Below are 115,343 nucleotides of genomic sequence, written 5' to 3' on the forward strand. Positions count from 1 at the left end.
CATGACCAGTTTCTGCCGGATGGCGACGGCAAAGTCTTCGGGCTGGTGGACCGGCAGAACGAACGAGCCGGGACCGCCGATAACGCAATCGGCATAGTAACGGTCAAGCGAAACAGTGCCGCCCGAGGGGCGGATGAGGATGGCCAGGCCGTTTATGATAATGCCGCTGGCAACGGCTGCGTTGCGCATCGGATCGACCGGAGGGCCGAGATTGTTCGGGCCGTCACCGGAGATATCGACCACCCGGCGCATCGCATCGTAGGGGCTCGCCGCAATCAGTTTCGATGCGAAGGCGATAGCATTGGAAATGGAAGTGCCCCGGCGGGTGAAGACCGGGCGGGCGGCAAGATGTTCGGCCAGAATTGCGGCGTCCTGCGCATCATCGATCAATTGCCAGTTGATGACGGAGGTCTCGTTGACGCTGCCGGCCCATTCGAAATAGCTGATGGCGATGCGGCCGTTGAGGCCGGCCGTGACCGCATTGATGAAGTCTGGATGACGCAGGGCTTCGACATATCCCAAGCGCTGCACCTGTGCCTCTTCAATGTCCATCGATCCCGACATATCGACGGCGAGCACCAGCGCGACATCGACCGGGACTGCATCAGCGACCGGTGTGGCAATCGGCGCGCTCGAAATCGTGAGAAACATCGCAAGTGTTGTGAACATCCAGTCATCCAATCGCTGCTAAGGATCGTATGAAACTAAAATGTAACACAGATCGTAGGTGAGGCGACCGTTCCGGATGCGGGCGTCTTCAACAATCGGTGATTTGTACTGACTGCCATTTTAGTGAATTTCGATCGACTGGAGTAAGCCTGCAATGCTTCTGAAAAACGAAACCGACACGGTCATTCTCGACCGGTTGCAGCAAGCGGCGTTCGGATACTTTCTAGAGTTCGTCAATCCCGAAAACGGCTTGATTGCAGATACCTCGCTGCCCGGCGCTCCGTCGAGCATCGCTGCGACCGGTTTTGGCCTTTCTGCCTATCCTACCGGCGTCGAGAGAGGCTGGATGAGCCGTCAGGACGCTGCGGCAAGAACACTGGTGACATTGAGGTTCTTTGCCGAAAGCCCGCAAAGCCGCAACAAGGACGCCACCGGCTACAAGGGGCTCTACTACCACTTTCTCGATATGAAGACCGGTCTGCGGACATGGCGCAGCGAGCTTTCGCTGATCGACAGCGCGCTTCTGATCGCCGGCATGATCACGGCGGCGGCTTATTTTAATCAGGACAATGAGGTCGAGACAGAGATCCGGTCGCAGGTCGATATGCTCTACGCCCGGGCAAACTGGGCCTGGGCGCTGGACGGAGAGGGGGCTTTGTGGCTCGGATGGAAGCCCCGGACAGGCTTTCTGCCCTATCGCTGGGAATCCTACAGCGAGGCGATCATCCTCTATGCGCTTGCTCTGGCTTCGCCATCCTATCCGATCGGCAAGGAAAGCTATGATGCTTTTGCCAGCAAATTCGATTGGATGACGGTGAAGAACAAGCCGTTCCTCTACGCCGGACCTCTGTTCATCCACCTGTTTTCACATGCATGGATCGATTTCCGTGGCATCCAGGATGAGGCTGTGGCAGCGCACGGCACGGATTATTTTGAAAATACCCGCCGGGCGATCGCCGTCCAGCGGGACTATGCGAGCACCAATCCGGGCGGTTTTACCGGCTACGGTGCCGACGCATGGGGGCTGACATCCTGCGATGGCCCCTTACGCCCCCGCCGGCTGCAGGATGGTCGGCGCCAGCAGTTTGCCGGTTATGCCGCGCGCGGAGCGCCGCTCGGGCCGGACGATGGCACGATCGCGCCCTGGGCGCCGCTCGCATGTCTGCCGTTCGAGCCACAGGCCGCGATGTCGGCGACACGGCATATCCTGTCGAGCTATCCCGACGTTATCGACACAGGGCGTTTTATCGGCAGTTTCAACCCGAGCGTTCCGGGCAAGACGGCGGAAGGTTGGCTCAACGACCGTAGCGTTGGCCTTGATCAGGGGTTGCTGGTGATGATGATCGAGAACCATCGCAGTGGTCTTTACTGGAACATGCTGCGCGAAACGCCGGTTATCCGGCGTGGCCTCCGGCGGGCAGGCTTTTCCGGCGGCTGGCTTTAAGCTAAACCGGCTGCCAGGTGATAACAGGCGGCCCCATTGAGCGAGAACCGGGTTTCAAGCAGCTTTCGACCGGATGATGTGCGGCACGCAAAAGCCGCCATAGCCTGGCAGGCGGAGCATTTTCCGCAGGTAGCTGTGTCCCTGGGGCGGGAGGGCGGCGATTTTCTGCCGGTCAATGAGGCATGGCATCTCGGTGGCGATATGGTCGAGCGCCTGCTGGACTACCAGAATTGTTTTGCTGCCGGCATGGACGACCGCGTCAGAGGCGCCCATCTAATTTCCTTCTACAGCCACCATCTCGGCATCGCGGCAGCAGCTGTCTATTTACAGACGGGGCTGGTGCCCAATCTGCATCCGGATCGCCTTGCGTTCCGGTTCGAACCTGTCGTTCAGCATGGCAGGGGGACGCCTTCGGACACTTATCCCTCCGGTATCAGCCGCCTTCATTTTCGTTTCCGGAGCTTTGCACGCGGGGATGATTGGGTGGCAGCATTTCATGGTGGCTTCGTCGAGAGCTTCAATCCGGTGATCGGCTTGCTGCAAGGCCGCACTGGCCTATCCCCCGTCGCGCAGTGGCGGCTGGTGGGTGACGGCATTGCGGGGGCTTTTCTGGAGATCGGTGCCGCCTTGGGCGAAGCGGATCGCGCAATGGCCGCAGCGCTTGCCATCATCAAGAGGGCCGGTTCACCGGTATTTTCCGAGACGGCGCACTACGCCAAGGTCGGCGCTGTTTGCGATGGCATCCCCGTCGAGCGAATCTTCCGGCTGCGAAGCGGCTGCTGTCTCTACTATCGAACAGAGGGTGGGGATTTTTGCGATGTCTGCGTGCTTCTCGATGACGAGACACAAAAAAGCCGCCTGCAGGCCCTTGTCGAGCGCACAGGCGGCCTTTGATGTACTTGCGGCGCAAGCAATGCTAGCGCCGCAACGATAGGGCTTAAGCCGATTTCAGAAACCGGTCGTTCAGGTATCCCGAAATCACGCCGAGCACGATCCAGAACGCCAGTGTCGTTGCCAAGGCGGCGACCGCGAATTCCGCGCCGAGAACTGCGGGTACCGGGCTCGAGATGTCCGTCGGCTGTGGCGCTCCATAGACGTGCGGAGCGGCGATCAGGACAAGGCCGATGATCTTGGCCAGGATCTCACCGCGCAACACGACAAGATAGAGGCCGGCGACGGAGAGAACGATCGCTGCGATCCACCAGGTCTGCCGGTCGTGGAGATCAGCGGCAGGGAAGCCCGGCAATTCCGGCGGCAGGCCGATGGCGGGCAAGAGATGGATAGCCAGCCAGCCGCAGGCGCCCCAGAGAGCGCCGTTGCGCAGCGTGATGGGGTAATTGAAGGCGAGGCTGGCGCCCGCAAGCAGCAGGCCAAATCCGGCGCCGGCCACCAGATTGGCAAGCAATGTGCCGGAGAACCGGCTCATGCCGAACATGATGCCGCCTTCGTCTTCGTGCTCGCCTTCATGGGCGTAGGCGGGTGTGATGGGTGAGAGTGCCGACAGCATTTCGCCGATCAACGAGGAGCGGTCGAGAGAAGAGTGCTGCTGCTGGCCTTCGGTTGCGGCCGGTGGTTCGGCGGCAGGTTCCTTGACTTCATATTCCTCGGCATGAAGGATGAGCGGGACCACCCGCAACTCCTGCGCCGCCGTCATGAAGACGCCCGCGATCAATCCAGCCACCAATGCGGCCAGAAGCGTTTTGACAATCATTTGATACCCCCAAAATCAAGCGGAGCAGATCGATCTTTAGTGCTCAACGCTTGCTGTGTTTGAATTCCCACGGCAAAGCCCGCCCGATGCCGGAGCATGGGCGCAATCCACGGCCGCGTGATTTCCAAAATGAAACCCGCGATCCCCTATCGATAGAGTGTGGAAAGGCTGAGCTTCCCACTGCCTATATCAATGGCAGGGGAAACCGTAGGAGTGGCGGACGTCATGCGCGGTGTCGTGCAGCACGGCGGAATTGGCAAGGCCGGCACCGAAAACCAGGAAGCCGCCGATCAACAGGGCGAGAATAGCCGTGGTGATACGGTCATTGAGAGAAAGCGGGACGCTTGAAACTGTAGTCGTAGCCATGACAACCTCCGTGATGGCGCGTGGGAAATATCCCACCAATTGGGCACCATGCCCTTCATCAACCGGCAGGTTTCCTGGCTCGCGGCGTCAGGCACTTTCGTGCCAAGGAGCTTGTCTCACCTTCCCGCGGCAGAGGCAAAACGCCCATCGCCGCAGTGGCTTTTACCGGCTGAACGTACCGGAATGACAACCTCTGACCGCTCTACAGTCGCGGGGTCGGCCGTGATAAAGATGCCCAGAATGGGTCCACCCGTCACGTTCCCATTTACTCCCCGAAAGCGCCTCGCTCCCAGGGAACCAATTGATCTGCTGATGATTATGCCGTCACCCCGGTCATGTCAATTCGGCGCTGCGACCAACAATGGCGCATTGCGGCTCTTGATTTTTCCGCGCAGTGTCTAAATTTGATATGTAATACAGTACGAGATGCGCCTAAGTTGCAACTGGGTTTCTTTGAAGAAGCACTTAATGGTTGTTTGTTTAAAAAGTACTCTTTTTGCTCATGGAACAATAGTTCTTTAGGAACCTTGGTGTAGAATGCGGAGGCGCTGATACGCGAAGCATCCTCTGCAGAGAAAACCATGAAGGCGGCGAGGTCCGAACAGGAATTCCAGAATATTCTTCGCCGTTTGGGAATTGCGCTTGACGCTTCTCAGATCGGCGTGTGGGAGCACGACACACAGAAAGACGAAGTCGTCTGGGATTTGCAGATGCACCGGCTCTACGCAACCGGCAAGACGCAAAGGCGCGTCAAGGCGGAGGTCTGGACGAATGCGATCCATCCCGATGATTTTGCCCAGGCCCAGGCCGATTTCGACCGGGCGATTGCAGCCAAGGATGCCTATTCTTCGGAATACCGGATCATTTTGCCGGACGGTGAAACCCGATACTTGCGTTCACGCGCCTATTGCTTCGAGGAAGACGGCCATATCACCCTTATCGGCGCCGAATGGGATGTGACGGCGGATGTGCTGCTCAATCGCGAACTGCGACGGCAAAAGGCGATCGCCGAGGCGCGGGCCGTTGCCCTTGAAGCGAGCCGCGAGCGGATCGCATATGCAGCCGAACATGATTATCTAACAGGACTTCCCAATCGACGCTTCTTTGACAGGCGATTGGCGGAGCTTGCGGGGGAGGCCGGACCGGAAAAGCTGGCGATCCTGCATATCGGTCTAGACCGGTTCAAGCAGATCAACGACACTGCCGGCCATACGACGGGAGACAATGTCCTGATATCCTGTGCCAGGCGGATTGAAGCCAGTGTGCCTGAGAACGCATTCATTGCCCGCGTCAGCGGTGATGAATTTGCGGTTTTGATCGCAAATTTCGTCTCGCTGGATGACCTCAAAATCCGTGCAGAGCGGCTGGCGCAGCAGTTGAAGCAGTCGGTCTGGCATAATGAGGAGGTCTTGCGCACCGGTGGGTCGATCGGTGTCGCGGCTGCCAGTGGCCGCAATATTGGCAGCCTGCTGGCACAGTCGGATATTGCCCTGCATCGTGCCAAGAAGCTCGGTCGGGGACGGGTCGAGGTGTATTCGGCTCAGATGAAGGCACAACTCAATGCCGAGCAGCGCGTTGGCAGGCAGTTCGCTCATGGTTTGGAAAAAGGGGAGTTCATTCCCTATTATCAGGCTCAGGTCGATGCGCGGACCCGGCGCATCGTCGGGATGGAGGTTCTGGCACGCTGGCGCCATCCGAAACGCGGATTGATCCTGCCGGGCGAATTCATCAAGGTTGCTGGCAGTCTCGGCCGGCTGGACGATCTCGATGCTGCGATCTTGAAGGCGGCGTTGAAGGACCGTCAGGCCTGGATGGGGCAGGGAGTGCATGTTCCGCGCATTGCGGTGAATGTCTCGGCTGCCCGCCTGTCGGATCCGCTTTTGATCGACGAATTGAAACGCCTGGATGTCCGACCGGATATGCTGTCATTCGAATTGCTGGAAACCATTTTTCTCGACGACAGCGAAGATGACGTGTTTTCCAACGTCGCAGGCCTGAAGGCCATGGGTATCGACATCGAGATCGATGATTTCGGATCCGGTCATGCGTCGATCATCGGGTTGGTAAAGCTGAAACCGCGGCGGATGAAGATCGATCGTCAACTGGTTTTGCCGACCACCACATCGCGCGAACAGAAGCGCCTGTTGCGCTCGATCATCGACATCGCCAAAGCGCTCAATATCGAGGTCATTGCCGAGGGCGTCGAGACGCTGGAACACGCCAAGTTGTTGACGCGCCTTGGATGCGATGTGCTGCAAGGTTATGCGATCGCCTATCCGCTTCCGGCCGCAGATATGCTGGCCAGGTTGAACGAGGATCAGCAGTTGGTTCTGCTCACTCAGCACTGACCGCATATGCCGCTTGTGGCTGCTATCGTTCCAGAAGATCCTGCATGGCGCTGATGATGCGGCGGTGCTGGTGGGCGTGGCGAGTGCGGATGCTGGTGGCGGCGTAGACAGCTTGCTGTATCGGAGGGGCGTCTGCGATGGGGAAAGCGGCGCCTTCGCCTTCGAGCCTCAGCGCCGTGCTGCTCGTCACATAGGCTGCCCCTCCCAGCGTCTTCAGCAGGCCGGTAATGGCGATATTCTGGCCTGACGCCAGCGGAGCGGATGAAAGCTGCGGCAGGGCCAGCCGATGCGCACGGTCGAACGCCGGAGAGTAGACGGCCTGGATATAGGTTTCCGGTAACAATTCGCCGACCGTTCGCGTCGCGGTGCCGACCAGCATGTAGGTCATTTCGCCGATCCGCTCATAGTGAAGATCGGGCAGGTAATGCGGCGTATAAAGGATGGCGAGATCGAGATCGCCGGCTGCCAGATCGCGGTTCATCTGGTTGGAGTAATCGGCCTCCATATAGATCGAGGTCGTCGGCAGGTCGGCCCGGACGGCTGATAGCCATTTTCCGGCAAAGGCTTCGGCGAGATCATGCTGGATGCCGAGCCGCATCGAGCGCTCGTAGGTACCGGCGTTTTCCACCGCGCGGGTTGCCTCGTGCCATTGATGCTGCAGCGCCTTGGCATGGTCGAGGAAACGCAGGCCGGAGGCAGTCGGCGCAGTTCCTCCTTTGTTGCGCGTGAAAAGCTTGCGGTTGAACTGTGCTTCGAGCGCCTTGACCCGATGGGACACGGTGGATTGCGTGATGTTCAGCCGTTCCGCCGTGCGATTGAAACTGCGGGTTTCCATCAGGTCGAGGAAGGTTTCGATAAGGTCGATCTGCATGGGTGTGTCCGGTGTCTCCCAATTTTGCCCCTCACCCTATCCCTCTCCCCGCAAGCGGGGAGAGGGGACGACGGAGGTGGCCGCCTGTCCCTTCTCCCCGTTTACGGGGAGAAGGTGGCCGATAGGCCGGATGAGGGCTTCTAGTTCAATCTAATCGAATTCTTCGATCAATAAAGCCCGTTCTGACGGCTTGATGCAAATGTTGTTCATGGCCAAAACTTCCCCCAAACAAGGGAACAGCCATGTCGAATTTGCCGTCTTATGCACGCGTCGTGATCATCGGGGGAGGTGCGGTCGGTGCGTCCGCTCTCTATCATCTGGCCAAGGCCGGGTGGACGGACTGCGTGCTTCTGGAAAAGAACGAGCTGACGGCCGGTTCGACATGGCATGCGGCGGGCAACGTGCCGACATTTTCGTCCTCCTGGTCGATCATGAACATGCAGCGCTATTCGGCCTCGCTCTACCGCGAACTGGGCGCGCTGGTCGATTATCCGATGAATTACCATGTCACCGGCTCGATCCGGCTTGGTCATTCCAAGGAGCGGCTGCAGGAGTTCAAGCGCGTCGTCGGCATGGGGCGCTATCAGGGCATGGATCTCGACATCCTCTCGCCGGATCAGATCAGGTCGAAATACCCCTTCGTCGAAACCCATGACCTGACCGGCGCGCTCTACGATCCCTATGACGGCGACATCGACCCGGCGCAGCTGACGCAGGCGGTGGCCAAGGGCGCGCGCGACATGGGCGCGAAAATCTTGCGCTTCTGTCCCGCCACCGGCGCGCGCCGGGAAAATGACGAGTGGATCATTTCCACGCCGCAGGGCGAAATCCGCTGCGAATACGTCGTCAATGCCGCCGGTTACTACGCCCGCGAGGTCGGAAAATGGTTCGGCCGCGACGTGCCGATGATGGTCATGAGCCATCAGTACATGCTGTTCGAGGAAATTCCGGAACTGGCCGCCTGGTCGAAGGAAGCAGGGCACAAGCTGCCGTTGCTGCGCGATGTCGATAGCTCCTATTACCTGCGCCAGGAAAAGACCGGGATGAATCTCGGTCCCTATGAGAAAAACTGCAAGGCGCACTGGATCACGCCGGACGATCCGATGCCGGAGGATTTTTCGTTCCAGCTTTTCCCTGACGATCTGGAACGCTTGGAATGGTATCTGAACGACGCCGTCGAGCGTGTGCCGATCCTCGGCACTGCCGGTCTGTCCCGGATGATCAATGGGCCGATCCCCTACGCGCCGGACGGCAACCCGCTGATTGGCCCGATGCCGGGCGTGCCGAATGCGTTCGAGGCCTGCGTCTTTACCTTCGGCATTTGCCAGGCAGGCGGTGCGGGCAAGGTACTGGCCGAATGGGTAACGGAAGGGCAGACGGAATGGGACATGTGGTCCTGCGACCCGCGCCGGTTCACCAGTTTTACCGATCAGGATTATTGCATCGCCAAGGGCATGGAAATCTATGGCCATGAATATGCCATGCATTTCCCGAAGCACGCCTGGCCGGCGGGCCGCAACAAGAAGCTGTCGCCGATCCACGGCCGGATTGCGGCCCTTGGCGCACAGTTCAAACCCTATAACGGCTGGGAGCGGGCCAACTGGTACGCCAAGCCGGGGGATGACCTCTCGGAAGAAGCCACGCAGACCTGGAACCGGGCGGGGCCTTGGCAGAAACGCATCGAGGAGGAATGCCTCGCCGTCACCAACGCTGCCGGCATTCTCGATCTTCCTGGTTTCTCCCGCTACCGCCTGAAGGGCGAGGGTGCCCGCGACTGGCTGCTTGGCCTGACTACAGGCAAGGTGCCGAAGCCTGGCCGTATTGGTCTCGCCTATTTCTCCGACGACAAGGGCCGGATCGTCACCGAAATGTCAGTCATGGCACTGGAGGAGGATTTCTTCTTCCTGATCACGGCGGCAACGGCGCAGTGGCACGATTTCGAATGGTTGAAAAAACACCTGCCACAGGATGCGGCGTTTACGCTGGACGATGTCACGGAGAGCTTTACCTGCCAGATACTCTCCGGACCGAAGTCGCGGGACATCTTGGCTGAGGTCTGTGATGCGGATCTTGCGAAGGGTTGGTTGACGCATCAGTCGGTACAGATCGCCGGGCGCTGGTGCCAGCTGGTGCGCGTCTCCTTCGCCGGCGAACTCGGCTGGGAAATACACACTAAGATCGATGACACGGCCACCATCTTTGACGCGGTCTGGGCTGCGGGACAAAAGCACGGCCTGAAACCCTTTGGCATGGAAGCGCTGGACTCGCTTCGGATCGAGAAGGGATATCGCGCCTGGAAAGGCGATCTTTCAACCGATTACACCATTCTGCAGGGTGGATTGGAGCGTTTCGTTGATTGGGCCAAGCCCGGATTCAAGGGCAAGGCGGCGCTGGAGCATGAGAAACAGCAGGGTGTGACCAAACGCTTCGTCACGCTGATCGTGGACGCTGGCGATTGCGACGCGCCGTATATGTCGACGCTCTGGCATGGCGGCAAGGTGGTCGGCGAAACCACGTCCGGAAACTGGGGCTACCGGATCGGCAAATCGGTGGCACTTGGCATGCTGCGCGCCGATCTGGCTCAGCCTGGAACCGAGGTCGAGGTCGAAATCTACGGGGACCGCTTCACGGCAATCGTCCAGGCCGATGAGCCGCTGTTTGATCCCAAGAATGAAAGACTGCGCGCATGAGCAAGCCTATCCCCCAAAAGGCCCGCGTGGTCATCATCGGCGGCGGTGTGTCGGGCTGTTCGGTCGCCTATCATCTGGCGAAACTCGGCTGGACTGACGTTGTGCTTCTCGAGCGCAAGCAGCTGACTTCCGGCACGACCTGGCATGCGGCCGGACTGATCGGCCAGCTGCGCGCCAGCCAAAACATGACCCGGCTCGCCAAATATTCGGCCGATCTCTACACCAAGCTGGAGGCCGAAACCGGTATCGGCACCGGCATGCGCCAGTGCGGCTCGATCACGGTTGCGCTGACCGAAGAGCGCAAACAGGAAATCTACCGGCAGGCCTCGCTGGCCCGCGCCTTTGACGTCGATGTGCGGGAAATATCGCCGGACGAAGTCAAGGCGATGTATCCGCATCTGAATGTCTCGGATGTGGTCGGTGCCGTGCATCTGCCGCTGGATGGCCAGTGCGATCCCGCCAATATCGCCATGGCGCTGGCCAAGGGTGCCCGGCAGAACGGCGCGACCATTCTTGAGGGCGTCAAGGTAACGGCGGTCCACAAGAAGGATGGCCGGGTCTCAGGCGTCACCTGCGAGCAGAACGGCGAGACGTTCACGATCGAGACCGAAAATGTCGTCAACGCGGCGGGCATGTGGGGCAGGGAGCTGGGCCTCATGTCCGGCGTGACCGTGCCGCTGCATGCCTGCGAACATTTTTATATCGTCACCGAACCGGTCGCCGGGCTACAGCGCCTGCCGGTTCTGCGAGTGCCGGACGAGTGCACCTATTACAAGGAGGATGCCGGCAAGATGCTGGTCGGCGCCTTCGAGCTCAAGGCCAAGCCCTGGGGCATGAACGGCATCAGCGAGGATTTCTGCTTCGACCAGTTGCCGGAGGATTTCGATCACTTCGCGCCGATCCTGGAAAAGGCGGTTGGACGCATGCCGATGCTGGAAACGGCAGGGATCCATACCTTCTTCAACGGCCCTGAGAGCTTTACGCCGGATGACCGCTACTATCTCGGCGAAGCGCCGGAGCTGAAAGGCTATTGGGTTGCGGCCGGTTACAACTCGATCGGCATCGTGTCGTCCGGCGGTGCCGGCATGGCGCTGGCGCAATGGATGAACGATGGTGAGCCGCCGTTCGATCTCTGGGAGGTCGATATCCGCCGGGCGCAGCCATTCCAGAAAAACCGCACCTATCTCAAGGAGCGGGTCACCGAGACGCTCGGCCTGCTCTATGCCGATCACTTCCCCTACCGCCAGATGGCGACGGCACGCGGCGTTCGCCGCACGCCCTTGCACGAACACCTGAAGGCGCGCGGCGCCGTCTTCGGAGAAGTGGCGGGTTGGGAGCGGGCCAACTGGTTTGCCAAGGAAGGTCAGGAGCGGGAATACAAATATAGCTGGAAGCGGCAGAACTGGTTTGAAAACCAGCGCGACGAGCATCTGGCGATCCGGGGTGGCGTCGGTCTGATCGATATGACGTCGTTCGGCAAGATCCGCGTCGAAGGGCGCGATGCGCTGCCCTTTCTGCAAAAACTCTGCGCTAACCAGCTGGATGTGGCTGCGGGCCGCATCGTCTATACCCAGATGCTCAATGCCCGTGGCGGTATCGAGAGCGATCTGACGGTCACTCGTCTCTCGGATACGGCTTTCCTGCTGGTCGTGCCCGGCGCGACGTTGCAACGCGATCTTGCCTGGCTGCGCAAGCATCTCGCCGATGAATTCGTCGTTATCACCGATGTGACGGCATCGGAATCGGTGCTCTGCGTCATGGGGCCGAAGGCGCGCGAACTGATGCAAAAGGTCAGCCCCAACGACTTCTCTAATGCGGCGCATCCGTTTGGTACGGCGCGGGAAATCGAAGTCGGCATGGGCCTCGCCCGCGCTCACCGGGTCACCTATGTCGGCGAACTCGGCTGGGAACTCTATGTCTCGACCGACCAGACGGCGCATGTGTTCGAGACGCTGGAAGCGGCAGGGGCCGATATCGGCCTGAAACTTTGTGGCATCCATACGCTCGATAGCTGCCGGATCGAAAAGGCCTTCCGCCATTTCGGCCATGACATCACCGATGAGGACCATGTGCTGGAAGCCGGGCTCGGCTTTGCAGTGCGCACGGGCAAGGGCGACTTCATCGGCCGCGAAGCCGTCTTGAGGAAACAGGACAAGGGGCTTTCGCGCCGGCTGGTGCAGTTCCGGCTGACCGATCCGGAGCCGCTTCTGTTCCACAACGAAGCGGTGGTGCGCGACGGCAAGATCGTTGGAACGATCACGTCAGGCAATTACGGCCACCATCTCGGCGGCGCGATCGGGCTCGGCTATGTGCCGTGCCGGGAAGAGAGCGAGGCCGATGTGCTGGGCTCTGTTTACGAGATCGAGATTGCCGGGACACGGGTGAAGGCGGAGGCGTCGCTTGCGCCGATGTATGATCCGAAGTCGGAGCGGGTGAAGGTCTAGGCGAGGTTGTTTCTTCTCCCCATCGGGGAGAAGTGCCGAGCGCATGCGAGGCGATGAGGGGGCGGCGGATGCTGAGTTTGCGGCCCCCCTCATCCGGCCCTTCGGGCCACCTTCTCCCCGATGGGGAGAAGAGGAATTACGCGGCGGCCTCCGTCGTCCCCTCTCCCCGCGAGCGGGGAGAGGGCTAGGGTGAGGGGCTTGTCGGACCCAGCCCACAGCGAAATGCGCGCGCCGGAACGCGATTTTTCCGGTGAGGTCTTTCAGGAGAGAAAACATGCTCGCGCCCGAACTTTCCAACAGCGTTGCCGAGGGCGACCGCATCGACCAGCTCGTCGCCGCCCACAAGCCCGGCCATGGGCTTGCCCGGCCGTTCTACCGGGACGTGGATATCTACGAGCGCGATCTGGAGCGTGTCTTCCGCCGCCATTGGCACTGCGTCGCGCATGAAAGCGTCATCCCGAAGCCGAACGATTTCGAAGTGTTTCGCATGGCCTCTGAGCAGGTGATCCTGACGCGGCATGCGGACGGGACTGTTCATGCCATTCTCAATGTCTGCCGCCATCGCGGGGCGGAAGTCTGCACCAAGGACAAGGGCAATGCGCGTGTGTTCGTCTGTCCCTATCACGCCTGGACCTATGGCAATGATGGCGCGTTGAAGGCCGCACGGCTGATGCCGAAGGATTTCAAGCGGGAAGACCATGGGCTGAAGAAGCTGCATGTCCGCGTCGTCGAAGGCCTCGTCTTCATTTCCTTTGCCGAAAACCCGCTCGATTTCACTGAAGTCGAAAACCTTCTGCATGCCACCTGCGGCCAGTATGGCTGGGGGCAGGCGAAGGTTGCTTACCGGCAGAGTTATCCGGTCGATGCCAACTGGAAGCTGGCGGTGGAAAACTATGTCGAATGCTATCACTGCGGCCCGGCGCATCCGGAGTATTCGCAGACCCACGCACTGGAACAGCCGCTGCACATGATCGAGGCGCTAAATGCCGCAATGGAGGAACGCACTTGCGCGCTCGGTATCCAGGTCGGTTCTGGCGACCATTGGCAGACTTCCGAGAATGGCAAGGAGACGATCCATGCTTTCCGCTATGCACTCTATGATGGCGTCAAGACCGGCAGTCAGGACGGATCGCCATTGGCGCCGCTGATGGGCCGTTTCACCGAGTTCGATGGCGGCGTTACCTCCGTTCATCTCGGCGGCACGTCGTTCCTCGTCTGCTATCCCGACCATGGCATGATCTACCGCTTCATTCCGAAGGGTCCGGAAGCCTGCGAGATGGAACTGATCTGGCTCGTCAACGGCGAGGCGCAAGAGGGTGTCGACTACGACCTCGAGAAGCTGAAATGGCTCTGGACCGTCACCACCGACGAGGACAAGTCGATCATCGAGCACACCTCGCGCGGCGTGCGCTCGCATTACTTCGTGCCCGGCCCGATCGCACCGATGGAGCAGAACGAGTTGCGCTATATCAACTGGTATCTCGACGAGATCAGCCGGGCCTAGCCACCGCGCCTGTCAAAATGCGTACGAAGCGCGACGTGGGTCTGCACGGTCGCTACGCCCGCGATCGTGGCGATTTGTCTTCGGATGGTGTCGAGATCTCCGTTCGATCCGCATTCGATCAATAGCATCAGGTCGGTGGGGCCTGCCAGCGACCAGCAGCTGACAACCTGCGGGATACCGGAAATATGCGGCACGACATGGTCGCAATTCTTGCCCGGCTGAAAGCTGACTGCAACCACGGCCCGCACGCCGGGATCGGCAATTTCGGTCCCAAGGCGTATTGTATAGCCCGCGATCACATTCTTGCTTTCCAGACGCCGCAGCCGCTCATGAACGGCGCTGCGTGAAAGGTCGCTGCGCCTGGCAAGCTCGACCAGGCTCTGGCGAGAATCACTGCGCAAGGCAGCGACAAGGAGGCGGTCTTTTTCGTCCAGTTCGATCACTTTGTCCGGTCTCCCCCTGTCAAACCGGATGGATGACCGGTTGCCCGGCATCTTGCTCAATGAAACCGGACGAAATGGCAAGTAGCTTCTGCGCGTAACAGCCAAAGGAGTGATCGGGCTATGAAATTTTCTGACAGGGCAGCGTTGATACTTGTGGACATGCAACAGGCCTTCGATACCGCGCCATGGCCGAAGCGATGGAACGACAAGGTCGATGCGAACGGGCTGGCAGTTCTGTCGGCGTGGCGTGCGGCCGGGCGTCCGCTCTTCCATGTGCGGCACGACAGTGTCGAAGAGGGATCGTCGCTTCGGCCCGGGAGCCCCGGCAACGCGTTCCGCCGCGGTTTCGAGCCGCAGCCGGGTGAGCCGCTGGTCATCAAGAGTGTCAACGCCGCTTTCATCGGTACGGACCTGGATCTCCGGCTGCGGCGGGCGGATATCGACACGATCGTCGTGTTTGGAATTTCGACGGACATGTGCGTTTCGACGACGGTGCGTGTCGGTGCCAATATGGGCTACAAGGTCACGCTGGTGGAGGATGCCTGCGATTGTTTTGATCTTGCCGATGGTCACGGTGAGAAGATCGCTGCGGTTGATATTCATCGCGCGCATATCGCGACGCTTCGGGCTGATTTCGCAACGGTTGTGACCACAGCGGAAATCCTGCCGAGAGTGTGACGGCAGGCCCCGCAGGCAGCCTTCAGGGTAAACGACCGCGAACCTCTGTAATCTGATGGGACCATTTTGGCGCGGTCGGTTCGACGCCATAGGCGTTTTTCGGGAAAGTGAAGAAGGTCGAGAAGCTCTGGCTCTGGCCGGCGGGGACGCGCGCCAGAATCAGGGCCGTGTCCACGCCGAGCGTCCGGCAATTGTTTTGCGGGCAATCTTCCAGCGTGACCGACAGTTTGAAATAGTCGAGATTGTAGCCGCTGTTGTTTTTTACTGTGCCGGTTGCGCGGTAGCTCATGTCGGGTTGATTTCGCGTGAACTCCAGGTCTCCGACCGATATATCCTGCGGCGCCAGCGCCGGTTGAGCTTGCGCGTCGCCAGGATCTGTTACGGCTTCTGCCGGGGTCCTGCCTTCATTGATCCAGATCAAAAAAGCCGAAACAAGCGCCAATGCGACGAGGATGCTGAGCACCGGTTCTGCAAAGCGCCGGAAGCGCGACGAGCGCATGGCAAAATACACGATCAACAGGCCGGCAACCGCAGGAAATATCCAAATCATCAAAGTCCTCCAGACCTCTATATAGGCGGGGCGGCATCGTGAGGGAAGCGGGGACCGGCAGGATCCTGCGATTGCTGCGGACGGCGGAACAAAGCAAAGGATTAGCCGTTACCTGCTCGAACCCAGACATACTTCAATTGCTGAAAGGAAGAGACCAATGGCTGGTAAAGCCCTGGAAGACCTGTTCTATGACATGCTTAAGGATGTCTATTACGCCGAACGCAAGATTCTGAAAACCCTGCCCAAAATGGCCAAAGGCGCGCAGAGCCCGAAGCTCAAGGCGGCGTTCGAAAAGCACCATGAAGAAACCGAAGGCCAGATCGAGCGCCTGCAGCAGGTGTTTGAAATCTTCGGCAAGCGTGCGGTCGGTAAGACCTGTCCGGCGATTGACGGTATCGTTGAAGAAGGCGAGGAAATCCTCGATGAATTCAAGGGGTCACCGGCGCTTGATGCCGGACTTCTCGCCACGGCGCAGGCTGTCGAACATTATGAGATGGCCCGCTACGGCACGCTGAGGACCTGGGCCGGAATGCTTGGCCTCAAGGATGCGGTCAAGCTGCTTGACGAGACCTTGCAGCAGGAAGGGGCGACCGATCATGCACTGACAGCGCTTGCCGAGGCTTCCGTCAATGCAACGGCGATGAAGAAAGCCGCATAACAGGGCGGGATCCGATTGGCCGGGGTTCATCTCCGGCCAATTTGCTATTTCAGGCTGATCCAGTAGGAGCCGCGGAACGGAACGGCGGCAAAGCGCTCGTTGATTTCCTTCAGGCTCTGATCCGGATCGATATCCGCAAACATCTCCGGCCGCAGCCAATGGGCAAAGGCCTCCGCCGCCAGAATGTTGAGCGGTACGGCGTTGAAGAAATTCCACAATCCGTGCACCCGGCCTTTCTGGACGCCCGACAGGTTGGCAAGAACCGGATTTTTCACCGCTTCGCCCAGTGTCTTGCGCGCCTCCTCGGCGGAAACGCCGGGGCCAATGGAAAAGGCGCTGTAGGTGCCGCCGGGTGAGGCCGTGGCGATGTACACTTCAGGGTCGGCCTCGATCAGATACTCGCTGCTGACGATGCCGCCCTGGCGTGGCAGGTTCTTGGTCGCAATGTTGCGGCTGCCGGTAATGCCGATGAATTCTCCGAGGCCGCCGGTGCCGTAGGCATAGCAGCATCGATCGGGATTGGGGAATGCGTCCATCAGTACGGTCGGGCCTGGCTCGGGATTGGCGGCGACCCGGTCTGTGATGCGCTTCAGGTGTTCCTCGTAGAAATCGGCAAAGGCGTTTGCCTGTTCCTCGCGCTCCAGGACCTTGCCGAGCAACCGCATGTTGTCAGGTGTATTCTTCAAGGGATCGCTGTTGAAATCGACAACGAAGACCGGGACGCCAGTGCTTTCGAGATAGTCGATCGCCCGCTTGCCGAGATCGGTATCGGCCTGCCAGTTGGCCATGATGGCAAGGTCAGCCTTCAAGGACAGGATGGTTTCGAAGGACAGGCCGTCGCCCGTGCCATCGCCGATAATCGGAACGTACGCAAGGGCCGGAAATTTTTCCACGAAGTCCTTGTAGATTTCGGGGTTGTCGCCCTTCAGGTCTCCCGACCAGCCAGCCAGCAGGCTGACGGGATCGGGATGGATCAGCGACAGCGCCACCAGATTGAAGCCGCTGCCGAGCAGGATGGCTTGGGGTGTCTCCTTGATCGTCACCTGCCGGCCAATCCCGTCGGTGAGCGTCAACGGCCAGCGATCCTGCGCGTTCGACATGGCAGCACAGGCCAAAAACAGGCCAAGGGTCAAAAGAAGGAGGCGTTTCACAATCATTGCTTTCTTTGGGCGGGCAGGGCGCAGAGTTCGCCACAGCTGGGTATGCCCGGCAGAAGATAGCGCAGGCAACAGATCTTGCGGCGGCAGACGGTCTCTTCGCCATCAGCTTCATGCCGCAGGCAGCCGAGAAACGGGTTTGGGGTCCCGTCGGGCAGGTGTGTCTGCGAAAACAGCGACCGTGAGGCCCAGGTGTCGCCGTCGGCGGGGCGTTCCCGTTCGGTGGCGTTGAAAGCGTAGTCGATATAGACCGCCGCATTGTTCCACGCGAGCTTTGGTGCAATGCCGCCCACCGCTTTCAACTGCGCGATAATCTCGGCTAGATGCTGGCTGACCAGTGGCATGACGAAGGAGAGAAGGTCGGCGCCCTTGCCCTCGCTCCAATCACCCTCGCGGGCAAGTCCGAGAGCGCGTGGCAAGCCGTCTTCGGCCAGCGCGATCGTCATTTCGCCGGGAACGACCGGCAAAACGTGATCGGCCCGGCGAGCAACGATATAAGGGATGGTCAACATCGAGAAATAATAGAGCGACCACATCGAGGCGACAGCGCGCCTGTCCGTGCCGCCGTGGGCGTTCGCATAGGTATCAAGAGCCTCTGTGAAACCGCCGGAACCGAAGAACTCCGACAGCGGCACGCCGCCTTCCAGCTCCGACGACAGCATCATCTTCTCGCCGCACCAGGCGTGCTCACCGGCAAACACCGCCTTCAGGCTGGAGGCCCCGAAAGCGGTGCTGACGTCGTGGTTGGGGGAAAGGCTCAAACGGTCACCAGCTGTATTTCAACGAACCGATGACGGCACGGCCCTGATCACGGTAGCAGAAGCCTGCCGAGCAAACCGTATCGCGGCGGTCAAAGACGTTGGTTGCATTGACCTGCAGGCGCAGGCCCTCATACTTCTTGTCGATGGCCGCGAAGTCGTAATGGGCGGCGGCATCGAAGAGGACGCGCGCGCCGTTGCGCGTCGTGTTCTGGTCGTTACCGAAGCTCGAGCCTAAGAAGCGGGCACCGGCACCGAAGCCGAGGCCGGCTGCCGGGCCATCTTCCGGCAATGTGTAGTCCGCCCAGAGCGATGCCATGTGGCGCGGCACGGAGGAGACGTAGTTGCCAACCGTATCGGCCGGGCCTTCGGTGATCTTGATGTCGGTATAGGTATAGGACGCGATCAGCGACAGGCCGTTGTCGAGGCTGGTATTGGCTTCCAGTTCGAAGCCGCGCGAGCGCACCTTGCCGCGCTGAACCTGAATGTTTTCCGGGCCTGTCGGCAGGTCCACAACCTCGTAATAAAGGCTGTTCTTCTGGTTGATATTAAAGAGAGCCGCCGTGACCATCGTGTTGCTGTTGGGCAGCAGATACTTGACGCCGATTTCTTCCTGCTGGCTTTCGGTCGGCTTGAACGGCTGTTCCGTTTCCTTGTTCCAGCCGGCATTGGGCGAGAAGGCTGTGGAGTAGCTGATATAGGGCGCAAGGCCGAAATCGGTTTCGTAGGTCAGGCCGATACGGCCGGAAAATGCCTTGTCCTGTTGCGAAACCTGGTTCGTCAGACCAGTGGTCAGATCGGTGTTGTCCGTATCCGTCGAGACCCAGTCATAGCGGGCGCCGGCTGTCAGCGTCCAGGCGTCGTAACGAATCTGGTCCTGAAGGTAGGTGCCAAGCTGCCACTGGTCCTGGACGACGCGTTCGTTGAAGTCGATCGGGTCGGTCGGACGGCCTTTGGTCGGGTTCTTGGTGTCGAGCGGCGGCGTGAAGCCGGTTCCGGCGAGGGACTTGAACCGCAATTTCGTGTAGTCGACACCTGCGAGCAATGTGTGATCGAGTGCGCCGGTATCGAACTTGGCCTCCATCTGATTGTCGATGACCACGGAGCTGAGGCGCTCGTCGAACGTTCCGGCGCTGCTATCCAGCAAGGTCGGATCAATGGCGTTCGGCGCGTAGGCAAAGGCCCAGTCGGCATCGACGTTCAGCGTCGAGACGCGCATGTTCTGGCGGAAGGTAAAGACGTCGTTCAGGCGGTGCTCAAATTCGTAGCCGAGGCGCGCCTGTGTTTGCACCGAATCGTTGAAGTCCGGATTGCCGGCGAAAATGTCGGTTACCTTGCCAGTCGGGTCGTTGTAATAGGCCGCCGAACCGCCGGTCTTGGTGCGGGAATATTCGCCAAGAATGGTCAGCTTGGTGTCTTCGTCCGGCTTCCATGTAAAGGCCGGTGCGATATAGGCGCGGTCATCCGGGACGCTGATCTGCTCTGTGTCGGCGCTGCGCAGCAGGCCAGTCATGCGGTAGTAGAGCGGATCGGTGTCGTTGATCGGGCCGGAGAAATCGAACTGGCCCTGGTAGCGGTTGTCCGTACCGTATTGCAGCTGCAGTTCGCGCAACGGCTCCTCGGTTGGCCGCTTGGTGATCAGGTTGAACAGGCCGCCGGCGCCGGACGCACCATAGAGGGCCGACGACGGGCCGCGCAGGATCGACACGCCTTCCAGGCCATAAGGCTCGTTCTTGAACAGCGAGGAGCTGGCGCCGGGCTGGCGCAGGTTGTCACGGAACATGCCGGTATAGGTAACGTCGAAACCACGCACGGTGAAGGAATCGAAGCGCGGATCGAAACCGTATCCACCGACACGCGAGCCGGGCGTGTAAGCAAACGTTTCGAGAAGCGTCTGCGGGTTGCGATCCTTCAACTGCTGCTCGGTCACGGACGAGATCGATTGCGGTATCTGCAGGAAGGGGGTGTCGACCTTGGCGCCGGTGGCGCTGCTGGTGCCGACATAGCCATCGGCCGTGATGACGCCGCCGCTGCCGCCCGTGACGGTCAGTGTCTCCAGTTCGGTCGCTCCATCAGCACCTGTCGTAGATTGCGCCGCATCCTGTGCGAAAGCTGTCAGCGAAAGGGCGAGCAGCGAGGTGCCGGCAAGAGCGAAACGAACGGTGGACCGGGTGGCACGGCGAAGTTGGGGCATGTCATGCACTTTCTGGACAGGCGGGAGTTATAAGATGACTCGTTCTATCAAGATTACTTTCACAGGAAAGTGAAATGTATGACTTAAACACTCATGTTTTTGAGTGTGTGGGATTCGAGCAACATTTTCGGTTGGAAATTCCAACCGTTTCCGGCAGTTAGGCCAAAAATTGCAAAAGGCCGCACGTGATGGTGCGGCCTTGGTCTTGCGAGCGGGCTGTGCCGGACGCTGAATGGATTATCCGTGATTGATCATCACATGCCGGACGGCCGTATAGTCCTCCAGCGCGTAGATCGACATGTCCTTGCCATAGCCGGATTGCTTGATGCCGCCATGCGGCATTTCGTTGGTCAGCATGAAATGGGTGTTGATCCAGGTGCAGCCATATTGCAGGCGGGAAGCAGCTTTCATGGCCTTGGAGATGTCCTTGGTCCAGACAGAAGAGGCAAGGCCATAATCGCTGTCATTGGCCCAGGTGACGGCCTGATCGTCTTCAGCGAACCGGGTGACCGAGACGACAGGGCCGAACACTTCGCGGCGGACGATTTCGTCTTCCTGGGTGGCGCCGGCAACGACGGTGGGTTGGAAGAAGAAGCCGTCCTTGCTGCCGAGATTGCCGCCGGTGGTGATCTCGATATGCTTCTGCTCGGTGGCGCGCTCGACGAAGCTTGCCACCCGATCGCGCTGGCGCTTGGAGATCAGCGGGCCGATCTCGTTTTCGGCGTCGTCTGCGAGATTGTACTTGATCGTGGAGACGGCGGAGGTGAGGTCGGCGACGAGCTTTTCGTAGATGCCGTCCTGCGCATAGATGCGGCAAGCGGCGGTGCAGTCCTGACCGGCATTGTAGTAGCCGAAGGTGCGGATGCCGTTGACGACGGCTTCGAGGTCGGCATCGTCATAGACGATGACTGGCGCCTTGCCGCCGAGTTCCAGATGAGTGCGCTTGACGGTTTTTGCGGCCGCCTGCAGCACCTTCTTGCCGGTGGCGATATCGCCGGTGATCGAGACCATGCCGATCTTCGGGTGGTTGATCAGCGTGTTGCCGACGGTATCGCCGCGGCCGAGGATGACGTTGACGACGCCTTCCGGCAGGATGTCGGCCAGCAGGCGCGCCATCTTCAGCGCTGTCAGTGGCGTCTGTTCCGATGGCTTGAAGACGACGGTGTTGCCGCCGGCAATCGCGGGCGCCAGCTTCCAGGCCATCATCATCAGCGGATAGTTCCACGGTGCGATCGAGCCGATGATGCCGACGGGATCGCGACGGATCATCGACGTATGGCCAGGCAAGTACTCGCCGGCAACAGTTGCATGCAGGTTGCGGATGGCGCCTGCGAAAAAGCGCCAGCAGTCGACGATGGCGGGCAGTTCATCATTGCGCACGGCATTGATCGGCTTGCCACAGTTCAAGGCTTCCAGTGCCGCAAAGGCATCGGCGTCCTTCTCAATGGCGTCGGCGATCTTCAGGAGGTAGCCGGAGCGCTCGCCGGGCGTGGTCATCGACCAGGTGGAAAAGGCCTTTTCGGCGGCATCGACGGCGCGCTCGATCTGCGACTGCGAGGCCTCGGCGAGATCGATGATCTTTGCGCCGGTACGCGGGTTGAGGATCAATTCCTCGGCTTCGGTGCCTGCCTCGAACTGTGATCCGATCAGCAATTGTGTGTCCATGTCGTTCTCCCTTAATTGCTGGCTTGTTTGTTGGCGTCTGTTTCTGCCGGAAAACCGGTGAGTATTTTCCCGGAACAGGCGCGGGATTATTTGCCTGCACCGGCGATCTGGTCGCCGTCGCGGGTGAGGTAGTAGGCGGCCAGGATCGGCAGGAAGGTGACCAGCATCACCACCATGGCGACGACGTTGGTGACCGGCCGTTGGCGGGGGCGGATGAGTTCTTCCAGCATCCAGATCGGCAATGTCGATTGCTGGCCGCCGGTAAAGGTGGTGACGATGACTTCATCGAAGGACAGGGCGAAGGCGAGCATGCCGCCAGCCAGAAGCGCCGTGCCGATATTCGGCAGAATGATGTGGCGGAAGGTCTGAAAACCATCGGCGCCGAGATCCATGGAGGCCTCGATCAGCGAGCCGGAGACGCGGCGGAAGCGGGCGACTGCGTTGTTGTAGACAACGACGATGCAGAAGGTCGCGTGGCCGAGCACGATGGTCCAGAAGGAGAAGGGGATATCGGCCATCGAGAAGGCAGAGCGCAAGGCGATGCCGGTGATGATGCCGGGAAGGGCTATCGGCAGGATGACCAGAAGCGAGATGGTTTCGCGGCCGAAGAAGCGTGTCTGGCTGACGGCGGCAGCGCAGAGTGTACCCAACACCAAGGCGATGGCCGTGGCGATGGTGGCGACCTTGACGGAGAGCGTGAGCGCCGCCCAGACATCCGGCCGGTTCCAGGTAACGGCAAACCATTGCAGCGTCAGGCCGGGCGGCGGAAATTGGTAGCTCTTTTCCTCGGTGGTGAAGGCATAAAGGAAGATCAGCAGGATCGGGATATGCAGGAAGGCGAGCCCGCCGATGGCGGCGATCTTCAGGCCAAGCGGGGCGGTGGTGGAGCGGTCAGAGCGCATCGAAGGCTCCCATGCGTTTGGCCATCCAGAGATAGAGGCCCATGATGACGATCGGGACGACGGTGAAGGCGGCGGCGAGCGGGATGTTCCCCGCGGTGCCCTGCTGGGCGTAGACGGCCTGACCGATGAACAGCCGGGACGAGCCGACGATCTGCGGGATGATGTAATCGCCGAGTGTCAGCGAAAATGTGAAGATCGAGCCGGCGACGATGCCGGGCAGGGCAAGCGGAAACAGCACATGGCGGAAGGTCTGTTGCGGTGTGCCGCCGAGATCGGACGAGGCCTCGATCAGGTTGCCCGGTACGCGTTCCAGCGCGGCCTGGATCGGCAGAATCATGAAGGGCATCCAGACATAGACGAAGACGAGGAAGGTGCCGGTATAGCTGACCGACAGCGAATTGCCGCCGATGATCGGCAGGGAAAGCCAGCCGTCGAGCAACCAGAGCAGATGGAGCTTGGTGAAGGCCCAGGTGAGAATGCCTTCCTTGGCAAGGATCAGCTTCCAGGCGTAGATCTTGACGAGATAGCTCGACCAGAGTGGCAGCATGATGCCGAGATAGAACACGGCCTTCCATTTTCCCTTGGCATAACGGGCGGCGTAATAGGCAATCGGAAAAGCGATCAGAGCCGAAAAGATCGTGACCACCGCTGCCATGGTGATGGTGCGGACGATGATGTCGAAATTGGCGTCCGAAAGCAGTTGCTTGTAGGTCGAAAGCGTGAACTCGTAACTGATCAGGCCCGAGAAATCATCGATTGAGAAGAAGCTCTGCAGCAGCAGCGCAAACAGCGAACCGAGATAGATGATGCCGAGCCAGAGGACGGGCGGGCCAAGCAGGATCACGAGAAGAACGTGCGGGTGCTTCCACAGGAAGTCCGATATCCGTCCCGTCAGGCCCGGCCGGTTCGGCATGATTGCCGCGGGAGTGGCGAGCGCGCTCATGCTTCCTCCATCAGGTGAAGGTCGTTGCGGGAGAACGCGAGTTGCACGTCCGCGCCGATCTCGGGAACCGGCATGGCGGCGGGGCTGGCGACGATGATCTTCTCGCCATTGCAATCGACGCTGACACGGTTGGTCGCGCCCAGAAAACTGCGGGCGGTGACGGTGCCGGGCAGGCTCAGCTGTTCGGCCCAGGAGGTGCCAATGGCAATGGCTTCCGGGCGCAGGCTGGCGGCTTTTGCCGGAACCCCGAGCCGGGCGCAGATGGCGCTGGAGAGTACATTGGAGGAACCGACGAAATCGGCGACGAAACGGGTCTGCGGCCGCTTGTAGATATCCTCGGGCGTGCCGAGCTGCTGGATCTTGCCGTCGTTGAACACGGCGATCCGGTCGGCCATCGACAGGGCTTCACCCTGATCATGGGTGACGAAGACGAAGGTGATGCCGAGCGATTTCTGCAGGCTCTTCAATTCTTCCTGCATCTGTTCGCGCAGCTTGAGATCAAGCGCACCGAGCGGTTCGTCGAGCAGCAAGACCTTGGGCTTGTTGACCAGGGCACGGGCCAACGCCACGCGCTGGCGCTGGCCGCCGGAAAGCTGGCCGGGGCGGCGCTGGCCGTAGCCGGGCAGTTTGACCATGGCGAGCGCATCTTCGGCGGCCTTCCTGCGTTCGTCCTTGCCGACGCCCTTGACCATCAGGCCATAGGCGACATTGTCGAGGATGGAGAGATGCGGGAAGAGGGCATAGTCCTGAAATACCGTGTTGACGCTACGGCGATAGGGCGGCACGCCTTCTGCGGTTTCGCCAAAAATCTCGATATGGCCGCCGGTCGGCTGCTCGAAGCCGGCCATCAGGCGCAGGCAGGTCGTCTTGCCGGAGCCGGAAGGGCCAAGCATGGCAAAGAACTCGCCGGCTGCGATTTCAAGATCGACCGCATCGACGGCCTTGACGGCACCGAAATGGCGCGAGACGTTTTCGAACAGGACGGCGGCGGTCATGGGGACTCCGTAGATAATGATCTCCATCCTCATCAGCGATGAAGAGTAACAAGTAGTGGCGGCTGGTTCGGACAACTCCCTCCCCCTTGTGGGGAGGGTTGGGGAGGGGACTTTCTTCTCGAACAAGAAAACCCCTCCCGGCCCTTCGGGCCACCCTCCCCACAAGGGGGAGGGAAAGATCAGAAATCAGCGCCCGCCGATGACGCCGATATAGTCGGAGACCCAGCGGTGATAGGGGACGCATTCTGTCTCACTGGCGCATTTCGAAGTCGGCGTCTTCCAGAACTTCACCTTGTCGAAATCATCATAACCATTGGCCTTGCAGCCGCCGTCGGTGAGAAGTTCGTTGCCCTTGCAGGCCGCTCCTACGGACGGGTTGGCGCCGAACCAGGCGGAGACATCGCCCTGAACCTTGGGCGACAGCGAATGTTCCATCCACATATAGGCGCAGTTGGGATGTTCGCTTTCGGCATGCAGCATCGTTGTGTCGGCCCAACCGGTCACGCCTTCTTCTGGAATGGTCGAGGCGATCGGCTGTTTTTCCGCCTGCAGCAGATTGACCTGGAACGGCCAGGAGCCGGAAGCGACGACGCCTTCGTTCTTGAAGTCGTCGATCTGGATCATCGCGTCATGCCAGTAGCGGCTGGCGAGCGTGCGCTGGACGCGCAGCACGTCAAGGGCTGCCTTGTACTGGTCTTCGTTGAGTTCGTAAGGGTCCTTGATGCCAAGTTCCTTGTTGTGGAACATCAAGTAGTTGGCGGCATCGGCCACATGGATCGGGCCATCATAGGCCTGAACGCGGCCCTTGTTCGATTTGCCATCGGGCAGGGTCATTTCCTTGAAGACGACATCCCAACTCTTCGGCGCTTGCCCCTTGAAGGTGTCGGTATTGTACATCAATACGTTCGGACCCCAGACGTAGGGAACACCATAGTGGACACCGTTGACTGTGTACCACGGCGACGACTGCATGCGTTCATCGACAGTCTTGAAGCTCGGGATCAGGTCGGTGTTGATCGGCTGGACACGCTTGCCGGCAACAAGGCGGAGCGATGCGTCACCAGAGGCGGTAACGAGGTCGAAGCCGCCTTCATTCATCAGCGCGACCATTTCGTCGGAGGTCGCAGCCGTCTTGACGCTGACCTTGCAACCCGTCTCTTTTTCGAAGCTGGTGACCCAGTCGTAAGACTTGTCAGTCTCGCCGCGCTCGATATAGCCGGCCCAGGCGACGATCGACAATTCGCCTTCGCCCTTGCCGAGTTCCTTCAAGGGTTCCTGTGCGAAAGCGTGGGTTGCGAAAGCGAGCGAAAGGGTGAGCACGGTGCAGGATTTCAGAATCTGCTTCATCTTCAGTCTCCCGTTTTGGTGTCCGAATTTTTCGGTCTTGTTCCCAAAACGAAAGGTGCCTCGATTTCGCCGCTTTCGCAAATTCATTAATCAGAATGGCGTTATCGGATTTTCCGATATCGTCCCGAGTTATCGCGGCCGGCCGCTGCGTAGGGCCTCGGCCACCCCGATGAAATCCTTGGCCGCTTGCGGAAGGCCCGAGCCCTTGCGCCAGACCATGCCAACCTGAACGACGGGCAGGGCGCCGGAGACATCGCGGCTTTCGATCCGGTCGCCTTCCAGAGACCAAGGGCGGTAAACCAGATCCGGCAAAAGGGCGATGCCGGCGCCGGTCGCCACAAGGCTGCGCACCGCCTCGACGGAGCGGGTGCGGAAGGCCACATGCGGGCGGGCGCCCAGCGCGGTCAGGAGCTTGCCGGTATTTTCCTCGATTTCATCGACCGTCAGCATGATCAACGGTTCCCTAGCGATATCGGCGACCGAAATAATATCGGCGGACACCAGCGGATGGCCGAGCGGCAGCCACAGACGATAGGGCGAGGTCTCGATGATTTCCGCCTGCAGCGCCATGCGATCGCGCAGATTGGAGATGACCATGACGGCAACATCGAGTTCGCCGCCGATCAACAGGTGCTCGAGATAGGAGCCATTGTCCTCGATGGCGCTGACCTCGACACCGGGGCAGGCGCGGCGGTAGCGGGCGAGCAGATCGGACAACACGTAACCGGCAACCAGTGAGGTGACACCGAGATTGAGCTTACCGCCGGTGCGCTCTTCCCGCTCCTGCGAGAACGAGCGGCGTGCATCGGAAACACCGGCGAGAATCTTGGTCGCGTGGCGCAGGAACTGGTGGCCATTATGGGTGATATGTAGCCCGCGCGGATGGCGCTCGAACAGTTCGACGCCAAGATCGGTTTCCAGCTCCTTGACAGCCTCTGTGATCGAGGATTGCGAAATCGACAGGTTCTGTGCCGCACGCGTGACCGAGCCCTGTTCGGCGACGGCGATGAAATACTGAAGCTGACGGAGCGTGAAGGCCATGATCTAGCTAACACGGTTGCGGGGGGAGATGGCAAGGTGCTGAAAGACTTCGCTTCGTCATCGATTGGCGGGTGCAGCCGTCAGAAGCGTTTCGGAATGCCGGTTTCTGAATAGTACATGGAGATGGATTTGATAGGTTCACTGTAATGGATGCAGGAAAAGCTCATGGATTCGATATTTTCAAAACCAATCCCCACCGAACCCGGCATCCTCGCCTTCCACAAGCGCTGCGAAGCGTTCTATCCGGCCGATGCCGTCGATGCGCCGATCGGGCAGCAGCGGGAATGGTATGACGCGCTCTGTGCCGAGTTCGACGCTCCGTCACCGGAAGGGCTGACGCGACAAGACGAGATGGTGGGCGATCGCATTCCGGTTCGCCGCTACCGGCCGGCAGATATCGCGACGCAAACAAGGATTTTCTATATTCACGGCGGCGGTTTTGTCGTCGGTTCGCTGCAAAGTCATGATGCCATCTGCGCCGAGATTGCCCATGCGGCAAAGGCGGAGCTGGTCTCCGTCGATTACCGGCTGGCACCGGAGCATGTCTGGCCTGCAGCGTTTGACGATTGTTTTGATGTTTTGTCGTGGCTGCTCGCTGATAGGCGGCCGCTGGTTGTTGTTGGGGACAGCGCGGGTGGTAATCTGGCAGCGGGAATGACGTTGAAAGCCAAGGCGGCGGCGCTGAGCGGCATCGTAGGCCAAGTTCTGATCTATCCGGGACTGGGCGGCGATCTCGTCTCCGGCTCTTATGTTGAAATGGCGGAGGCCCCGGGCCTGACGACCGCCGATGTTGCCTATTACCGGGATGTCCTGAAGGCTCCGGCGGAAAACGCCTTTGCCCATCCCTTGAAAGTAGCTGATTTTTCCGGCCTTCCGCCAGCCTACATCACATCGGCGCATTTCGATCCGCTGCGCGATGATGCGGCACTTTATGGCCAGAGGTTGATTGCTGCGGGTGTCAACGTCACATACCGCGACGAGCCGCAGATGATCCATGCGTGGCTGCGCGCCCGTCATATGAGCGAGGGCGCGCGGGACGGTTTTGTGCGGCTGTGCCGTGGTGTCAGCGATCTTGTTGGGACGCTGTGATCAGCCTTTGGCCTTCAGCACCAGGACCGGCTTGGCGCTGAATTCGGTCGGAAACAGCGCCTTGAGGTTCTCGATCTTCGGCATGTCGTTGTAGACGATATAGGGGTAGGTCGGGTTGAGCGTTAGGAAATCCTGGTGGTATTCCTCGGCCGGATAGAAGGCGGTCATGTCGGATACCTTGGTGACGACCGGTTCGCCATAGACCTTCGCCTTGTCGAGCTGGGCGATGTAACTCTCAGCGATCTTCTTCTGCTCGCCGCTGGTCGCAAAGATTTCCGAGCGGTATTGGGTCCCGTGGTCCGGTCCCTGATAATTCAGCTGCGTCGGGTTGTGTGCGACCGAGAAATAGATCTGCAGCAACTGGCCATAGGTGACCATCTTCGGATTATAGGTGACTTCGACGGCTTCGGCATGGCCCGTATTGCCGCCGCTGACGGTTTCATAGGCGGCGGTATCCTTGGTGCCGCCGGAATAGCCGGAGACCGCATTCTTGACGCCCTTCACATGCTGGAAGACGCCCTGAACGCCCCAGAAGCAACCGCCGGCAAAGACGGCTTTCTCCGTGGTGGCCGTCGAGGCTTCATCGATGGCGGGCGGGGGGATGACTACGGCTTCCTCTGCGGCGTTGCTGAAGGTCGAGGATATCGAAAACATTGCCGCAGCAATGGCTGTTATGCCGGTAAATCCCAAAATGAACGGGCGTTTGGTTGCATCCGAAATTCTGTCTTTTTCAAGCTGCGGCATGCTAGTCCTCCTTCGATGGCCTTGGACCCCTGGCAGGGCAGTGCGCTACTGATCGCAGCGATATGCGGCCTTGCTTTATGAGCAAACTCTGGCCAACAGAGGCAGGCGGGTCAAATCGCAAATGCGTGCGTAACGCCAAAGTGACAGGCCGGAGATGAGGATACACGTCCGTGTGATCCGGCAGAGATTGAAGAAGGGGTATAGACATGAGTGGCATTACCGATCTCGAAATACTGTTGCGCGAGATGCGGCCGGATTTGCGCCCGGGCGATTATGTCTATTGCAGCGTCCCGGCTGAGGACGCCAGCTGGCTTTCGCTGAAGCCGCTCGGCTTCTTTCGCGAGGATGAGGGGCTGACCCTGATTCTGGACAAGGCCGATGCCGACAAGGCAGGCCTGACTTATGGTTTGGTGATGCGCTGCATCACGCTGACCGTGCATTCTGCCCTGGAGGCGGTTGGTCTGACGGCGGCGGTTGCGGTGGCACTGACGCGGCATGGCATCAGCGCCAATGTGGTCGCGGCCTATCACCACGACCACATTTTCGTGCCTGCTGATGATGCGGAGCGGGCGCTTGCGGCCCTGGCAGAGGCCGCGCCCGTTCTCACATGAAGTCGCGCGGCACGCGCGTTTCGCCGAAGGTCTTTTCGAAGATCTTCGTCTCTCCTTCGAAGGCAACCACGGAAGCCGAGGTCAGCCACTCGGTCGCCGTGCAGGCGATCCGCGAGACCGAAACCGTCTTCACTGACCAGTTTTCGCGTTTGGCAATGCAGGTCCAGGTCGAAGTGCCTGTCATCGACAACGGATCGTCCGCTGCGATTGTCCAGGTTTCGTCGCGGATATCCTGTGTGGCAAGGCCGGTATCGGGATGTTCGGTCAGGCCGCCGTCCTCGTAGATATAGTAGTGCGTCTGGCCGGTGGTCATATCGCGCTCGACCCGGCGGCTGGTGCTGCCGGCCGTGCGCTCGATGTATTTCGGCAGCGGATCGGGATTGGCAGGCTCAGGCATGGTAATCGCCCGATGTTCGCCGAGTTTCGGCAGGGCCAACCCCAGTGAAGCGAGATCGAGCGTCAAGCCGGGATCGGACGGTGCGGGCAGGACCATCGGCCAGTATGCGGTCGAAAGTGACAGCCGGATGCGATGGCCCACGCCGAAGCGATAACCGCAGGCATCGAGTACCAGCTGCACTCTTGTCTTCTTGCCGTGCTCCATCGGTTTTGGCGCGGCATTGCCGTCGCGATGGGCGAGGTTCAACACGCCGAAGGTGACGCGGGTGGCGGTGCCATCCGGATGGACGTCGACGACACGGGCGATGAGATTGGCCCAATCGGCATCGCAGGCGAGCTCGACCGTCAACACCGGCTGGCCGAGATAATCGACGGCCTGCGTCAGTGGCGCCGTTTCGAAGCTCAATGATCCGGCGTCGTCGCTGCGCTGGTCGCCAGCCATCTCGGCATCGGGCTTCAGGGTGAACCATTCACCGGACGCTGTGCCGGTGTCGAGCGGCGATTTCAGATAGGCGTTGTGATCATGGGCGCCCGCAATCGGCATGCCCTCGTTGAGACTGCCGAACTGATCGACATAGAAGGTCTGCATTTCCGGCGGACGCCATTCGTCCTTGGCGATCCAGAAGCCGGGATCGGCGTTGCGGCGAAGCGCCGGTTTCGGACCATCAAGGATGTAGGCGCGCATCTGCGGCAGCGCCTCGACGCCGGTTTCCTCGCCGCGCAGCCAATGGTTCCACCAGGCGATCGCTTCGCCGTGGAAATCGGCACGCGGTTTCGGCCAGGCAAAATGCGGATATTTGTGCACCCAAGGGCCGATCAGGGCCTTTACTTTGCCGCACAACCCCTCGGCGGCCTTCATCGGGGTATTGCGGTAGCCGTCCGCCCAGCCGGCAATGACCATGGCGGGAACCGGAAAACCTTCGAAATCCTCGCAGATCGAGCCATGTTCCCAAAAAGCGTCCCGGCGTTGATGCTGGAGCCATTCTTCCATGAAGTAGGGCTCGTTTTCCAGCCGCTCCAGCCACATCTCTTTCCATGTGTCGCCGACCAGTGCCGGATCGGGCGAACGCGACTGATAGGCCAGCATGGTCGCCGCCCAGGAGAGCTGGGCCGAAAGATGCGTGCCGTTCTTGTAGTGGATGTCGTCATTGTAGCGATCGACCGTGGAGGCGATGGAGATCACCGCCTTCAGTGCCGGGGGCCTCAGGGCGGCCACCTGCAGGCAGTTGAAGCCACCCCAGGAGATGCCCATCATGCCGACATTGCCGTTCGACCAGGGCTGGGCGGCGATCCAGGCAATCAGCTCGCAGCCGTCGCTCAGTTCGCGCGGCGTATATTCGCCGTCGATAACGCCGTCGCTTTCACCGGAGCCGCGGATATCGACGCGTATGCCGGCGATGCCGGCGGCCGCAAACATCGGATAGGTGGACTCGTCGCGGGCATTGGTGCCGCCGCGCTTGCGATAGGGCAGGTATTCGAGAACGGCCGGAACGGGGCTCGTATCGGCACCATCCGGCATCCAGATACGGGCGGAAAGCCGGGTGCCGTCGGCAAGAATGATCCACTCGTTCTCGATCAGGGTGAAACTGCGTTTGGACATGCTATCCATCTCTGTCATTCCGCTCTTAATTCTCGAACCAGACGCGGCTTGCGACATAGCCGTTCGAAAGATCATTGCCGATGTCGTGGACAAAGCCCTTCAGCGAAGCGGAAGCCGCGTTCACATAGTCGTTGAAGACCGGCAGGATGAGGCCGCCTTCGTCTCTGACTGTCAACGCCATGGTGCGGTAAAGCTCCTTGCGCTTGGTTTCATCAAGCTCGGAGCGGGCTTGTAGCAAGATCTTGTCGAAATCCTCGCGCTTGAAGCGGGTGTCGTTCCATTCGGCGGTCGAGAGATAGGATGTCGAATAGCGCGAATCCTGCGTCGGGCGGCCACCCCAATAGGAGGCGCAGAACGGCTGGACATTCCAGACATTGGTCCAATAGCCGTCTTCCGGCTCGCGCTGGACCTCGATCTGAATGCCGGCCTTGGCAGCACTTTCCTGAAACAGCACCGCGGCATCGACAGCGCCGGCAAAGGCGGCGTCCGAGGTGCGCAGCGGGATCGGCCGGTCGTGGCCGGATTTCTTGTAGTGAAAGGCCGCCTTGTCCGGATCATAGGCGCGCTGCTCGATCCCTTCCGGCGCCAGCGCGTAGTTCTCGTTGACCGGATAGTCGTTGCCGATCTTGCCGTAACCGCCGAGGATGCGGTCGAGAATGGCCTGGCGGTCGATCGCGTATTTCAGCGCCAGCCGCAGGTCGTTGTTATCGAACGGAGCTGTGTCGCAGTGCATCAGGAAGCTGTAGAAGCCCTTGCCCGCAGTTTTCAGGATCTCGACCTTCGGCGCCCGCTTCAGCATCGGGACTGTCTTTGGATCGACGTTATTGATGAAATGCACCTGGCCGGATGCAAGCGCTGCGACGCGCGCCGTGTTGTCGTTCATCACGATGATTTCGACGCTATCGACGAAACCGCGATCCGAGCGCCAATCGGTGGTGTTCTTTTCGAAGGTGGAGCGCAGACCGGCTTCATAGCTGGTCAGCTTGTAGGGGCCGGTTCCGACTGTCGAGGTCGGGTTGCTGACGCCGCCACCCGGCTGGATGATCAGGTGATAGTCGGTCAAGATCAGCGGCAGATCGGCATTGCCTTCCGTCAGTGTCAGGACGAGTTCGCCGGCCTTGTCTTCGATCGTCTTGATCGAGCGCATCAGGCCGAGCGCGCCGGACTTTGAACCTTCGTCTGCATGGCGCTTGAGGGTGGCGATCACGTCGGCGAGGGTCAGCGGGCTGCCATCATGGAACGTCACACCGCTGCGCAGCTTGAATGTCCAGACCGACGCATCGGGCGAGGGGCTCCAGGATTCGGCAAGCGAAGGCAGGGCAGCGCCTGTGGTCGGATCGGACTCGACCAGAGTGTCGCCCCACAGATGGCCGATGGTGAAGAGGACGGAGCCGCTATAGGTGGCCGGGTCGAGCGAATCCGTGGTGGCGCCGCCCTTGAGGCCAAGCTTGAGATGGCCGCCGCGCTTGGGTTCTTCGGCGCGGGCCATGCCGGCGATCAACGTGCCGGAGAAGCCGGCCGCAAGACCGAGTGCCGCCGTGCCGCCCAGGAACGTCCGGCGGTTGACGCCGCCGCCCACAATCAGGCTGTCGGGCTTGTTGGTGAAATCACGCATGCGCTGTTCCCTTTATGGCTGGTTTTTCGAAGGGAAACGTAACGGGAAACGTCCCAAGCACAATTTCGCGACTTGACGCTGGTTTAAGCGACTTTACGCTATATGAAAATCGAAAGGGACCGACTCGTGACGGACAGTGACGCTTTTACCGAAAATCTGCGTTTTGCCTGCGCCACGCGGCCATCGATCTCGCAGATTTGCCGGGAAATCGGCATCAACCGCCAGCAATTCAACCGGTATATTTCCGGCGAGGCCAAGCCGTCGGCGCACAACCTTGCCCGTATCGCTGTATTCTTCGGGCTAGGGGCTCAGGACTTTTTGCTCGCCGTGCCCGAATTCCAGACACGCATGACGCGTCCGTTGCAGCGCAAGGCTGATGGTGGCGTTTTGCTGGAAGGGCTTCCGGGCGACCTGGTGTCGCTTCGCCGTCACCTGGGCTACTTCCAGACTTATCATCTTTCGCCGTCGTGGCCGGGTCTCGTCGTCTGTTCCTGCGCCCGGCTTCTCGAGGAAAACGGTTCCGTTCACGTCAAGTCAATCGAACGCATCCACGATGCCGCCCATGAAATCCGGCAATACTCGAAATATATCGGGCTTGCGGCTTTCTTGAGAAACCGCGTTTTCATCACCGAACGTAGCGTCAGCCGGCAGCCGATGATGTCGCAGACGATCCTGATGCCGTTCGAGGTACATCAACGGGTCTATCTGCGCGGCGTCACTATGGGGGTCTCCTGGCGCAAGGAAAACCTGCCTTATGCCTCGCGGGTCATCTGGCGCCACCTCGGCACAAATCCGGACAAGCGGCAGGTACTGTCCCGCTGCGGCGTGCTGCCGGAGAATGCGCGACAATTGCCGGCGACAGTGCGGGATTACCTTGATGCCCCGTCGTCCGGCATCCTGTCCGTTCCGGAAATTTTCTGAACTCGCATCAGGCGTAGCCGGTCGCGCTGGCGTTGGTTTCGTCGTAGGGTTCGGGCGATGAAAGATGGGAGGACGGGATGAGGACTGTTGCCGCCGGATTGCTGCTGTTCGGACTGTCCGCCTTGCCGGTTCTCGGCGAGGATGCTTCGCCGCTTGCCGGTTGCGCACTGTCCGGCGCATCCAGCGTCTTCATCGGCGGTGCGCCAGCACTCAGGCTGTCGGACGTCGTCAATTGCCCGGCCGATCTCTACGAAATCGTTCCGGGCATCATGATCGAAGGGCAGCCGCTGGTGCGCGTCCGTTCAGGGACTTCGGAAAAGGCGGATTGTACCGCCAAGGGCGAAACGACCGTCATGGCAAACAATCAGCCGATGCAGCGGCTGGGTGATGTCGCCTGCACCACAAAATGAGCGTGAGATCCTTCCCTTCTATGGGGGCATGGAGGGAAGGCCATTCTTGTCTGATCAGTTTCCGGCGCTTTCCATCCGGCGGGTGGTCAGGACCTTTTCCAGCCAGCCGATCTCCATTTCCGGAACCGACTTCAGCAGCAGGTCCGTATAGTCATCGAACGGTGGCGTGAGCACTTTCGACTTGGGTCCGAAACGGACGAGCTTGCCGCGGTGCATGACGGCGACCGAGTCGGCGATGGCGCGGACAATTGCTATGTCGTGGGTGATAAAGACATAGGAAACAGCGGTTTCCTCCTGAAGCCTCAGAAGAAGATTCAAGATGCCTTCCGCCACCAGCGGGTCGAGCGCCGACGTTGGTTCGTCGCAAAGGATCAGTTCCGGCTTAGCCGCCAGCGCCCGTGCAATCGCCACGCGCTGCTTCTGGCCACCGGACAGTTCGGCCGGGTAGCGGTCGAGGAAGCGGTCTCCCATCTCGATCTGATTGAGAAGCTCCTTCACCCGCTCGGTCTTTTTCGCGCCATGCAGGCCGTAGTAGAACGAGATCGGCCGGCCGATGATATCGCGCACGGTCTGGCGGGGGTTCATTGCCGTGTCAGCCATCTGGTAGATCATCTGCACGCGGCGCAGTTCTTCCTTGCTGCGTCCATTCAGCGCTTTTGGAAGCTGCTTACCGTCGAAGGTGATCATTCCTTCCGAAGGCGGCAGGAGCCCGGTGATGACGCGGGCGAGCGTCGATTTTCCGGAACCGCTTTCGCCGACGATCGCCAGTGTCTGGCCCCTGGGCAGGTGCATGGACACGTCATGCAGAACCTTGAAGCCGTTGCCGTAGCCGGCGCTGACATGATCGATCTTCAGGAGCGTATTGCTCTGATCCTTTGCTTCCTCGCGCTTGGCCTGGCGGACGCTGACGAGGGCGCGGGTATAGTCCTCGTTCGGTGCCTCGATGATCTGCTTGGTCGTTCCGTATTCGATGGTCTTTCCATGGCGCAGCACCATGATGTCATCGGAAATCTGGGCGACGACGGCGAGATCATGGGTGATGTAGAGGGCGGCCGTATGGGTTTCCTCAATCGCATGCTTGATGGCGGCCAGAACGTCGATCTGGGTGGTGACGTCGAGCGCTGTCGTCGGCTCGTCGAAGACGATCAGCTCGGGGTTGGGGCAGAGTGCCATCGCCGTCATGGCGCGCTGCAGCTGGCCGCCGGAGACCTGGTGCGGATAGCGGTCGCCAAACGTTTCCGGGCTGGGCAGGCCGAGAACCTTGAAGAGATACAGCGCCCGCTTTTCCGCTTCGGGCCGGGTCATGATCTTGTGGCGCAGGGCCGCCTCGATCACCTGTTCGCCGAGCTTGTGGGCCGGGTTGAAGGCGGCGGCCGCCGATTGCGCCACATAGCAGACCTTGCAGCCGCGGATGGTGCGCACACCATCGCGGCCGAGCGTCAGGATGTCCTTGCCGTTCAGCAGGACCTGGCCGCCGGTGATCGCCGCACCACCACGGCCATAGGCAAGCGCCGAGAGGCCGATGGTGGACTTGCCGGCGCCGCTTTCACCGATCAGACCGAGCACCTTGCCCTTCTGGACGTCGAAGGAGACATTTTCAACCAGCGTCACCGTCTTTGGCGGTTCACCCGGCGGATAGCTGGTGGCTTCGATCTTCAGGTTCTTGACAGACAGCAGATCAGGCATCGCCGCGCCCTCCCTTGAGGCTCGAGGTTCGCTTCATCAGCCAGTCGACGACGAGATTGACGCAGATGGCAAGGCCGGCAATCGCGCCGCCCGGCACCAGGGCCGCCGAGATGCCGAAGATGATGCCGTCCTTGTTGTCCTTGACCATACCGCCCCAATCGGCGGCTGGCGGCTGGATGCCAAGGCCGAGGAAGGAGAGGGTGGACAGGAACAGGATAGAAAACGCGAACCGCAGGCCGAATTCGGCCAGCAGCGGCGAGAGCGTATTCGGCAGGATTTCGCGAAAAATGATCCAGCGCGTTCCTTCGCCGCGCAGGCGCGCTGCCTCGACGAATTCCATGACTGCGACATCGAGCGCCACGGCGCGGCCGATGCGGAAGACGCGGGTACTGTCGAGAATGGCCATGACAAGGATCAGGATCCAGAGTTGCTGCGGCAGAACCGCAAGCACCACCAGCGCGAAGATCAGCGTCGGGATCGCCATCATCAGATCGTTGAAGCGTGAGAACAGCTGATCGATCAGGCCACCGGTGACGGCAGCCGTGAACGACAAGAGCATGCCGAGCGAAAACGAGATGACGGTTGCTGCAAGGGCGACGAAGATCGTCGTTCTTGCGCCGAAGATCAGGCGGGATAGAAGGTCACGACCCAGATTATCGGTGCCGAGCAGGAAATCGCCACCCATCGGCAGCCAGATATCGCCGACGACATCGCGTTCGCCGAACGGCGCGATCCAGGGCGCGAAGATGGCGCAGAACAGGGCCAGGGCAATGCCGATGAGGCCGACCCAGGCGCTGAGGGGAATGGTGCTTAATCTCATCGTGGGTGCCTCAATCTCGGATTGGCGAGGATGGCGAGAATATCCGCGGCCATGTTGAGGAAAATATAGAAGGCGGCAAAGATCAGGCCACAGGCCTGCACCACCGGCATATCGCGAACCGTCACCGCATCGACCATGTACTGGCCCATGCCCGGATAGACGAACACCACTTCCACGACGACGACGCCGACCACGAGGTAGGCGAGGTTGAGCGCAATGACGTTGATGACCGGGGCAACGGCGTTGGGAGCGGCGTGCTTGGCAATGATCCGGAAGGCGCTCAGCCCCTTCAGTTCTGCCGTCTCGACATAGGCCGACGACATGACATTGAGGATGGCCGCGCGGGTCATGCGCATCATATGGGCGAGAACGACGAGCACTAGCGTTGCGACGGGCAGCGCGATGGCCGAGAGACGTTCGCCAAAGCTCATGCCGTCATAGACGGTGGCAGGGAAGGTCGCGACGCCCATCTGGACGGCAAAGAACAGGATCAGCAGATAGCCGACGAAGAATTCGGGCAAGGAGATTGCCGCGAGAGAGACGACATTGATGATCTTGTCCGGCAAACGGTTTCGATATTGCACGGCAAGCATGCCGAGCCCGACCGCCAGCGGCACAGAAATGATCGCGGCGAAGAAGGCGAGGAACAGGGAGTTTCCGAGGCGTTTGCCGATCTGCTCGCTGACCGAATTCTTGCTGGCCCAGGATTTTCCGAAGTCACCTTGCAACGCGCCGCCGAGCCAGCTGAAATAACGCTCCGTCACAGGACGGTCGAGACCGAGATCCTTGCGGATGTTTTCGACAGCTTGTGGTGTTGCCGATTGACCGAGATAGGTCGTGGCGAAATCGCCAGGCAAAGCTTCGACGCCGCCGAAGATCATCAGCGATACGGCAAACAGAAGACCAACGCTTAGACCCAGCCGCTGGACGATGAGCGCCGCCAAGGGGCGGCGAAGGGTGAAACGGCGCCAGAACGTGCCGGTAACGACCCCTGTCGGGGGCGTTACCATAGTTCCGGAAACGGGCGCCTGCTGCGAGAGGCTTTCGCCTCCCGTAGCCGGACCTGTTGTCTGCGCCGGACCCGTGACCGGTCCGCCCGCCATCAGGCGTCGAGCCAGACGCGAGTTGCGACGAAGCCGTTGGACATGTCGTTGCCGACGTCCTTGACGTAGCCCTTTACCTGCTTGGTGCTGGCGTTCACGAAGTCGTTGAACATCGGCAGGATGACGCCGCCTTCGTCGCGGACCATCGTTGCCATTGCCGTATAGAGTTCCTTGCGCTTGCCATCGTCAAGCTCGGAGCGGGCTTCGAGCAGCACCTTGTCGAAATCAGGACGCTTGAACCGGGTGTCGTTCCAGTCCGCGGTCGACAGATAGGCGGTGGAATACATCAGGTCCTGCGTCGGACGTCCGCCCCAGTAGGAGGTCGAGAATGGCTGGACGTTCCAGACATTGGTCCAGTAGCCGTCGCCCGGCTCGCGCTTCACCTCGATGTTGATGCCGGCCTTCTTGCAGCTTTCCTGGTAGAGCACGGCCGCATCGACGGCACCCGGGAACGCGACGTCGGACGTGCGCAAGAGAACTGAACCGTCGTGACCGGACTTCTTGTAGTGGAAGGCCGCTTTGTCTGGATCGTAGGTCCGTTGCTCGATGCTGTCAGGGAACAGGGCGTAGGTCGAGTTGATCGGGAAGTCGTTGCCAACCTTGCCGTAGCCGCCGAGGATCTTGTCGACCATCGTTTCGCGGTCCATGGCGTATTTCAGCGCCAGGCGCAGGTCGTTGTTGTCGAATGGTGCTGTGTTGCAATGCATGATGAAGACGTAGTGGCCGCGGCCCGATGTCGAGAGGATTTCGACATTCGGCGCGCGCTTCAGCATGCCGACGGTCTTCGGATCGACGCGGTTGATGAAATGGACCTGACCGGACGAGAGCGCAGCCATGCGGGCGGTCGCGTCGTTCATGACGATGATTTCGACGGAATCGACGAAGCCGCGATCGGTGCGCCAATATTCCGGGAATTTTTCGTAGGTGGCGCGGACGCCGGGTTCCCAGCTGGTCATCTTGTAGGGACCGGTGCCGATGCCGGCTTCCGGATCGTCGAGACCACCGTTCGGCTGGATCACCAGATGATAGGCGCTGAGCAGCAACGGCATGTCGGCGTTGCCCTCGTTGAGCGTCACCACCAGATTGCCGCCGTCGGCCTTGATATCCTTGATCGATTTCATGACGCCAAGGGCGCCGGATTCGGATTTTTCGTCCGAATGCCGCTTCAGCGTTGCCACGACGTCATCGACGGTCAGGTCCTTGCCATTGTGGAACTTGACGCCGCTGCGGATCTTGAAGGTCCAGGTGACAGCGTCTTTCGAAGGTTCCCAGGATTCGGCCAGCGACGGCACGGGCGCACCGGTGAACGGGTCGGATTCGACGAGCAGGTCGCCCCAGTTGTGACTAGACACAAAGGTGACCTGCGATAGGTTCTTGCCTGGATCCTTGCTATCGGTGGCCGAGCCGCCTTCAAGGCCAAGCTTGAGGTGACCGCCCTTTTTCGGCTCCTGGGCCTCGGCGCTGCTGGCAAACAATGTGCTGGCGCTGGAGAGCGCTACACCGGCAGCCACGGTGAGGCCGATAAATTCGCGGCGGTTCATCTTGCCCATCATCACCTGATTGGCGAGGTAGTTCTTGTAATCGCTCATTCCCCTGTTCCCTTTGTTGATGGCTTTTCGCCGTTTTTCTTTATTGTTTTCAATCTTTGCCGATCGTGTGTTTGCTAGAATGCATGCCCGAGGGCGGGTAGGCCAGTCACATTTGCGGATTGGTTTGCCGCAATCGAGCCTTTCGTGAAATGGGGATTTCCTGCGCCGAAAACCCGTTGAAATTAATGGTATATTCTGAAGTGCGCTCTGTATTCACATAAAAATTTGGCAATTTACATAAGTCTGGCTTATGATTGAAAGCCGAAGATAATTGTCCTGCGCCCTTCCGTTGCGGCGGTTTGCGACCGTTATTTTCCCTTCCACACCGGGTCGCGTTTTTCCGCAAAGGCCCGCGCGCCTTCCAGCTGGTCGTCGCTCGAATAAAGAATGTCGACCGTCTTGAACTGGCGCTTGGTGATCTTGTTCATCGTCGTCTGGAAATCCTCGCCTTCGGCGGCGCGGACCACTTCCTTGATTGCCGCGTAAACCAGCGGCGGGCCGCTTTCGAGCAGGCGGGCGAGATCCCAGGCGCGCTGCATCAGTTTGTCAGCGGGCAGAATTTCGTTGACGAAGCCCCAGCGATTGGCTTCTGCCGCATCCAGCCAGCGGCCGGTGAACAGCATGTCCATGGCGATATGGTAGGGGATGCGCTTGGGCAGCTTGATCGAGGCAGCGTCGGCAACGGTGCCGGAGCGGATTTCCGGCAGCGCGAAGGTCGCGTGTTCGGCCGCCAGGATCATGTCGGTCGAAAGCGCAATCTCAAGCCCACCGCCACAGCAGATGCCGTTGATGGCGGCGATGACCGGCTTGTTGAGGTCGCGCAGTTCCTGCATGCCGCCGAAACCGCCAATGCCGTAATCGCCATCGACCGCGTCACCGCCGGCTGCGGCCTTCAGATCCCATCCTGGACAGAAGAATTTTTCACCGGCGCCGGTAATGATCGCGACACGCAAGCTATCCTCGTCGCGAAAGCTGGCAAAGATTTCGCCCATGATGCGGCTGGTCACCAGATCGATCGCATTGGCCTTCGGCCGATCGATGGTGACTTCGAGAATACCGCCTTCGCGACGTGTTCTGATAGGTCCGGTCATAGGGTCATTTCCTTCGACGGATCAGGGCATCGGCTGCAACGGTTCCAGACCCTTGCGGCAAGACCATGATAGGATTGATATCGAGTTCTTCGAGCTTTGAAGCGTTTGCAGCGACATAGGATGCTACAGCAGCGACAGCTGTAATAAGGGCCGCCACGTCGCCTGCCGGGCCGCCGCGATAGCCATCGAGCAGCTTTCTGATTTTCAGGCCGGAAATGGCCTCACCGATGGCCTCCGGCGTCGTTGGAAGCGTCAAAATCGCCGAATCTTCCAATAATTCCACCAGAATGCCGCCTGCGCCGATGGTCAGGACCAGACCGGCGACGGGATCGCGCAGCGCGCCGACGATGATTTCGGCGGCGGGTTTTGCAATCATTTTTTCGACGAGGTAACCGGATGCGACCGTCTTCATGGCGTCGGCCGCCTCCAGAACCGATTGCCGGTCGCCAAGGTTGAGCTTGACGGCGCCGGCTTCGGTCTTGTGGGCAACGCCAAGGCCCTTGAGCACGACCGGAAAACCGAGCGCTTCGGCCGCATCGGCTGCTTCATCCGCATTGGCTGCGGTTTTTCCCGTGGGCACCACAAGACCGAATGCTGCCAGTTCAGCCTTGGCCGCGCTTTCGCTGATTGTGATGATGTCTCCGTCGTCCGCTCGTGCGGACAGGAGCGGAGCCGGAGCCGGCTTTGCCCAGGTGGCACCGATACCGGCCGAAATTTCGGCGGCGGCGATGGCTTCATCGATCCCGGAAAAGGCGACGACACCGGCTGATATCAGAGACAAAGCTGTATCTTCCGGCATGTTTTCACCGAGGCTGGCGACAATGCCGGCAACGGCCCCAGTTGCTTTTGTCGAGGCAATGACAGCCTCACAGGTGGTGTTCCAGTCGGCCGCGTCACAACGATCCTGGCGGGGGAAATCGAGAACGATGAGGTTGAGCGCGTAATCGCCCTTCATCATCGCGGTAAAGGCGGTCGTCTGCTTTTCGAGGTTGCCCCAGACGAAGGTGTGGTAGTCGAGCGGATTGGCGATGGTGACCATTTCGCCGAGGCTTTCGCGCAGCGGCAGCCGCTGCTCGTCCTTGAGAGCCCGGAACACGGTCTTGCGCTTCACCCCGGCATCGGCCATCAGGGATGCTTCGCCGCCGGAGCAGCTCATCGATGAGATGTCGAAACTTTTCAGAGGTGGATGCAGGTGGAGCAGTTTCAGTGTTTCGAGCAGCTCCGGCAGTGTATCGACCCGGCCGATGCCGAGACGTTCGAGAACGGCGCCGGAAACGGCGTCATTGCCTGCAAGCGAAGCGGTGTGAGAAACCGTCGCGAGCTGGGCGGCTTCGGATTTTCCGACCTTGAGGGTGACAACCGGTTTTTTCAGGTCGCACGCCCGCGTTGCCAGCCGCTGCAGGGCCTCGATGCTGTCGAAACCCTCGATATGCAGGCCGACGGCCGTGACGCGCGGATCTTCGAGCGCTGCGATCGCAAGCTCCGAGAGCCCCGTCTGCGCCTGGTTTCCGGCCGTCATGATATAGGCGAGCGGCAGGCCGCGCATCTGCATCGATATGTTGCAGGCGATGTTTGACGATTGCGTGAGAACGGCGACGCCGCGCTCGACGCGCTGCATGCCGTGCTGGTCCGGCCAGAGCAGGGCGCCATCGAGCGCGTTGATGAAGCCATAGCAGTTGGGGCCGACGATCGGCATGTCACTGGCCGCTGTGACCAGCGCTTCCTGCAGGTCGTTGCCATCGGCGAGTTCGCTGACGGCCTCGCGAAAGCCGGAGGCATAGCAGATGGCGCCACCGGCACCCCGGGCAGACAGGTCGCGGATGATGTCGATGGTCAGCTGGCGGTTGACGCCGACAAAGGAGGCGTCAGGGGCCGCTGGAAGCTCGGCCACCGAGCGATAGCAGCGGCGGCCGAGGATTTCGTCCTGCTTCGGGTGCACAGGCCAGATATCACCGGTAAACCCCATCTTGTCGCATTGTTCGATGACCCGGCGTGCTTCCTTGCCGCCGAAGACGGCGATGGATTTGGGCCGGATCAGACGGTCGAGAGAGCGTGTCATGGATCAATCACGCTCCCAACGGACGCAAGAGGTCGCGGCTGATGATGTGCCGCTGGATTTCCGACGTGCCGTCCCAGATGCGCTCGACGCGGGCATCGCGCCAGAAGCGGGCAAGCGGCAGATCGTCCATCAGGCCCATGCCACCATAGATCTGGATTGCCTGGTCCGTGACGCGGGCGAGCATTTCGGAGGCATAGAGTTTTGCCGACGCGATTTCGCGGTTGGCGGGAAGCTTCTGATCGAGCCGCCAGGCGGCGGCGAGTGTCAGATAGTCGGCGGCGTCGATTTCGGTGATCATGTCGGCGAGCTTGAACGAGACGCCCTGGTTGGCGCCGATCGGCTTGCCGAACTGCTTGCGCTCGGCGGCATAGGGTAGGGCATAATCGAACACCCGGCGGGCACGGCCGACGCAGGTGGCGGCAACCGTGATACGGGTGGCGTAGAGCCAGTCGTTGGCGATGTCGAAGCCCTTGTGCACTTCGCCGAGAATGGCAGACGAGGGCAGGCGGCAATCATCGAACGATAGGATGCAGTTCTTGTAACCGCGATGGGAGACTGAGTCATAGCCGTTGCGGATTTCGAAGCCCGGCGTGCCGCGGTCGACGAGGAAGCAGGTGATCTTCTTCTTCGGGCCGCGTGGGGTTTCTTCCTCACCGGTAGCGATGAAGACGATGACGAAGTCAGCGATGTTGGCATGCGAAATGAAATGCTTGGTGCCGTTGACGATCCAGTCGTCACCGTCCTGCCTGGCAAAACACTTCATGCCGCGCACATCGGAACCGGCATCCGGCTCGGTCATGGCGAGTGCGTCGAACTTTTCGCCCTTGACCGCCGGGATCAGGTATTTTTCGCGCTGTTCGTCATTGCAGGCCATCAGGATGCCGGAAGGGCGGCCGAAAAACACCGTCAGGCCCATCGAGCCGCGGCCAAGTTCGCGTTCGACCAGCGTAAACGTCTGGTGATCGAGCCCGGCGCCGCCGACTTCCTCGGGCATGTTGCAGGCGAAGAAGCCGAGATCCTTGCACTTGCGCGCAATCTCCTGGCCGAGCTCCTTCGGCACGATGCCGGTGCGCTCGACCTCGTTCTCATGCGGATAGATTTCCGTCTCGACGAAGCCGCGCACGGTATCGACGATCATCTGCTGTTCTTCGGTAAGTGCGAAATCCATGTTGTGTTCCCTCGTATTTTTATTCGGGGCGATCTTTTTCTTGTCCCCATCGGGGAGAAGGAGGGCCGGATGAGGGGGCCTTTCGGCCCACCCCCCTCATCGCCTCGCTTTGCTCGGCTCTTCTCCCCGCTGGGGAGACGAGGGAGCACTATCGCTTCTGCCCAACGGCACGCCCGACACCGTCCGGCTTCGGCAGCGAGGCATGCGCCTCGGCAATCGCCTTGACCCTGCCCAGCACGGAGGCTGGGGCGGGCACGGCCTTGCTCTCCTTGGAGGAGACATGCAGCATCATCTGCTCGGCGGTGGCGACAGCTTCGTTGGTGGCTGTGTTGTAGATCGTCGAGAAGATATGCAGGCGCTTTTCGTCGTGGGACAGGATCTGGCAGGTCGAGTAGAGCGCATCGCCCAGTTTGGCTTCGCCAAGGTTGCGGATATGGGTCTCGACGGTGTAGTAGCTGTGGCCGTTCTTCACATACTCCAGATCGACGCCGATCAGGCGCAGCACGCCATCGGAGGTGTCGCCGAAGACCTGCAGGTAGCGGTGCTCGGTCATGTGGCCGTTGTAATCGACCCAGGCGGCATTGACCTTGGTGTCGAGGATACGGATCGGCTGGGCCTGACCGAGGTCGGGCGACGGCTTTTCGGCGTTTGCCCAGAGGCTGTCCTCGAAATCGGCGAGCAGCTTGCCCGCACCCCAACCCTTGCCGCCATCGCCACTCTTCAAGGCGTGCATGATACCGACGAGGTTTTCGTCGCGGATGCGTTCCAGGTCGCGAATGCCGCGGGCGCCGGACTGCGCATCGGACTGGCCGGCGATCTTGTTCACCAGCTCGTCATCGAGATCGACCACGTCCATCAGTTTGGTCCAGGGCCAGGAGAGGCAGGGGCCAAACTGGGCGAGGAAGTGGCGCATGCCGGCTTCGCCGCCGGCGATACGGTAAGTCTCGAACATGCCCATCTGCGCCCAGCGCATGCCGAAGGAGTAGCGGATCACGTCGTCGAGCGTTTCGGTGTCGCAGATATCGTCCTTGATCAGCCACAGACCTTCGCGCCAGACGGCTTCGAGCAGGCGGTCGCCGACGAAAGCCTCGATCTCCTTGTTGATGATGACGCCCTTCATGCCGATCGGCGCGAGCTTCGCCTTGGCGTCCTGCAGCGTGGCCTTGGCGGTCTTCTCGCCACCGACGAGTTCGGCGAGCGGCAGAAGGTAGACCGGATTATAGGGATGGGCGACGAACATGCGTTCGGGATGCTTCATGTCGCGCTGCAGGTCCGTCGGCATGATGCCCGATGTGGACGAACCGATCAGCGCCTTGGGGTCGGCAGCCGCATCGATCTGGGTAATGACATTGCGCTTCAGGTCGACACGCTCCGGCACGCTTTCCTGAATCCAGTCAGCGCCTTGCACGGCCTCTTCAATGCTCTTGACTAAGGTGAGTTTTCCCTTCGCAGGCAGCGGCGCCATGGTCAGCATGGCATAGGCGCGCTCGGCATTGCCAAGCACTTCGCCGACAATGCGCTCTGCTTCCGGATGCGGATCGAACATGTTGACGTCGATGCCGGCCAGCAGGAAGCGCGCCGCCCAAGCCCCGCCGATAACGCCGCCACCGATGCAGGCCGCCTTGGTGATTTTGGTCATGGTTGTCGTGTTCCCTTTATCATTTCGTCTTCCGGGCTCCCCCTCATCCGGCCCTTTGGGCCACCTTCTCCCCGCTGGGGAGAAGAGGGTGTTCGCGGCGTCTTTCGTGCTCAGTCTTGGGCTCAGCGATTGCGGCAGTTCCTCCTTCTCCCCAGCGGGGGGAAGGTGCCCGAAGGGCGGATGAGGGGGAACCCACGCTCCGCTGTTCGCCTTACCGCTTCGTCAGCTTCAGCTTTTCGCGCACCTCGGCCGGGCCGATAATCCGGGCGCCCATGCCTTCGATGACGCCGACGGCTTTTTCGACAAGCTGCGCGTTGGTGGCGAGCTGGCCCTTGCCGACGTAGAGATTGTCTTCCAGCCCGACGCGGACATTGCCGCCGGCGAGCACCGCGGCTGCCGGATAGGCGAGTGCGTTGCGGCCAATCGAGAAGGCCGAGAAGGTCCAGTTCTGAGGCACGTTGTTGACCATCGCCATGAAGGTGTTGAGGTCGTCGGGCGCGCCCCACGGAATGCCCATGCAGAGCTGGATCAGGACCGGATCCTCGATCAGGCCTTCTTCAACAAGCTGCTTGGCGAACCAGAGATGGCCGGTATCGAAAGCTTCGATTTCCGGGCGCACACCGAGATCGGTCATCATCTTGGCCATGGCCCGCAGCATCGACGGCGTGTTGGTCATGACGTAATCGCCGAGAGAAAAGTTCATCGTGCCGCAATCGAGCGTGCAGATTTCCGGCAGGCATTCGGCGACATGGGAGACGCGCTCGGTGGCGCCGGCCATGTCGGTACCATTGGGATTGAGCGGCAGCGGGCTTTCGACATTGCCGAAAATCATGTCTCCACCCATACCGGCCGTAAGGTTCAAGACCACATCGACATCGGCGGAGCGGATGAGATCGGTGACTTCCTTGTAGAGATCGTTGCGGCGGCTGGGTGCGCCGGTCTCCGGATCACGCACATGACAATGGACGATGGCGGCACCCGCCTTGGCAGCATCGATGGCCGATGCGGCAATTTGCTTTGGCGATCGTGGCACATGCGGCGACTTGCCGGCGGTGTCGCCGGACCCAGTGACGGCACAGGTGATGAAAACGTCGCGGTTCATGCTCAATGGCATAAAAGGCCTCCCCTTGTTCTTGAGGTGCATTACGAGCCAAGAATGACGGCTCTGCTTTTCTTTAACGGATGTCTGTTATACATTCTCGGAACCAGAAGCTGGAGATGGACGAATGCTCGTTCCAAGCGATGGAACCCAGCATCTCGACTTGCTGGTGTTGCCGGAGACCAATCTGATCCTCGCCGCGTCGGTCATCGAGCCGCTTCGCGCCGCCAACCGTATTGCCGGAAAGGTACTCTATGACTGGACGATTTTCAGCCCGGACGGCCAGCCGATCGAGACCAAGAGCGGTATTCCCATTCCTGTTGCCAGGCCATTCCGGCCGCAGAATGAGACGGCCCCGCTGTTTGTGCTCTCGAGCTACAACTGGCAGGCCTACGCGACCACGCAATTGAAGATGCTCTTGTCGCGAACGGCACGGCATCGCGAGGTGGTGGCCGGGATCGAAGCCGGCACCTGGCTTCTTGCGGAGACCAGCCTTCTCGACAATTTCTCGGCGACCAACCACTGGGAGGATTTCGAGGATTTTGCGGCCGCCTATCCGCAGATCACCACGGTGCGCGAGCGTTTCGTCATTGATGGCAAGCGCATCACTACTGGCGGTTCGCTGCCGACGCTCGACCTGATGCTCGAATTGATCCGCCGCCAGCACAGCTATTCGCTGGCGCTCGAAGTGTCACGACTGTTCATCTACGAGCAGGAGCGCACGCGCGGCGATCTGCTGCAAGTCCCTGCGATCGGCAATATGCGCATTCTCGATGCGCGGGTGGGTATGGCCGTCAAGCTGATGGAAGAGACCGTCGAGGTGCCACTGACGCTTGCCCGTCTCGCCCGCCGCACGGGTGTCAGCGCCCGTCATTTGCAGGACCTGTTTCAGGAGACGATGGGAGTGGCGCCGCATGCCCATTATCTGGCGCTCCGGCTCAATGCCGCGCGGCGCAAGGTGATCGAAACGCGAGCCGATTTCGCCGATATAGCCGCTGTCACCGGCTTCAATTCATCCTCGGCCTTCTCACGGAGTTATCGCGCTCATTACCGTGAAAGCCCAAGCGAGACGCGCAGGCGCGTCAAGCTGAAGAGCTGAGAGGGTAAGTTCATGCATTGATTCAACAGGTGACGGATTGATGAGTCGGATCAGAGGTTTGGCGCCCGTCGCGCAGGAAGTGATTCAATCGAAAGCAACTGCGATGCCGGCTGTTTCTTCCGCCGTCATCATACTGAGCATGGCTTCCGCCACCTGCCGCGAAAGCGCGTTTTTCTGCCAGGCCAGCGACAGGCTTTGCATGTAATTCGGGCCGAGCCTGCGCATGGCCGGGGCGTTTCGCACGCGGGCGGCCGAGCTTTCCGGCAACACTGAAAGATAGCCGTGATCCGTTACCAGATTGAGGATGACCGGGATCGAATCAACCTCGGTCAATGTCAGCCGGCTGCGTTCCTGTTCACTTAGCGCCGCGTCGATAAAATGGGCGGCCTGCTGGCGCAAACCACTCTTCAGGCTCGGGACCGCAATCGGATTGGATTGCAGCAATGCGCCGATATCGTCACCGTGTTTTGCAAAGAGTGAGGGATGACCAGCCAACGCCAAGGGCGTGCGCGAAATCAGCTTGCCTTCGAATTCCGATGGGTAGCTTTCCAAATCGAGTAGAACCACGTCGAAGCGGCGGTTCTTCAATCCGGCGATTAGTTCGTCGGCAGTGGCGCTCGACACGAACAGCGGCTGGCGCGGCCGGGCACGATGCCACTTGGCCGTCAGTGCTGCCAGCATGCGGGCGATCTCGCTTTCCGGACCGAGCGGCATGACCGAGCCGAAACGCCAGGTCGCCGCCGCGCGGCGGAAGCGGTCGCCGGACGCGCGGGACAGCCTGCGCCAGATTTCCAGCAGATTTTCAATGACCGGGATTGCCGCCAGCCCTTGGGCCGTGCAGGTGATGCCGGAGGCCGAACGGAGCATCAGCGCATAGCCGAGATCCCGCTCCAGGTCGTTCATCTGCCGTGTCAGCTGCGGTTGGCCGGTTGCCGAAACCTTTGCCGCGCCACGGATACTGCCGCTACGGGCGACCGTGACGAAGCGCTCCAGTGCTGTCAGGCTGATGGAGGGTATGGGCCGGACGAATATCGAACCGCGAATGTCAGCGTTGGCGATGCTTTCCCTCTTCTCCCCGGCGGGGAGAAGTGCCGAGCGGATGCGAGGCGATGAGGGGGCTCTTTCCGCGGTTTCGGAACTTACCGTCCCCCTCATCCGGCCCTTCGGGCCACCTTCTCCCCGCTGGGGAGAAGAGGGAGTTTGCTGGAAGACCTCATACGATGGGTGAGGTTCTGCCTGAAGATTTGAGGTCGGTGAAGGCCGTAACAGCAACTGGATCGCCGCGTTTGCCGCAGTAAGGTCCGCCATCCGGCTTTGTGCCTCCAGCGTCGGCACCAGATTGCCGCGGTCGCGCCGGACGAGTGGGACTGCGATGGCAGCTTCGAACCGTTTCAGAGCGGCGCTGACACTTGCGGGTGGCCTGCCGCTTGCCTTTGCTGCCCGGCGGATTCCGTGATGCTCAAGGATCGCGTGGACCAGGGAAAGGGTGGCAATGTCCATCGGTGGTTTGATCCCATGAAGCCAAATTATAAACCCGTGCCGATCTGTACGGTTACCGGCATCTCGTGTTTCATTTTTGGGATATAACATAAACCGGGATATTGGGCATAGCATGCTGCCAACAAGGTGAGTCAAAGCATGCATGCATCGGTGAAAACCATCGTCCTCAACGGCAATCCGCTCGAATTCTCCGCACTGGAGAAAATCGGCTCCGGTCTGTTCGTGCCAGTTGTTTCCGAGCAATCGTTTGAACGGGTCGACACGGCCCACAAAGTCATCGCCGATCGCATCGCCATGGGTCTGCCGGTCTATGGCGCCAATACCGGCGTCGGCTCGATGAAGGACCGGCTTTGGACTGTCGATGATCTGGTGGAATTCAACACGGCTCTGGTCAAGGCGCACCATTTCGGTACCGGCCCGCTGTTTTCTCAGGCCATTGTGCGCAAGGCCATCGCCATCCGTATCAATACCGCGCTTGGCGGCCATACGGGCTGCAGCGTCGAACTGGTCAAGGCTTTCCTGGGGCTTCTTGAACGGAACGTCGTGCCGGCGGTGCATCGCCATGGCTCGATCGGCTGCGCTGATATAGGCCTGATGGGGCAGGTTGCTTCTGTCCTGACGGGTACCGGGCAGGCCTTCTACCAGGACGAGTTACTGGATGCCGGTGAGGCCCTGCGGCGTGCCGGACTTTCGCCCTTTGTCATGCTGCCGCGCGACGCTCTTGCGGCGCTGAGCGTCAATGCGACGGCATTTGCTGCTGCCGCTGACGTTTTGCGCGAGGCCGCCTCGGCCGTGCGCGTGCTGATGACCACCGGGCTGATGTCGTCGCTTGCACTTGGCGCGTCGGCCGACCCATGGCGGGTCGCGGCGACGCTGGGAACGCGTGGCGAAGCGCTGGTCGGCTCATGGCTCTACGGTCAGTCCGATTGTGTCGACTGGCCGTTGCCGACAGCAATTCACGATCCATTGAGCCTGCGCATGACGGCACAGGTCTTTGGCGCGGTGGTCGATACGCTGCTGGTCGCTGCCGAACGCCTTGTCGATGCGACCTATCTGTCCGACGACAATCCGGTCGTGCTGGGCGGGCAGGTTCACTCGTCCGGCGCCTCGCTGCCGCTGACGACGACGCTTTACATCGAGACCGCACAGATCGCCTTTTCGCATGTGGCGCGCAATGTGCTGAACCGCTGCGTCCTTCTGTCCAACGGCGTGCGGCGAAACCTGCCGGTCAACCTCGTTGCACCGGGCGAGATTGCTAGCGGTCTCGGGCCACTGATGAAGCTGGTGGTGGAACTCTATATGCGCGTCCAGTCGTTGGCGGTTCCCTTGTCAGCGCAGTCGATCGTCGTTGCCGGTGGACTGGAGGAGGAGGCGACTTTCCTGCCTCTGATCGTCGAGCGTATGGAAACCCAGGTCCGCGATCTCCGGCAAATGGCGGCGATCGAGGCGATGCTCTCGGCCCAGGCGGTCGATTTGCTCGGCGATACGCCACAAGGCGTCACCCGGATTGCCTATGATCGCGTGCGCGCCGTCAGCCCCACCTATCTTAAGGACCGGCCGCTCTCGAAAGAAATCGAGGTGCTGCATCATGATTTTGCCTGCGGCCGTTTGCTGGAGGAAATCGTAACAGCGGCGCCAATGCCGGAATTCGATACTTTCTTCGCGCTCGGACAGTAGAGGAAACAAAGATGTCTGACTTCGATCTGGTTTTGAAAGGCACTGTAGTTCTGGCCGATCGTGTCGTCGAAGGCGGGTTTGTCGCCGTGCGTGATGGCAAGGTGGGCCTGGTCGGGCAGGGTGCCATGCCGTCTGCGCGCGAACGCCATGATTTGGGCACGGCCCTGATCCTGCCTGGCGCCATCGATGCGCAGACGCATTCGCTGTCCCAGAAAGACCAGGAGGATTTCATCTGGTCGACGCGCTCGGCTGCTGCCGGTGGCGTCACGACGATTGTCGATATGCCCTATGACGAGGGCAATCTGGTTTGCTCGGCGGAAGCGGTGCAACGCAAGATCGATCACGCCGGAAAACAGGCGCGTGTCGATTTCGCGCTCTATGGCACGATCGACCCGGAGGAAGGCCCGGCGCGAATTGGCGAAATGGTTGCCGCTGGTGTTGCCGCCTTTAAGTTCTCGACCTTCGGTACGGACCCGAAACGCTTTCCGCGCATTCCGGCCGGCCTGCTGGAGGATTGTTTTGCAGCCATCGCGCCAACCGGTCTGGCTGCGGGCGTGCACAACGAGGACGACGAGGCGGTGCGGGCCGCAATAGACAAGGTCAAGGCGGCGGGGATTACCGATTACCGTGCCCATGGCCTGTCGCGCCCGCCGCTGACGGAGTTGCTTGCGACCAACCAGATTTATGAAACGGGGGCGGCCACCGGTTGCCCGGCCCATGTCGTGCATTGCTCCGTCGGGCGGGGCTACGATATCGCGGCCGCCTACCGGGCTCAGGGTTTCCACGCCACGATCGAATGCTGCATCCACTATCTCATCCTCGATGAGGAAAACGATGTGAAGCGGTTGGGCGGTAAAGCGAAAATCAACCCGCCGATCCGGCCGCGGGCTGAAGTCGAGAAACTCTGGCGGCATGTGGCTGACGGCAAGGTGACGATGGTCTCGACCGATCACGTCAGCTGGTCGGAAAATCGCAAGACCAATCCGGACATGCTGGCCAATGCGTCCGGCGTGCCGGGGCTGGAAGTGATGATCCCGCTGTTCATCAAGGGTGCACTGGAACGCGGTATTCCGCTGACACGCGCAGCCGAACTGATGGCGCTTAATCCAGCCCGCCATTTCCGGCTGGATCACCAGAAGGGTGCTCTCGAAACCGGCAAGGATGCGGATATCGCTGTGCTGATACCGGAGCCCTATACCTATGATGCGGCTGAAAGCGGCAACAATGTTGTCGGCTGGTCGCCTTACAACGGCATTCGCCTGCCGTGGCGGGTGGCTGCCACCTATAACCGGGGCGCACAGGTTTATGACGGCAAGACGGTGCTGGCAGCGCCGGGGGCCGGTCAATTCGTCCGGCCGCTCGCCAGCCTGCCGCTGCGCGAGGCGCTCTGATGAGCGCGGTGGAAACCAATCTGCCCGTCAATGCAAGCCGTATTGCCGATCTGATCAAGGGGCTTGCCCGGATCACCGAGCCGGATAAACCTTACACGCGCCGCGCCTTTACACCTCTGTTTCTGGAGGGCCGTGCCTTTCTTGAGCAGCGTTTCAAGGCGGCGGGACTGGAAACCCGGATCGATGCGTCCGGCAATCTGATCGGCCGCCGCAAGGGGCGCAAGTCCGCGCTTGGCACGATCATGCTCGGGTCGCATTCCGATACGGTGCCGGAAGGCGGGCGTTTCGATGGTATCGCGGGGTTGGCGGCGGCACTGGAAGTGGCGCAGGCGCTCAACGAGGCTGGTATCCGGCTTGATCATGATCTGGAGGTTATCGATTTCCTGGCCGAGGAAGTGTCGATCTTCGGTGTTTCCTGTATTGGCAGCCGTGGTTTGGCGGGATTGATCCCGGATGGGTGGCTGAGCCGGACGCAGGGAGAGCTGACTCTGCGTCAGGGTATGATCGATGCGGGTGGCGACCCCTCGCGGCTGGCCCGGCAGAAACGCTCGGACATCAGGGCGTTTCTGGAACTGCATATCGAACAGGGGCCGGTGCTCGAGGCCGAGCGCTGCGATATCGGTATCGTGACGGCGATTGCCGGTATTACTCGCGTCGAGATCCTTTTCGAAGGTCAGGCAGACCATGCAGGCACTACGCCGATGGGCCACAGACGCGATGCGCTGGTGGCGGCTGCGCGTATGGTCGGCGAGGTCGAACGGCTGGCGCTGGATTACGCAAAGGGCGAGGGGCATTTCACGGCGACGGTCGGAGAATTTTCGATCGAGCCGAATGCTGCCAATGTCGTTCCGTCCCGCGCCCGCATCCTGATCGATGCGCGGGCCGAGCTGCGGCCGGACATGGAGAGGTTCATTGCAGAGATCGATCAGATCGCTGTCGATATCCAGCGCGAAACCGGTGTTTCGATCGCCTCCCCAAAGCTGATTTCGGACAATTTTCCGACGCCCGCCGATCCGCTGGTGATGCACAATCTCGAACAGGCCTGCGACCGCGTTGGCGCCAGGCGTCGGCGCATGGCATCGGGTGCCGGTCACGATACCGCCTGGATGGCGCGAATTTCCAAGTCGGCGATGATCTTCATCGCCTGCCGCGAGGGGCGCTCGCACACGCCGGACGAATGGGCGGAAAACGACGATATCGCGCTCGGCACGGCAGTGTTGTTCGAAGCGGTTCGCAAACTCGACAGCGATTTACAGGGAGAGCAGTGATGGGCCGGATACTCACGGAAAAGGACGTCGAGGCGGCCGTCAAGGGCGGATCGGTCTATGCGGCGGGCGGCGGCGGCTGGGCCGATCATGGCCGCATGCTGGGTTATGCGGCCGTGTCGATCGGCAAGCCCGAACTGGTCTCCATCGACGAGCTTGATGCGAACGATTGGGTGGCGACGGCTGCAGCCATCGGCGCGCCGGCCTCGACCACACCCTGGGAGATGCGTGGCGTCGACTACGTCAAGGCGGTCGAGCTGCTGCAGGAGGCGCTTGGCGAGAAGGTTTCGGCCTTGATGGTCGGGCAAAACGGCAAGTCGTCGACGTTGAACGGCTGGCTACCCTCGGCGATCCTCGGCACCAAGGTTCTCGATGCCGTTGGCGACATGCGCGCGCATCCGACCGGCGATATGGGATCGATCGGCATGGCCGGCTCGCCCGAGCAGATGATCCAGACGGCGGTTGGCGGCAATCGTGACGAGAACCGCTATATCGAACTGGTGGTCCGTGGCGCCACTGCCAAGGTTTCGCCGATCCTGCGCACCGCATCCGATATGTCCGGCGGTTTCATAGCCTCCTGCCGCAATCCGCTGCGGGCGTCCTATGTCCGCAACAATGCGGCCCTTGGCGGGATTTCGCTGGCCCTGACTCTGGGTGAGGCGATTATCGCAGCGGAAGGCAAAGGCGGTAGCGCCATCATCGAGACGATTGCCAAGACCACCAATGGAACAATCCTGGCAGAAGGCACGATAACCGACAAGTCCGTCGTCTACACCAAGGAAGCCTTCGATATCGGCACGGTGACTCTAGGGACGGGCGATGACTCGACGGTACTCCATGTCATGAACGAATATATGGCCGTCGAGGATGCCGACGGCACGCGGCTTGCGACCTTCCCCGACGTCATCACCACTCTGTCGCCAGAGGGTGAACCACTGAGTGTCGGTCAGTTGCAGGTTGGCATGAAGATTTTCGTGCTGCATGTGCCGAAGACCGTTATTCCGCTGGCGTCCAGCGTGCTTGATCCGAGCGTCTATCCTTCGGTGGAGAAGGCGATGGGGATCGAACTGGCGAAATATGCACTTTCACCCTCCCTTTGAGGGGGAGGGTCGGCGCAAGGCGCCGCGTTATTATACTTCATCTCTTTGGTTGCCCCTCATCCGGCCTCTCGGCCACCTTCTCCCCGTGAACGGGGAGAAGGGACATGCGGCAACCTCCGTCGTTCCCTCTCCCCGCCTGCGGGGAGAGGGCCAGGGTGAGGGGCTTTCCAGTCCCATCAAGTTTCAGAGGACATCATCATGCCCAAGCCTAACCCGCGTCACCCGAATTTTCCGATCCCCGGCGGTCCTGAACTACGGGCCAAAGGCTGGCGGCAGGAGGCGTTGCTGCGGCTGATGGAAAACGTGCTGTCGGTGGGTGAGGATCCGGACAATCTGATCGTCTACGCCGCTCTCGGCAAAGCAGCACGCAATTGGGCGTCGCACAGGGCTATCGTCAAGACATTGCTGGAGATGGACGAGGATCAGACGCTGGTTATCCAGTCGGGCAAACCTGTGGGGCTCTTGAAGACCCATGCCAAGGCGCCGCTGGTGATCATGGCCAACTGCAATATCGTCGGCCAATGGGCAAAGGCCGAAGTGTTCTACGAACTGGAAAAGCAGGGGCTGATCTGCTGGGGCGGGCTGACGGCCGGCGCATGGCAATATATCGGCAGCCAGGGCGTCATCCAGGGCACCTACGAAATCTTCATGCGCATTGCTGAAAACCGCTTCGGCGGCGATCTCGCCGGGCGGTTCATCCTGACGGCGGGCCTGGGCGGCATGGGAGGCGCACAGCCGCTGGCTGGACGCATGGCGGGCGCCGCGATCCTGTGCATCGATATCGATCCCATCCGCGCCGAAAAACGCAAGGCGATCGGCTATCTCGAACATGTGGCGCCGGACCTCGATACGGCACTTGCGATGATCGATCAGGCCGTCAAGGAGAAGCGCGCCACCTCCATCGGCCTCGTCGGCAATGCGGCTGCGCTTTATCCGGAAATAGCCCGGCGCGGCATTGTGCCGGATATCGTCACCGACCAGACCTCGGCGCATGACCTGGTCTATGGCTATGTGCCGAAGGGCATGAGCCTTGAGGAGGTCAAGCGGCTTCGTGTCGACGGGCAGGGACAGTTGATGGCGGCCAGCCGCGCCTCCATCGTCGACCACGTCAAGGCGATGCTGGAATTCCAGGCCAAGGGATCGGAAGTCTTCGACAATGGCAACCTGATCCGCACCCAGGCGCGCGAAGGTGGCGTTGCCAATGCCTTCGATATCCGCATCTTCACCGAGGCCTATCTGCGCCCGCTGTTTGCCCGGGCAATCGGCCCCTTCCGCTGGATAGCGCTGTCCGGCGAGGAAAGCGATATCGCCCGCATCGACGATCTGTTGCTGGAGATGTTTCCGGACAACAAGATCGTGACCAATTGGATAAGACTCGCCCGCGAAAACGTTCCCTTCGAAGGCCTGCCCGCCCGCATCGCCTGGCTTGGTCATGGCGAGCGGACGCAGCTGGCGGTGGCGGTCAATGCTCTCGTCGCCTCCGGTGAGCTGAAGGGACCGATTGCCTTTTCCCGTGATCATCTCGATGCCGGTGCCATGGCGCATCCGAACATCATGACCGAACGTATGAAAGATGGTTCCGATGCCATTGCCGACTGGCCTCTGCTTGATGCGATGCTGCTCTGCTCCTCGATGGCCGATCTCGTCGTCGTCCACTCTGGCGGCGGCGGCTATGCCGGTTACATGACCAGCTGTGGGGTTACGGTCGTCGCCGACGGCACGGAGGCGGGGGCCGAGCGGCTGAACCATGCGCTGACCAACGACACGTCACTCGGCGTGATCCGCTATGCGGATGCTGGCTATGAGGAATCGGTGGACGAGATCGGCAGGAAGGGAATCGGGTATATCGCACTCGATTAGCGGCGCCATCTTTGCTGACGTATATTACGTTTTCCTAAATAATAGTTTTGTGCTCTGCCCGCCATGTGCGATCCTGTCTTCCTCTGAAAGAGTGGAGGAACGGGGGGCTTGAGGCTGCGAGGGAGGCTGCGGTGAAAGCGACATTGGGAGGATGTATCGCGCTTGCTCTGGTTTTTTCGAGCGTGCCGCCGGGTTCGCCGGACGATGGCTTTTCTCCTGACAAAGTGATCTCCGAAGATGACGCACGGATTATCAGTGCCCGGCTCTACTCGGTCATTTTGATCAGAGCATGTAGAAACGGATGGCGATACCCTTTGAGCCATGTGAAAAGCGGCTTCAGGCGCCACTTCGCCGAATTCAAGCTGCAGCTTATCAGCGATGGTTACACCATCGTTCCAAATCGCGCGGTCCACGGTGGCCGCAATCAGCGGCGGGCATCAGCGGTCATTGCCAACGATCGCATCGCGCCCCGGTTTGGCTGCGCCCGGCAATATTGGCTGGGAGAACGGCGGTAGCGGGAAGGGCGGGATAGCCTGCCCTTCCCATGCGCGCGATATCAGGCGTTGATCAACGCCAGCTTTGCCCGCGCCGCCAAAATCTGCGAGCAGGCATTGGCCGCCTCTACGCCCTTGACGACAAAATGGTCGGTAAAGAAGCGAATATGCTGTTCGGATTCCTGGAAGTTGTGCGGCGTGAGCACTGTCGAGAGCACCGGCACGCCGGTGTCGAGCTGAACGCGCATCATGCCGTCGAGCACCGTTCCGGCAACGAAATCGTGACGGTAGATACCGCCGTCGACGACGAACGCCGAGCCGATGATGGCCGAGAAGCGGCCGGTCTTGGCCAGTGTCTGGGCGTGCAGCGGAATTTCAAGCGCGCCAGGGACGTCGAAGATTTCGACGTCGGAGGCACTGCCGCCGAGTTTTTGCCAGTGTGCGACGAAGGAGTTGACGCATTGATCGACGATATCGGCGTGCCAGCGCGCGCGGATGATGGCGATTTTCTGGGTCGGATGGGAAGCGATAGTCATGTCAGTCTGGCCTTTCAAGGTTGCCATTTTTCAATGATCCCCTTGGGCGAACACGCAGGCGCGGAGACCCCTTGTGACAAGGCGCCGCCTGATCTGCTTGCTCTCTTTCATCCGGACTTTAACCGTCGGCTCCGGAATTCAACCGGATCTGCTGACCTTCCTGTCTCTCTGCTAACATAGGGACATGAAGCGCTCGCGGGCTCCGGGAATTGCTCCCCGTTACCGCCGGTGGGGAGTTTCACCCCGCCCTGAGAACGTGCATGGTCAACTATAAGGATTGGCAGGCGGGCGTCAAATGCGGTGAGCGACGCGTACAATGAAAAAGGCGACAGATTTTTCCTGAAAATCCGTCGCCTGAAACATATTTTTTGCGCGTTGCGGTTATTCGCGAATGATCAGAAGGTCGCTTGCGGTGAACCGCAGTGTGGCGATTTCGCTGACAGCCGGCGGCATCAGCCCGGGCGCGTTGAACATGTCGAATGAGATGACAGCGTCGCCGACCTTCATGCGGGTACGGATGACCGAGCCGAGGAAGTTCGAAGAGACGACTGCGCCGGTCAGGGCTGTGTCGCCCTTGGCACCTTCGGCGATCGATCCCGCCTCCGGGCGCAGTGCCAGCGAGACCTTGTCGCCCGCCTTGGCACTCGAGCCGAGCGGTTCGCGCAAGGTGATTTGCTGATCGCCAATGATGATCCGGTTTGTTGCCGGATCGACGACCTTGGCTTCGATCAGATTGAGTGTCCCGACGAAAGAGGCAACGAAGCGTGTGGCCGGCTTGTTGTAGATGTCGAACGGCGTGCCGATCTGGTCAGCGCGGCCCGCGTTCATGACAACGATGCGGTCGGAGATCGAAAGGGCCTCTTCCTGGTCGTGGGTCACGAAAACCGTGGTGATGCCGAGCTGCTGCTGGATCTGGCGAATTTCCTCGCGCAGCGATACGCGGATCTTGGCATCGAGCGCCGATAGCGGCTCGTCGAGCAGCAGCACCTGGGGCTTTGGCGCAAGCGCACGGGCAAGCGCCACACGCTGCTGCTGGCCGCCGGACATCTGATATGGGTAGCGATCGGCGAGGTGGTCAAGATGGATGAGGCCGAGCATTTCCTTGACGCGGGCATCGACCGCCGATTTATCCATGCCGGCAATCTTCAGGCCGAAGGCGACATTGTCGTGCACGGTCATGTTCGGAAACAGCGCATAGGCCTGGAAGACCATGCCGATATTGCGCTGGTTCGGTTTCAGCTCATTCTGGTTGCGGCCGTTGATGAGAACCGTTCCGGCCGACGGCGTTTCGAAGCCGGCGATCATGCGCAGGATTGTCGTCTTGCCGCAGCCTGACGGTCCGAGAAAGGAGACGAATTCTCCCTTTTCGATGGTCATATCGAAATCCTTGACCACCTGGACGGGGCCAAAGCTCTTCTGAATGCCTGAGAGTTCGAGAAAGGACATGGACGATCAATACCTCAGGGCTTGGCGGGAGCCGATTTGCTGAAACGGGAGACGAGCTGCAGAAGAATCATGCATCCCCAGGTGATGGCGAACGCGATGACCGCGAGCGCCGGCGGCTCATAGGCGCGGTTGGCGCCGATCAGCTGCAGATAGGGACCGAAGGCCGGGCGGTTAAGCAGCGACGGCATGGTGAACTCGCCGATGACGATGGCAAAGGTGATGAAGGCGCCGGATAGAACGCCGCTCATCACATTGGGGAAGATACACTTGAACATGATGGTCGGCCAGGAGGCGCCGAGACTTTGGGCTGCTTCCGTCAACGTGCCGACATCGATGGTGCGCATTGCGGTATCCACCGAGCGGTACATGTAGGGCAGCGACAGCGTCATGAACGAGAACATCAGCAGCAGGTCCGTGCCCCGCGCCGAGCCCGTGAACGGGATGTAGGACGACGAGTTGTAGATCCGCAGATAACCGAAGACGATGACGATAGCCGGGATGACCAGCGGCATCAATGTGATGAACTCGACGACCGGCCGCATCTGCGGCAGGCGCAGGCGAACCCAGTAGGCGGTCGGTACGACCAGAAGCACCCCGAAGACGATCGTCAGGATCGCCATCACGATCGAGTAGCTGAAGGATTCACGGAACTGGACGTCCGAGAAGACCGAGCGATACGCATCGAAGGAATATTCGCCACGGCGCATGCGCAGCGAGAATTCGAATGTGGCGATCAGCGGGATGATGAAGTAGGAAGCACCGAAGAAAACCGCGATCCAGGCACTGATTTTTTGTGTCTTCATTTCTGCCACCGTTCAGCACGCATGCGCAGCCAGATATAGATGAGGTTGGAAATGCCGGTGATGACGATCATGCCGAGCGCCAGGGCGTAACCGAGATTGGGGTTGTGCAGAACGTCGCCGCGGATCTGGGCGTAGAGCTGAATCGGGACGATGTTGAAGGTGGAGCCGGTCAGCGAATAGGCCGTCGCGATGGCACCAAACGCATTGGCGAACAGAAGCAGCGTCGTGCCGAGAATGCTCGGGAACAGGATCGGCAGGGCAACCTTGGTCCAGTATTGCCTGTTGGTTGCGCCAAGGATTTCGGCAGCTTCGCGCCATTCCTTCTTCAGTCCGTCGAGTGCAGGCGTGATGATCAGCACCATCAGCGGAATCTGGAAATACATGTAGGTGATCGTCAGGCCAATGAAGCTCAACAGATTGAAACCGGTGGCATAGAGGTTGATGCCAAACCAATCGCGCAGGATCATGGTGACGAGACCGGTGCGGCCCAGCGTCGCCAGAAAGGCAAAGGCGAGCGGCACGCCGGCAAAATTGGAGGCGACGCCCGAAAAAGTCAGCAGCGACGAGCGGATCCAGGAGGGCAGGCCTCCGAGAACCACGGCCCAGGCGAGCCAGAAGCCGATCAGGGCGCCACCGATGGAGGAGGCCAGACTGATCTTGATGGAGATCCAGTAGGAGGCGACAATCTTGTCGGTAAACAGCCCGCCAATGTTCTCGAAGGTGAATTCGCCCGCCGGATTGAGGAAGGCGCCGGTGACGAGATAGAGCGTCGGGGCAACCAGGAACATCACTGCAAACAGCAGGAACGGCGTAATGCCGAGCCAGTCGATGGCCGTCTTCTTCAAATCAATGGCCCTGTTGGCGCTCATCCGGAAACCGTCTTGTAAAGATTGAAAAATAGCCTTCCCGCGCGGTCGCGGGAAGGCCTTGTTGCGACAGTCTTACTGTACGTTGGCGCCAACGACTGTATCCCAGCCCTTGGTGATGACTTCCTTGTAGGCTTCCTGCTGTTCGAGCGTCGGGAATACGGCCTTTTCATAGGCAGCGGCCGGCGGCAGCTTGTCGAGCAGGTCCTGCGGGATCTTGTTGTTCTTGGCAAGATCATTGAAGCGGATCGGATGGCAATAGCCCTTCAGCCAGCCGAGCTGACCTTCGTCGGAATACAGGTATTCCATCCACAGCTTTGCAGCATTCGGATGCGGAGCGTAGGCCGAAATTGCCTGGACGTAGACGCCGGCAACAACGCCCGTAGCCGGGATGACGACGTCGACCGGCGGGTTGCCGGCGAGCGTGTCACGGTCGGACAGCGCATTGTAGTCCCAACGCAGGATGATCGGGGTGGTGCCCTGTGCGAGCGGAGCCGACTTACCGATGACCGGAACGAAATTGCCCTTGGCATTCAGTTCCTTGAAGAAGGCAAGACCTGCTTCGCCGGACTTGGCAACATCACCGCCGGCGCCCGAAAGGCCAGCTGCGAAAACGCCCGAGATTGCCTGGTTGGCGGTGCGCGGGTCACCGGCCAGAGCCACCATGTTGGCATATTCCGGCTTCAGCAGGTCGGCCCAATCCTTCGGGCTTTCCTTGACGAGGTCCTTGTTCACTTCGAAGGCCATGACGCCGTAATAGTCGCCATACCAGTAACCTTCAGGATCCTTGGCTGTGTCCGGGATCGAATCCCAGGTTGCTACCTTGTAAGGCTGGATCAGGCCTTCGGCCTTGGCGGACGGGCCGAACGAGAGACCGACGTCGATCACGTCAGGAGCCTGGTCGCCCTTGTTGTTCTTGTTGGCCTTGATGGCTTCGATTTCGTCACCCGAGCCGGCGTCCGGGTTGAGTTCGTTGACCTTCAGGCCGTACTTGGCCTTGAAGCCTTCGATGACGCCGCCGTAGCCGCACCAGTCGTGGGGCAGGGCGATGGTCGTCAGGGTGCCTTCTGCCTTGGCAGCGGCAATCAGTTCGGCGCTCGGTTCAGCGGCGGCGATGGCGGTCGATGCCATGACCATGGCGGTCGAAAGCGAAAGCAGGCGGCGCATGTGTGAAATCACTGGTCTTCTCCTTTGGGTTATTTCAGTCAACTTCGAGGAAGCTGATACTGGGGTCCGATGAAGCTTATGTGACAGGTGTTGTCTCCTTTGCGGCCAGACGTTCGCAGGCGGAACACCTTCATTTCATTTTCAAAATTTACTTCCGCCTGGGTGCCGGCGTCACGTGTTTGTCTTGAATTGCGGATCGCGGCATCCCCGCACCGGTCAACCCGGCGCCACGCTCCGTAGGCACTTTCCCTCCTAAAGCGGCTTCCGAAAAAGCCTCGTTGAATCGAACAGCCCTTCGAGCGTTTTCATCCGGTCATGTGTCTCGTCCCAGATGGAACTCTGCACGGCTTCGATCAGCGCTTCGACGGCAAACAGGGTTACGACCGAGCTGTCCCAGGCCGAAGGCGCTTCGATCTGGATGCGAAAGACGCACCGCGCCGATTTGGCGATAGGCGAACTCCACTGGTCGGTGAACAGGATGATTTCCACGCCGCGTTCGCGGGCGATGCGCGACAGCGTTTCCATCTCCTGCTCGTAGCGGCGGATGTCGAACATGATCAGGACATCGCCCTTTTTCATATCGAGCACGTAATGCGGCCAGGAGCTGGAATTGGAGGCGATCTGGGTGACGCCGGAGCGGATGACCTGAAGATGCGTGAAGAAATAGTCGGCAAGAGCGCGGGTGATGCGGCCGCCGACGAGATAGATATTGCGCTTGCGCTCGGCAATCATCGCGGCGGCGCCGTCGAAATCGGCGGTTTCCAGCTGCGCCAGCGTCTCGCGCAGATTGTTCATCGTCGCATCGGCGAAACGGTTGAGAATATGCGTGCCCGGCGCATTGGCGGCCCAGCGGTCATGTTTGCTGATCGGATTTGAGATGGTTGCTTCGAGTTCCTGATGGAGGCGCGACTGGAAATCGGGAAATCCGCGGAAGCCGATCTTCTGCACCATGCGGGCGACCGTCGGCGTCGACACGCCGGCATTCTCGGCAACAGTCGTGATGCTGCCGAGTCCGGAGACCGGATAGTTGTCGAGAAGCGTCGCTGCCAACTGTTTTTCCGCGCGGGTGAGCACGGCAAAATGGGCGTTGATCACATCCGACACCGTCATAGTGCCTGCGGTATTGGTCAAAATTCATCCCCTGGGCCGGTCTCTGCCAGCTTTGTGACAGAGTAAACATCGCTGTCACAATTCGAGTCAATTGATTTTTTGAAGAGATCGTTTCAGATTCCGATTGACACGAAAGAAAACGTGAAGAATTCTTTTCAGTATCGGTAGTCGCCGGTGAATTGAGGAAAATCACCGGCCGTCCGCCATTTGCTTCCACGTCTGGTTTCAGGGGCTTTGAGCCTATCCGGGATATGCGTGGTGCCGATCAGGCAACCGGAAGGGGACCGGAGTTGACGGGACTTTTGACAGAGGCGGATGGATCGCCCGTAGCAGTGGAAAACCCGGAAGCGCTGAGCCCGGTCCTCCTGGTCTGTGAACACGCCTCCCGCCGCCTTCCGGAAAAGATGGGTTCGCTTGGGCTTTCCGAGGATGCTCTCAAAAGCCATATCGCCTGGGATCCCGGCGCACTTGCTGTCGCACAGCTTTTGGTCAAAAGCCTCGACGCTGCATTGATCTACCAGCGTTTTTCCCGCCTGGTCTATGATTGCAACCGTCCGCCGGAAGCGGAAGCGGCGATGCCGCCAGTCAGCGAAATCTTTGAAATACCCGGTAATGCAGCAATTTCACCAGCCGAGCGGCAGGCGCGAACGGACGCACTTTACGTGCCTTTCACCCGCACTCTCTCGGATTTTATCACCGCGCGAAAAGCTCAGGGCCGCGTGCCGGTTCTGGTGACGGTGCACACGTTCACGCCAGTCTATCACGGCAAGCGGCGCGATGTCGAAATCGGCATCTTGCATGATGAGGATAGCCGGCTGGCGGATGCCATGCTGGCTGCTGCCGGAAAAACAACCCGTTATGCGGTACGCCGTAACGAGCCCTATGGACCGGCAGACGGTGTCACGCATACTCTGATCCAGCACGGCCTGAAGAACGGCCTGCTCAACGTAATGGTCGAGATCCGCAACGATCTCGTTTCAAATGAAATCGGCCAAAAGGTCATGGCCGATTATCTGACGGGTATCCTGGACGAAAGCCTGGCTGCACTGTCGCAATAAAAAGACCTGGGGAGCGGCATGTCCGCGGAGACTGGTCCATGGACTTCCATGGGCGGACTGGCATTTCGGCATCCGGCAATACCGCTGGAAGCTGGCTGATACAGGGGAAAAACATGTCAGACTATTCAGATACCGATAAACATGAGGACATGAAGGTCCTCCATTCGATGGGCTATGCGCAAGAACTCGAACGGCGCATGAGCTCTTTCTCGAACTTCGCCGTTTCTTTCTCGATCATCTGCATTCTTTCCGGCGGCATCAACTCGCTTGCCCAGGCAACCTCGGGTGCGGGCGGTGCTGCGATCGGCATCGGCTGGCCGCTGGGTTGCTTCGTTTCTCTCGTCTTCGCCGTCGCCATGGCGCAGATCAGCTCCGCCTATCCGACGGCCGGCGGCCTTTATCACTGGGGCTCCATCCTCGGCAACCGTTTCACCGGCTGGGTTACCGCCTGGTTCAACCTGCTCGGCCTCGTCACGGTTCTCGGCGCTATCAATGTCGGCACCTATTACTTTTTCATGGGTTCGTTCGGCACGCCGTATTTCGGCCTGGAAGACACCACGACAGTCCGTATCCTCTTCCTGGTAGTGATCACCGGCGCTCAGGCAATCGTCAACCACATGGGCATCGGCTTGACGGCCAAGCTCACGGACTTCTCCGGCTACCTGATCTTTGCAACGGCGATCGCGCTTTCGGTCGTATGCCTTGCCGCAGCGGACACCTATGAGTTCGGCCGCCTGTTCACGTTCTCCAACTATTCGGGCGAAGCCGGCGGCAATGTCTGGCCGGCAACTTCGGGCACCTGGGTCTTCCTGCTCGGCTTGCTTCTGCCGATCTATACGATCACCGGCTATGACGCTTCCGCCCATACGTCGGAAGAAACCGTCAAGGCGGCAACGTCTGTTCCGCGCGGCATGGTTTCCTCGGTTCTGTGGTCGGCACTGTTCGGCTATATCATGCTGTGCAGCTTCGTTTTGCTGCTCCCCAGCATGGACGAGGCCGCCAAGCAGGGCTGGAACGTGTTCTTCTGGGCGATGACCGAGCAGGTCAATCCGGTCATCAAGGACATTCTCTATCTCGCCATCCTGGTCAGCCAATGGCTGTGCGGTCTGGCAACGGTGACATCGGTTTCCCGCATGATCTTCGCGTTCTCGCGTGATGGCGGCCTGCCGGCATCGAAGGCTCTGGCAAAGGTTAGCCCGACCTACCGTACACCGGTAGCTGCGATCTGGACTGGATCGATCCTTGCCGTACTGTTCGTCTGGGGCTCGTCGCTCGTAACGATCGGCGAGACGCCGGTTTACACGATCGTCGTATCCTGCACGGTCATCTTCCTGTTCTTCTCCTTCGCGATCCCGATCACGCTGGGTCTGTTTGCCTGGGGTACGTCGAAGTGGGACAAGATGGGCCCGTGGAACCTCGGTGAAGGCGTTTTCAAGCTGTTTGCCGTTCTGACGATCCTGGCGATGATCCTGATCTTTGTGCTCGGCGTCCAGCCTCCGAATGATCCGGCTCTCTATGTGACCGTCGGCTTCCTGGTCCTGACCGGCATCGTCTGGTTCGGCTTTGAAAGCCGCCGTTTCAAAGGCCCGCCGATCGGCGACGAAGTTGCGCACCGCGCAGCTGAAATCGCGGCTGCCGAAAAGGCCGTTGGGCAGAAGTGATCCGCTAAAGACAGAGTGGAAGCCGCGTTCCGCGGCTTCCACGAGACGTCCACGAGACGCAGCCACGCAAGGCCGCGTTACGATCAAGCACGGGATTTTTTGCAATGAGCGCGAGCTATTCGTTTGAAGACTTGAAGAAGGATGTTGCCGAAGGCCGCATCGATACGGTTCTGGCCTGCCAGGTCGATATGCAGGGACGCCTGATGGGCAAGCGCTTTCACGCGCAGTTTTTCGTCGATAGCGCCTGGGAAGAGACCCACAGCTGCAACTACCTGTTGGCGACCGACCTCGAGATGGAAACGGTCAACGGATACAAGTCGACGAGCTGGGAGAGCGGCTACGGCGATTATACGATGAAACCCGACCTCTCGACGCTTCGCCGCATTCCATGGCTCGAAGGCACGGCGCTGGTTCTCTGCGACATGCTCGACCATCATACCCACAAGGAAGTGCCGCATTCGCCGCGCGCCATCCTCAAGCGCCAGATCGCCCGCCTTGAAGCCATGGGCCTCAAGGCTTTCATGGCGACCGAACTTGAATTCTTCCTGTTCGACCAGACCTATGACGCAGCACGCGAAAGCGGCTACCGCAACCTGAAGCTCGCCAGTGGCTACAACGAAGACTACCACATCTTCCAGACCACCAAGGAAGAGGACGTCATGCGGGCGATCCGCAACGGCCTGCAGGGCGCCGGCATTCCCGTTGAAAATTCCAAGGGCGAGGCATCGGCCGGCCAGGAGGAAATCAACGTGCGCTACGCCGATGCACTGACCATGGCGGACCGGCATGTGATCATCAAGAACGGTTGCAAGGAAATCGCCTGGAGCAAGGGCAAGGCGATCACCTTCCTTGCCAAGTGGAATTACAATGCCGCCGGCTCATCCTCGCATATCCACCAGTCGCTCTGGAGCGCCGACGGCAAGACACCGCACTTTTTCGACAAGGAGGCCAAATACGGCATGTCGGAAACGATGCGCCACTACGTCGCCGGCCTTCTGACCCATGCCAGCGAAATCACCTATTTCCTCGCACCCTACATCAATTCCTACAAGCGCTTCATGGCGGGCACGTTTGCGCCGACCAAGGCCGTCTGGTCGAAGGACAACCGCACAGCCGGTTATCGTCTTTGCGGCGAAGGCACCAAGGCAATCCGTATCGAATGCCGCGTCGGCGGCTCCGATATCAACCCTTACCTCGCCATGGCGGCACTGATTGCGGCCGGTATCGCCGGGATCGAGGGCAAGATGGAACTTGAGGCACCGTTCGTCGGTGACGCCTATGGCGGCAAGAATATCCGCGAAATTCCGGGTACGTTGCGGGATGCGACGCGCGCGATGAATTCGTCGAAGATGTTGCTTGATGCCTTTGGCGAGGATGTTATCGAACATTACACGCGCGCTGCCGAATGGGAGCAGGAAGAATATGACCGCCGCGTCACGGATTGGGAGGTGGCACGCGGTTTCGAGCGGGCGTAAGGCCTTATTTCGGGTGTAGTCGCACTCTATCTGCCACGGGCAGGCCAGCGGCCGGTCCGTGGCATCCAATATTTTCAAAGCCTAAAACAGGAAGATGATCATGACCATGATCCAATGCATTTCCCCGGTGAACGGGGAGGTTTACGCGGAGCGGCCGGCGGTTGACGCCGTTGCCGCATCCGCCGCCGTTGCGCGGGCGCGGATCGCGCAGAAAAGCTGGTCCAAGCGGCCGGTCGAGGACCGCGTCAAGCTGGTGCTGGCCGGTGTTGCACGCCTCAACGAGATGGTCGACGAGGTCGTGCCTGAGCTTGCCTGGCAGATGGGGCGTCCGATCCGCTACGGCGGCGAGTTCCGCGGCTTCAACGAGCGTTCCAACTATGTGGCAACGATCGCCGCCGATGCCCTGGCGCCAATCATTGTCGAGGACAGCGCCAATTTCGAGCGCCGGATCGAACGGGTCGCCCATGGCGTGGTGTTCGTTATCGCACCGTGGAATTATCCCTATATGACCGCGATCAACACGGTTGCTCCGGCGCTGATGGCGGGTAATACCGTGATCATCAAGCATGCCAGCCAGACTATCCTGGTCGGTGAGCGCATGGTGCGCGCCTTTGTCGAGGCCGGTGTTCCGGAAGATGTGTTCCAGAACATCTTCCTCGATCACGCAACGACGTCGCAGCTGATCGCGGCCAAGAGCTTTGATTTCGTTAACTTCACCGGTTCGGTTGAAGGTGGGCGGTCGATCGAGCGGGCGGCCGCTGGCACTTTCACCGGGCTTGGCCTCGAACTCGGCGGCAAGGACCCGGGTTACGTCATGGAAGACGCGGATCTCGATGCGGCCGTCGATACGCTGATGGACGGCGCGATGTTCAACTCCGGACAGTGCTGCTGCGGTATCGAGCGCATCTATGTCAACGAGAACCTCTATGACGATTTCGTCGAGAAGGCTGTCGCCTTTGCCTCGGCCTACAAGCTTGGCAATCCGCTGGAGCAGGAAACCTCTCTCGGGCCGATGGCGCACAAGCGCTTCGCTGCCGAAGTACGCTCGCAGACCGCCGAAGCCATCGCCAAAGGCGCCAAGGCTCTGGTCGATCCGAAGCTGTTTCCGCAGGATGATGGCGGCGCTTATCTTGCCCCGCAGGTTCTGGTCGATGTCGACCACTCGATGAAGGTGATGACCGAAGAGAGCTTTGGCCCCGTCGTCGGCATCATGAAGGTGAAGAACGACGCTGAAGCGCTGGCCTTCATGAACGATTGCAAATACGGCCTGACTACGTCGCTCTGGACCAAGGACCCGGAACGTGCTGCCCGGATCGGTAACGATCTTGAGACTGGTACCGTGTTCATGAACCGCGCCGACTACCTCGATCCGGCGCTATGCTGGACCGGCGTCAAGGAAACTGGCCGCGGCGGTTCGCTCTCGGTTATCGGTTTCCAGAACCTGACCCGCCCGAAATCCTACCATTTGAAGAAAGCCTGAACGATGACCATTACAGCCAACTGGAGCTACCCGACATCCATCAAGTTTGGGGCAGGGCGGATCAAGGAGCTTGCCGACCATTGCAAGGCGCTCGGCATCAAGAAGCCGCTTCTGGTCACCGACCGTGGCCTTGCACCGATGCCGATCACCCAGAACGCGCTCGATATCCTTGAGGCTGCCGGTCTTGGCCGCGCGCTGTTTGCCGATGTCGACAGCAATCCGACCGACGTCAATCTCGATGCCGGCGTAAAAGCCTTCAAGGCTGGCGGCCATGACGGTGTCATCGCTTTCGGTGGCGGTTCTGGCCTTGACCTTGGCAAGTGCGTCGCCTTCATGGCTGGGCAGAGCCGTCCGGTCTGGGACTTCGAGGATGTCGGCGACTGGTGGACCCGCGCCAGCGTCGAGGGCATTGCGCCGATCATCGCCGTGCCGACGACGGCCGGTACCGGTTCGGAAGTCGGCCGCGCCTCGGTCATCACCAATTCAGAAACCCACACGAAGAAGGTAATCTTCCATCCGAAGTTCCTGCCAGCGGTGACGATCTGCGACCCGGAACTGACAGTCGGCATGCCGACGGTGATCACCGCCGGTACTGGCATGGACGCATTCGCGCATTGCCTGGAAGCCTATTCCTCGCCGTTCTACCATCCGATGTCGGCCGGTATCGCGCTGGAAGGTCTGCGCCTCGTCAAGGAATATCTACCGCGCGCCTATAAGGATGGCACGGATATCGAAGCCCGCGCCAACATGATGTCGGCGGCTGCCATGGGCGCCGTCGCCTTCCAGAAGGGGCTCGGCGCCATCCATTCGCTGTCGCATCCGGTCGGCGCCATCTACAACACCCACCACGGCATGACCAATGCCGTCGTCATGCCGCCGGTGCTGCGCTTCAACCGTCCGGCGATCGAAGGCAAGATCGGCTTGGCGGCCGCCTATCTCGGCATTTCCGGCGGGTTCGACGGGTTCTATGATTATGTGCTGAAGCTGCGCGAAGACCTCGGCGTGCCGGACAAGCTGTCGGCGTTGGGCGTCGGCACAGACCGTATCGACGAAATGGCAGCGATGGCGATCGTCGACCCGACGGCCGGTGGCAATCCGGTCGAGTTGACACTCGATGCTGCCAAGAAGCTTTTCCGCGACTGCATTTAACGTCGATAGCATTGTTCCTGAGGAGCCCGGAAAACCTTTGTTTTCCGGGCTTTTTTCATGTCCGGGAGGCTTGATCTTGGCCGGGTAGTTAATTCGAGGGAGGGCGCATTCAGTCTTTGTTAACCACGATCTGAAAGGTTTGGTTAATCGAAGCGCGATGCGATTTGCGCTCCCCGAGAGCCATGCAGCGGCTCTGACTTTTCAGACAGGAACGGACATGCCAGTCATTACATTCGCAAACACCAAGGGCGGCGCGGGCAAGACGACTGCCGCGCTGATCCTGGCAACCGAACTGGCGCGCAGCGGCGCGCGCGTCACCATTCTTGATGCTGACCCGCAACACTGGATTTCCCATTGGCACGATATTTCGGGCAAGGTCCCGAATATCGAGGTGATTTCCTATGTGACGATGGCGTCGATCCAGACGCATATCAACGACAACCGGGCAACGACCGATTATTTCATCATCGACCTTGCCGGCGCGCGCAACACATTGATGGCAACCGCCATTGGTCTGTCGGATCATGTGATGATCCCGATCCAGGGCTGTGCCATGGACGCCAAGGGCGGCGCCCAGGTGTTGGAATTGCTCGGCCATCTCGAAGAAAAGGCCGGAATCCGTATCGATCATTCCGTCGTTTTGACGCGCGTCAACTCACTGGTGACGACGCGCGCATTGCAGGTGGTTAAGCAGCTGCTGTCCGAGAGGGCAGTGCGGGTGCTCGATACGCCGATCATCGAGCGCGCGGCCTTCCGTGATGTTTTTGACTGTGGTGGCACCTTGCAGACGATGGACCCCTTGCGGGTCAGCAATCTCGATAAGGCCTGTCAGAACGCCCGTGCCTTTGGTGACGAAGTGCGGCAGCTTGTTCCGCTCCGGTTGACCCGAAACATGCGCCGCGCCGCTTAATATCTGCGGGCTTTCCAATATTTCAAACGCCGCGTGGCTCGACGCGGCGTTTTGCGTTTCACGAACCCTAAAATCGGCGGTCGATAAAGTGCTTGGCCTGCGCGCCCGCATGATAGAAGGCAGACTTGACGCTACGCAAAGGATCGGGGGTGACTGGCGTTTCGGCGAGTGGCAACGCGTTGGGCTCCCCCATGACATGGTTTGCCAGCGCGCGGCCAAAGACGGTGCCAGGTGCGATGCCACGGCCGTTATAGCCGCTCACGGAAAAGACGTTCGGGGCCATCACGTGCATTTGCGGCAGGTTGTTCGTCGTCATGCCGATACGGCCGTCCCACCAGTATTCGAAGCGGAAATCGCCGAGCGCCGGAAACAGGGTACGCAGCGAGCGTTTTGCAAACGCGCGATGAGTACCTTCAGCGATCGCATCCAGGCGGCCAACGCTGCCGAAGATCAGACGATTCTGTTGGTCCATACGGAAGGACGTCATTACCAGCCCGGTATCCCAGCAACCTTGCCGCTCCGGCAGAATGGTGCGGGCGATGTGGTCGGACAGCGGATTGGTGGCAAACTGGAAGTAGGGCAGGATCGTCAGTTCTTGCGTGTACGTCGTCCACGGCGTCTGGGCGAGCATGTCGCCATAGGCGTTTGTGGCGACGATGATGGACTTGGCGGTGATGGTGCCGCCACCCGCCGTCAGCTTCCACAGGTCGCCCGTGCGCGCGGCGGCGCGCAGCGGTGTTTCGGTATAGATCTGTGCGCCGGCTGTAAGGGCCGCACGGGCAAGGCCTCGGGCATAGGCCAGCGGCTGGATCGTGCCGGCCCGCCGGTCAAGCAGAGCACCGGCAAAACCGGCTGCGCCGGTCAGCGATGTGGCACGATCGGCATTGACCACTTCGACGGGTGCACCAAACGTCTTCCACTGCCGCTCGCGGTCCTGAATATCCTTCATACCCTCGCCGCCGACTGCCAGGTGCAATGTACCGTTGCGGACGGCTTCACAGGCGATGCCATGTTTTTCGACAAGATGGTAGACCAGCGACGGGCCATCGCCGAGTTCCGTCAAAAGCCGCGTACCGACCTTGGCCCCGAGTGTGGCGATCAGATCCTCCGGCTTCGTCCACATACCAGCATTGACCAATCCGACATTGCGGCCGGAGCCACCGAAGCCGATCATCCTTGCCTCTACAATGGCAACGCTGACACCCTTTTCAGCAAGATGCAATGCCGCCGAAAGGCCGGTAAAGCCGCCACCGATCACGGCGACATCGACCGTGATATCGGTCGCAAGCGGCCCTGTTTGCGGGGCCGCCGGTGCCGTGGCATGCCAGAGGTTGGGAAGAGTGCGTTCGGCGGCCATTACGGCAATCCTTGTCTGTCGGAATTGGTGTTTCAGTTTTCCGACAGATAATGCATTGCCGCAACGTCTTTTAATGACAATATCTGATGAGGTCATGAGGTATCGGGATATCGGCCTTTGCGCACCCGCGGGAGATCACGTGAGTGAGGTCGTGGCGCCACCAAGCTAAGCGCCACGACCTCCGATCTCCGCCTCCGCGAACCTATGCCCAATCATATCGCGTTCCGTACCGGCAAGCCGGCGCAGTGACGGGGTCTATGTCCAAGCTGCAGCTGACGGCAACCCTGACATATTCATCTTCGCTGATGTTGTTTGTTCGTCACCCCCCAAATAGGGGAGGATTTTGAGTTTTATCGCTCTTAGTCAATGAATTCCACCGTCGTGCCGACGCTGACCATCTTGGCGAGCTCTGTTGCATCCCAGTTGGTCAGGCGGACGCAGCCATGACTCTGGGTCTTGCCGATCTTGGACGGCTCCGGAGTGCCGTGAATACCATAGGTCGGTTTTGACAGCGCGATCCAGACGGTCCCGACCGGGCCGTTCGGCCCCGGCTGCAGGGTCAGGACCTTGTCGTTTTGGCCCTGCTTGAAGTTGATCTTCGGATTGTAGGTGTAGCCGGGATTGAGCGCGATGCGGTCGACCTGCACCGTGCCGGAAGGTGACGGTGTGTCGGACGAGCCGATGGTTGCCGGATACGCGGCGATCAATGTTCCGGCTTCATCATAGGCAAACACCTGCTTGCGGTATTTGTCGGCGACAACGCGGGTGACCTTGGCCTTCTTGGTCTCGCCCGGATTGATGACCTTGATGATGGTGCCGGGGATGGTGAAATCGATACCGGGGTTCAATTCGCGCAGATAGGCCTCGTCCATGTGGAATTTCTCGCCCAGCATTTCCGATGTCGACGTAAAGGAAAGGTGCGGCAAGACAGCCTTGTGGGCATAGTCTTCCGGAATGGAGGCGACGTAGGGGCCGGCCGCATCGGCCGCGGTGATCGTGTAGGTGGTGATCGGCAGGCCGCCGGTGAAACGTAGTCGCTCAAGGATGTCGTCGGTATTGTTTGGATCGAGCGTTTCTCCGGTTGCCTGCTGCCAGGCTTCGATCGCCTTTGTCACATTGGAACCGGTCTTGCCGTCGATCACGCCCGGAGAAAAACCTTCCCTATCGAGGAAAACCTGGAGTGCAGTGATTTCGGCGCTGGATTTCTTGGTGATGCGGGCGGCAGATGGCAGGGACTGGCGCTCTGGCCCGTTATCCTCGGGCGGCAGGGCAGCCATGTCGTTCTCGTCCTGCATCGGCAGGCTTGCCGGCAGCTCTTGCCGATCGACATTTCCCGGCGAGACATCGCGGTAGTCCGGAATGGAACCGGTAATTTCACCTTGCCGCGAATAGCCCTGGTCGGTGAAGGCGGGATCGGAATAACCGTAGTCCGGATTGACATAGACGTCGCGGTTGCGTTCGCGGCGGCGCATGTCATTGCCCTGCCGTCCCGTTCCCATCACGGTGGCGACCACATTGCCCCAGCTATCGACCAGAACCGTGCGGCCGCGGCGGTCGCGCATCATCCGCACGTCACCGGATTCAGGAATGTAATCGAGAATATCACCTTGCGGCGTCACCAGCACCGAATTGGGCGGCAGGCGGCCATAACTGTCTTGCGCTTCGGCGGCAGTGGCAAAAGCGAGCACGCTGACGGCGGAAAAAAGGGCAAGGCGGGTTCTGGAAACGAACGTCACGGTGAAACCTGTTATCTGGCAGTTGATCTCGGGGCGTACAAATCAATTGGGACGGTAATATGAATAAACTGAATTCATTATGAACAGTTCCCTAAAATCCTTCGAATTCGGTGGGTTGACCATTTTGAGCAGGTGATAGGCCCGTTTCCTTGCGATAGCTTTCAATTATTCCCGATTCAACCGGGTGGAGCACACGGGAGAACCAACAATGCCGATCCGAATCTCCGGTGGCGACCCGGAAAATGATTTCCAGATTCTTCTCGACCGTCAGTCTGCGCTGGATATCGGTGCGTTCGTTGTCGATGGGATCGACCTTTCTCCCGGCACGGCAATTCCATCCGGCGGCGACCGGCGCATCGATCATGCGCTGCAGGGGTTTTTCTTCACCTGCGGCCCGGACCATATCCGCCACCCCGAGCCCGTCGAGGGACAGGATGACGGGCAAAGATTTCCTCTGCACGGCTCGCTGTGCGGCACGCCGGTGGGCGAGACCCGGATGTCGCTACCGGATGAACCGCCAGGCTGCACCGCGCAAACCGATGTCGTGCTTGCGACGGGTGGAAAGGCCCGTGTTTCCCGCCAGTGGGCCATCAGTGCCGACAAGCGGGAGGTCACGCTTTCCGATCGGGTGACGAACACGGGCGAGAGCCCGTTTGCGCCGATGCTGATGTATCACATGAATATCGGCGGCTGGATTGCGGGCGAGGAAACACGGATCCGTGGGACGATGTTCGGCGGCGAAGAGCGTGGCTGGCGAATCGGCGAGGGGGAGAGTGCGCATTTCTGCGTGCCTGCCGCTCCGGCCGCCGAGGACGGCTGGGCGCAGGTGACGCTTGGGCCGCTGCCGGCTTTGGGCGGCCATTGCCTGATCGTCCGGTTTTCCACGGCGACCCTGCCTTTCCTGCAGATGTGGCGGTGTCAACGCGGTACGGCCGACGTGATCAGCATTGAGCCGGTTTCCCACCGGCTTGCTAAGCGCACCGAGCTTGCCGCGGCGGGCGAAATGCCGATGCTGGCGCCCGGCGGGACGGTCGAGTATGCGCTGGCGTTCCAGATCCGGTGATCCGCCTTTCCAATTGACGCGTGACACCGCCGGTCTTACATCAATCCGGGCATTATTTTGAGGAAGGCACAGCCATGGACATTCGCCAGATCAACGATGAATATTCGGTCACCGGACAGATTTCGGTTGAGGACCTCGATGCGATCAAGGCGCTTGGTTTCAAGTCGATCGTCTGCCACCGCCCGGATTTCGAACAGCCCGACCAGCCGCAGTTCGCAACCATCGCTGCTCGGGCCAAGGAACTCGGTCTCGGCATCACCCATATCCCGGTCGGTCCGATGGGCGTGACTGCCGATGCCGTGCGTGAAATGGTCGATGCGCTGGATACGTTCGAGCGCCCGATGCTCGGCTATTGCCGCTCCGGCGCCCGCTCGACGAATGTCTACCAGCAGACCCAGCACATTCGCGGCTGATAGTTCTTGATGGCGCGCATCCTTGCGATTGTGCACCGTACCAAGCAACGGGTCTCAAGCTAGCCGCCGGCCGGTGTCATCGAAAAAGTGCAGGTTTTCCCACGCTGCATGAACTGTGGCGAGATCATCGAGACCGATCTTCGACCGCCCGGGAACCCGAAAGACGACTGGCTGGCGATCCGGCAGCGTGCCGTGAACATAGCTCTCTGCGCCGACCAGTTCCACAGCTGCCACTTTCACATCGATCGTCAGGCCGCTGTCTGCGCTATTTGACGCCGACAGATGCAGATCCTCCGGCCGTACCCCGAGTGTCGCTGTGCCCGCCGGTAGGGAAGGGCCGTTGCCGATACGCCAATCGCTCGACGATTTTTTGGACAGGAGATTCATCGAGGGGGAGCCGATAAACGTCGCTACAAACGTCGTTTGTGGTTTTTCGTAAAGTTCGATCGGGGTGCCGACCTGTTCGATCCGGCCGGCATTCAGGACGACGAGCCTGTCGGCCAGTGTCATGGCCTCCATCTGATCATGCGTCACGTAAACGCTGGTGGTGGCGAGCGCCCGTTGCAGGCGCTTGATCTCGACACGCATCTGGACGCGCAGCTTGGCATCCAGATTGGACAGCGGTTCGTCGAACAGGAACGCCGCCGGTTCACGAACGATGGCACGGCCCATGGCGACGCGCTGCCGCTGGCCGCCGGACAATTGCCGCGGTTTGCGATCGAGAAAGGGCTCGATCTCCAACGCTTTTGCTGCGTCGGCAATGCGCCGGTCGATCTCGTCTTTCGGCGTGTTGCGGTTCTTGAGGCCATAGGCAAGATTTTGGCGAACCGTCATGTGCGGATAAAGCGCATAATTCTGGAACACCATGGCGATGTCGCGCTCGGATGGTTCGAGCTCGTTGACGACGCGGCCGCCGATCGAGATCGTGCCGCCGGTAATGCTTTCAAGGCCGGCGATCATGCGCAGGAGTGTCGATTTCCCGCAGCCGGACGGACCGACGAGTACCACCAATTCGCCATCGGCGATATCAAGGGACACGCCTTGGATGGCCTCGACCGGGCCGTATTTTTTGCGAACGTCGTTCAGGATGATATTGGCCATTACTTCTCCGTATCCACGAGACCTTTGACGAACCATCGCTGCATCAGCACCACGACCAGAATGGGTGGGATGATGGCGAGGATCGCAGTCACCATGACGTAATTCCAGGGGGTCGATGCGTCGGTGAAATCGACCATGCGCCGCAGGCCGATGATGATCGTGTTCATCTTGGCATCGTTGGTAACCAGCAACGGCCAGAGATACTGCGTCCAGCCGTAGATGAAGAGAATGACGAACAGCGCGGCGATATTGGTGCGCGACAGCGGCAGCAGAATATCGCGCATGAAGCGGAATGGCCCGGCATTGTCGATGCGGGCCGCCTCGACCAGCTCGCCGGGGATTGTCAGGAAGAACTGACGAAACAGGAACGTCGCGGTGGCGGACGCCATCAGTGGGAGCGTCAACCCCGCATATGTATCGATCATGCCGAGATCGACGATAACCTTGTAGGTCGGCAGGATGCGCACCTCCACAGGCAACATCAGCGTGACGAAGATCATCCAGAAAAACGCCATGCGGAAGGGAAAGCGGAAGAAGACGATGGCAAACGCCGAGAGAAAGGAAATCACGATCTTGCCGACGGCGATCGCGATCGCCACGACGAAAGAGTTGAAGAGCAACCGTTCCAGGCTGACCCCGACAACACGCTCGACGCCGCCGGCCATGGCTTCGGTGTAATTTTCCACCATATGGCCGCCGGGAAGCAGAGACATCGGCGGACGGATGATCGCCTCGGAAGTCGCCGTCGAGGCGATGAACGTGTAGTAGATCGGGAAGGCAACGATGATGATCCCGAGGATGAGGACGAGGTGGCCGATCAGGTTGGCTATGGGACGTTTTTCGATCATCTCTTGCCCTCAACCATAGTGCACCCGTTTTTCGACGAAGCGGAACTGGAAGGCGGTGAGCCCGATGACAATCACCATCAGAATGACGGATTGCGCCGCCGAGGATCCGAGGTTCAGATTGACGAAGCCGTCGTTGTAAACCTTGTAGACCAGGGTTTCTGTCGCCTTGGCCGGACCGCCTCCGGTGACGGCGTGGATGATGCCGAACGTATCGAAGAAGGCATAGACCGTGTTGACCACCAGGAGGAAGAACGTGGTCGGGGCAAGCAGCGGGAAGACGATGGTCCAGAAACGCCTGCTGCCGCGGGCGCCGTCGATCGAGGCAGCCTCGATCAGTGATTTGGGGATGGCCTGTAGGCCTGCCACAAAGAACAGGAAATTGTAGCTGATCTGTTTCCAGGCGGCGGCGACCACGACCAGTGCCATCGCTTGATTGCCGTTCAAAAGCGGATCCCAGGCAAAGCCGTTGCGGCGTAGAAGATAGGCGAGCGTGCCCATTGCCGGATTGAACATGAACAGCCAGAGCATGCCGGCGACCGCGGGTGCGACCGCGTAGGGCCAGATCAGCAGCGTGCGATAGAAACCCTGACCGCGCACCACCTTGTCGGCGGCGGTGGCGAGGAGCAAAGCGACGCCCATGGAGACAAGGGCGGTCAAAAGACTGAAGACGACCGTGACCTGCAGGGCGTGAATATAGTTCGGATCGGACAAGACCGCCTTGAAGTTTGCAAGGCCGACGAACCCGCTTTTCAGGCCGAACGGATCCTGCCGGACCATGGACTGATACAGGGCCTGACTGGCCGGCCAGAAAAAGAAGATGACTGTCAGGATGATCTGCGGCGCGATCAGCAGATAAGGCAGGATCTTGTTGGGAAACGCAACGTTGTGCAAAGGTTCTCCTCCAGCGGCGGACGGGCAGCGAGACGGCGTCCCCGCCACCCGCAAACGCATGCGGGCGGCGGGTGACCGGAGGGTTAGTTACCGACGGCTTCGGTGATGGCAGCGTTCCCACGTTCGACGGCCTTGTCGAGCGCTGCCTTGGCGTCCTGCTGGCCAGCCAGCATCGCCTCGAATTCCTCATTCATGATGTCGCGCACCTGTGGCAGGTTGACGAGGCGCACACCTTTGGAATTTTCGGTGGGCGCCTTGCCCATCATCTGCAGGATCGGCGTTTCGCGGCCGGGGTTCTTGTCATAGAAGCCGGATTTCTTGGTGTCTTCGTAAGCTGCATTCGTCACCGGCATGTAGCCGGATACCTGATGCAGGCGGGCCTGGATCTTGGTCTGCGACAGGAAGTTGAAGAACTGCGCGACACCCTTGTATTCCTCGTCGCTCTTGCCGCCGAAGACCCAAAGGCTTGCGCCGCCGGGAATTGTGTTCTGCGGGCCATGTCCTTCGTAATAGGGGAGCTGGCCGATACCGTATTTCACACCGGACTTGATGATATCGCCCAGGCCGCCGGAGGATTCTGTGAGGATCGCACACTCGCCCGACATGAACAGCTGCTTGGCCTCCGATGTCCGGCCGCCGTAACGGAAGGTTCCATCCTTCGCGAGATCGGCAATGGACTGAAAGTGCTGAACGAAGAGAGGGGAGTTGAACTCGAGCTTGACGTCATTGCCGCCGAGGCCGTTTTCATGGGTGCCATAGGCAACATTGTTCCACGCGGCAAAGTTCTCGGTCTGGATCCACGTCAGCCAGGTGGACGTAAACCCGCAGGCGGCGGCACCGCTGGTCTTGATCTTCTTGGCAGCATCAAACACTTCCGGCCACGTTTTCGGTGGGTTGTCGGCGTCAAGTCCGGCTTTCTGGAAGATATCCTTGTTGTAGTAGAGGATCGGCGAGGATGAATTGTAGGGGAAGGACAGCATCGTACCGTCCGGTTTCGAATAGTAGGCCACGATGCCGGCAAGATATTGCGATTTGTCGAACGTGTAGCCGCCCTTCTGCAAGACGTCGGCTGCTGGAACGATTGCGCCTTCCGCGCCCATCATCACGCCGCTGCCGGCATCAAAAACCTGGATGATCGCCGGTGCCTGCTGCGAACGGAAGGCGGCAATGCCGGCGTTCAGCGTTTCCGGATAGGTGCCCTTGAAAACGGGGGTGATCGTGTACTCGGCTTGGCTCTCGTTGAATTCCTTGGCCAGCTGGTTGACGACCTCGTTGTTGGCGCCTGTCATCGCATGCCACCATTGCAGATCGGTCGCGGCATAGGCGCTCGCCGGCAGCGTAAGCGAGAGCGCAAAGAGTGCGGTCGATGTGAAAAATGAACGTCTCATGTTTTTCCTCCCTGGTGGTGACAAACGGAATACGGTGCACTTTCATCACGTTCCGCTGGCGATCCTCCTCGATCGATAGCGGAATTCACGACATCCAAGCCTGCACAGAGAACCATGCAAGGCCCCGGATGCCACAATGTTGTCACATAGACATAGAAGCCGAAAGCGCTTTGTCCACCAAAAGATGCCGGCTTTTCTCCGGCATAACTGTCTGGCGGAGAATGCTTAATTAGCCATTGCGGATTTGGCTCAGTGTGCGCGTGGGCGTGATCGCCTCCGGATCAAGCCTGATCTCGATGATCGCCGGCTTGCCGCTTTGGCGGGCACGCTCGAAGGCGCCGGCAAATTCCTCCGTCTTTTCCACCAGCTCACCGTGGCCGCCATAGGCGCGGGCAAAGGCAGCGAAATCCGGATTGGTGAGATCGGTGCCGCTGACCCGGCCCGGATATTCCCGCTCCTGATGCATGCGGATCGTGCCGTAGATGCCATTGTTGATGACCAGCGTGATGATCGGCAGGTTGTAGCGCACCGCGGTGGCAAATTCCTGGCCGTGCATCATGAAACAGCCGTCACCGGCAAAGCAGATGACCTCCCGCTCAGGATGCAATTGTTTGGCGGCAACCGCTGCTGGCAGGCCGTAACCCATCGAACCCGATGTCGGCGCCGCCTGCGTATTGAATTGCTGGAAACGATGGAAGCGGTGCAGCCAGGTGGCATAGTTGCCGGCGCCATTGGCAAAGATCGTGTCCTTTGCCGTGTTTGCTTCGATGTAGCGCATGATCGGTCCCATCTGCACGTCGCCGGGACCGGTTTCCGGCGGGGTCGACCAAGTGAGATAGGATTGATGCATCCGTGCCGTTCGCTCCGACTGCCTGTGCGGCTGAGCCGGCGTCAGCGTCTCCAGGGCGGCTGCGAAGTCAGCGGGCGACGCGGCGATGGCCAGGTCCGGACGGTAGACCCGGCCGAGTTCGCCGGGGTCGGGATAGACATGCACCAGCGTCTGCTGCGGATAGGGCACGTCCAGAAGGGTATAGCCCGAAGACGGCATTTCGGAGAACCGGCCGCCGATCAACAGCACCAGGTCTGCTTCGCGGATGTCCTTGGCCAGCGCCGGGTTGATGCCGATGCCGACATCACCGGCATAGTTTGGATGAAGATGATCAAACAGCATCTGGCGGCGGAAGGAGCAGCCGACAGGCAGATCGAAGCGTTTGGCAAAGGATTGAAATTGCAGGACGGCCTTTTCGCTCCAGCGCGTGCCGCCGACAATGGCGATCGGCCGTTCGACTTTGGCGAGCAGGGCTTCCAACTCACGCATCTGGCCGGGGCCGGGATGGCTTTCCACCGGTTGATAGGGCTTTGCCGAGGCCGCTTGCGTCTTCTGCGTCAGCATGTCTTCCGGCAAGGTCAGGACCACCGGGCCGGGGCGGCCGGATGTGGCGACTGCAAAGGCACGGGTGACGAATTCCGGGATACGGGCGGGATCGTCGATCTCACCGACCCATTTGGCGATTTCGGTAAACGCGCGGCGATATTCGATTTCCTGGAAAGCCTCACGTTCGCGGGCATCGCGTTGGACCTGGCCGATGAACAGGATCATCGGGATCGAATCCTGGCGGGCGATGTGCAGGCCGGCGGATGCGTTCATGGCGCCGGGACCACGTGTCACCATGCAGATGCCAGGCTCGCCGGTCAGCCGCCCCCAAGCGTCGGCCATCATCGCGGCGCCGCCTTCCTGACGGCAGACCACGACATCGATATCGGTGTCGTAGAGCGCGTCGAGCACCGCGAGATAGCTTTCGCCCGGCACACAGGACACCCGCGTGACGCCATTTGCCTTCAGCGCCTCAACGATCAATTCTCCGCCTGTCTTCATGTCTGCTCCTCCCAAAGCGTCTTAGAAAATGTTGTGTCAGATGGCCGGCGAGACCGGCGCGATACCCGCTGTTTTGTTGACCCGGCGTTCGCGCCAGATGATGTAGAGGCCCGAACCGATGATGATGGCGATACCCAGCCATTTCAGTGCATCGGGCAGGTGGCCGAAAACCAGCCACCCGAAGATCGTCGCCGAGACGATCTCCAGATATTGCAGCGGCGCCAGCACCGAGGCGGGGGCGGCGCGATAGGCATAGACACCGAGCACACCGGAAATCGTTGCGGTGACGCCGACGCCGAGCAGATAGAGGCTGGCGGTCATATCCGGCAGGACGGGATCGAAAATCTCCGACCCGGTGCCGTCGCCGATATACAGCAGGACAGCGCAAAACAGCGCGCCCCAGACGCCGGCGTGAAACTGCATCGACCATGGGTCCTCGTTCTGCGCCACCATGCGGGTGACCAGCAGGAACACAGCAAGCCCGAAGGCCGAGACAACCGGCAAGAGCGCAATCCAGCCGACTTCCTGCATGCTTGGCTGGATCACCAGAAGCGCGCCGAAAAAGCCGACGCCGCAGGCGGTATACCGCCGCCAGCCGATGGTTTCCTTGAGGAAGATGCTGCCGAGGATGGTCAGGATGATCGGTTCGACGAAGAAGATGGCGATGGCATCCGCCACTTCCATCGCCTTCAGCGTGGTGATGAAGGACAGCATTGTGACGACGAGCAGTCCGCCGCGCAGCATATGCAGTCCGGTTTTCTTCCAGGTGAGATCGAACAATGTACCGCGGACGATGACGATCGGCAGGATGAAGATCATCTGCAGGACGAAACGCACGGCGGTGATTTCTGCGGAGGGAACGGTGGTGATTGCGAGTTTTGCAAAAATATCGATCAGCGGCGAGATCAGCACCGCGATGACCATCAGGCTGAGGCCGAAGGAAACGTCGTTGCTGCGTGTTGCCGGGTTTGCGGGAATACCGGTCATGCCAGGTCTTTGCTCATTTCCGTTGCTCCGCGACGGAAAGACACCAGCCGGCAAAATCCCGCATGGCACCATCGCGCTCAATTTCGTTCAAGGTTTCATGGCGCATGGTGGGGTAGACCACTGTCGTCACGTGCTTCAACGCTACCTTTTTCATGCGCTCAGCCAGCCACGAGATTTCCCGGCCGCCATTGGTGGCCGGATCCTGGCCGCCACCGACAAGATGGATCGGCAGGTCCTGCGGCAACCGCTGCAGCCGGTCCGGCTCTGCCCCGGCGAAAGTCAGCTTGAATAGATCGATCCACATCGAAACGCTGGCATCGAAACCACAGAGCGGATCAGCGATGTATTTTGCCACTTCTACCGGGTCATGCGACAGCCAGTCATAATCGGTTTTGCGATTGGGGATGGATTTGGCCCAGGTGCCAAATGTCAGCTTCGACAACAGCGTGCTCGGCACATCGGAGCCTTTCAGCATCTTTTCGATGGCAAGCAGGGCCTGCGCTGCGCGGCCGGCAAGGCCTGGATTGAAATTGGAATTCCAGACAGCCAGCCCATCATAAAGAGCAGGGTCTTCCTCTGCGGCATTCAGCGCGATCAGGCCACCCATGGAATGGCCAAATAGGATGACGGGAAGGCCAGGGTGACGGATTGCGGCCATCGCGCGCATTGCCCGGACGTCCTCGACAACCTTGGTTGTTCCTTGCGACTGGGCATAGCGGCCAAGCGGTGCATCGGCGGCTTTGGTTGCGCCGTGACCGCGATGATCGTGCGCATAGACGTTAAAACCGTGGGTGGCCATGGCTTCGGCCAAACGGGCATAGCGGGCGGAATGTTCGGCCAGTCCGTGGCTGATAAGCAGTACGCCTTTATGCGGGCCGCTGGCAGGCCAATGGCGCCAGGCGAGGGCGGCTCCACTTGGGCTTTGCAACGTTTCGACCGTGGCGAACACCCGTTAGATCCTCCCAGGCGAAATTCTGCGCTTGATCTTTATCAACTTGATTTAACAGCCAAAGGCAACCGGCGCTTGGTGCTTGTTTGACATCAGGTCAGGAAAAATCGGCCACACATGGATTTCTGGTTGCAATTTTCCCGTTTTAATCGCTAAATGATCTTGTTTTGTTCTTGTTGGCGGAGGCCCATATGCCGGGAAATGTGAGGACTGTCTTCGTGCCGTTTCTGCATCGTCTGGGGATGATCCTGGTCGCTGTGCTGTTTGTGCCGCCGGTCTTTGCGGCGGAGGAGGCCGCGTCCGTGAAAGGTAAGACCGAGTACATTTTCGCCATCAGCTGGCAGCCGGGATTTTGCGAAACCCGGCCAAACCGCAAGGAATGCGCCGGCCAGACCTCGGAGCGTTATGACGCAACCCATTTCTCCCTGCACGGCCTTTGGCCGGTGAAGAAGAGCTATTGCGGCGTTTCTGCGGATATCAAAGCGCGCGACCGCAAGGGCGACTGGCTGGACCTGCCGCAACTGGCGATGGCGGAGGAGACGGCCGCGAAGCTGATGGTGGCCATGCCGGGAACGCAATCAGGCCTCGACCGGCATCAGTGGCTGCGCAGTGGCACGTGCCATGGTAGCACCGCGCAGGACTATTTTTCGGTGCAGCTTCGTCTTCTCGAGGAAATCAACGGCTCGGCGGTGCGCGCCCTGTTTGCGGCCCGGCTTGGTCAGGACGTCACGGAACGCGAGGTCAAACAGGCCTTTGACGAGAGCTTTGGCAAGGGATCGGGTGATCGTGTCCGGATGCGGTGTGAGAAGGCCGGTGCGCGCAGCGTTGTCACCGGGCTGACGATCGGCTTGGCGGGCGATGTTTCAGCCATGTCCGGCCTTTCAACTCTGATCCTTGCGGCCGCCGATACCGATTTCAAATGTGCAAAAGGCGCCGTCGATACGGCCGGCATTGAGTGAATGGCGTGGCTAAAGCCGGTTTCTTCATTGCTCCGCCGGGATAATTCGCCTACATAGCGGGCAAAATCCCATTCCGTCGGAGCAGTCTCTCTATGGCACGTCAATTCATTTATCATATGTCCGGGCTGAACAAGTCCTACGGCACCAAGAAGGTGCTGGAGAATGTTAATCTGTCGTTCTATCCGGACGCCAAGATCGGTATTCTCGGCCCGAACGGTGCCGGTAAGTCGACCGTACTGCGCATCATGGCCGGTCTCGACAAGGAATATACCGGCGAAGCCTGGGTCGCCCAGGGCGCGACGGTGGGTTACCTGGCGCAGGAGCCGCAGCTCGACCCGAACAAGACGGCGATGGAAAACGTCATGGAAGGGGTGGCCGACAAGACCGCCATCCTCGAGCGTTACAACGAACTGATGATGAACTATTCCGACGAGACGGCGGAAGAGGGGGCAAAGCTCCAGGATATCATCGACGGCCAGAATCTGTGGGACCTCGAAAGTCAGGTCGAGATGGCGATGGAAGCCTTGCGTTGCCCGCCCGGCGATGCCGACGTGACCAACCTTTCGGGTGGTGAGCGCCGCCGCCTCGCCTTGTGCAAGCTGCTGCTCTCCAAGCCGGACCTGCTGCTTCTCGACGAACCAACCAACCATCTCGACGCAGAAACCATCGGCTGGCTGGAAAACCATCTGCGCCAGTATCCCGGCGCCGTGATGATGATCACCCACGACCGTTACTTCCTTGACAACGTCACGGGCTGGATCCTCGAGCTCGACCGTGGCCGCAGCATTCCCTACGAAGGCAACTACTCGGCCTACCTGCTGGCCAAGGCCAAGCGCATGGCGCAGGAGAACCGCGAAGACGCCTCCCGCCAGAAGGCGATCAGCCGCGAGCAGGAATGGATTGCGTCCAGCCCGAAGGCCCGCCAGTCGAAGTCGAAGGCCCGCATCAAGGCCTATGACGAGTTGGTCGAAGCAGCTGACAAGATGCGTCTTGGCGATGCGCAGATCATCATTCCGATCGGCGAACGCCTCGGCCAGGTGGTTATCGAAGCCGAAAACATCACCAAGGGTTATGGCGATCGCGTCTTGATCGACGACCTGTCGATCAAGCTGCCGCCAGGTGGCATCGTTGGTGTCATCGGCCCGAACGGTGCTGGTAAGACGACGCTGTTCCGGATGATCACTGGCCAGGAAAAGCCGGATAGCGGTACGTTCCGCGTCGGTGATTCCGTCAAGCTCGGTTATGTCGATCAGAGCCGCGATGCACTTGATGGCAACAAGACCGTCTGGGAAGAAATTTCCGGCGGTGCCGAAGTCATCAAGCTCGGCAAGCTGGAAATGAACTCGCGCGCCTATTGCGGCGCCTTCAACTTCAAGGGCACCGACCAGCAGCAGAAGGTCGGCAATCTCTCCGGCGGTCAGCGCAACCGCGTTCACCTTGCCAAGATGCTGAAGGCCGGCGGCAACGTGCTGCTTCTCGACGAACCGACCAACGACCTGGATACGGAAACGCTGGCAGCGCTTGAAATCGCTCTGGAAAACTTTGCGGGCTGCGCTGTGATCATCAGCCACGACCGCATGTTCCTCGACCGGTTGGCGACGCACATTCTCGCCTTCGAAGGCGACAGCCATGTAGAATGGTTCGAAGGCAACTTCGAAGACTACGAAAAGGACAAGATCCGCCGCCTTGGCCCGGAATCGGTCAATCCGAGCCGCGTCAGCTACAAGCGCCTGACGCGATAAAGGGGCGGGCCTCGTTGGTCGCACCAGGGTTGCGAAACCGATACTTGTTTCGCCTGATGAATTGAGACGAAGGCGGTCCGCTTGGGCCGCCTTTTTCATGTTCCGAAGCCTGTGGCCAATGCCACATTTCAACTTGCGGAAAATCCGAAAATCACATAAACATATCTTTATGTGTTGATGAGGTTGGTGATGGCGCGAGAGCACGGGCTGGGGCTGGACGAGTTGGTGGATGTGCTGAAAGCGGCTGGCGAGCCGACGCGCATGCGTCTTTTGGCGCTCCTGGCTGCCGGCGACCTGACCGTTACCGATCTTACCGAAATTCTCGGTCAATCGCAGCCCCGAATTTCTCGTCACTTGAAGCTGCTTGCGGAAGTCGCGTTGATTGATCGCTATCAGGAAGGTGCCTGGGCCTATTTTCGCCTGCGAGGCGAGGGGGCTGGCGTGGCGCTGGTGCGAGACCTGCTGTCGGCTTCCGATGTTGCCGACGCGGTGTTGACGCGCGACGGTGAGCGGCTGGCGGCGCTGAAACAGGCGCGTTCGGAAAAAGCGCAGGACTATTTCAGTCGCAATGCCGCCGAATGGGACGAATTGCGCCGCCTGCATGTCAGCGAAGCAGATGTCGAGGCCGCCTTGAAAAAGGTCGTCGGTACCGAACCTGTCGATGGTCTGCTCGATCTGGGGACCGGAACCGGCCGTATCCTGCAACTTTTCGAGGGGCTGTACCGCCGTGGCGTCGGTGTGGATGCCAGCCGCGACATGCTGGCCGTTGCCCGCGCCAATCTGGACCGCGCTGGGATCACCAAGGCTTCGATCCGGCATGGCGATATCTTCAATCTGCCGCTGGATGGCCGTCAGTTCGATCTCGTCACCATCCATCAGGTCCTGCACTTTCTGCCCCAACCGCAGGCGGCGATCGCAGAGGCCGCCCGCATGCTTGTCCCCGGCGGCCGGCTGGCGATCATCGATCTTGCCCCCCATACACTGGAATATCTGCGTGACGAGCATGCGCATATGCGTCTCGGCTTTTCACGCCAGACGATGGCCGATTGGCTGGAGAAGGCCGGGCTGACTGTCGAGGAGACGGTGGATCTGACCCCGGACACAGGCCGGGACCGGCAGTTGACGGTGACCATCTGGCTTGCCCGCGACCAGCGGCAGGCGGCTACAATCGATACACCCGAGGGCAAACGCGCTCTCGCCTATGCCGGGAGGACATGACATGGCGATACACACCCTTTACCCGGCCGAACGCGGAAACCTGCGGCTTTCCTTCGAATATTTTCCGCCGAAGAACGACGATATGGAAACCCACCTGTTCCAGACCGTCGCAGACCTGTCTGCCTTCGATCCGGCCTTCGTGACGATGACTTATGGCGCCGGTGGCTCGACCAAGGCACGTTCACTGACCGCCGTGCAACGGATGATCCATGATGAGGGTTTTGCCAATACGGCCGCCCACCTGACCTGCGTCGGCGCGACGAAGCCGGAAGTCGATGCGATTGTCGATGAATTCATCGGCAACGGCGTACGCCATTTCGTGGCGCTTCGCGGCGATCCGCAAGGGGGGATTGGTGCCCGATACGAGCCGTTTCCGGACGGTTACGAAAATGCTGCGGCCCTTGTGGCGGCCATCCGTCAGAAGGGCGATTTTGAAATCTCGGTATCTGCCTATCCGGAAAAGCACCCGGAAAGCCCGGATGTTGATGCTGATATCGACATGCTGAAACGCAAGGTCGATAATGGCGCTACGCGGGCACTCACCCAGTTCTTCTTCGATAACAATGATTTCGAGCGCTATCTCGAGCGTGTCCGGCGGGCGGGCATCACCATTCCTGTCGTTCCAGGTATCATGCCGATCAACAACCTCGCGGGCATTACCAAGTTTGCCGGGCTCTGTGGTGCAAGGGTGCCCGAGGCCATCATCACCCGGCTGATCCATCTCGATGAAAGCCCGGAGGAGCGCTTCAAGGAAGCGACCCATATCGCCGCCGAACAGATCGTCGATCTGGCACGGCGCGGCCTTCGCGATTTCCATCTCTATACGATGAACCGTTCGCCGCTGGTGACGGCCGTGTGCGATCTGGTTGGATTTGAGCGGGTAGTGCCGGCTGCTGTACCTTCCCGGTCAGCCGGTGCCGCTGCCTGAGAAGGCCAATGCGGCGCCATCGATAAAAGAAAAGCCCTTGAGACCGGACGGTTTCAAGGGCTTTTATCTTTGTCAGCTTCAGGCTTGCGGTCCTTCACGAGGCGCCTTGCCTGGCTGGATGCTGCTGCAATGGATTGCGGTTCTAAAGTCCTTCTTTATCGATTGGACTATGTGGCTAATGCTTTCAGATGAAAAGCATCGTTGCGACAAATACAAACGCTGCACTTATCATGAGGACATTCAACGAATGTGTAATTCCCATAACCGGCCCTCCTTGCGTTGACCTCCGGAAGATAGGGGGAAAATGTCACGCATGAAAGGAAAAGTTATGCTGCATTGCGGTATCGGAGGTGCCGTCAAACCTTGTTCACAGGGTTAAGGTCATGATTGAATGAGGTTTTGGCCGCTGCCACAATTTTTTCACAATGCCTTTGCTTTGGTTAATGTAACGCACTGAAATGCGCTGTGAGTGGCCGATTGGACACATCATCGAAGCGCGGGCGGCAGTTTGATTCCGTCATTGGGGTTCATGTGCGGCGGCCGGGCAAGAGGCGGCCATCAAGCACCACAAGGCCGGCGGCGATCAAAAGCATGCCGGCAATATCGGTCTGCTCCAGCGTTTCCCCGAGGAACAGGAAACCGAGGAAAATGGCGCTTGGCGGCACCAAAAGGGTGACCAGCGACGTATTGGTGGCACCGGCCCGGCTCATGATGCGGAAGAACAGGATGTAACCATAAGCAGTCGACAGAAGGGCCAATGCCAGGATCGCCAGCACGGAGGTCATTGGCGGGAAGACCAGTTGCCAGGGCTGATCGACGATCAGGGAAAGCGGCAGCATGATCAGCGTTGAGGCGGTGAGTTGTCCGGCCGCCGTGACTGGCGCTGCCAGTCCCCGGAATCGCTTGCCGTACGTTGCCGCAAAACCGTAACTGATCGCGGCTGCCACCGGAAACAGCAAAGCCCAGAGCGGTATGCTGCTACCCGCCTGCGTGAGACCGGGCAGGGCGCTTGGGCCGATCAGCACCGCGGTGCCGGCAAGGCCGAGCAGGCAGCCGATGATCTTGGCCAGGCTCAGCTTTTCATCCTGCGTCAGCGCGTTGGCAATCAGCACTGTCCAGACCGGTGTGGTAGCGTTGAGGATGGCGGCGAGGCCAGCGCCGATCTGCGTCTGGCCGAGAAAGATGAACGTGTGCGGAATGGCATTGTTGATGAGGCCGAGCAGCAGGAACTGCGGCCATCGCGCCTTGAGTTCGCGATAGATGTCATAACGGCCGAAGATGTAGATATGCAGCGCCAATGCGGCCAGCGCCACACGCAACAGAACAAGGGTAAACGCCGGTACATGCTGGATGGCGATGCGTGCGAAGAAGAATGAACCGCCCCAGATCAGCCCGAGCAGAGCCAGAAGCCCCCAGGTGGCAAGCGTCATTCGGTTTTGCAGACCGTCCGTTTTCGCGTGCATGTGACTTGACCTTCCCCTGCCTCATTCGGAACATACCGAGGGTTAAGCCTTGTCCTGGGTTTTAGCCACCCGATTCTCGACCATGTCACAGATATGAAGGACGATCTGCTGGAGCAGTTGACGACACAATCCATATCCGCCGCGCATGATGGTCAGGGGCTGATCTCCATCGCGATCGTTGTCGCGGTCGCAGCCATCCTCGGGCTGGGGTTCCTGCGCCTGCGCCAGCCGCCGCTGGTCGGGTTCATCCTGGCGGGCGTTGCCTTGGGGCCGACGGGGTTCGGCTTTATCTCCAACAATGCCAATGTCACCCTGCTTGCCGAAATGGGCGTCGTCGTCCTGTTGTTCTTCATCGGCATGGAATTGTCGATCAAGGCGTTTGTGCTCAGCTTGCGGCAGGCCTTGAGCGTGGCAGGCGGGCAGGTGATCGCAGCTATCGCCGCGGCCGGGCTGATCGCGCTGATCACGGGCGCAACCATGGCCGAGGGGTTGATCCTCGGCTTCGTTATCGCGATGTCCTCCACCGTCGTCGCCATGAAAATGCTTGAAGACATGGGGGAACTGCGCAGCGAGACCGGGCGGATCGCCGTCGGTGTGTTGATCGCTCAGGACATTGCCGTGGTTCCGATGCTCATCCTGGTCTCAAGCCTTGGCGGCGAGGAGACGCATTTCGGCACCATTGCAATCAAGATGATTATCGCCATTGCCATGCTGCTCGCCTTGTTGTGGTGGTTTGGCCGCCACGGGAAATTGAGGGTTCCCTATAGCGAGGCGGTCGAGGACAAGGTCGAGATCCTGGCATTGGGCGCGCTTGCCGTCTGCTTCGGTGCTGCCGCCATTTCAGGTCTTGCGGGCATGTCGCCGGCCTATGGGGCATTTCTGTCCGGTATTGTGATCGGAAACTCTACGCTGCGCAGCCGGGTCATACCGGTGATCGAGCCGATCCAGAGCGTGCTTCTGGTGGTCTTCTTCCTGTCGATCGGGTTGCTGATCGACCTGACCTTTATCGGCGAGAATTTCTGGTCGGTGCTCAGTGCTGCAGTGATCGTCATTGCGGCAAAAACGGTGCTGAACATTTTCCTGCTGCGCAAGACCGGCTCGTCGCCGCAGGTGGCCCTGGTCGCCGGACTGTCGATGGCGCAGATCGGCGAGTTTTCATTCGTGCTGGCGGCTGCGGGCCTTGGTGCTGGTGTCCTGCAGTTTGATACCTACAAGGTGGCAATCGCCGTTACGGCGGTGTCGTTGCTGGTTTCGCCGCTTTGGGTGAGCATGATGCACCGATTGGAAAATATCGCTTCCGAACATCTGCTGACCTATCGCAAGGCCTTTGCGGTCGCCTATGCACGCGAACTGAGCGAAGTGTCGAAAGGTGGCGCGGCTCTTGCCGCTGCCCGTTGGTCGCTGAAGTTGCGCTACCGCGCATTGCGTCTTGCCCGCCACCGCCGGCGGCGGGCAAAGTCTGACATCAAGCCAGAAACGGATATTACAGAGCGCTAAGCACCGCCTGCGTCGCCCAGCCATCGGCCGGTATGCCAAGGCGCTGCTGTTCCTTCTGCAGCGCCGCACGGGTTCCTGAGCCGAGAATGCCGTCGATCTTGCCGACGTCATGGCCCATGGCCTGCAGCTTCGTCTGCAACTCCTTCATGCTTTCGTCGTTCAAGCCGGGTTCGGGGGTGTGGGTGTCATAGGTTGGAGCACCGGCAAGCCGGGTGGCGAAATAGGCAGCCGAGGTCGTGTAGATGAACGACTGGTTCCATTCGAGATAGACGTTGAAATTCGGATAGGTCAGGAAGGCGACGCCGTGGCGGCCCTGCGGAATGACCAGCGACGAGGCGAGCTGCGGGAAGGCGGTGTTGCCGTCGCGCGGCTTGACGCCGAGCTTGAACCAGTCGCCTGCGGTCATGCCGGTCTGAAGCCCGGTTTTTTCCCAGGGCAGGTTTTCCGGCAGGTTGACTTCCTGGATCCAGGGCTGGCCTGCGGTGAAGCCGAGGCTCTTGATGAACTTTGCAGCCGTCAGAATAGCATCCGGCGAGCTTTGCTTGAGGTTGACGTGGCCATCGCCATCGCCATCCATGCCCTGCGCGATAATGTCTTCCGGCAGCATCTGCACCTGGCCGATTTCACCTGCCCACGCGCCGGTCGTTGTTTCCGGGTCGAGGTCGCCGTGCTGGACCATCTCGATGGCTGCGATCAGCTGCGGGCGGAACATTTCCGGGCGGCGGCAGTCATGCGCCAGCGTCACCAGGGCGTTGCGGGTGTTGAAATCGCCCTGGACTGCGCCGAAATCGGTTTCCATCGCCCAGAACGCGGTGATGACTGGAGCCGGAACGCCGAATTCCTTCTCCGCCCGTGCGAAGACGGCAGCATATTCCTTCATCTTCTTGGCGCCGATATCCAGCCGGGCCTTGCTGACGGTGCGCTGGGAAAATTCGGTAAAGCTCTGCTTGAAGACACCCTGGGCGCGGTCGCGGCTCAATACCTTTTCAGAAATGGCCGCACCGGCCAACGCACGATCGACGACGTCGGCTGGAATGCCCTTGGCAACCGCTTCTGCCTTGACGCCTTGAAGGAAGGTGGCGAGATCGCCGCCGCACGGAACGGCTGGCGTGGCCGGCTGCTGTGCCAGCGCAGAGGAGGTGAGAAGGGTGAGAAAACCGATCGAGAGAACGGAGCGCAGTGTGCTGCGTGTCATCGCAAATCCTTGTTGTAAGGCCGGAACCGGCCGAAAGCAGCGTAAAAACGGGCTGCTCTTGTTTCGCTGAAAATATGGCAGCGGCTGTCACACGGCAATGAGGCGGAAAGAAGAAATGCCGCCGCGTCTGTATCAGTTTTGCGCCGTTTGGATTTCTGCGGGTGCGCGCGGTTTTGAAACGGCCGCAACCCAGCTTTTCCAGTTCTTCTGTGAACCCGCAAAGACGTTGATGTCGGCATTGCCCTGGATGCCGGGGATGACCCCCGTGCTGGTGTATTGCCAGAAGGCCCAGCGGCGCTCGGGATAGATTTCCGTCGGGTGTGCTGCGACGGAGCGAACCCAGAAATGATAGTCCTTGAACTGGCCGACGAGATTGTCGCGGTGGAAGTCGACCGAGGTATAGATGATCGGGCGCTTGCCGTAATAGGCTTCCAGCCGGTCCATGAAGCGTTTCATCTCCGTCTGTACGGTCAGCGGCGACGGACGATACGTGCAGGTCTTGGATTCACCGTTCCATTCGACGTCGAGAACCGGCGGCAGGTAGACCGCACTTTTCGGCACGTTGGCGATGAACCAGTCGGCCTGCTGGTCGGCTGTCGAGCAGAAATAATAGAAATGATAGGGCGCGTAGGGCAAGCCGGCGGCGCGGGCCTGCTGCCAGTATTCGCCGAACTTGGCATCGATCCGGTCCTTGCCTTCGGTCGCCTTGATGAAGGCGAAGGAAACGCCGGAGCCTTTTACCTTGGCCCAATCGATATCACCCTGCCATTTCGACACGTCGATGCCGTGGATATTGTGATGCTGCGGCGTGCGCGCGCCAAAATTCTGCGGATCCTTGTCCTGAAACTTTGGCGGGATCGATGCCGTGGAGACGAGATCGTAATCGGTCATCGTGCAGGCGGAAAGAAGCGAGACAATAGGCAGGAGAGCCAGGAGGAGCCGGCGCATGAGGTTTCCGTTCTGAAACGATCGACGTTGCTGCCTCACGCGATGATATCCGCTGATGTGAATCCCCCAGGAGGCGTGAGCCTCATTTTCACCATATCATCGTAAAAATTGAGTTAGTTTCAAGCGGCAATTGCGAAGGTGGCGCAGCGGAGCGCCAGAAGCATGCATTTTGGGCTGATTTACCGCGAAACACCATGATGTCGCGGAGCTAGCTGCCTTGCTTTGCCGGGCGCCGGTAGATGAACAGCCAGGCGTAGCCGCGTCCAATGGGGCGGAATTCCACGGTGCCGCCGACGTCGCTGGCTATGAGCCTGAGCACGCTTTCCATCGTCTTGCGCGGCGTGACGTGGAACTGCTGCAGCCATGTTTGGAGGACACGCCGGAACATGCGGGGCAGGCGTTCCTGCTGGCCGAAATCGGCAATATGCAACGATCCGCCAGGATTCAGTGCCGCGATGGCCGTGCCGATTGCCTTTTCCCAATCCGGGATCATCGACAGGGCATAGGAGACGACGATCCGGTCGAACCCGGTTTCGCCGAACTCGGACGCCTGGAAATCGGTGGCGTCGGTAACGCGCAGGATTGTTCTGGGCTGGCCGGGTTTGCCGAGTTTTGCCTCGGCGGAGACGAGCATTTCCGCTGAGATGTCAAACCCGAACAGCCGCGCATGCGGAAAGCGCTGGCCAATCAGCGCCAGATTGCGGCCGGTACCACAGCCGACTTCAAGCACGCTGCCACCGGCTGGAACATTCAGCTCGTTGATCAGCGTATCACGCCCGAACAGATAGTATTTGCGGGTGAGATCGTAGAAATGCCGCTGGGTGCGATACATCCGGTCCATGCGGTCGGCATGGCTGGTGCCTGTTTCGGTGCTGACCGCCGTCATGCCACTTTCCTGTAAATGTGGAAGCCTCCGTAGATGGCCGAGCGGTCCTTCAGGTTGAGCGCCTGCGACTGCTCACGATCATAATGCCACTGGCCAAGCACGTTTTCGGAGACGCGGCCTTCCAGAATGCTGGCTTCGGCAGCGGTGCGGAAGATGACCATGGCGCCCTCTGCGGATGTGCGGGTGATTTCGGTCCACAAATCGTTGAGCTGACGGTCGTTCATCCAATCCTGCGCATCGAGCAGGACATAACGGTCGACGGAACCGGCAGCCTTCTTGGCCAGCAGTTCGGTGAAGCTGGCGTGATGCACATGGACACGCTCGGCATTGTTGCGGATCGTTTCGTGGCGGCTGGCCTGCAGATAGTCTGGCAGGTCGCCCTCGTGCGGCAGCGGATAGCGGCGGGCAAAGGCCTGCCAGGCAAAGTAATTTTCCTTCAGCGGGAAATGGCATGAAAGCTTTTCAAGCCGGTGACGCAGGACGCCGGCCAGCGACTTTTCCGCGCTAAGGCTGGCCAGTTCGTCGAACTGCTGCGGTGGGATGCCGAGACCGAACAGTGAACTTTTGCGGCTGGTGATCCAGCGGATGACCGGACGGTCGAACAGGGGCGCCAGCCGTTCATCGAAGAACTGGCGCTGCTCGCGCATGGAACGGGTATTGGCAAGCTCGCTCGGATCGACACCATGCAGCCGCGCCAGCAGGTGCCCCAGGCCGATGAAGCGGCCGAGCAGACCTGTACGGTAGATGTTTTTGCCGAAAACGTTGATGCGGCGCTGGCCGGTCAGGCCGCGGGCGCTCCAGTATTTCCGTGTCTCGCCATCCAGCTTTGGTTCGATGAAAAGGTCGTAGGCCTGGACGTTGGCGGCATGATCATGCCGTGCAAGGAACCGGACAATATCCGCATGAGTGGGCAGATGACGGAAGGCGGCGAGCTTCAAACGGTTGAGAGCCACGTGATGCCGGTTGAGGTCGACCACATCAATGCGCTCGGGCGCTGCCGATAGATAAGCCAGCATATTGCAGCCGCCGGAAGCAATGGTCACGATATGATGCTCGGGCCGTAGTTGCATCGCGGCCATATCAACGGCCGGATCCTCCCATATTTGCGGATAGACGAGACCGGAAAACAGCAATCCGAAGAGACGCTCCGACAGGCCCTCCAAACTCAGCGGCTTATGCTGAAGCAAGGCGGTTTTCAGCTTGCGGTTTCGTTTGCCGTAGCCTGCATCGGGTGCGAGATCAGTCATGTCAGCCTGCCATCCGTTGACGTTGGAGGAGCTTCTAAGACGAGTCCGCTACACTTTGATGACGCCTGCAATGATGCTGGTTTTGTATGATTTTTTACCCATAAGAATTGATTAAGTTTGTATATGTTAGATACAGTGAGTTTTTCGGGGCGCTAACATGATGTTAAAGGCTTTCCTACCGAAGCCCGAGCAGCGGTATGCTGCAATGGGCGCGGTGATCGGAGCATTGTTTCCGGCAGTTTGTATTTTCTATGACGCTATGATCGCTGATGTTCACGGGGTTTGGGGCAGTGGAATGCTCGCAATTTCAGTTGCTTCATTGATCGTCATGCCGCTTGTCTGCGGCCTGTTCTTTTACCAGAGGGGACGTGCGCAAAGCCGCCTGCTGGAAGAACTCGAGTTGCGCCGCAGGACGGAAGAAAACCTCTCGCGGGTTGTCCACACAGATCAGCTGACGGGTATCGCCAATCGCGTCGCGCTGGAGCGCGATCTTCGCGAACTGCTCACCACCGGATCGATGCCTCCAGGCCGCACGGCTCTGTTGATGCTCGATCTTGATCGCTTCAAATTCGTAAACGATTCCATGGGGCACGATGCTGGCGATGCGTTGCTTGTCGCGCTTGGCCAGCGGTTGATCCAAGCAATGTCAGGCATCGCCGCGGTTTATAGGCTGGGCGGAGATGAGTTTGTTATCGTCGTTGCCGGCTCTCCGTCGCAAGGCAAGCTTGACGATATCTGCATGACCATCAAAGGTCTTTTCATCGAGCCGTTTCAGCTTTCGTCCGCGCAGTTCTGGACGGGCGGGAGCATCGGCGTCGCCTATATAGAGCCGGAAGACCGGTCAATTTCTGCGGTTCTCAAGCGCGCCGACCTGGCACTCTACAAGGCCAAGGAAATTGCCGGCAACAGCCATATGGTCTATGCGCCAGAAATGGCGGAGGAGGCAACGCGCAAAGGCGAGATCGAGTATGATCTTTCCCGCGCATTGGCGGCCGGCGAATTCTATCTGGAATACCAGCCGATCGTCGGTATCGAGAGCCGCGCGATCCGCTCCTTCGAAGCACTGATTCGCTGGCGCCACCCGGACAAAGGCATCATCCCGCCTGATCATTTCATCGCTGCTGCCGAAAAGACCGGCCTGATCCTGCCAATCGGAAACTGGGTTTTGAGGACCGCCTGCCTGGAAGCGGCGCGGTGGCCTGCACCAACTGGCGTCGCGGTCAATGTCGCAGGAGACCAGTTCAAGGACCGCGCTTTCGTTCCCCATGTCAAAGCGTGCCTTGATGAAGCCGGACTTGCTCCAGGCAGGCTCACCATCGAGGTCACCGAGTCGATCTTCTATGTCGATGCCGATATCATCCGCGAAAGCCTGACTGAACTCCGTGCCTATGGTGTCCGTATCGCGCTTGACGATTTCGGCATCGGATTTTCGTCGATCAACAATCTCAGGCGTTTTCCACTCGACCAGCTCAAAGTCGATCGCTCGTTCACCCAGGCGATGCTTGGCAATCAGCGGGATGCCGAAATCGTCGATATCATCCTACAGCTTGGAAACACGTTCCAGGTGTCGACCACGATAGAGGGTATCGAAACCGAGGGGCAGATGGAATTCGTACGGGCGCTTGGCGCTTCGGAAGCCCAGGGCTTTCTGATTTCAAGGCCGGTGTCGGCGGAGGGCGCGATTGCCATCCTTCAGCGGGAGCCGGAAAGGCTCGCGGCGCGGTTAATCGGCTAGAGCCGGATTGCCCGGACGAGGCTCAAGAAACATGTTTAGCATCAAAGTGATTGCCACAAAGCCTTCCTAAATGCGTGGAATCCTGTTCTTCTGACACCAGCGAAGCAGGGACGATGTGCATGAAGAGAAAACGGTGGTTCTGGCTCGCAGGCTCGGTATCGGCAGCAGTGGCAGCTGCCGCGGGCTGGCTTGTCATCATGCCGCCGGATTTGCTGCGGGTCGGTGACGGTTATGCAGCCAAGATCGTCTGCTCCAACGTTTTCATTGCCGACAGGGATGCAAACACGGTTCTTGCCGAGGATGTCCAAGCGCCTGGGCATCCGCTTCTGCGCCTGGTGCGGATATCCGTCGATAACATGCGAAAAACAGTCACAGCGCGCATGTTCGGTTTTGCGGCGCCGGGCCGGGCCATCTATCGTGAGGGGCTTGGCTGCACCAATGTCACCGAGGGCGAATTCGCAGCTTTCCCCGGAAACCGGCAGCTTCGCCGCCGGGCGCCGCAATCGGATGATGCCAAGCCGTGGCCGGATGGCAGCGGCACCGCCGTCAATCCGGCAGTCCAGACGCTTTTGACCGATCCGCAGCTTGCAGGCCCTGGCATGCGCGCCATCGTCGTCGTCAAGGATGGCAGGATCGTTGCGGAAAACTACGGCGAGGGTTTTAACAGTGCAACGCCGTTGCTCGGCTGGTCGATGACCAAGTCGGTGACGGCTGCCCTGATCGGCTTGCGGATCCGCGACGGTCAGATGGCGCTCGACCGGACAGAACTTCTGCCGCAATGGCGTAACGATCCGCGCAGCCAGATCAAGCTTGCCGATCTCATGGCCATGCAGAGCGGTCTGCAGTTCAACGAGGATTACGGCGATGTGACTGACGTCACGCGCATGCTCTATCTGGAAGGCGACATGGCCAATTTCTCGGCGGCCAAGCCGCTGGAGGCAAAGCCAGGCGAGCGTTTCAGCTATTCCAGTGGCACATCGACCATTCTGTCGCGGCTTTGGATGGACACCTTCGGCAGCGTGCGCGAGGCACTGACGTTTCCGCGCGCTGCGCTGTTCAGGCCGCTTGGGATGAACAGCGCAGTCCTGGAGCCGGATGCGCATGGCACCTTTGTCGGCTCGTCCTATATGTATGCGACAGCGCGGGACTGGGCTCGGTTTGGCCTCTTCCTCCTGCAGAATGGCAGCTGGAACGGTGAACAATTGTTGCCGCAGGACTTTGTCAATTACATGCGCACGCCAACCCAGGCATCGGGCGGACGCTACGGGGCAGGGCAGGTCTGGACAAAGTTCGGAAGTGACGGCGGGCCGCCTTTGCCCGGTGATGCCTACTGGCTGCAGGGGCATGACGGTCAGACCGTGATGCTGGTACCGTCGCTTGGCCTAGCGGTCGTCCGGCTGGGGCTGACGCCGTCGCGCAGTGGCTATGATGTGCGCCAGCTGCAGGCCAAAATAGTAGAAGCGGTCAACTGACCGCTTCCAAGCTTGAAATCACTAAAGTTGAAACATGATAAGGAGAGGCCGGCCCGGCCTTACTTCATGCCAAGCGTTTCAAGCAGGCCCTTGCGCTTGGCGTGGTAATAGTAGCCGCTGGCATAGAGCTTGACGGCGCCGTCGTTCTGGTTGTCGGCCACCATCCAGGCACCGGCCAGATATTTCGTCGCATATTTCAGGTTGGTTTCGGCATCGAACAGGCCTTCGGCGGGGCCTTCGTAGCCAAGCCCCTTGGCCGTGTTGTAACGGATCTGCATCAGGCCGTAATTGCCGGCATGGTAAGCGCGCGGATTGTAGGTGCTCTCGCGCTTGACGACGCGGTGGACCAATTCTTCCGGAATATTGTTGAGCTTGGCGTAATAGGCGATCAGGCGGTCGAGTTCCGGGCGCGAACTTGTCGGCTTTTCCGTGATGCCCAAGGACGCCGGTATCGACTTTGCCATCGCATAGGCGCTGGCGCCGATCGATGGCTTGGCCATCGGGACGATCATGCGCTTGGCGACCAAGGTTTCCAGACCGACCGGCTCGCCAGTATCGAAATCCGATTCCATCGCCGCCATCATCATGCCCTCTGGAATCTGGGGCATGCGATCGGACTTCGCCGAAACCATGGTGTTGGCCGTGTCCGGCAGGACGGCTGCTGTTGCCGCCTGAGCGGCTGCAGATGTCTGGGGAGCCACCAGTGCATTGGCGGCCACTGCAGGTGTTTCAGTCTGGTTGGTCGCGGCAACCTGGGTCGCTGCCGTCTCACCGGGCTTCATCATGGCTGTTTCGGCTGCCAGTGCTGCGGTCGTTGCAGCGACGCCATCCGGTGCCGGCAGAGCGTAAGCCGTCATTTCCGTTCCGGGCTTGGGCAGCGGCGTGACCGTCTGCACCGCCATCAGCTGTTCCATCGGTGTCCGCTCGATGCTCGAGCAACCGCTGACAAGCGAGGCCGAGATCAGGGCACAGGCCGTAACAGCCGGTTTTGAAACGGAAAAACGGAAATTCGCCATGCTGTCACTTTCGTGCTGTCAGGCCACAGGGCCCTATGCAAATCAGCAGCCAGAGGCCACCATGCGCCGGATGTCATTAACCTATGAGACGCTGAACCGCAAGCGCGGGACGTCTTTTCAGGCGCCGGCGCGCCGCAAGCCCGCTGTTAGAAGGCCCGCGCCGATCAAAAGCGACCCGCCCGTGCGGTTGACGATGGCCTGAACTTTGGGCTTTCGAATCGTCTGGCGCGCAGCCGATGCCATCAGTGCATAGAGCGTGGCGTTGAGCGTTGCGAGCACCAGAAATGTGGTTTCAAAGATCAGCATCTGGTTGAACAGCGGGCGGCTGAGATCGAGAAACTGCGGCAGGAAAGCGACGAAGAACACAATGCTTTTCGGATTAAGGGCGGTGACCACATAAGTGTGCAGGAATATCCGCAGCGGCTTTTCTGCGGGTACCGACAGGGTGCCATCGGCAGCCTCGGTTGCGATCGGCGCACGCCAGAGCTTGATTCCGAGCCAGATCAGGTAGGCGGCGCCAACCCATTTCAGGACGGTGAAAATTGTTGCAGATGTGGCCAGCAGTGCGCCGAGCCCAAGCATCGAGGCCGTCATTGCGGTGAAGTCGCCCAGCGCCACGCCGGCGACCGTCGCGCTTGCGACCTTTCGCCCATGCCCGAGCGCATAGGAGATGACCAGAAGAATGGTCGGACCGGGAATGGCGAGAAGAATGGAGGAGGCGGCGACAAAGGCCAGCCAGTGTTCGATCGACATGAAAACGGCTCCGTTTGGACTTGGCGTTCGATCGAGGAAGCCATGCGCAAACGGAGCCGTCAATAGGCGTTTATAAGCCGGATATCAGTTTGCCGGCGACCATTTCTGGCCGATCACATCCATGACCTCTCCGAACCATTTGACCGAGGTGTCGAAATGCTTGCCGCCACGAATGCGCGGGAATTCGATTGTCCGCAGCTTGCCGCCTTGATCTTCGTCATGGCCGGTGACGCCGGAGACCTTGTTCAGGGCGCTTTCGACGGCAAGATCGACCATGCCCTGGATGAGGCGCAGGTCGTCGGCATTCGCCGGTGCGGAGCGGGCATAGTAGCCGGACTTCTGCACCATCGACCGTTCGGCGCCGAGGAGGGCTGCGAACTGCTTGGAGAACCAGCCGCCGACATTGATCGTGTCGATTTTCACGTGACCGAAGGCGTCGCGCTTGACGGCTTCACCGGCTGCTTCGCGCTCTGCAACGACGGCATCGAGGCAGGCGCCTTCCGAGACGAACAGGGTGACGAAACCTGTCTTGTCCATGATGGCGCGCAGCCGTTCGGCTTCGGTTTCCAGATTGAAAGCGGTCTCGGGCAGATAGAGGCCGTCGATATTTTTCATCTGACGGTTCATCATGAAACCATCGACGAATTCCCGGTCGTCGATATGCTGGATATAGGAACGGGCGGTCGCTGCTGTCAGCCAGCCGCAGTGGCGGCCCATGACTTCGTGGACGACGAGCGTGCGCGGTGCGGCACTTTGTTCGTTGCTGACATTGTCGAAGAACTTTGCGCCGTATTCGGCGGCAGTCCAGGCGCCGAGCGACTGGCGGATCGGCACGACGTCGTTATCGACGGTCTTCGGCAGGCCGACGACGGTGAGGTTGTAGCCGTTGGCGCCGAGATAGGCGGCAAGGTCGGCCGCCGTCGTGTTGGTGTCGTCGCCGCCGATTGTGTGAAGGATGGTGATGCCGTCGTCGGCCAACCGTTCGGCTGCGACGCGCAACGGGTTCTGGCCTTCCTTGACCAGGCCCCGCTTGATGCAATCGGCCGTGTTGGTCAGCTTCACCCGGCTATTGCCGATCGGCGAACCGCCGTGACGGTGCAGGATATGCGCCTTTTCGCGCATATCGCGGGTGATTTCGATGCGATCGGCCAGCAGCAGGCCCTGATAGCCGGAGCGATAGGCTACCAATTCGATATCGGGCGCAATGTCGGTATAGCGCTCGATCAGGCCGCCCACGGCAGAGGATAGGCATGGCGCGAGCCCGCCTGCGGTCAGCATTGCAACTTTCTGTTTGGCCATGGAGTCCTCCTCGGGGATTGCGGCAAGATCGTTCGGGGTCTCTCTAGCGCAATTCCCATGGAAGTTAAATGACATGCTGCATGTATGGCGGTGGACGGATCAGGCGATCCGCGCTTTTCGTCCGAGCCAGACGATCAGGGCAACGGCAATGGCAAAGCCAATTGTCGAGGGGCTGATCACTTCACCGAGCAGGACGGCGGAGACGGCGAGCGTGACGAATGTTTGCAGCAGTTGCACCTGCGCCACCCGCGCGATACCGCCGAGCGCCAGCCCGGCATTCCAGAAGATGAAACCGGCAAACATCGACATCAGGCCGAGATAGGAGAGGGCGCCGAGTTCGGCAGCCGTTGGAGCTTGAATTCCATCCTTCATCACCAACAGCGTGGCAACGACGGAGAGCGGTGCGGTGATGACCAGCGCCCAGGAAATCACCTCCCATCCCGGGATGATCCGCGAGACCTTGGCCGACAAGACATAGCCGAGCGACGCGGTGATGGCGGCGAGAAAGAGCCATGCGTCGCCGGCCTGCAGGTGAAAGCCACTTTCGCGGATGGAGAAGAACACCACCAGTGCCGCACCGGCAAGGCCATAGGCCCAGAAGGCCGCACCCGGCCGCTCGCCATCGACAAGGGAGGCGAAGATCGAGGTCAAGAGCGGCAGGATTCCGAGGATGACGCCGCCATGGCTGGCAGGAATGGTCTGCATCGCTGTGGTGGAGAAAATGGGGAAACCGTAGACTACGCAGATGCCAGCGCCGAGCAGAATTGTGCCCTGTCCTTTTGGCCATCGCCTGCGCATCACGAGCAATGTTAGTCCGGCAGCGATCGAGGCAATGACGGCGCGGCCGAAGGTGATGAAGAAGGGGGAAAAGCCGCCAAGTGCGATGTGGGTCATCGGCAGGGTGACGCCGAAGATGATGACGCCGATCAGGCCAAGTGCCATGCCCATGGCCTGCGGGTGGGTGGAAATACGCATCGGAACTCCAACGGAACGTGGGTTGTCCGGTCGCACCTTGCCTGGTTCGAAGCCAAATTCATTTGCATGATTGGACGATCACGACAACGAATGCTATAATAGTGAGGTGCCATCACAAATTCGTCATTTCAGTCTGATCCGCGGCTCTGGCGCCTTGCAATCCGCGCCAACATCTGGTCATGCTGGTTGGTGAGCTGCATGATTGTCGTGGCGGCACAGCCGTGCGAGCCGCCTTGCATTTGCGCATGGACGCACTGCCCGTGCCATTTCCACTTCAAATACGTGGATCAGCCAACTATGGGAAAGAACGTGCCTATGTCATTCTGGGATAGCATCCTCAGCATCGTCACCGCGACGGGCAATGCGCTCGCCGGTGTGATTGAAGCTGTGCGGACGCTGTTTGAAGGCGATCCGGAAACGCGCCGAAAGGTGGCGTTTTCCGTTGCCATGATCGCGCTGTCCGCCAAGATGGCAAAGGCCGACGGTATCGTCACCGAGGCCGAAGTGTCGGCATTCCGCGATATCTTCAAGTTTCCCGACGACCAGGCACAGAATGTCGCCCGGCTCTACAATCTGGCCCGTCAGGACGTCGCCGGCTACGAGGCCTATGCCGAAAAGCTCGCTTCGCTTTGCGTGTCCTGCGATCAAAATTGCCCCGTGCTGGAAGACATCATCGACGGGCTCTTCCATATCGCCAAGTCCGACGGTGCCGTTCATGAGAAGGAATTGAACTTTCTCACGCGCGTTGCCGAGATCTTCCACATGAAGGAAGAGCGCTTTCAGGAGATTATGGCCCGCCACATTCATAGCGCCGGCGCCGATCCGTACAAAATCCTTGGCGTCTCGCCGAAGGACGATTTTGCGATCATCCGCAAGCGCTACCGTGTGCTGGTGTCGGAAAACCATCCGGACGTTCTGGTTGCCCGGGGCGTGCCGCAAGAACTGCAGGCGATCGCCAATGATCGCATGGCTGAACTCAATGCCGCCTATGAGGCGATCGAGAAAGAACGCCGCGCCGCATGACGGACTTCGCCTGTGACTACCCCACAGCACGTTTCGTGCCATCGCCCAATCATGGCGAAAGGGCAGGCGGGCTGAAGCCCGACATGATCATCCTGCATTATACCGGCATGGAGACGGCGGCTGCAGCCCTCGATTGGCTCTGCCGCGACGAAAGCCAGGTTTCCAGTCACTATTTCGTCCATGAGGATGGCCGTGTCGATCAGCTGGTTGCAGAGGATCGCCGCGCCTGGCATGCGGGCAAGAGCAGCTGGAAGGGCGAGACCGACATCAACTCGCGCTCGATCGGCATCGAAATCGCCAATGCCGGCCATCCCGGCGGGCTGCCGGATTTCCCCTCCATACAGATTGATGCGGTCGTTGAACTGTGTCGAAATTGCGGCGAGCGGTGGTCGATAACCCCGGAAAGGGTGCTGGCTCACAGCGATATCGCCCCTATTCGCAAGGTTGATCCAGGAGAAAAATTTCCTTGGGAACGGCTGCATACCGGCGGCGTCGGGCATTGGGTTCCACCGGCCCCGATCGGTGGCGGTCGATTTTTCCAGCGTGGCGATCAGGGCCAGCCTGTCGAGGCTGTGCAGACTATGCTGTCGCTCTATGGCTACGGAATTGAAGTGACAGGCGTTTTCTGCGAGAAAACCGAAGGTGCGGTGGCCGCGTTCCAGCGGCATTTCCGTCCAGCGCAGGTCGATGGCATCGCCGATATTTCGACGCTGGACACGCTGCACAGGCTGCTCTCGACCCTGCCGGATTTCAGCCGCTGAACCGTTGCCCTGCCGGTCATTCCGAAGGCCGTTTCCGGCTGCTTTCCGATTAATTTTGTGCACTGCCACATCATCACCACGATGCCGGGGTCTTTTGCGGCCATACCAAACCGCAGGGAATTCAGGCCTCCAGCCATTCCTGTTGATGACGAAAATCGGGATGTGAGACGGCAGGGCGGGGTGCGCCCAAGAGGCCGTGGCGCCCGAAAGTGGAGACTTCAAGCTAAATGAGACTATCGTATCTTGCTGCGGCGGCGGCATGCTTCTGCATGCTGTTTTCTGGGGTTGAAACGTCGTATGCCGGGGGCACCGACAAGACCATCACATCCTCCATCAAGCCAGTAAACAGAACGACCGGTTATCCCTCACCGGGCACGGATTCCCTCAAATCTTCCGTCTACAGCGGCCTGATCAAGACCTATGCCAAGCAGTATGGCGTCCCGGTCGATCTCGCCCATGCGGTGATCAAGGTCGAAAGCAATTTCAATCCCAAGGCACGCGGCAGCGCCGGCGAAGTCGGGCTGATGCAGATCAAGCCCGCAACAGCGCGCATGATGGGGTATTCCGGGGGGAAACAGGGCCTGTTCGATCCCGAAACCAACATCAAATTCGGTATGAAATATCTCGCCATGGCACATGAATTGTCCGGCGGTTTCACCTGCGGCACGATCCTGCGCTACAATGCCGGGCACGGCGCCAAGAAGATGAACCCGGTATCGCGCCGTTATTGCGGCAAGGTTCAGGCGATCATCGATTGATGCCAGAGGATGCCGGACCGAAAATCCGGCGCCGTATTTTCAAGTTCGCAGATGCCAGCTGGCTGGTGCCATGATATTGCCGAGGGATCGTTTCCCGAGGGCGCATCATGGCAGGCACATTCGATTTCATCATTGTTGGCAAAGGCATGATGGGGGCGGCGGCAGCCCGCCATCTGGCAAAGAGCGGCGCAAAGATCGCGCTGATCGGGCCGGACGAGCCGGAAAATTGGGCGAGCCACGATGGTGTTTTCAGCAGTCATTACGACAATGGCCGCATCACCCGCACGATCGATCCCGATCCTGTCTGGGCGCTTCTGGCGCAGCGATCCATTGAGCGCTACGCCGATATCGAAACGGGCAGTGGTGTCGGCTTCTACAGCGAAGCGGGCTGCCTGATCGCCGCACCTTTGCCGGGTGGTGAGGAAACAACGCTCGACCACGTCATCGCCGCCCGCAACCGTCTTGGCGTCGAGGCACCGTTTGTCGATGAGCAGGAACTGGCTGGGCAGTTTCCCTGGTTCCGGTTTCCGCCGGGCTATGGCGGCGTCTTCGAACCGCGCAACGCGGGCCATATCGATCCGCGCGCCTTGGTCAAGGCCCAAGTCATTCTCGCTCAAAAGGCCGGGGTTACGGTTGTTTCGTCAGAGGTCTCTGCAGTCGCGCGTGTCGGAAGCAGTGTGAATGTTCGTACGGTTGACGGAGCGATTTTGAAGGGCGGCCGCGCCGTTATCGCTGCTGGCGGATTTTCGATATCCGCGAAATTACTTGCCCGGCCTCTGGATCTCACCGTCAAGGCGCGCACCGTGCTGTTTGCCGAGGTGGCGGAGGCTGATCTCCCTCGATTTGCCGGAATGCCGTCGCTGATTGGGTCTGCGCTTCAGCAAGACGAGAGCTATTATCTCTTGCCGCCGATCCGTTATCCAGGTGGTAAGTTTTATATCAAGATTGGTGGCGATCCGAGCGACGTCAATATTGCATCGGAGCCGGAGGTTCGCGCCTGGTTCCGGGGAGAGGCCAATCGATCCGCTGCCGACCATATGGCGGGCTTGTTATCCCGCGCCATGCCGTCCTTTGTGCCTGCTTCGCTCCGCTGGAGCCCTTGCGTGACCACCTTCACCCGCCACGGTTATCCCTATATCGGCTTTGCCGATACGGATCGCGTTGCTGTTTTGACTGGTGGCAATGGCGCGGCGGCAAAAAGTTCGGACGAGATCGGCCGGCTCGGCGCGTCGCTGCTTTTGAACGGTGTGCTCGATGCGCCCGAATACGATACGGATTTTGCCGTCTGCTTCAGATAGAGTGCCCGCATACCTTTTTACTTTTGTCACTGGCAATTGCCGGACACCTCGGCTATGGACCGCGGGCCAGTTGGCCGGGCAGCCGCGCTCCGCTATGACCGAAAGGTTGCGGGGGGAGGAAAGTCCGGGCTCCACGGAAAAACGGTGCCGGATAACGTCCGGCGGGGGCGACCCCAGGGAAAGTGCCACAGAGAGAATACCGCCTGCCTCGGCAGGTAAGGGTGAAAGGGTGGGGTAAGAGCCCACCGCACGCATGGCAACATGAGTGGCAAGGCAAACCCCACCGGGAGCAAAACCGAATAGGGATGACGTGGTTCGCGCAAGCGTTCCGGCCTTTTCCGGGCCAGTCATCCGGGTGGGTTGCAGGAGGCAGCGCGCAAGCGTTGTCCCAGATGAATGGCTGCCACGTTCCGGCTTTCGGGCCGGAGCCATACAGAACCCGGCTTACAGGCCAACTGGCAAATTTCCCTTCTTTTTCAACTTCACAGGTGGCGATCTTCGAAATCTCGTATCTGTTTGAATATGTATTTAAATTTTAGATTACTAAAATATAATACACGAAATCCATGCGGCATGATTCGCCGGGGAATCCAAAGTCTTGACTGTGCGTTTGTAACCATTTGTTAAACTTAACAGACTATCAATATTTGCTGACGACGCGTGCTGAAATAGAGCAAATCCCATTGACGCCCATATGGTCCCATGTTATCCCAGTCATGCACTGCACACGGGCTGATTCAAGCCTACTCACCGCAAGTTTCGGAGTTGCTCCGTAAGGGGTTTTCGATCGGGCATGTCGCCCGGCTGTGGGGTGCTGCGTGTCCTTTTGATGGTGCGTGTGGGCTGTTGGGGCTGGCATGTCCACCGGGAACGGCTGTACCGTGTCATGAACCGCTTCCTTTCGCATGCGACAAACAGGATCGATTCCAAGGGGCGGGTTTCCGTTCCTTCGATGTTTCGTTCTGTCTTGTCGGCGCTCGATATTCGGGAGCTTTACTGCTTTCAGGATTTCGTCTTTCCGGCTATCAGCGCCGGCGGTCCCGAATTGCTGGATCGCTTCGAAAGGCAAATCAGTGGCGAGGATCCGTTCTCGCCACGGGCCAATCAGATGTCGCTCCTGGTTCATGGGGGCGGGGTCTTCATGAAGCTCGACCAGGAAGGCCGGTTGATGGTCACGGATTTCATCCGCGATTTCACGGGTATCGACACGGAAGTCACTTTCGTGGGGCGGGCGGATCATTTTCAGTTGTGGGCGCCGCACGTGTTTGCGGAAGCGCAGGCAGCGGCAAGGGAAGAGCACAGATTGCGAGGTCTGCGCTCGGGCTAGAGTGGAGAGGCGGAATGATGACGGATCAAGGCACAGGTTTTGCTGATGCCGAAGGCGGACCGGTCCGTCACATTCCGGTTCTTCTCCCCGAGGTTCTCGCAAGCCTGGATCTTGCTCCAGGTAAAATCATCCTTGATGGAACGTTTGGCGCGGGCGGTTACACGTCGGCGATTCTTGCTGCTGGTGCCGATGTGATCGCGCTTGATCGCGATCCGGCAGCCATTCTGGGCGGTCAGCCCTTGGTCGCTGCCAGCGCCGGTCATCTCACCCTTGTCCATTCCCAGTTCTCCGATCTTGCGCAGCATGCTCCCGACGGTGGTCTTGATGGCATCGTGCTGGATATCGGGGTTTCCTCAATGCAGATCGATGAGGCGGATCGCGGCTTTTCCTTCCAGCGGAAAGGCCCGCTCGATATGCGCATGTCGTCGGATGGCGTCTCTGCCGCCGATGTCGTCAATCGCGCCAAGGTGTCGGATCTCACACGCATCTTCGGCTTTCTCGGTGAAGAGCCACAGTCCGGCCGCATCGCCCGCGCCATCGAGAAGCGCCGCCTCGAAGAGCCATTCGTCACGACCCGCGATCTCGCCGGTCTGATCGAGCTGGTGACGCCGCGCAAGGCCAAGGACAAGATCCATCCCGCCACGCGCGTCTTCCAGGCGTTGCGCATTTTCGTCAATGACGAGCTTGGCGAGCTTGCCCGTGCGCTGTTTGCGGCTGAACGTTGCCTGAAGCCCGGCGGGCGGCTGACTGTGGTCACTTTCCATTCGCTGGAAGATCGGATCGTCAAGAAATTCTTCCAGGATCGCGCCGGCAAGGCCTCGGGTTCCCGTCATCTGCCGATCGCGCATGAACGCGCGGCAACTTTCGCACCAGTTGGAAAGTCTATGGTGGCGGCAAGCGAAGAAGAAGCATCCCGCAATCCACGCGCCCGGTCCGCCAAAATGCGGGTTGGTGCGCGGACCGCGGCTCCGCCCGAGGCAGATGACCTGTCCATTTTCGATTTGCCGAACCTTGCAAGCCTTGGAAAGATGGGGGGCTGAGACATGTTGCGTAGTTTTGACATCGTCCTGATCGTCGTCATGACAGCCGCCGCCACGGTCACGTACACGATCAAGCATCAGGCCGAGAACAAGCTTGAAGAGGTTCGCAAGCTGGAGGCGGGGATCAAGCTTGAGGAAGACACGATCGATCTCCTGCGCGCCGACTGGGCGCTGCTGACGCAGCCAAACAGGCTGGAGAAACTCGTCGGCGTCTACCAGCAGGATTTGCAGCTTGCGCCCACCGACCCGACCCAGCTTTCCCGCCCGGAAGAATTGCCGATGTTGAAGGCCGACATGCCGCCGCCCGCGGACGTTCTGGAAGCCATGGGGTTGGCGAAGGGCAAGGGCAACACCAAGGCGAAGAAGCCCGTGGTTGACACGGACGATATTGCAACCGGTTCGGTGGATCGCTGATGTCTTTTCTTTCCCGCATCATGGTCGTCAAGAGCAAGGCTCACTTCTCCGCCGGCGGCAACAATCATCCCGGTGATCTCGGCAAGCCGTTCGAAGGCACGCGCAAGCGGACCAGCAATCAGGCGAAAAGCCGGGTTGCGATCGTCATCGCCAGCTTTACGGCTGTTTACTGCATCATAGGTGGCCGTCTGGTCCAATACGGTCTGGCCCAGCCGGAGATGGTCTCGAGCATCGGCCGTGCCGATAATCTGATGGCGTCGCGCCCCGATATTCTTGATCGCAACGGTGAAATCCTCGCGACCGATATCCGCACGGTCTCGCTCTATGCGGAACCGCACAAGATCGTCGATGCCGATGAAGCCGTCGAGCAGCTGTCAACCGTTCTGCCCGGCCTGAACGTCGCCGATATCTACAACAAGCTGAAATCGCAGTCGCGTTTCCAGTGGCTGCGCCGTCAGTTGACCCCCAAGCAGCAGAGCGAAATCCTGGCGCTGGGCATTCCTGGTATCGGCTTCCGGCCGGAAAAGCGCCGCTTCTATCCGGGCGGCGCAACTGCCTCGCATATCGTCGGTCACGTCAATGTCGACAACCGCGGTATCGCCGGCATGGAACGCTGGATCGACAATCAGGGGCTGGCCGATCTCGCTGCCATCGGCATGACCAGCGATGCCAAGCTTGAGCCCGTCAAGCTGTCGATCGACCTTCGGGTGCAGAATATCATGCGCGATGTCATCGTCGACGCGATGACGAAATTCCGTTCGCTTGCCGCAGGTGGCGTGGTGATGGATGTGAAGACCGGCGAAATCCTCGCCATGGTCTCCTATCCGGACTACGATCCCAACAAGCCGGCCGATGGAGCCAAGGAAGGCTGGATGAACCGCATGTCGAACGGTACGTTCGAGATGGGCTCGACCTTCAAGTCCTTCACAACGGCGATGGCGCTCGATTCCGGCAAGGTAAAGCTTACCGACAGCTTTGATGCCACCAACCCGATCCGCATTGGCGGCTTCACCATCAAGGACTTCCACGGCAAGCGCCGTGTTTTGACCGTACCGGAAATCTTCCAGTATTCATCCAACATCGGTACCGCCAAGATGGCCGACATCGTCGGCATCGAAGACCACAAAGAGTTCCTGACCCGCATCGGGTTGCTGACCAAAATGCCGACCGAACTGCCGGAAGTGAAAACGCCGAGCCAGCCGCGTGTGTGGAAGAAGATCAACTCGATCACCATCTCCTTCGGCCATGGCGTCTCGACCACACCGCTGCAGACGGCAGTGGCGGGAGCGGCCCTTCTGAACGGCGGCAGTCTGATCGAGCCGACCTTCCTGCCGCGCACGGTGGAGCAGGCTCAGGCGGCCTCGACGAAGGTCATCAAGAAATCGACCAGCGACGACATGCGCTTCCTGTTCCGCTGGAACGGCGTCAACGGCTCAGGCCGCAACGCCCGCGTGCCGGGCTTCAATGTCGGCGGCAAGACTGGTACGGCCGACAAGGTCGTCAACGGCCGCTATTCGAACGACGCCAACTTCAACGCCTTTCTGGCCGGCTTTCCGATCGATGATCCGCGTTACGTGGTCCTGACCTTCATTGACGAGCCGAAAACCGACAAGGGCAATGGCGCGGCACTGGCAGGCAACACCGCTGCACCGATGGTGCGCGATATCATCAGCCGTTCGGCGCCGCTTCTCGGCGTCGAGCCGAAGTTCGGTGAAGACGGTTCTGCCTTGCTTGTGTCTTATTGACCATGGAATGACAATCTGGAGGATTCGCCGCCCGGCGCGTCGGTATAACTGAAAAGTGCATCCATGAAGATCAAAGACCTGATCGGGAAGGATTTCCCGGAAATTGCGTCACAGCTGGGCTCAGGGGCCGGCGACATCGATATCGCCGCCATTACCGCCGATAGCCGGCAGGTTGCCCCGGGTTCATTGTTCGTTGCTCTCTCGGGAAGCAAGGCCGACGGCAAGGCTTTTATCGACGATGCCATCGCCCGCGGGGCGGCTGCCGTTGTGACCGGCGTCAAGGCTGCAGGCGAGACGCCCGTTCCGGTCCTGTCTGCCTTCACACCGCGCCGCGTGCTGGCGATTGCCGCAGCCAACTTCTATGGAAACCAGCCGGATACGATGGTTGCCGTCACCGGGACCGCAGGCAAGACCTCAGTTGCCTCCTTTGCCCGGCAGATCTGGGCGCATGCGGGCTTTGCGGCTGCGATGATCGGCACGACCGGCGTGATTGCGCCCGGCCGCAACGATTATGGTTCGCTGACGACGCCCGACCCGGTTTCGCTGCACAAACTGCTGGCCGAACTGGCCGATGCCGGTGTTACCCATGCTGCGATGGAGGCGTCCAGCCACGGATTGGACCAGAACCGGCTTGATGGCGTCCGCCTTGCTGCTGCTGGCTTCACCAATCTTGGCCGCGACCACATGGATTATCATCCGACCGTCGAGGACTACATGGCTGCAAAGATGCGGTTGTTCGATGGTGTCTTGCCAAAAGGCTCGCCGGCGGTGATCTTCTCCGATGATGCCTGGTCGGCACAGGCGATTGCTGCTGCAAGAGCCGCGGGACATCTGGTGCTGACTGTTGGCCGTAAAGGTGACTACCTGTCGCTGAAGCGGGTCGAGCATTTCCGTCACAAGCAGATTGCCGAAATCCATGTCGGCGACGAGATTTTCGAAGTGCAAGTGCCGCTTGCCGGCGATTTCCAGATATCGAACGCGCTGGTTGCGGCAGGTCTCGCCATGTCGACCGGCGTTAGCGCCCGAGCGACGATGGCTGCCCTTGAAAAGCTGCAGGGTGCGTCCGGCCGTCTCGAACTGGTTGGTCATACCAAAGAGGGCGCACTCGCCTATGTGGACTATGCCCACAAGCCGGATGCCCTGGAAAACGTCCTGACCTCCGTCCGTCCGTTTACCACCGGCCGCATCATCGTGGTGTTCGGCTGCGGCGGTGACCGTGACAAGGGCAAGCGTCCGATCATGGGTGAGATCGCTACGCGGCTTGCCGATGTGGTGATCGTCACCGACGACAATCCGCGCTCGGAAGTGCCTGCCGTCATTCGCAGCGAAATCATGGCTGCGGCGAAAGGCGCCACCGAGATCGGCGACCGCGCCGAGGCGATCAAGGCTGCTGTCGACATGCTGAAATCGGGCGATACGCTGATCGTCGCGGGCAAGGGGCATGAGGAGGGGCAGACCATCGGCTCCGTTACCCTGCCATTCTCCGATCATGACGAATTGCGCAAGGCATTGGGAGGTCATTGATTTGGGCTTTCTGTGGACCACGAGCGACCTGATGGCGGCTATGCACGGCCGCCCGATGGGCAATCTGCCGGAAGGCATCACCGGCATTTCCATCGATAGCCGGTCTCTCGGCAAGGGAGAGGCCTTCTTCGCCATCAAGGGCGACCGTGTCGATGGGCATGATTATGCCGGTATCGCGATGGCCAATGGCGCAACCCTTCTGGTTGTCAGCGAAGCGAAACTGCCAGCACTTGGACGGTTGAACGCGCCGATGATCGTCGTCGATGACGTTCTCGACGCTATGGTGCGGCTCGGCTGCGCCGCGCGTGACCGCAGCGCCGCCAAGATCATCGCCGTCACCGGGTCTGTCGGCAAGACGACGACCAAGGAAATGCTGCGGCACATGCTTCAGCCATCCGGCCGGGTGCATGCGTCTGTCGCGTCGTTCAACAATCACTGGGGCGTGCCGCTGACCCTGTCGCGCATGCCGGAAAATACCGATTTCGGCATTTTCGAAATCGGCATGAACCATGCCGACGAAATCCGGCCGCTGGTCAAAATGGTGCGCCCGCACGTGGCGATCATCACCGCGATCGCTGCCGCCCATCTTGGCAATTTCAAGGACCTCAAGGAAATCGCTGCCGCCAAGGCGGAGATCATGGAAGGCCTTGTCGATGATGGCCACGTGATACTCAACCGCGATAACGAACAGTTTGCCATGCTTGAGAAGGCGGCAAACGCGCTCGGCGTTGCTCATGTTCATAGCTTCGGCAGCAGCGCCAAGGCCGATTTCCGCATGGTCGAATATGCCGGCGGCTCGGAACGCGGTACGCTTTGGGCCGCGCTTGACAACAAGACGCTGGAAATCCCGATTGGTGCGCCCGGTAGGCACATCGCGGAGAATGCCCTTGCAGCTCTGGGGGCGGTTAGCCTCGTTGGCGCGAATATGGAGGCGGCCATTGCTGCGCTCGCCACACTTCAGCCCGAGAAGGGACGCGGTGCACGCCATCGCCTGGCGATCGGGCCGGGTGCGTTTGTGTTGATCGATGAAAGCTACAATGCCAATCCGGCTTCGATGCGGGCTGCGATCTCGCTTCTGAAAGACACGGCCCTGCCTGAAGGAGGGCGCCGGATCGCCATTCTCGGCGACATGCTGGAAATGGGCGAATCCTCTGGCGACGTTCATGCCGGGCTGGCGCTTCCGCTGGTTCAGGCCGGGATTACCGATATCTGGCTCGCTGGCCCGGAAATGGCGCATCTGCGCGATGCTTTGCCGGATAACGCGCATGTCGAATACCGTCCGTCGGTCGATGAACTGAAGGAATTTGCGCTTGGCTCCATCGCCGCTGGGGATGTGGTGATGATCAAATCGTCGAAAGGAACCGGCTGTGGCAGGATCGTTTCGGTTCTTCTTGAGCGATATCCGGCCTCTTTTGGCCCGGAACACACTGAATAAGGCAGGACAAGGCTTTATTGGCCGCTGTTCTATGCTGACACTTTTGATACCACGCAGTTATCCTTTCATCAGGTGATTCTGATGGATGGCACTGCAACGAACCTTTGGGGAAAGGTCCCTCATGCTCATCTGGCTTGTCGAACTGGCGGACCATTTTCAATTCTTCAACCTGTTCCGCTACATCACGTTCCGGACCGGCGCCGCCCTGTTCACCTCGGCATTGATCGTTTTCCTGTTCGGGCCGCGGATGATTTCGTCGCTGCGTGTGCGGCAGGGACGTGGCCAGCCGATCCGCGCGGATGGCCCGCAGACCCATTTCAAGAAGGCGGGAACGCCGACGATGGGTGGCCTGATGATCCTTGCCGGTATTGTCGGAAGCTCGTTGCTCTGGGCTGACCTGTCCAGCGTCTACGTCGTCTCGACATTGCTGGTGACACTCGGTTTCGGCGCCATCGGCTTTTACGATGACTATCTGAAGGTAACGAAACAGTCCGACAAGGGCTTTTCCGGCAAGGCTCGGCTCGGTATCGAATTCCTCGTTGCTGGTATCGCCGTGTTCTTCATGATGCGCACGGCGCTTTCGGCTGGTGTATCGGGTTCGACCTTTGGATCGTCGCTGACATTCCCGTTCCTCAAGGATTTCACGCTTAATCTCGGTTATTTCTTCATCCTGTTCGGCGGTTTCGTCATCGTCGGCGCTGGCAATGCCGTCAACCTGACGGATGGCCTCGACGGTCTCGCGATCGTTCCGGTGATGATTGCTGCCGCCTCCTTTGGGGTGATCGCCTATCTCGCCGGTAACGCGGTGTTTGCAAACTACCTGCAAATCCACTTCGTGCCGGGAACCGGTGAGCTTGCCGTTATTCTAGGGGCCGTCATCGGGGCAGGGCTGGGCTTCCTGTGGTTCAACGCCCCGCCGGCGGCTATCTTCATGGGCGATACCGGTTCGCTGGCGCTCGGCGGCCTGATCGGTGCCGTTGCCGTCGCCACCAAGCACGAAATCGTCATGGT

The 115,343-nt window shown here is 60.0% G+C and carries 97 protein-coding genes, 1 other RNA gene and 2 riboswitches (2 of these 100 running past the window's edge); of the genes, 46 read left to right on the top strand and 52 right to left on the bottom strand.

Annotation, left to right across the window (positions count from 1 at the left end; all coding sequences use genetic code 11):
• Positions 1-669 carry the 5' portion of a DUF1194 domain-containing protein gene (locus ASD36_RS20135; protein WP_060506656.1) on the bottom strand. 129 nt of this gene lie to the left of the window's left edge, so only the first 669 of its 798 coding nucleotides appear in the window; it begins with the start codon at positions 667-669; its stop codon lies off the left edge, out of view.
• Between the two features lie 154 nt (positions 670-823).
• On the opposite strand from ASD36_RS20135, the gene ASD36_RS20140 reads away from it, so the two are divergent.
• The gene (locus tag ASD36_RS20140) at positions 824-2,113 is read left to right on the top strand and encodes a glucoamylase family protein (protein ID WP_060506657.1); all 1,290 of its coding nucleotides are present in this window, start codon (positions 824-826) and stop codon (positions 2,111-2,113) included.
• Between the two features lie 36 nt (positions 2,114-2,149).
• A complete protein-coding gene (locus ASD36_RS20145) occupies positions 2,150-3,007 on the top strand; it encodes a (2Fe-2S)-binding protein (RefSeq protein WP_060506658.1) in 858 nt (285 codons plus the stop codon).
• Positions 3,008-3,050: 43 nt separating this feature from the next.
• Here ASD36_RS20145 and ASD36_RS20150 read toward each other — a convergent pair whose 3' ends face one another.
• Together ASD36_RS20150 and ASD36_RS30320 are read right to left on the bottom strand one after the other, a co-directional pair.
• Positions 3,051-3,824: a CbtA family protein gene (locus tag ASD36_RS20150; RefSeq protein ID WP_060506659.1), complete on the bottom strand. Its 774-nt coding sequence runs from the start codon at positions 3,822-3,824 to the stop codon at positions 3,051-3,053.
• A gap of 189 nt (positions 3,825-4,013) precedes the next feature.
• Complete coding sequence (locus tag ASD36_RS30320; RefSeq protein ID WP_082512317.1) at positions 4,014-4,190, bottom strand: CbtB-domain containing protein; 177 nt, start codon at positions 4,188-4,190, stop codon at positions 4,014-4,016.
• Between the two features lie 46 nt (positions 4,191-4,236).
• Positions 4,237-4,507: riboswitch (cobalamin riboswitch) on the bottom strand.
• Between the two features lie 264 nt (positions 4,508-4,771).
• On the opposite strand from ASD36_RS30320, the gene ASD36_RS20155 reads away from it, so the two are divergent.
• Positions 4,772-6,538, top strand: coding sequence for an EAL domain-containing protein (locus ASD36_RS20155; protein WP_060506660.1), 1,767 nt, complete (start codon positions 4,772-4,774; stop codon positions 6,536-6,538).
• A 22-nt stretch (positions 6,539-6,560) separates the two neighbouring features.
• Here the strand turns inward: ASD36_RS20155 and ASD36_RS20160 are convergent, their stop codons facing one another.
• Positions 6,561-7,409, bottom strand: a complete 849-nt coding sequence (locus tag ASD36_RS20160) for a LysR family transcriptional regulator (RefSeq protein ID WP_060506661.1) — start codon at positions 7,407-7,409, stop codon at positions 6,561-6,563.
• Positions 7,410-7,651: 242 nt separating this feature from the next.
• On the opposite strand from ASD36_RS20160, the gene ASD36_RS20165 reads away from it, so the two are divergent.
• The 3 genes from ASD36_RS20165 to ASD36_RS20175 all read left to right on the top strand — a co-directional run bounded on the left by ASD36_RS20165 (position 7,652) and on the right by ASD36_RS20175 (position 14,047).
• A complete protein-coding gene (locus tag ASD36_RS20165) occupies positions 7,652-10,099 on the top strand; it encodes an FAD-dependent oxidoreductase (RefSeq protein ID WP_060511766.1) in 2,448 nt (815 codons plus the stop codon).
• Positions 10,096-12,543 (top strand): FAD-dependent oxidoreductase, encoded by a 2,448-nt coding sequence (locus tag ASD36_RS20170; protein WP_060506663.1) that lies wholly within the window; start codon positions 10,096-10,098, stop codon positions 12,541-12,543. Before ASD36_RS20165 ends, ASD36_RS20170 begins: the two co-directional genes overlap by 4 nt.
• Before the next feature lie 274 nt (positions 12,544-12,817).
• Positions 12,818-14,047, top strand: coding sequence for an aromatic ring-hydroxylating dioxygenase subunit alpha (locus tag ASD36_RS20175; RefSeq protein WP_060506664.1), 1,230 nt, complete (start codon positions 12,818-12,820; stop codon positions 14,045-14,047).
• Here the strand turns inward: ASD36_RS20175 and ASD36_RS20180 are convergent.
• Entirely contained in the window at positions 14,044-14,490 is a 447-nt protein-coding gene (locus ASD36_RS20180) for an Lrp/AsnC family transcriptional regulator (RefSeq protein ID WP_244482375.1), read from the bottom strand. The two genes, ASD36_RS20175 and ASD36_RS20180, sit on opposite strands and share 4 nt — an antisense overlap.
• A 120-nt stretch (positions 14,491-14,610) precedes the next feature.
• On the opposite strand from ASD36_RS20180, the gene ASD36_RS20185 reads away from it, so the two are divergent.
• Positions 14,611-15,168 (top strand): cysteine hydrolase family protein, encoded by a 558-nt coding sequence (locus ASD36_RS20185; protein ID WP_060506665.1) that lies wholly within the window; start codon positions 14,611-14,613, stop codon positions 15,166-15,168.
• A 22-nt stretch (positions 15,169-15,190) separates the two neighbouring features.
• On the opposite strand, the gene ASD36_RS20190 is transcribed toward ASD36_RS20185, so the two are convergent.
• On the bottom strand, positions 15,191-15,718 hold the full coding sequence (locus ASD36_RS20190; protein ID WP_060506666.1) for a hypothetical protein: 528 nt from the start codon (positions 15,716-15,718) through the stop codon (positions 15,191-15,193).
• Between the two features lie 157 nt (positions 15,719-15,875).
• Here ASD36_RS20190 and ASD36_RS20195 point away from each other — a divergent pair, with 157 nt between their 5' ends.
• The gene (locus ASD36_RS20195; RefSeq protein WP_060506667.1) at positions 15,876-16,376 is read left to right on the top strand and encodes a ferritin-like domain-containing protein; all 501 of its coding nucleotides are present in this window, start codon (positions 15,876-15,878) and stop codon (positions 16,374-16,376) included.
• Between the two features lie 44 nt (positions 16,377-16,420).
• Here the strand turns inward: ASD36_RS20195 and ASD36_RS20200 are convergent, their stop codons facing one another.
• From ASD36_RS20200 to ASD36_RS20240, 9 genes are all read right to left on the bottom strand, one after another.
• On the bottom strand, positions 16,421-17,533 hold the full coding sequence (locus tag ASD36_RS20200) for an ABC transporter substrate-binding protein (protein WP_060511768.1): 1,113 nt from the start codon (positions 17,531-17,533) through the stop codon (positions 16,421-16,423).
• Positions 17,530-18,198, bottom strand: coding sequence for a siderophore-iron reductase FhuF (gene fhuF, locus ASD36_RS20205; RefSeq protein ID WP_082512326.1), 669 nt, complete (start codon positions 18,196-18,198; stop codon positions 17,530-17,532). The genes ASD36_RS20200 and fhuF overlap by 4 nt, the downstream gene beginning before the upstream one ends.
• A gap of 100 nt (positions 18,199-18,298) precedes the next feature.
• On the bottom strand, positions 18,299-20,485 hold the full coding sequence (locus ASD36_RS20210) for a TonB-dependent siderophore receptor (protein WP_060506670.1): 2,187 nt from the start codon (positions 20,483-20,485) through the stop codon (positions 18,299-18,301).
• 237 nt (positions 20,486-20,722) lie between these two features.
• The gene (locus tag ASD36_RS20215; RefSeq protein ID WP_060506671.1) at positions 20,723-22,150 is read right to left on the bottom strand and encodes a gamma-aminobutyraldehyde dehydrogenase; all 1,428 of its coding nucleotides are present in this window, start codon (positions 22,148-22,150) and stop codon (positions 20,723-20,725) included.
• Between the two features lie 86 nt (positions 22,151-22,236).
• Positions 22,237-23,052 carry an ABC transporter permease gene (locus ASD36_RS20220; protein WP_060506672.1) on the bottom strand — a complete coding sequence of 272 codons (816 nt, stop codon included), beginning with the start codon at positions 23,050-23,052 and terminating at the stop codon, positions 22,237-22,239.
• A complete protein-coding gene (locus tag ASD36_RS20225; protein WP_060506673.1) occupies positions 23,042-23,995 on the bottom strand; it encodes an ABC transporter permease in 954 nt (317 codons plus the stop codon). The genes ASD36_RS20220 and ASD36_RS20225 overlap by 11 nt, the downstream gene beginning before the upstream one ends.
• Positions 23,992-24,990, bottom strand: a complete 999-nt coding sequence (locus ASD36_RS20230; RefSeq protein WP_060506674.1) for an ABC transporter ATP-binding protein — start codon at positions 24,988-24,990, stop codon at positions 23,992-23,994. Before ASD36_RS20230 ends, ASD36_RS20225 begins: the two co-directional genes overlap by 4 nt.
• A gap of 186 nt (positions 24,991-25,176) precedes the next feature.
• Entirely contained in the window at positions 25,177-26,337 is a 1,161-nt protein-coding gene (locus ASD36_RS20235; protein ID WP_060506675.1) for an ABC transporter substrate-binding protein, read from the bottom strand.
• Positions 26,338-26,466: 129 nt separating this feature from the next.
• The gene (locus ASD36_RS20240; RefSeq protein WP_060506676.1) at positions 26,467-27,378 is read right to left on the bottom strand and encodes a LysR family transcriptional regulator; all 912 of its coding nucleotides are present in this window, start codon (positions 27,376-27,378) and stop codon (positions 26,467-26,469) included.
• Between the two features lie 165 nt (positions 27,379-27,543).
• Here ASD36_RS20240 and ASD36_RS20245 point away from each other — a divergent pair, with 165 nt between their 5' ends.
• On the top strand, positions 27,544-28,467 hold the full coding sequence (locus ASD36_RS20245) for an alpha/beta hydrolase (protein WP_060506677.1): 924 nt from the start codon (positions 27,544-27,546) through the stop codon (positions 28,465-28,467).
• On the opposite strand, the gene msrA is transcribed toward ASD36_RS20245, so the two are convergent.
• Positions 28,468-29,121, bottom strand: coding sequence for a peptide-methionine (S)-S-oxide reductase MsrA (gene msrA, locus ASD36_RS20250; RefSeq protein ID WP_060506794.1), 654 nt, complete (start codon positions 29,119-29,121; stop codon positions 28,468-28,470).
• Positions 29,122-29,417: 296 nt separating this feature from the next.
• Here msrA and ASD36_RS20255 point away from each other — a divergent pair, with 296 nt between their 5' ends.
• Positions 29,418-29,822 carry an ACT domain-containing protein gene (locus ASD36_RS20255; protein ID WP_060506678.1) on the top strand — a complete coding sequence of 135 codons (405 nt, stop codon included), beginning with the start codon at positions 29,418-29,420 and terminating at the stop codon, positions 29,820-29,822.
• On the opposite strand, the gene ASD36_RS20260 is transcribed toward ASD36_RS20255, so the two are convergent.
• The gene (locus tag ASD36_RS20260) at positions 29,815-31,818 is read right to left on the bottom strand and encodes a CocE/NonD family hydrolase (protein ID WP_060506795.1); all 2,004 of its coding nucleotides are present in this window, start codon (positions 31,816-31,818) and stop codon (positions 29,815-29,817) included. The two genes, ASD36_RS20255 and ASD36_RS20260, sit on opposite strands and share 8 nt — an antisense overlap.
• Before the next feature lie 25 nt (positions 31,819-31,843).
• Positions 31,844-33,433 carry an ABC transporter substrate-binding protein gene (locus tag ASD36_RS20265; RefSeq protein ID WP_060506679.1) on the bottom strand — a complete coding sequence of 530 codons (1,590 nt, stop codon included), beginning with the start codon at positions 33,431-33,433 and terminating at the stop codon, positions 31,844-31,846.
• 102 nt (positions 33,434-33,535) lie between these two features.
• Between ASD36_RS20265 and ASD36_RS20270 the strand changes: the two genes are divergently transcribed.
• Positions 33,536-34,354 carry a helix-turn-helix transcriptional regulator gene (locus tag ASD36_RS20270; protein ID WP_060506680.1) on the top strand — a complete coding sequence of 273 codons (819 nt, stop codon included), beginning with the start codon at positions 33,536-33,538 and terminating at the stop codon, positions 34,352-34,354.
• A gap of 77 nt (positions 34,355-34,431) precedes the next feature.
• On the top strand, positions 34,432-34,764 hold the full coding sequence (locus ASD36_RS20275; protein ID WP_060506681.1) for a PAAR domain-containing protein: 333 nt from the start codon (positions 34,432-34,434) through the stop codon (positions 34,762-34,764).
• A gap of 54 nt (positions 34,765-34,818) precedes the next feature.
• Here the strand turns inward: ASD36_RS20275 and ASD36_RS20280 are convergent, their stop codons facing one another.
• From ASD36_RS20280 to ASD36_RS20320, 9 genes are all read right to left on the bottom strand, one after another.
• Positions 34,819-36,450: an ABC transporter ATP-binding protein gene (locus ASD36_RS20280; RefSeq protein ID WP_060506682.1), complete on the bottom strand. Its 1,632-nt coding sequence runs from the start codon at positions 36,448-36,450 to the stop codon at positions 34,819-34,821.
• Positions 36,443-37,270, bottom strand: a complete 828-nt coding sequence (locus tag ASD36_RS20285) for an ABC transporter permease (RefSeq protein ID WP_060506683.1) — start codon at positions 37,268-37,270, stop codon at positions 36,443-36,445. Before ASD36_RS20285 ends, ASD36_RS20280 begins: the two co-directional genes overlap by 8 nt.
• Positions 37,267-38,373: an ABC transporter permease gene (locus ASD36_RS20290; RefSeq protein WP_060506684.1), complete on the bottom strand. Its 1,107-nt coding sequence runs from the start codon at positions 38,371-38,373 to the stop codon at positions 37,267-37,269. Before ASD36_RS20290 ends, ASD36_RS20285 begins: the two co-directional genes overlap by 4 nt.
• A complete protein-coding gene (locus ASD36_RS20295) occupies positions 38,373-39,962 on the bottom strand; it encodes an ABC transporter substrate-binding protein (protein ID WP_060506685.1) in 1,590 nt (529 codons plus the stop codon). Before ASD36_RS20295 ends, ASD36_RS20290 begins: the two co-directional genes overlap by 1 nt.
• Positions 39,963-40,270: 308 nt before the next feature.
• Complete coding sequence (locus tag ASD36_RS20300; RefSeq protein WP_060506686.1) at positions 40,271-41,053, bottom strand: carnitinyl-CoA dehydratase; 783 nt, start codon at positions 41,051-41,053, stop codon at positions 40,271-40,273.
• Between the two features lie 4 nt (positions 41,054-41,057).
• Positions 41,058-43,112 (bottom strand): acetate--CoA ligase family protein, encoded by a 2,055-nt coding sequence (locus tag ASD36_RS20305; RefSeq protein WP_060506687.1) that lies wholly within the window; start codon positions 43,110-43,112, stop codon positions 41,058-41,060.
• Positions 43,113-43,119: 7 nt separating this feature from the next.
• Entirely contained in the window at positions 43,120-44,280 is a 1,161-nt protein-coding gene (locus ASD36_RS20310; RefSeq protein WP_060506688.1) for an acyl-CoA dehydrogenase family protein, read from the bottom strand.
• 148 nt (positions 44,281-44,428) lie between these two features.
• Positions 44,429-45,919: a carnitine 3-dehydrogenase gene (locus tag ASD36_RS20315; protein ID WP_060506689.1), complete on the bottom strand. Its 1,491-nt coding sequence runs from the start codon at positions 45,917-45,919 to the stop codon at positions 44,429-44,431.
• A gap of 211 nt (positions 45,920-46,130) precedes the next feature.
• Positions 46,131-47,033, bottom strand: a complete 903-nt coding sequence (locus ASD36_RS20320; RefSeq protein ID WP_060506690.1) for a 3-keto-5-aminohexanoate cleavage protein — start codon at positions 47,031-47,033, stop codon at positions 46,131-46,133.
• A gap of 112 nt (positions 47,034-47,145) precedes the next feature.
• Between ASD36_RS20320 and ASD36_RS20325 the strand changes: the two genes are divergently transcribed.
• Complete coding sequence (locus ASD36_RS20325) at positions 47,146-48,117, top strand: GlxA family transcriptional regulator (RefSeq protein WP_060506691.1); 972 nt, start codon at positions 47,146-47,148, stop codon at positions 48,115-48,117.
• 84 nt (positions 48,118-48,201) lie between these two features.
• Here the strand turns inward: ASD36_RS20325 and ASD36_RS20330 are convergent, their stop codons facing one another.
• Entirely contained in the window at positions 48,202-49,617 is a 1,416-nt protein-coding gene (locus ASD36_RS20330; protein WP_060506692.1) for a LysR family transcriptional regulator, read from the bottom strand.
• A gap of 138 nt (positions 49,618-49,755) precedes the next feature.
• Between ASD36_RS20330 and ASD36_RS20335 the strand changes: the two genes are divergently transcribed.
• The 6 genes from ASD36_RS20335 to ASD36_RS30725 all read left to right on the top strand — a co-directional run bounded on the left by ASD36_RS20335 (position 49,756) and on the right by ASD36_RS30725 (position 57,425).
• Positions 49,756-51,294, top strand: coding sequence for an aromatic amino acid lyase (locus tag ASD36_RS20335; RefSeq protein WP_060506693.1), 1,539 nt, complete (start codon positions 49,756-49,758; stop codon positions 51,292-51,294).
• Positions 51,295-51,305: 11 nt separating this feature from the next.
• Positions 51,306-52,685, top strand: coding sequence for an amidohydrolase family protein (locus ASD36_RS20340; protein ID WP_060506694.1), 1,380 nt, complete (start codon positions 51,306-51,308; stop codon positions 52,683-52,685).
• A gap of 8 nt (positions 52,686-52,693) precedes the next feature.
• Positions 52,694-53,953 carry a Zn-dependent hydrolase gene (locus ASD36_RS20345; protein ID WP_112834597.1) on the top strand — a complete coding sequence of 420 codons (1,260 nt, stop codon included), beginning with the start codon at positions 52,694-52,696 and terminating at the stop codon, positions 53,951-53,953.
• A complete protein-coding gene (locus ASD36_RS20350) occupies positions 53,953-55,050 on the top strand; it encodes a DUF917 domain-containing protein (protein ID WP_060506696.1) in 1,098 nt (365 codons plus the stop codon). The genes ASD36_RS20345 and ASD36_RS20350 overlap by 1 nt, the downstream gene beginning before the upstream one ends.
• A 198-nt stretch (positions 55,051-55,248) precedes the next feature.
• Positions 55,249-56,910 (top strand): urocanate hydratase, encoded by a 1,662-nt coding sequence (locus ASD36_RS20355; RefSeq protein ID WP_060506697.1) that lies wholly within the window; start codon positions 55,249-55,251, stop codon positions 56,908-56,910.
• Between the two features lie 131 nt (positions 56,911-57,041).
• Positions 57,042-57,425, top strand: a complete 384-nt coding sequence (locus ASD36_RS30725; RefSeq protein WP_156393891.1) for a hypothetical protein — start codon at positions 57,042-57,044, stop codon at positions 57,423-57,425.
• Positions 57,426-57,466: 41 nt separating this feature from the next.
• On the opposite strand, the gene ASD36_RS20365 is transcribed toward ASD36_RS30725, so the two are convergent.
• The 6 genes from ASD36_RS20365 to ASD36_RS20390 form a co-directional block, all read right to left on the bottom strand.
• Positions 57,467-57,940, bottom strand: a complete 474-nt coding sequence (locus ASD36_RS20365) for a 6,7-dimethyl-8-ribityllumazine synthase (protein WP_060506796.1) — start codon at positions 57,938-57,940, stop codon at positions 57,467-57,469.
• 95 nt (positions 57,941-58,035) lie between these two features.
• Positions 58,036-58,200: riboswitch (FMN riboswitch) on the bottom strand.
• Positions 58,201-58,321: 121 nt separating this feature from the next.
• Positions 58,322-59,386, bottom strand: coding sequence for an ABC transporter ATP-binding protein (locus ASD36_RS20370; RefSeq protein ID WP_060506699.1), 1,065 nt, complete (start codon positions 59,384-59,386; stop codon positions 58,322-58,324).
• A gap of 14 nt (positions 59,387-59,400) precedes the next feature.
• Complete coding sequence (locus tag ASD36_RS20375) at positions 59,401-60,189, bottom strand: ABC transporter permease (RefSeq protein ID WP_060506700.1); 789 nt, start codon at positions 60,187-60,189, stop codon at positions 59,401-59,403.
• Complete coding sequence (locus ASD36_RS20380; RefSeq protein WP_060506701.1) at positions 60,186-61,058, bottom strand: ABC transporter permease subunit; 873 nt, start codon at positions 61,056-61,058, stop codon at positions 60,186-60,188. Before ASD36_RS20380 ends, ASD36_RS20375 begins: the two co-directional genes overlap by 4 nt.
• A 72-nt stretch (positions 61,059-61,130) precedes the next feature.
• Positions 61,131-62,234 carry an ABC transporter substrate-binding protein gene (locus ASD36_RS20385; RefSeq protein WP_060506702.1) on the bottom strand — a complete coding sequence of 368 codons (1,104 nt, stop codon included), beginning with the start codon at positions 62,232-62,234 and terminating at the stop codon, positions 61,131-61,133.
• A gap of 240 nt (positions 62,235-62,474) precedes the next feature.
• The gene (locus tag ASD36_RS20390) at positions 62,475-63,332 is read right to left on the bottom strand and encodes a MurR/RpiR family transcriptional regulator (RefSeq protein ID WP_060506703.1); all 858 of its coding nucleotides are present in this window, start codon (positions 63,330-63,332) and stop codon (positions 62,475-62,477) included.
• 290 nt (positions 63,333-63,622) lie between these two features.
• On the opposite strand from ASD36_RS20390, the gene ASD36_RS20395 reads away from it, so the two are divergent.
• From ASD36_RS20395 to ASD36_RS20420, 6 genes are all read left to right on the top strand, one after another.
• Positions 63,623-64,390 carry an N-formylglutamate amidohydrolase gene (locus tag ASD36_RS20395; protein WP_112834598.1) on the top strand — a complete coding sequence of 256 codons (768 nt, stop codon included), beginning with the start codon at positions 63,623-63,625 and terminating at the stop codon, positions 64,388-64,390.
• A gap of 113 nt (positions 64,391-64,503) precedes the next feature.
• The gene (locus ASD36_RS20400; protein WP_060506797.1) at positions 64,504-66,051 is read left to right on the top strand and encodes an amino acid permease; all 1,548 of its coding nucleotides are present in this window, start codon (positions 64,504-64,506) and stop codon (positions 66,049-66,051) included.
• A gap of 104 nt (positions 66,052-66,155) precedes the next feature.
• Positions 66,156-67,526: a glutamine synthetase family protein gene (locus ASD36_RS20405; RefSeq protein WP_060506705.1), complete on the top strand. Its 1,371-nt coding sequence runs from the start codon at positions 66,156-66,158 to the stop codon at positions 67,524-67,526.
• A gap of 100 nt (positions 67,527-67,626) precedes the next feature.
• On the top strand, positions 67,627-69,006 hold the full coding sequence (locus ASD36_RS20410; protein ID WP_060506706.1) for an aldehyde dehydrogenase family protein: 1,380 nt from the start codon (positions 67,627-67,629) through the stop codon (positions 69,004-69,006).
• A gap of 3 nt (positions 69,007-69,009) precedes the next feature.
• A complete protein-coding gene (locus tag ASD36_RS20415) occupies positions 69,010-70,155 on the top strand; it encodes an iron-containing alcohol dehydrogenase (protein WP_060506707.1) in 1,146 nt (381 codons plus the stop codon).
• A 217-nt stretch (positions 70,156-70,372) separates the two neighbouring features.
• Complete coding sequence (locus ASD36_RS20420) at positions 70,373-71,065, top strand: ParA family protein (protein ID WP_060506798.1); 693 nt, start codon at positions 70,373-70,375, stop codon at positions 71,063-71,065.
• Positions 71,066-71,132: 67 nt separating this feature from the next.
• Here ASD36_RS20420 and ASD36_RS20425 read toward each other — a convergent pair whose 3' ends face one another.
• Both ASD36_RS20425 and ASD36_RS20430 read right to left on the bottom strand, forming a co-directional pair.
• Complete coding sequence (locus ASD36_RS20425; protein ID WP_060506708.1) at positions 71,133-72,422, bottom strand: FAD-binding oxidoreductase; 1,290 nt, start codon at positions 72,420-72,422, stop codon at positions 71,133-71,135.
• A 359-nt stretch (positions 72,423-72,781) separates the two neighbouring features.
• Entirely contained in the window at positions 72,782-74,158 is a 1,377-nt protein-coding gene (locus tag ASD36_RS20430; protein WP_082512320.1) for a L,D-transpeptidase, read from the bottom strand.
• Between the two features lie 208 nt (positions 74,159-74,366).
• On the opposite strand from ASD36_RS20430, the gene ASD36_RS20435 reads away from it, so the two are divergent.
• Complete coding sequence (locus ASD36_RS20435; RefSeq protein ID WP_060511774.1) at positions 74,367-75,221, top strand: DUF4432 family protein; 855 nt, start codon at positions 74,367-74,369, stop codon at positions 75,219-75,221.
• Positions 75,222-75,295: 74 nt separating this feature from the next.
• Positions 75,296-75,634: a TIGR01244 family sulfur transferase gene (locus tag ASD36_RS20440; RefSeq protein WP_060506711.1), complete on the top strand. Its 339-nt coding sequence runs from the start codon at positions 75,296-75,298 to the stop codon at positions 75,632-75,634.
• A 54-nt stretch (positions 75,635-75,688) separates the two neighbouring features.
• Here ASD36_RS20440 and ASD36_RS20445 read toward each other — a convergent pair whose 3' ends face one another.
• The 7 genes from ASD36_RS20445 to ASD36_RS20475 all read right to left on the bottom strand — a co-directional run bounded on the left by ASD36_RS20445 (position 75,689) and on the right by ASD36_RS20475 (position 83,674).
• Complete coding sequence (locus ASD36_RS20445; protein ID WP_060511776.1) at positions 75,689-76,735, bottom strand: sn-glycerol-3-phosphate import ATP-binding protein UgpC; 1,047 nt, start codon at positions 76,733-76,735, stop codon at positions 75,689-75,691.
• On the bottom strand, positions 76,735-77,583 hold the full coding sequence (gene ugpE, locus ASD36_RS20450) for a sn-glycerol-3-phosphate ABC transporter permease UgpE (protein WP_060506713.1): 849 nt from the start codon (positions 77,581-77,583) through the stop codon (positions 76,735-76,737). The genes ASD36_RS20445 and ugpE overlap by 1 nt, the downstream gene beginning before the upstream one ends.
• A gap of 9 nt (positions 77,584-77,592) precedes the next feature.
• On the bottom strand, positions 77,593-78,474 hold the full coding sequence (ugpA, locus tag ASD36_RS20455) for a sn-glycerol-3-phosphate ABC transporter permease UgpA (RefSeq protein WP_060506714.1): 882 nt from the start codon (positions 78,472-78,474) through the stop codon (positions 77,593-77,595).
• 83 nt (positions 78,475-78,557) lie between these two features.
• The gene (gene ugpB, locus ASD36_RS20460) at positions 78,558-79,862 is read right to left on the bottom strand and encodes a sn-glycerol-3-phosphate ABC transporter substrate-binding protein UgpB (protein ID WP_060506715.1); all 1,305 of its coding nucleotides are present in this window, start codon (positions 79,860-79,862) and stop codon (positions 78,558-78,560) included.
• 229 nt (positions 79,863-80,091) lie between these two features.
• On the bottom strand, positions 80,092-81,738 hold the full coding sequence (locus ASD36_RS20465; protein ID WP_060506716.1) for a thiamine pyrophosphate-binding protein: 1,647 nt from the start codon (positions 81,736-81,738) through the stop codon (positions 80,092-80,094).
• 36 nt (positions 81,739-81,774) lie between these two features.
• A complete protein-coding gene (locus ASD36_RS20470) occupies positions 81,775-82,725 on the bottom strand; it encodes a DMT family transporter (protein WP_060506717.1) in 951 nt (316 codons plus the stop codon).
• Between the two features lie 13 nt (positions 82,726-82,738).
• Positions 82,739-83,674, bottom strand: coding sequence for an alpha/beta hydrolase (locus ASD36_RS20475; protein ID WP_060506718.1), 936 nt, complete (start codon positions 83,672-83,674; stop codon positions 82,739-82,741).
• A gap of 191 nt (positions 83,675-83,865) precedes the next feature.
• Here ASD36_RS20475 and ASD36_RS20480 point away from each other — a divergent pair, with 191 nt between their 5' ends.
• The 4 genes from ASD36_RS20480 to metF all read left to right on the top strand — a co-directional run bounded on the left by ASD36_RS20480 (position 83,866) and on the right by metF (position 88,521).
• The gene (locus ASD36_RS20480; protein ID WP_244482377.1) at positions 83,866-84,633 is read left to right on the top strand and encodes a ribonuclease; all 768 of its coding nucleotides are present in this window, start codon (positions 83,866-83,868) and stop codon (positions 84,631-84,633) included.
• Positions 84,634-84,725: 92 nt separating this feature from the next.
• Positions 84,726-86,375 (top strand): energy-dependent translational throttle protein EttA, encoded by a 1,650-nt coding sequence (ettA, locus tag ASD36_RS20485; protein WP_060506719.1) that lies wholly within the window; start codon positions 84,726-84,728, stop codon positions 86,373-86,375.
• Positions 86,376-86,564: 189 nt separating this feature from the next.
• Positions 86,565-87,593: a metalloregulator ArsR/SmtB family transcription factor gene (locus ASD36_RS20490; protein WP_060506800.1), complete on the top strand. Its 1,029-nt coding sequence runs from the start codon at positions 86,565-86,567 to the stop codon at positions 87,591-87,593.
• Position 87,594: 1 nt separating this feature from the next.
• A complete protein-coding gene (gene metF, locus ASD36_RS20495; RefSeq protein WP_060506720.1) occupies positions 87,595-88,521 on the top strand; it encodes a methylenetetrahydrofolate reductase [NAD(P)H] in 927 nt (308 codons plus the stop codon).
• A gap of 527 nt (positions 88,522-89,048) precedes the next feature.
• Here the strand turns inward: metF and ASD36_RS20500 are convergent.
• Positions 89,049-89,984 (bottom strand): DMT family transporter, encoded by a 936-nt coding sequence (locus tag ASD36_RS20500; protein ID WP_060506721.1) that lies wholly within the window; start codon positions 89,982-89,984, stop codon positions 89,049-89,051.
• Between the two features lie 93 nt (positions 89,985-90,077).
• Here ASD36_RS20500 and ASD36_RS20505 point away from each other — a divergent pair, with 93 nt between their 5' ends.
• A complete protein-coding gene (locus ASD36_RS20505) occupies positions 90,078-91,481 on the top strand; it encodes a cation:proton antiporter (protein ID WP_244489860.1) in 1,404 nt (467 codons plus the stop codon).
• Here the strand turns inward: ASD36_RS20505 and ASD36_RS20510 are convergent.
• The 4 genes from ASD36_RS20510 to ASD36_RS20525 form a co-directional block, all read right to left on the bottom strand.
• Positions 91,468-92,676: a lytic murein transglycosylase gene (locus tag ASD36_RS20510; protein ID WP_060506722.1), complete on the bottom strand. Its 1,209-nt coding sequence runs from the start codon at positions 92,674-92,676 to the stop codon at positions 91,468-91,470. The two genes, ASD36_RS20505 and ASD36_RS20510, sit on opposite strands and share 14 nt — an antisense overlap.
• 132 nt (positions 92,677-92,808) lie before the next feature.
• Positions 92,809-93,624, bottom strand: coding sequence for a GH25 family lysozyme (locus ASD36_RS20515; RefSeq protein WP_060506723.1), 816 nt, complete (start codon positions 93,622-93,624; stop codon positions 92,809-92,811).
• Positions 93,625-93,832: 208 nt separating this feature from the next.
• Positions 93,833-94,510 (bottom strand): class I SAM-dependent methyltransferase, encoded by a 678-nt coding sequence (locus ASD36_RS20520; RefSeq protein ID WP_060506724.1) that lies wholly within the window; start codon positions 94,508-94,510, stop codon positions 93,833-93,835.
• Positions 94,507-95,757 (bottom strand): DUF3419 family protein, encoded by a 1,251-nt coding sequence (locus ASD36_RS20525; protein WP_060506725.1) that lies wholly within the window; start codon positions 95,755-95,757, stop codon positions 94,507-94,509. The genes ASD36_RS20520 and ASD36_RS20525 overlap by 4 nt, the downstream gene beginning before the upstream one ends.
• Before the next feature lie 295 nt (positions 95,758-96,052).
• Between ASD36_RS20525 and ASD36_RS20530 the strand changes: the two genes are divergently transcribed.
• The gene (locus ASD36_RS20530) at positions 96,053-97,492 is read left to right on the top strand and encodes a bifunctional diguanylate cyclase/phosphodiesterase (RefSeq protein WP_060511778.1); all 1,440 of its coding nucleotides are present in this window, start codon (positions 96,053-96,055) and stop codon (positions 97,490-97,492) included.
• 119 nt (positions 97,493-97,611) lie between these two features.
• Complete coding sequence (locus ASD36_RS20535) at positions 97,612-98,964, top strand: serine hydrolase (RefSeq protein ID WP_060506727.1); 1,353 nt, start codon at positions 97,612-97,614, stop codon at positions 98,962-98,964.
• 59 nt (positions 98,965-99,023) lie between these two features.
• Here the strand turns inward: ASD36_RS20535 and ASD36_RS20540 are convergent, their stop codons facing one another.
• The 4 genes from ASD36_RS20540 to ASD36_RS20555 form a co-directional block, all read right to left on the bottom strand.
• Complete coding sequence (locus ASD36_RS20540; protein WP_060506728.1) at positions 99,024-99,980, bottom strand: lytic transglycosylase domain-containing protein; 957 nt, start codon at positions 99,978-99,980, stop codon at positions 99,024-99,026.
• 117 nt (positions 99,981-100,097) lie between these two features.
• Positions 100,098-100,733 (bottom strand): LysE family translocator, encoded by a 636-nt coding sequence (locus ASD36_RS20545; protein WP_060506729.1) that lies wholly within the window; start codon positions 100,731-100,733, stop codon positions 100,098-100,100.
• 84 nt (positions 100,734-100,817) lie between these two features.
• The gene (locus ASD36_RS20550; protein ID WP_060506730.1) at positions 100,818-102,032 is read right to left on the bottom strand and encodes a pyrophosphate--fructose-6-phosphate 1-phosphotransferase; all 1,215 of its coding nucleotides are present in this window, start codon (positions 102,030-102,032) and stop codon (positions 100,818-100,820) included.
• 99 nt (positions 102,033-102,131) lie between these two features.
• Positions 102,132-103,007 (bottom strand): DMT family transporter, encoded by an 876-nt coding sequence (locus ASD36_RS20555; protein ID WP_060506731.1) that lies wholly within the window; start codon positions 103,005-103,007, stop codon positions 102,132-102,134.
• Between the two features lie 315 nt (positions 103,008-103,322).
• Between ASD36_RS20555 and ASD36_RS20560 the strand changes: the two genes are divergently transcribed.
• From ASD36_RS20560 to mraY, 12 genes are all read left to right on the top strand, one after another.
• Positions 103,323-104,030: a DnaJ family molecular chaperone gene (locus ASD36_RS20560; protein ID WP_060506732.1), complete on the top strand. Its 708-nt coding sequence runs from the start codon at positions 103,323-103,325 to the stop codon at positions 104,028-104,030.
• On the top strand, positions 104,027-104,791 hold the full coding sequence (locus tag ASD36_RS20565) for an N-acetylmuramoyl-L-alanine amidase (protein ID WP_060506733.1): 765 nt from the start codon (positions 104,027-104,029) through the stop codon (positions 104,789-104,791). The genes ASD36_RS20560 and ASD36_RS20565 overlap by 4 nt, the downstream gene beginning before the upstream one ends.
• 227 nt (positions 104,792-105,018) lie before the next feature.
• Positions 105,019-105,549 carry a lytic transglycosylase domain-containing protein gene (locus ASD36_RS20570; protein ID WP_060506734.1) on the top strand — a complete coding sequence of 177 codons (531 nt, stop codon included), beginning with the start codon at positions 105,019-105,021 and terminating at the stop codon, positions 105,547-105,549.
• Positions 105,550-105,656: 107 nt separating this feature from the next.
• Positions 105,657-106,847, top strand: coding sequence for an FAD-binding oxidoreductase (locus tag ASD36_RS20575; protein WP_060506735.1), 1,191 nt, complete (start codon positions 105,657-105,659; stop codon positions 106,845-106,847).
• Positions 106,848-106,913: 66 nt separating this feature from the next.
• Positions 106,914-107,310: RNase P RNA component class A (rnpB, locus tag ASD36_RS20580), an RNA gene on the top strand.
• A 423-nt stretch (positions 107,311-107,733) separates the two neighbouring features.
• Positions 107,734-108,174: a division/cell wall cluster transcriptional repressor MraZ gene (mraZ, locus tag ASD36_RS20585; protein WP_060506736.1), complete on the top strand. Its 441-nt coding sequence runs from the start codon at positions 107,734-107,736 to the stop codon at positions 108,172-108,174.
• Positions 108,175-108,188: 14 nt separating this feature from the next.
• On the top strand, positions 108,189-109,214 hold the full coding sequence (gene rsmH, locus ASD36_RS20590; RefSeq protein ID WP_060506737.1) for a 16S rRNA (cytosine(1402)-N(4))-methyltransferase RsmH: 1,026 nt from the start codon (positions 108,189-108,191) through the stop codon (positions 109,212-109,214).
• 3 nt (positions 109,215-109,217) lie between these two features.
• Positions 109,218-109,628, top strand: a complete 411-nt coding sequence (locus ASD36_RS20595; RefSeq protein WP_060506738.1) for a hypothetical protein — start codon at positions 109,218-109,220, stop codon at positions 109,626-109,628.
• Positions 109,628-111,373 carry a penicillin-binding protein 2 gene (locus tag ASD36_RS20600; protein ID WP_060506739.1) on the top strand — a complete coding sequence of 582 codons (1,746 nt, stop codon included), beginning with the start codon at positions 109,628-109,630 and terminating at the stop codon, positions 111,371-111,373. The genes ASD36_RS20595 and ASD36_RS20600 overlap by 1 nt, the downstream gene beginning before the upstream one ends.
• A 63-nt stretch (positions 111,374-111,436) precedes the next feature.
• Positions 111,437-112,897 carry a UDP-N-acetylmuramoyl-L-alanyl-D-glutamate--2,6-diaminopimelate ligase gene (locus ASD36_RS20605; RefSeq protein ID WP_060506740.1) on the top strand — a complete coding sequence of 487 codons (1,461 nt, stop codon included), beginning with the start codon at positions 111,437-111,439 and terminating at the stop codon, positions 112,895-112,897.
• A 1-nt stretch (position 112,898) separates the two neighbouring features.
• Positions 112,899-114,332, top strand: coding sequence for a UDP-N-acetylmuramoylalanyl-D-glutamyl-2,6-diaminopimelate--D-alanyl-D-alanine ligase (locus ASD36_RS20610; RefSeq protein WP_060506741.1), 1,434 nt, complete (start codon positions 112,899-112,901; stop codon positions 114,330-114,332).
• Between the two features lie 121 nt (positions 114,333-114,453).
• Positions 114,454-115,343 carry the 5' portion of a phospho-N-acetylmuramoyl-pentapeptide-transferase gene (gene mraY / locus ASD36_RS20615; protein ID WP_037096333.1) on the top strand. The gene runs 211 nt beyond the window's last position, so 890 of the gene's 1,101 nt are visible here — the first part of the coding sequence; its start codon is at positions 114,454-114,456; the stop codon falls past the right edge of the window.

Source organism: Rhizobium sp. Root1334 (assembly GCF_001426665.1).
Taxonomy (GTDB): Bacteria; Pseudomonadota; Alphaproteobacteria; order Rhizobiales; family Rhizobiaceae; genus Pararhizobium.

Excerpts from the sequence above, each read along its gene's own strand:
- ASD36_RS20140 (WP_060506657.1), top strand. The coding sequence starts at position 824 with ATGCTTCTGAAAAACGAAACCGACACGGTCATTCTCGACCGGTTGCAG.
- ASD36_RS20150 (WP_060506659.1), bottom strand. The coding sequence starts at position 3,824 with ATGATTGTCAAAACGCTTCTGGCCGCATTGGTGGCTGGATTGATCGCG.
- ASD36_RS30320 (WP_082512317.1), bottom strand. The coding sequence starts at position 4,190 with ATGGCTACGACTACAGTTTCAAGCGTCCCGCTTTCTCTCAATGACCGT.
- ASD36_RS20155 (WP_060506660.1), top strand. The coding sequence starts at position 4,772 with ATGAAGGCGGCGAGGTCCGAACAGGAATTCCAGAATATTCTTCGCCGT.
- ASD36_RS20160 (WP_060506661.1), bottom strand. The coding sequence starts at position 7,409 with ATGCAGATCGACCTTATCGAAACCTTCCTCGACCTGATGGAAACCCGC.
- ASD36_RS20165 (WP_060511766.1), top strand. The coding sequence starts at position 7,652 with ATGTCGAATTTGCCGTCTTATGCACGCGTCGTGATCATCGGGGGAGGT.
- ASD36_RS20170 (WP_060506663.1), top strand. The coding sequence starts at position 10,096 with ATGAGCAAGCCTATCCCCCAAAAGGCCCGCGTGGTCATCATCGGCGGC.
- ASD36_RS20175 (WP_060506664.1), top strand. The coding sequence starts at position 12,818 with ATGCTCGCGCCCGAACTTTCCAACAGCGTTGCCGAGGGCGACCGCATC.
- ASD36_RS20185 (WP_060506665.1), top strand. The coding sequence starts at position 14,611 with ATGAAATTTTCTGACAGGGCAGCGTTGATACTTGTGGACATGCAACAG.
- ASD36_RS20190 (WP_060506666.1), bottom strand. The coding sequence starts at position 15,718 with ATGATTTGGATATTTCCTGCGGTTGCCGGCCTGTTGATCGTGTATTTT.
- ASD36_RS20195 (WP_060506667.1), top strand. The coding sequence starts at position 15,876 with ATGGCTGGTAAAGCCCTGGAAGACCTGTTCTATGACATGCTTAAGGAT.
- ASD36_RS20200 (WP_060511768.1), bottom strand. The coding sequence starts at position 17,533 with ATGATTGTGAAACGCCTCCTTCTTTTGACCCTTGGCCTGTTTTTGGCC.
- fhuF (WP_082512326.1), bottom strand. The coding sequence starts at position 18,198 with ATGATGCTGTCGTCGGAGCTGGAAGGCGGCGTGCCGCTGTCGGAGTTC.
- ASD36_RS20210 (WP_060506670.1), bottom strand. The coding sequence starts at position 20,485 with ATGCCCCAACTTCGCCGTGCCACCCGGTCCACCGTTCGTTTCGCTCTT.
- ASD36_RS20215 (WP_060506671.1), bottom strand. The coding sequence starts at position 22,150 with ATGGACACACAATTGCTGATCGGATCACAGTTCGAGGCAGGCACCGAA.
- ASD36_RS20220 (WP_060506672.1), bottom strand. The coding sequence starts at position 23,052 with ATGCGCTCTGACCGCTCCACCACCGCCCCGCTTGGCCTGAAGATCGCC.
- ASD36_RS20225 (WP_060506673.1), bottom strand. The coding sequence starts at position 23,995 with ATGAGCGCGCTCGCCACTCCCGCGGCAATCATGCCGAACCGGCCGGGC.
- ASD36_RS20230 (WP_060506674.1), bottom strand. The coding sequence starts at position 24,990 with ATGACCGCCGCCGTCCTGTTCGAAAACGTCTCGCGCCATTTCGGTGCC.
- ASD36_RS20235 (WP_060506675.1), bottom strand. The coding sequence starts at position 26,337 with ATGAAGCAGATTCTGAAATCCTGCACCGTGCTCACCCTTTCGCTCGCT.
- ASD36_RS20240 (WP_060506676.1), bottom strand. The coding sequence starts at position 27,378 with ATGGCCTTCACGCTCCGTCAGCTTCAGTATTTCATCGCCGTCGCCGAA.
- ASD36_RS20245 (WP_060506677.1), top strand. The coding sequence starts at position 27,544 with ATGGATTCGATATTTTCAAAACCAATCCCCACCGAACCCGGCATCCTC.
- msrA (WP_060506794.1), bottom strand. The coding sequence starts at position 29,121 with ATGTTTTCGATATCCTCGACCTTCAGCAACGCCGCAGAGGAAGCCGTA.
- ASD36_RS20255 (WP_060506678.1), top strand. The coding sequence starts at position 29,418 with ATGAGTGGCATTACCGATCTCGAAATACTGTTGCGCGAGATGCGGCCG.
- ASD36_RS20260 (WP_060506795.1), bottom strand. The coding sequence starts at position 31,818 with ATGTCCAAACGCAGTTTCACCCTGATCGAGAACGAGTGGATCATTCTT.
- ASD36_RS20265 (WP_060506679.1), bottom strand. The coding sequence starts at position 33,433 with ATGCGTGATTTCACCAACAAGCCCGACAGCCTGATTGTGGGCGGCGGC.
- ASD36_RS20270 (WP_060506680.1), top strand. The coding sequence starts at position 33,536 with ATGAAAATCGAAAGGGACCGACTCGTGACGGACAGTGACGCTTTTACC.
- ASD36_RS20275 (WP_060506681.1), top strand. The coding sequence starts at position 34,432 with ATGAGGACTGTTGCCGCCGGATTGCTGCTGTTCGGACTGTCCGCCTTG.
- ASD36_RS20280 (WP_060506682.1), bottom strand. The coding sequence starts at position 36,450 with ATGCCTGATCTGCTGTCTGTCAAGAACCTGAAGATCGAAGCCACCAGC.
- ASD36_RS20285 (WP_060506683.1), bottom strand. The coding sequence starts at position 37,270 with ATGAGATTAAGCACCATTCCCCTCAGCGCCTGGGTCGGCCTCATCGGC.
- ASD36_RS20290 (WP_060506684.1), bottom strand. The coding sequence starts at position 38,373 with ATGGCGGGCGGACCGGTCACGGGTCCGGCGCAGACAACAGGTCCGGCT.
- ASD36_RS20295 (WP_060506685.1), bottom strand. The coding sequence starts at position 39,962 with ATGAGCGATTACAAGAACTACCTCGCCAATCAGGTGATGATGGGCAAG.
- ASD36_RS20300 (WP_060506686.1), bottom strand. The coding sequence starts at position 41,053 with ATGACCGGACCTATCAGAACACGTCGCGAAGGCGGTATTCTCGAAGTC.
- ASD36_RS20305 (WP_060506687.1), bottom strand. The coding sequence starts at position 43,112 with ATGACACGCTCTCTCGACCGTCTGATCCGGCCCAAATCCATCGCCGTC.
- ASD36_RS20310 (WP_060506688.1), bottom strand. The coding sequence starts at position 44,280 with ATGGATTTCGCACTTACCGAAGAACAGCAGATGATCGTCGATACCGTG.
- ASD36_RS20315 (WP_060506689.1), bottom strand. The coding sequence starts at position 45,919 with ATGACCAAAATCACCAAGGCGGCCTGCATCGGTGGCGGCGTTATCGGC.
- ASD36_RS20320 (WP_060506690.1), bottom strand. The coding sequence starts at position 47,033 with ATGCCATTGAGCATGAACCGCGACGTTTTCATCACCTGTGCCGTCACT.
- ASD36_RS20325 (WP_060506691.1), top strand. The coding sequence starts at position 47,146 with ATGCTCGTTCCAAGCGATGGAACCCAGCATCTCGACTTGCTGGTGTTG.
- ASD36_RS20330 (WP_060506692.1), bottom strand. The coding sequence starts at position 49,617 with ATGGACATTGCCACCCTTTCCCTGGTCCACGCGATCCTTGAGCATCAC.
- ASD36_RS20335 (WP_060506693.1), top strand. The coding sequence starts at position 49,756 with ATGCATGCATCGGTGAAAACCATCGTCCTCAACGGCAATCCGCTCGAA.
- ASD36_RS20340 (WP_060506694.1), top strand. The coding sequence starts at position 51,306 with ATGTCTGACTTCGATCTGGTTTTGAAAGGCACTGTAGTTCTGGCCGAT.
- ASD36_RS20350 (WP_060506696.1), top strand. The coding sequence starts at position 53,953 with ATGGGCCGGATACTCACGGAAAAGGACGTCGAGGCGGCCGTCAAGGGC.
- ASD36_RS20355 (WP_060506697.1), top strand. The coding sequence starts at position 55,249 with ATGCCCAAGCCTAACCCGCGTCACCCGAATTTTCCGATCCCCGGCGGT.
- ASD36_RS20365 (WP_060506796.1), bottom strand. The coding sequence starts at position 57,940 with ATGACTATCGCTTCCCATCCGACCCAGAAAATCGCCATCATCCGCGCG.
- ASD36_RS20370 (WP_060506699.1), bottom strand. The coding sequence starts at position 59,386 with ATGTCCTTTCTCGAACTCTCAGGCATTCAGAAGAGCTTTGGCCCCGTC.
- ASD36_RS20375 (WP_060506700.1), bottom strand. The coding sequence starts at position 60,189 with ATGAAGACACAAAAAATCAGTGCCTGGATCGCGGTTTTCTTCGGTGCT.
- ASD36_RS20380 (WP_060506701.1), bottom strand. The coding sequence starts at position 61,058 with ATGAGCGCCAACAGGGCCATTGATTTGAAGAAGACGGCCATCGACTGG.
- ASD36_RS20390 (WP_060506703.1), bottom strand. The coding sequence starts at position 63,332 with ATGACGGTGTCGGATGTGATCAACGCCCATTTTGCCGTGCTCACCCGC.
- ASD36_RS20400 (WP_060506797.1), top strand. The coding sequence starts at position 64,504 with ATGTCAGACTATTCAGATACCGATAAACATGAGGACATGAAGGTCCTC.
- ASD36_RS20405 (WP_060506705.1), top strand. The coding sequence starts at position 66,156 with ATGAGCGCGAGCTATTCGTTTGAAGACTTGAAGAAGGATGTTGCCGAA.
- ASD36_RS20410 (WP_060506706.1), top strand. The coding sequence starts at position 67,627 with ATGACCATGATCCAATGCATTTCCCCGGTGAACGGGGAGGTTTACGCG.
- ASD36_RS20415 (WP_060506707.1), top strand. The coding sequence starts at position 69,010 with ATGACCATTACAGCCAACTGGAGCTACCCGACATCCATCAAGTTTGGG.
- ASD36_RS20420 (WP_060506798.1), top strand. The coding sequence starts at position 70,373 with ATGCCAGTCATTACATTCGCAAACACCAAGGGCGGCGCGGGCAAGACG.
- ASD36_RS20425 (WP_060506708.1), bottom strand. The coding sequence starts at position 72,422 with ATGGCCGCCGAACGCACTCTTCCCAACCTCTGGCATGCCACGGCACCG.
- ASD36_RS20435 (WP_060511774.1), top strand. The coding sequence starts at position 74,367 with ATGCCGATCCGAATCTCCGGTGGCGACCCGGAAAATGATTTCCAGATT.
- ASD36_RS20440 (WP_060506711.1), top strand. The coding sequence starts at position 75,296 with ATGGACATTCGCCAGATCAACGATGAATATTCGGTCACCGGACAGATT.
- ASD36_RS20445 (WP_060511776.1), bottom strand. The coding sequence starts at position 76,735 with ATGGCCAATATCATCCTGAACGACGTTCGCAAAAAATACGGCCCGGTC.
- ugpE (WP_060506713.1), bottom strand. The coding sequence starts at position 77,583 with ATGATCGAAAAACGTCCCATAGCCAACCTGATCGGCCACCTCGTCCTC.
- ugpB (WP_060506715.1), bottom strand. The coding sequence starts at position 79,862 with ATGAGACGTTCATTTTTCACATCGACCGCACTCTTTGCGCTCTCGCTT.
- ASD36_RS20465 (WP_060506716.1), bottom strand. The coding sequence starts at position 81,738 with ATGAAGACAGGCGGAGAATTGATCGTTGAGGCGCTGAAGGCAAATGGC.
- ASD36_RS20470 (WP_060506717.1), bottom strand. The coding sequence starts at position 82,725 with ATGACCGGTATTCCCGCAAACCCGGCAACACGCAGCAACGACGTTTCC.
- ASD36_RS20480 (WP_244482377.1), top strand. The coding sequence starts at position 83,866 with ATGCCGGGAAATGTGAGGACTGTCTTCGTGCCGTTTCTGCATCGTCTG.
- ettA (WP_060506719.1), top strand. The coding sequence starts at position 84,726 with ATGGCACGTCAATTCATTTATCATATGTCCGGGCTGAACAAGTCCTAC.
- ASD36_RS20490 (WP_060506800.1), top strand. The coding sequence starts at position 86,565 with ATGGCGCGAGAGCACGGGCTGGGGCTGGACGAGTTGGTGGATGTGCTG.
- metF (WP_060506720.1), top strand. The coding sequence starts at position 87,595 with ATGGCGATACACACCCTTTACCCGGCCGAACGCGGAAACCTGCGGCTT.
- ASD36_RS20500 (WP_060506721.1), bottom strand. The coding sequence starts at position 89,984 with ATGCACGCGAAAACGGACGGTCTGCAAAACCGAATGACGCTTGCCACC.
- ASD36_RS20505 (WP_244489860.1), top strand. The coding sequence starts at position 90,078 with ATGAAGGACGATCTGCTGGAGCAGTTGACGACACAATCCATATCCGCC.
- ASD36_RS20510 (WP_060506722.1), bottom strand. The coding sequence starts at position 92,676 with ATGACACGCAGCACACTGCGCTCCGTTCTCTCGATCGGTTTTCTCACC.
- ASD36_RS20515 (WP_060506723.1), bottom strand. The coding sequence starts at position 93,624 with ATGCGCCGGCTCCTCCTGGCTCTCCTGCCTATTGTCTCGCTTCTTTCC.
- ASD36_RS20520 (WP_060506724.1), bottom strand. The coding sequence starts at position 94,510 with ATGACGGCGGTCAGCACCGAAACAGGCACCAGCCATGCCGACCGCATG.
- ASD36_RS20525 (WP_060506725.1), bottom strand. The coding sequence starts at position 95,757 with ATGACTGATCTCGCACCCGATGCAGGCTACGGCAAACGAAACCGCAAG.
- ASD36_RS20530 (WP_060511778.1), top strand. The coding sequence starts at position 96,053 with ATGCTCGCAATTTCAGTTGCTTCATTGATCGTCATGCCGCTTGTCTGC.
- ASD36_RS20535 (WP_060506727.1), top strand. The coding sequence starts at position 97,612 with ATGAAGAGAAAACGGTGGTTCTGGCTCGCAGGCTCGGTATCGGCAGCA.
- ASD36_RS20540 (WP_060506728.1), bottom strand. The coding sequence starts at position 99,980 with ATGGCGAATTTCCGTTTTTCCGTTTCAAAACCGGCTGTTACGGCCTGT.
- ASD36_RS20545 (WP_060506729.1), bottom strand. The coding sequence starts at position 100,733 with ATGTCGATCGAACACTGGCTGGCCTTTGTCGCCGCCTCCTCCATTCTT.
- ASD36_RS20550 (WP_060506730.1), bottom strand. The coding sequence starts at position 102,032 with ATGGCCAAACAGAAAGTTGCAATGCTGACCGCAGGCGGGCTCGCGCCA.
- ASD36_RS20555 (WP_060506731.1), bottom strand. The coding sequence starts at position 103,007 with ATGCGTATTTCCACCCACCCGCAGGCCATGGGCATGGCACTTGGCCTG.
- ASD36_RS20560 (WP_060506732.1), top strand. The coding sequence starts at position 103,323 with ATGTCATTCTGGGATAGCATCCTCAGCATCGTCACCGCGACGGGCAAT.
- ASD36_RS20565 (WP_060506733.1), top strand. The coding sequence starts at position 104,027 with ATGACGGACTTCGCCTGTGACTACCCCACAGCACGTTTCGTGCCATCG.
- ASD36_RS20570 (WP_060506734.1), top strand. The coding sequence starts at position 105,019 with ATGAGACTATCGTATCTTGCTGCGGCGGCGGCATGCTTCTGCATGCTG.
- ASD36_RS20575 (WP_060506735.1), top strand. The coding sequence starts at position 105,657 with ATGGCAGGCACATTCGATTTCATCATTGTTGGCAAAGGCATGATGGGG.
- mraZ (WP_060506736.1), top strand. The coding sequence starts at position 107,734 with ATGAACCGCTTCCTTTCGCATGCGACAAACAGGATCGATTCCAAGGGG.
- rsmH (WP_060506737.1), top strand. The coding sequence starts at position 108,189 with ATGATGACGGATCAAGGCACAGGTTTTGCTGATGCCGAAGGCGGACCG.
- ASD36_RS20595 (WP_060506738.1), top strand. The coding sequence starts at position 109,218 with ATGTTGCGTAGTTTTGACATCGTCCTGATCGTCGTCATGACAGCCGCC.
- ASD36_RS20600 (WP_060506739.1), top strand. The coding sequence starts at position 109,628 with ATGTCTTTTCTTTCCCGCATCATGGTCGTCAAGAGCAAGGCTCACTTC.
- ASD36_RS20605 (WP_060506740.1), top strand. The coding sequence starts at position 111,437 with ATGAAGATCAAAGACCTGATCGGGAAGGATTTCCCGGAAATTGCGTCA.